109 protein-coding genes, 1 other RNA gene, 1 pseudogene and 3 other annotated features (2 of these 114 running past the window's edge) are annotated in these 115,343 nt (G+C 42.9%); of the genes and pseudogenes, 20 read left to right on the top strand and 91 right to left on the bottom strand.

The genetic code is table 11. The annotated features are described in order from the left end of the window. The 5 genes from galU to Q8G36_RS03355 form a co-directional block, all read right to left on the bottom strand. Positions 1-83, bottom strand: partial view of a UTP--glucose-1-phosphate uridylyltransferase GalU gene (galU, locus tag Q8G36_RS03375; protein WP_305158977.1) — the start only. 811 nt of this gene lie to the left of the window's left edge; the window shows 83 of its 894 coding nt (coding positions 1-83); it begins with the start codon at positions 81-83; its stop codon lies off the left edge, out of view. A 22-nt stretch (positions 84-105) separates the two neighbouring features. Then, the gene (locus tag Q8G36_RS03370) at positions 106-1,926 is read right to left on the bottom strand and encodes a polysaccharide biosynthesis protein (protein ID WP_305158976.1); all 1,821 of its coding nucleotides are present in this window, start codon (positions 1,924-1,926) and stop codon (positions 106-108) included. A 267-nt stretch (positions 1,927-2,193) separates the two neighbouring features. Next, on the bottom strand, positions 2,194-2,964 hold the full coding sequence (locus Q8G36_RS03365) for a tyrosine-protein phosphatase (RefSeq protein ID WP_336622946.1): 771 nt from the start codon (positions 2,962-2,964) through the stop codon (positions 2,194-2,196). Between the two features lie 131 nt (positions 2,965-3,095). Continuing rightward, positions 3,096-3,773 (bottom strand): CpsD/CapB family tyrosine-protein kinase, encoded by a 678-nt coding sequence (locus Q8G36_RS03360; protein WP_305158974.1) that lies wholly within the window; start codon positions 3,771-3,773, stop codon positions 3,096-3,098. Positions 3,774-3,810: 37 nt separating this feature from the next. Beyond that, complete coding sequence (locus Q8G36_RS03355) at positions 3,811-4,491, bottom strand: YveK family protein (protein WP_305158973.1); 681 nt, start codon at positions 4,489-4,491, stop codon at positions 3,811-3,813. A gap of 478 nt (positions 4,492-4,969) precedes the next feature. Between Q8G36_RS03355 and Q8G36_RS03350 the strand changes: the two genes are divergently transcribed. Further along, complete coding sequence (locus Q8G36_RS03350) at positions 4,970-5,281, top strand: helix-turn-helix domain-containing protein (protein WP_305158972.1); 312 nt, start codon at positions 4,970-4,972, stop codon at positions 5,279-5,281. 165 nt (positions 5,282-5,446) lie between these two features. Here Q8G36_RS03350 and Q8G36_RS03345 read toward each other — a convergent pair whose 3' ends face one another. From Q8G36_RS03345 to Q8G36_RS03320, 7 genes are all read right to left on the bottom strand, one after another. Beyond that, positions 5,447-5,845 (bottom strand): hypothetical protein, encoded by a 399-nt coding sequence (locus tag Q8G36_RS03345; protein ID WP_305274929.1) that lies wholly within the window; start codon positions 5,843-5,845, stop codon positions 5,447-5,449. A gap of 455 nt (positions 5,846-6,300) precedes the next feature. Beyond that, the gene (locus Q8G36_RS03340) at positions 6,301-6,669 is read right to left on the bottom strand and encodes a hypothetical protein (RefSeq protein WP_305158970.1); all 369 of its coding nucleotides are present in this window, start codon (positions 6,667-6,669) and stop codon (positions 6,301-6,303) included. Positions 6,670-6,794: 125 nt separating this feature from the next. Further along, positions 6,795-7,835: an acyltransferase family protein gene (locus Q8G36_RS03335; protein ID WP_305158969.1), complete on the bottom strand. Its 1,041-nt coding sequence runs from the start codon at positions 7,833-7,835 to the stop codon at positions 6,795-6,797. Positions 7,836-7,905: 70 nt separating this feature from the next. Next, positions 7,906-8,340: a phage minor capsid protein gene (locus tag Q8G36_RS29130; RefSeq protein ID WP_370694012.1), complete on the bottom strand. Its 435-nt coding sequence runs from the start codon at positions 8,338-8,340 to the stop codon at positions 7,906-7,908. Continuing rightward, a complete protein-coding gene (locus Q8G36_RS03330; protein ID WP_305158968.1) occupies positions 8,325-8,759 on the bottom strand; it encodes a hypothetical protein in 435 nt (144 codons plus the stop codon). The genes Q8G36_RS29130 and Q8G36_RS03330 overlap by 16 nt, the downstream gene beginning before the upstream one ends. A 106-nt stretch (positions 8,760-8,865) precedes the next feature. Further along, a complete protein-coding gene (locus tag Q8G36_RS03325) occupies positions 8,866-9,096 on the bottom strand; it encodes a hypothetical protein (protein WP_305158967.1) in 231 nt (76 codons plus the stop codon). Between the two features lie 751 nt (positions 9,097-9,847). Further along, positions 9,848-10,219, bottom strand: a complete 372-nt coding sequence (locus tag Q8G36_RS03320; RefSeq protein ID WP_305158966.1) for an SGNH/GDSL hydrolase family protein — start codon at positions 10,217-10,219, stop codon at positions 9,848-9,850. Between the two features lie 416 nt (positions 10,220-10,635). Here Q8G36_RS03320 and Q8G36_RS03315 point away from each other — a divergent pair, with 416 nt between their 5' ends. The 3 genes from Q8G36_RS03315 (at position 10,636) to Q8G36_RS03305 (ending at position 12,579) form a co-directional block, all read left to right on the top strand. Further along, positions 10,636-11,934 carry a right-handed parallel beta-helix repeat-containing protein gene (locus Q8G36_RS03315; RefSeq protein WP_305158965.1) on the top strand — a complete coding sequence of 433 codons (1,299 nt, stop codon included), beginning with the start codon at positions 10,636-10,638 and terminating at the stop codon, positions 11,932-11,934. 199 nt (positions 11,935-12,133) lie between these two features. Further along, a complete protein-coding gene (locus Q8G36_RS03310) occupies positions 12,134-12,325 on the top strand; it encodes a hypothetical protein (RefSeq protein ID WP_048681418.1) in 192 nt (63 codons plus the stop codon). 125 nt (positions 12,326-12,450) lie between these two features. Then, on the top strand, positions 12,451-12,579 hold the full coding sequence (locus Q8G36_RS03305) for a VOC family protein (RefSeq protein WP_305158964.1): 129 nt from the start codon (positions 12,451-12,453) through the stop codon (positions 12,577-12,579). Positions 12,580-12,869: 290 nt separating this feature from the next. Here the strand turns inward: Q8G36_RS03305 and Q8G36_RS03300 are convergent, their stop codons facing one another. Beyond that, the gene (locus Q8G36_RS03300; RefSeq protein ID WP_305158963.1) at positions 12,870-13,100 is read right to left on the bottom strand and encodes a hypothetical protein; all 231 of its coding nucleotides are present in this window, start codon (positions 13,098-13,100) and stop codon (positions 12,870-12,872) included. 571 nt (positions 13,101-13,671) lie between these two features. On the opposite strand from Q8G36_RS03300, the gene Q8G36_RS03295 reads away from it, so the two are divergent. The 3 genes from Q8G36_RS03295 to Q8G36_RS03285 all read left to right on the top strand — a co-directional run bounded on the left by Q8G36_RS03295 (position 13,672) and on the right by Q8G36_RS03285 (position 15,877). Continuing rightward, the gene (locus Q8G36_RS03295; RefSeq protein ID WP_305158962.1) at positions 13,672-14,850 is read left to right on the top strand and encodes an MFS transporter; all 1,179 of its coding nucleotides are present in this window, start codon (positions 13,672-13,674) and stop codon (positions 14,848-14,850) included. 235 nt (positions 14,851-15,085) lie between these two features. After that, complete coding sequence (locus Q8G36_RS03290; RefSeq protein WP_048681418.1) at positions 15,086-15,277, top strand: hypothetical protein; 192 nt, start codon at positions 15,086-15,088, stop codon at positions 15,275-15,277. 126 nt (positions 15,278-15,403) lie between these two features. Further along, the gene (locus Q8G36_RS03285) at positions 15,404-15,877 is read left to right on the top strand and encodes a VOC family protein (RefSeq protein ID WP_305158961.1); all 474 of its coding nucleotides are present in this window, start codon (positions 15,404-15,406) and stop codon (positions 15,875-15,877) included. A gap of 46 nt (positions 15,878-15,923) precedes the next feature. Here the strand turns inward: Q8G36_RS03285 and Q8G36_RS03280 are convergent, their stop codons facing one another. The 13 genes from Q8G36_RS03280 to Q8G36_RS03220 all read right to left on the bottom strand — a co-directional run bounded on the left by Q8G36_RS03280 (position 15,924) and on the right by Q8G36_RS03220 (position 30,478). Continuing rightward, entirely contained in the window at positions 15,924-17,810 is a 1,887-nt protein-coding gene (locus Q8G36_RS03280) for a S8 family serine peptidase (RefSeq protein ID WP_305158960.1), read from the bottom strand. A 715-nt stretch (positions 17,811-18,525) separates the two neighbouring features. After that, entirely contained in the window at positions 18,526-19,233 is a 708-nt protein-coding gene (locus Q8G36_RS03275; RefSeq protein WP_063232914.1) for an ABC transporter ATP-binding protein, read from the bottom strand. After that, complete coding sequence (locus Q8G36_RS03270) at positions 19,233-20,015, bottom strand: ABC transporter ATP-binding protein (RefSeq protein WP_034308746.1); 783 nt, start codon at positions 20,013-20,015, stop codon at positions 19,233-19,235. Before Q8G36_RS03270 ends, Q8G36_RS03275 begins: the two co-directional genes overlap by 1 nt. After that, complete coding sequence (locus Q8G36_RS03265; protein WP_305158959.1) at positions 19,987-20,952, bottom strand: branched-chain amino acid ABC transporter permease; 966 nt, start codon at positions 20,950-20,952, stop codon at positions 19,987-19,989. The genes Q8G36_RS03270 and Q8G36_RS03265 overlap by 29 nt, the downstream gene beginning before the upstream one ends. Before the next feature lie 13 nt (positions 20,953-20,965). Continuing rightward, the gene (locus Q8G36_RS03260) at positions 20,966-21,844 is read right to left on the bottom strand and encodes a branched-chain amino acid ABC transporter permease (protein WP_063232912.1); all 879 of its coding nucleotides are present in this window, start codon (positions 21,842-21,844) and stop codon (positions 20,966-20,968) included. A 163-nt stretch (positions 21,845-22,007) separates the two neighbouring features. Further along, a complete protein-coding gene (locus Q8G36_RS03255) occupies positions 22,008-23,186 on the bottom strand; it encodes an ABC transporter substrate-binding protein (protein WP_305158958.1) in 1,179 nt (392 codons plus the stop codon). A gap of 536 nt (positions 23,187-23,722) precedes the next feature. Then, a complete protein-coding gene (locus Q8G36_RS03250) occupies positions 23,723-24,430 on the bottom strand; it encodes an ABC transporter ATP-binding protein (protein ID WP_305158957.1) in 708 nt (235 codons plus the stop codon). Next, entirely contained in the window at positions 24,430-25,209 is a 780-nt protein-coding gene (locus Q8G36_RS03245; RefSeq protein ID WP_305158956.1) for an ABC transporter ATP-binding protein, read from the bottom strand. The genes Q8G36_RS03250 and Q8G36_RS03245 overlap by 1 nt, the downstream gene beginning before the upstream one ends. Then, on the bottom strand, positions 25,184-26,155 hold the full coding sequence (locus Q8G36_RS03240) for a branched-chain amino acid ABC transporter permease (protein ID WP_305158955.1): 972 nt from the start codon (positions 26,153-26,155) through the stop codon (positions 25,184-25,186). The genes Q8G36_RS03245 and Q8G36_RS03240 overlap by 26 nt, the downstream gene beginning before the upstream one ends. A gap of 13 nt (positions 26,156-26,168) precedes the next feature. Beyond that, entirely contained in the window at positions 26,169-27,047 is an 879-nt protein-coding gene (locus Q8G36_RS03235; RefSeq protein ID WP_106026961.1) for a branched-chain amino acid ABC transporter permease, read from the bottom strand. 77 nt (positions 27,048-27,124) lie between these two features. After that, positions 27,125-28,312 (bottom strand): ABC transporter substrate-binding protein, encoded by a 1,188-nt coding sequence (locus Q8G36_RS03230; protein WP_305158954.1) that lies wholly within the window; start codon positions 28,310-28,312, stop codon positions 27,125-27,127. A 186-nt stretch (positions 28,313-28,498) separates the two neighbouring features. Then, positions 28,499-29,260, bottom strand: a complete 762-nt coding sequence (locus tag Q8G36_RS03225; RefSeq protein ID WP_054400119.1) for a tRNA threonylcarbamoyladenosine dehydratase — start codon at positions 29,258-29,260, stop codon at positions 28,499-28,501. Between the two features lie 111 nt (positions 29,261-29,371). Then, positions 29,372-30,478, bottom strand: coding sequence for a M20 family metallopeptidase (locus tag Q8G36_RS03220; protein ID WP_305158953.1), 1,107 nt, complete (start codon positions 30,476-30,478; stop codon positions 29,372-29,374). Positions 30,479-30,646: 168 nt separating this feature from the next. Between Q8G36_RS03220 and Q8G36_RS03215 the strand changes: the two genes are divergently transcribed. Then, positions 30,647-30,856 (top strand): hypothetical protein, encoded by a 210-nt coding sequence (locus Q8G36_RS03215; protein ID WP_305158952.1) that lies wholly within the window; start codon positions 30,647-30,649, stop codon positions 30,854-30,856. Here Q8G36_RS03215 and Q8G36_RS03210 read toward each other — a convergent pair. Continuing rightward, a complete protein-coding gene (locus Q8G36_RS03210) occupies positions 30,842-31,810 on the bottom strand; it encodes an NERD domain-containing protein (RefSeq protein WP_305158951.1) in 969 nt (322 codons plus the stop codon). The two genes, Q8G36_RS03215 and Q8G36_RS03210, sit on opposite strands and share 15 nt — an antisense overlap. Before the next feature lie 161 nt (positions 31,811-31,971). Between Q8G36_RS03210 and Q8G36_RS03205 the strand changes: the two genes are divergently transcribed. Continuing rightward, the gene (locus Q8G36_RS03205) at positions 31,972-32,442 is read left to right on the top strand and encodes a hypothetical protein (RefSeq protein WP_305158950.1); all 471 of its coding nucleotides are present in this window, start codon (positions 31,972-31,974) and stop codon (positions 32,440-32,442) included. A 22-nt stretch (positions 32,443-32,464) separates the two neighbouring features. On the opposite strand, the gene ssrS is transcribed toward Q8G36_RS03205, so the two are convergent. From ssrS to Q8G36_RS03185, 4 genes are all read right to left on the bottom strand, one after another. Further along, positions 32,465-32,650, bottom strand: a non-coding RNA gene (ssrS, locus tag Q8G36_RS03200) — 6S RNA. Positions 32,651-32,736: 86 nt separating this feature from the next. After that, a complete protein-coding gene (gene aspS, locus Q8G36_RS03195; protein WP_305158949.1) occupies positions 32,737-34,506 on the bottom strand; it encodes an aspartate--tRNA ligase in 1,770 nt (589 codons plus the stop codon). A 12-nt stretch (positions 34,507-34,518) separates the two neighbouring features. Then, positions 34,519-35,790: a histidine--tRNA ligase gene (hisS, locus tag Q8G36_RS03190; protein WP_305158948.1), complete on the bottom strand. Its 1,272-nt coding sequence runs from the start codon at positions 35,788-35,790 to the stop codon at positions 34,519-34,521. Between the two features lie 97 nt (positions 35,791-35,887). After that, positions 35,888-36,127 (bottom strand) — a binding site (T-box leader). A gap of 78 nt (positions 36,128-36,205) precedes the next feature. After that, positions 36,206-36,379 carry a hypothetical protein gene (locus tag Q8G36_RS03185; protein WP_305158947.1) on the bottom strand — a complete coding sequence of 58 codons (174 nt, stop codon included), beginning with the start codon at positions 36,377-36,379 and terminating at the stop codon, positions 36,206-36,208. A 129-nt stretch (positions 36,380-36,508) separates the two neighbouring features. Here Q8G36_RS03185 and Q8G36_RS03180 point away from each other — a divergent pair, with 129 nt between their 5' ends. Beyond that, entirely contained in the window at positions 36,509-38,287 is a 1,779-nt protein-coding gene (locus Q8G36_RS03180; protein WP_305158946.1) for an SH3 domain-containing protein, read from the top strand. Positions 38,288-38,362: 75 nt separating this feature from the next. Here Q8G36_RS03180 and dtd read toward each other — a convergent pair whose 3' ends face one another. The 6 genes from dtd to Q8G36_RS03150 form a co-directional block, all read right to left on the bottom strand. After that, positions 38,363-38,806: a D-aminoacyl-tRNA deacylase gene (gene dtd, locus Q8G36_RS03175; protein ID WP_305158945.1), complete on the bottom strand. Its 444-nt coding sequence runs from the start codon at positions 38,804-38,806 to the stop codon at positions 38,363-38,365. Between the two features lie 15 nt (positions 38,807-38,821). Beyond that, positions 38,822-41,017, bottom strand: a complete 2,196-nt coding sequence (locus Q8G36_RS03170; RefSeq protein ID WP_305158944.1) for a RelA/SpoT family protein — start codon at positions 41,015-41,017, stop codon at positions 38,822-38,824. A 312-nt stretch (positions 41,018-41,329) separates the two neighbouring features. Further along, entirely contained in the window at positions 41,330-41,842 is a 513-nt protein-coding gene (locus Q8G36_RS03165) for an adenine phosphoribosyltransferase (RefSeq protein WP_061464220.1), read from the bottom strand. After that, positions 41,833-44,208, bottom strand: a complete 2,376-nt coding sequence (gene recJ / locus Q8G36_RS03160) for a single-stranded-DNA-specific exonuclease RecJ (protein WP_305158943.1) — start codon at positions 44,206-44,208, stop codon at positions 41,833-41,835. The genes Q8G36_RS03165 and recJ overlap by 10 nt, the downstream gene beginning before the upstream one ends. A 146-nt stretch (positions 44,209-44,354) precedes the next feature. Continuing rightward, positions 44,355-46,607, bottom strand: a complete 2,253-nt coding sequence (gene secDF / locus Q8G36_RS03155; RefSeq protein WP_305158942.1) for a protein translocase subunit SecDF — start codon at positions 46,605-46,607, stop codon at positions 44,355-44,357. A gap of 196 nt (positions 46,608-46,803) precedes the next feature. Continuing rightward, positions 46,804-47,109: a post-transcriptional regulator gene (locus Q8G36_RS03150; RefSeq protein ID WP_034308797.1), complete on the bottom strand. Its 306-nt coding sequence runs from the start codon at positions 47,107-47,109 to the stop codon at positions 46,804-46,806. A gap of 170 nt (positions 47,110-47,279) precedes the next feature. Between Q8G36_RS03150 and spoVB the strand changes: the two genes are divergently transcribed. Then, a complete protein-coding gene (gene spoVB / locus Q8G36_RS03145; protein WP_305158941.1) occupies positions 47,280-48,842 on the top strand; it encodes a stage V sporulation protein B in 1,563 nt (520 codons plus the stop codon). Positions 48,843-48,870: 28 nt separating this feature from the next. Here the strand turns inward: spoVB and Q8G36_RS03140 are convergent, their stop codons facing one another. Continuing rightward, positions 48,871-49,545, bottom strand: a complete 675-nt coding sequence (locus Q8G36_RS03140) for a DUF421 domain-containing protein (RefSeq protein WP_305158940.1) — start codon at positions 49,543-49,545, stop codon at positions 48,871-48,873. 172 nt (positions 49,546-49,717) lie between these two features. Here Q8G36_RS03140 and Q8G36_RS03135 point away from each other — a divergent pair, with 172 nt between their 5' ends. After that, the gene (locus Q8G36_RS03135) at positions 49,718-50,089 is read left to right on the top strand and encodes a TIGR04086 family membrane protein (RefSeq protein WP_305158939.1); all 372 of its coding nucleotides are present in this window, start codon (positions 49,718-49,720) and stop codon (positions 50,087-50,089) included. 45 nt (positions 50,090-50,134) lie between these two features. On the opposite strand, the gene yajC is transcribed toward Q8G36_RS03135, so the two are convergent. The 10 genes and pseudogenes from yajC to safA all read right to left on the bottom strand — a co-directional run. Beyond that, a complete protein-coding gene (yajC, locus tag Q8G36_RS03130; protein ID WP_305158938.1) occupies positions 50,135-50,419 on the bottom strand; it encodes a preprotein translocase subunit YajC in 285 nt (94 codons plus the stop codon). Between the two features lie 42 nt (positions 50,420-50,461). Beyond that, on the bottom strand, positions 50,462-51,601 hold the full coding sequence (gene tgt / locus Q8G36_RS03125; RefSeq protein WP_076365000.1) for a tRNA guanosine(34) transglycosylase Tgt: 1,140 nt from the start codon (positions 51,599-51,601) through the stop codon (positions 50,462-50,464). 36 nt (positions 51,602-51,637) lie between these two features. Then, positions 51,638-52,666 carry a tRNA preQ1(34) S-adenosylmethionine ribosyltransferase-isomerase QueA gene (gene queA / locus Q8G36_RS03120; protein ID WP_305158937.1) on the bottom strand — a complete coding sequence of 343 codons (1,029 nt, stop codon included), beginning with the start codon at positions 52,664-52,666 and terminating at the stop codon, positions 51,638-51,640. A gap of 38 nt (positions 52,667-52,704) precedes the next feature. Continuing rightward, positions 52,705-52,911 carry a DUF2905 domain-containing protein gene (locus Q8G36_RS03115; RefSeq protein WP_305158936.1) on the bottom strand — a complete coding sequence of 69 codons (207 nt, stop codon included), beginning with the start codon at positions 52,909-52,911 and terminating at the stop codon, positions 52,705-52,707. Beyond that, a complete protein-coding gene (gene ruvB / locus Q8G36_RS03110; protein ID WP_305158935.1) occupies positions 52,908-53,906 on the bottom strand; it encodes a Holliday junction branch migration DNA helicase RuvB in 999 nt (332 codons plus the stop codon). The genes Q8G36_RS03115 and ruvB overlap by 4 nt, the downstream gene beginning before the upstream one ends. A gap of 11 nt (positions 53,907-53,917) precedes the next feature. Then, complete coding sequence (ruvA, locus tag Q8G36_RS03105; protein WP_305158934.1) at positions 53,918-54,532, bottom strand: Holliday junction branch migration protein RuvA; 615 nt, start codon at positions 54,530-54,532, stop codon at positions 53,918-53,920. 328 nt (positions 54,533-54,860) lie between these two features. Then, positions 54,861-55,370 (bottom strand): BofC C-terminal domain-containing protein, encoded by a 510-nt coding sequence (locus Q8G36_RS03100; RefSeq protein WP_370694011.1) that lies wholly within the window; start codon positions 55,368-55,370, stop codon positions 54,861-54,863. A 100-nt stretch (positions 55,371-55,470) separates the two neighbouring features. Next, positions 55,471-56,070, bottom strand: a complete 600-nt coding sequence (locus Q8G36_RS03095; RefSeq protein WP_305158932.1) for a YhcN/YlaJ family sporulation lipoprotein — start codon at positions 56,068-56,070, stop codon at positions 55,471-55,473. A gap of 102 nt (positions 56,071-56,172) precedes the next feature. Beyond that, positions 56,173-57,135, bottom strand: a complete 963-nt coding sequence (locus tag Q8G36_RS03090; RefSeq protein WP_305158931.1) for a phosphotransferase — start codon at positions 57,133-57,135, stop codon at positions 56,173-56,175. A gap of 2,472 nt (positions 57,136-59,607) precedes the next feature. Beyond that, positions 59,608-59,752 (bottom strand): annotated as a pseudogene (gene safA, locus Q8G36_RS29125) (SafA/ExsA family spore coat assembly protein); the annotation flags it as partial. Positions 59,753-60,028: 276 nt separating this feature from the next. On the opposite strand from safA, the gene ypfJ reads away from it, so the two are divergent. Further along, positions 60,029-60,874, top strand: coding sequence for a KPN_02809 family neutral zinc metallopeptidase (gene ypfJ, locus Q8G36_RS03080; RefSeq protein ID WP_305158929.1), 846 nt, complete (start codon positions 60,029-60,031; stop codon positions 60,872-60,874). An 89-nt stretch (positions 60,875-60,963) separates the two neighbouring features. Here ypfJ and nadA read toward each other — a convergent pair whose 3' ends face one another. From nadA to nadB, 3 genes are read right to left on the bottom strand one after another with little or no spacing between them, the layout of a single operon-like run. Beyond that, positions 60,964-62,070, bottom strand: a complete 1,107-nt coding sequence (nadA, locus tag Q8G36_RS03075; RefSeq protein ID WP_305158928.1) for a quinolinate synthase NadA — start codon at positions 62,068-62,070, stop codon at positions 60,964-60,966. After that, positions 62,067-62,918 carry a carboxylating nicotinate-nucleotide diphosphorylase gene (gene nadC / locus Q8G36_RS03070; protein ID WP_305158927.1) on the bottom strand — a complete coding sequence of 284 codons (852 nt, stop codon included), beginning with the start codon at positions 62,916-62,918 and terminating at the stop codon, positions 62,067-62,069. The genes nadA and nadC overlap by 4 nt, the downstream gene beginning before the upstream one ends. After that, entirely contained in the window at positions 62,899-64,482 is a 1,584-nt protein-coding gene (gene nadB, locus Q8G36_RS03065; protein ID WP_305158926.1) for an L-aspartate oxidase, read from the bottom strand. The genes nadC and nadB overlap by 20 nt, the downstream gene beginning before the upstream one ends. 103 nt (positions 64,483-64,585) lie before the next feature. On the opposite strand from nadB, the gene Q8G36_RS03060 reads away from it, so the two are divergent. Beyond that, positions 64,586-65,713 carry an IscS subfamily cysteine desulfurase gene (locus Q8G36_RS03060; protein ID WP_305158925.1) on the top strand — a complete coding sequence of 376 codons (1,128 nt, stop codon included), beginning with the start codon at positions 64,586-64,588 and terminating at the stop codon, positions 65,711-65,713. Between the two features lie 49 nt (positions 65,714-65,762). Then, positions 65,763-66,293 (top strand): transcription repressor NadR, encoded by a 531-nt coding sequence (locus Q8G36_RS03055; RefSeq protein WP_305158924.1) that lies wholly within the window; start codon positions 65,763-65,765, stop codon positions 66,291-66,293. Between the two features lie 52 nt (positions 66,294-66,345). On the opposite strand, the gene Q8G36_RS03050 is transcribed toward Q8G36_RS03055, so the two are convergent. The 11 genes from Q8G36_RS03050 to Q8G36_RS03000 all read right to left on the bottom strand — a co-directional run bounded on the left by Q8G36_RS03050 (position 66,346) and on the right by Q8G36_RS03000 (position 76,187). Continuing rightward, the gene (locus Q8G36_RS03050; RefSeq protein WP_305158923.1) at positions 66,346-67,041 is read right to left on the bottom strand and encodes a DUF6944 family repetitive protein; all 696 of its coding nucleotides are present in this window, start codon (positions 67,039-67,041) and stop codon (positions 66,346-66,348) included. Positions 67,042-67,485: 444 nt separating this feature from the next. Then, positions 67,486-68,361, bottom strand: coding sequence for a prephenate dehydratase (gene pheA / locus Q8G36_RS03045; protein WP_305158922.1), 876 nt, complete (start codon positions 68,359-68,361; stop codon positions 67,486-67,488). A 666-nt stretch (positions 68,362-69,027) separates the two neighbouring features. Continuing rightward, positions 69,028-69,477, bottom strand: coding sequence for an ACT domain-containing protein (locus Q8G36_RS03040; protein ID WP_076364968.1), 450 nt, complete (start codon positions 69,475-69,477; stop codon positions 69,028-69,030). A 40-nt stretch (positions 69,478-69,517) separates the two neighbouring features. Continuing rightward, on the bottom strand, positions 69,518-70,807 hold the full coding sequence (gene obgE, locus Q8G36_RS03035; RefSeq protein WP_305158921.1) for a GTPase ObgE: 1,290 nt from the start codon (positions 70,805-70,807) through the stop codon (positions 69,518-69,520). Between the two features lie 48 nt (positions 70,808-70,855). Then, entirely contained in the window at positions 70,856-71,395 is a 540-nt protein-coding gene (locus Q8G36_RS03030) for a Spo0B domain-containing protein (protein ID WP_305158920.1), read from the bottom strand. Positions 71,396-71,933: 538 nt separating this feature from the next. Further along, a complete protein-coding gene (gene rpmA / locus Q8G36_RS03025) occupies positions 71,934-72,224 on the bottom strand; it encodes a 50S ribosomal protein L27 (protein WP_061143474.1) in 291 nt (96 codons plus the stop codon). A gap of 12 nt (positions 72,225-72,236) precedes the next feature. Further along, on the bottom strand, positions 72,237-72,569 hold the full coding sequence (locus Q8G36_RS03020) for a ribosomal-processing cysteine protease Prp (protein ID WP_101222784.1): 333 nt from the start codon (positions 72,567-72,569) through the stop codon (positions 72,237-72,239). A 13-nt stretch (positions 72,570-72,582) separates the two neighbouring features. Then, the gene (gene rplU, locus Q8G36_RS03015; RefSeq protein WP_034308849.1) at positions 72,583-72,891 is read right to left on the bottom strand and encodes a 50S ribosomal protein L21; all 309 of its coding nucleotides are present in this window, start codon (positions 72,889-72,891) and stop codon (positions 72,583-72,585) included. Between the two features lie 13 nt (positions 72,892-72,904). Beyond that, positions 72,905-72,988, bottom strand: a sequence feature (ribosomal protein L21 leader region). 75 nt (positions 72,989-73,063) lie between these two features. Continuing rightward, entirely contained in the window at positions 73,064-74,536 is a 1,473-nt protein-coding gene (locus Q8G36_RS03010; RefSeq protein WP_305159032.1) for an Rne/Rng family ribonuclease, read from the bottom strand. A 42-nt stretch (positions 74,537-74,578) separates the two neighbouring features. Further along, entirely contained in the window at positions 74,579-75,445 is an 867-nt protein-coding gene (locus Q8G36_RS03005) for a M50 family metallopeptidase (RefSeq protein WP_305158919.1), read from the bottom strand. Continuing rightward, positions 75,438-76,187, bottom strand: a complete 750-nt coding sequence (locus Q8G36_RS03000; protein ID WP_305158918.1) for a M23 family metallopeptidase — start codon at positions 76,185-76,187, stop codon at positions 75,438-75,440. Before Q8G36_RS03000 ends, Q8G36_RS03005 begins: the two co-directional genes overlap by 8 nt. 258 nt (positions 76,188-76,445) lie before the next feature. Here Q8G36_RS03000 and Q8G36_RS02995 point away from each other — a divergent pair, with 258 nt between their 5' ends. Beyond that, positions 76,446-76,889 carry a S1 domain-containing RNA-binding protein gene (locus tag Q8G36_RS02995; RefSeq protein WP_034308861.1) on the top strand — a complete coding sequence of 148 codons (444 nt, stop codon included), beginning with the start codon at positions 76,446-76,448 and terminating at the stop codon, positions 76,887-76,889. A 128-nt stretch (positions 76,890-77,017) separates the two neighbouring features. On the opposite strand, the gene minD is transcribed toward Q8G36_RS02995, so the two are convergent. The 10 genes from minD to Q8G36_RS02945 form a co-directional block, all read right to left on the bottom strand. Then, positions 77,018-77,821: a septum site-determining protein MinD gene (gene minD / locus Q8G36_RS02990; RefSeq protein ID WP_305158917.1), complete on the bottom strand. Its 804-nt coding sequence runs from the start codon at positions 77,819-77,821 to the stop codon at positions 77,018-77,020. 2 nt (positions 77,822-77,823) lie between these two features. Further along, a complete protein-coding gene (gene minC, locus Q8G36_RS02985; RefSeq protein ID WP_305158916.1) occupies positions 77,824-78,507 on the bottom strand; it encodes a septum site-determining protein MinC in 684 nt (227 codons plus the stop codon). A 116-nt stretch (positions 78,508-78,623) separates the two neighbouring features. After that, positions 78,624-79,142, bottom strand: a complete 519-nt coding sequence (gene mreD / locus Q8G36_RS02980) for a rod shape-determining protein MreD (protein ID WP_305158915.1) — start codon at positions 79,140-79,142, stop codon at positions 78,624-78,626. After that, positions 79,139-80,011, bottom strand: a complete 873-nt coding sequence (gene mreC, locus Q8G36_RS02975) for a rod shape-determining protein MreC (RefSeq protein WP_034308869.1) — start codon at positions 80,009-80,011, stop codon at positions 79,139-79,141. Before mreC ends, mreD begins: the two co-directional genes overlap by 4 nt. 117 nt (positions 80,012-80,128) lie before the next feature. Continuing rightward, complete coding sequence (locus Q8G36_RS02970) at positions 80,129-81,148, bottom strand: rod shape-determining protein (RefSeq protein WP_034308871.1); 1,020 nt, start codon at positions 81,146-81,148, stop codon at positions 80,129-80,131. Positions 81,149-81,296: 148 nt separating this feature from the next. Continuing rightward, on the bottom strand, positions 81,297-81,971 hold the full coding sequence (gene radC, locus Q8G36_RS02965; RefSeq protein WP_305159031.1) for a RadC family protein: 675 nt from the start codon (positions 81,969-81,971) through the stop codon (positions 81,297-81,299). Positions 81,972-82,030: 59 nt separating this feature from the next. Then, positions 82,031-82,600 (bottom strand): Maf family protein, encoded by a 570-nt coding sequence (locus Q8G36_RS02960; protein WP_192205958.1) that lies wholly within the window; start codon positions 82,598-82,600, stop codon positions 82,031-82,033. A gap of 191 nt (positions 82,601-82,791) precedes the next feature. Beyond that, positions 82,792-83,778: a hypothetical protein gene (locus tag Q8G36_RS02955; RefSeq protein ID WP_305158914.1), complete on the bottom strand. Its 987-nt coding sequence runs from the start codon at positions 83,776-83,778 to the stop codon at positions 82,792-82,794. Between the two features lie 307 nt (positions 83,779-84,085). Then, entirely contained in the window at positions 84,086-84,838 is a 753-nt protein-coding gene (locus Q8G36_RS02950) for a prepilin peptidase (RefSeq protein WP_305158913.1), read from the bottom strand. Between the two features lie 364 nt (positions 84,839-85,202). Then, positions 85,203-86,492, bottom strand: a complete 1,290-nt coding sequence (locus tag Q8G36_RS02945; RefSeq protein ID WP_305158912.1) for a bifunctional folylpolyglutamate synthase/dihydrofolate synthase — start codon at positions 86,490-86,492, stop codon at positions 85,203-85,205. A 97-nt stretch (positions 86,493-86,589) separates the two neighbouring features. Between Q8G36_RS02945 and Q8G36_RS02940 the strand changes: the two genes are divergently transcribed. Continuing rightward, positions 86,590-87,501 carry an ATP-grasp domain-containing protein gene (locus Q8G36_RS02940; protein ID WP_305158911.1) on the top strand — a complete coding sequence of 304 codons (912 nt, stop codon included), beginning with the start codon at positions 86,590-86,592 and terminating at the stop codon, positions 87,499-87,501. After that, positions 87,498-88,340, top strand: coding sequence for an ATP-grasp domain-containing protein (locus tag Q8G36_RS02935; RefSeq protein WP_305158910.1), 843 nt, complete (start codon positions 87,498-87,500; stop codon positions 88,338-88,340). The genes Q8G36_RS02940 and Q8G36_RS02935 overlap by 4 nt, the downstream gene beginning before the upstream one ends. A 73-nt stretch (positions 88,341-88,413) precedes the next feature. Here the strand turns inward: Q8G36_RS02935 and Q8G36_RS02930 are convergent, their stop codons facing one another. Beyond that, positions 88,414-91,065, bottom strand: a complete 2,652-nt coding sequence (locus Q8G36_RS02930; protein ID WP_305158909.1) for a valine--tRNA ligase — start codon at positions 91,063-91,065, stop codon at positions 88,414-88,416. A 43-nt stretch (positions 91,066-91,108) separates the two neighbouring features. Further along, positions 91,109-91,337, bottom strand: a binding site (T-box leader). Positions 91,338-91,563: 226 nt separating this feature from the next. Between Q8G36_RS02930 and Q8G36_RS02925 the strand changes: the two genes are divergently transcribed. After that, complete coding sequence (locus Q8G36_RS02925; protein WP_305158908.1) at positions 91,564-91,755, top strand: hypothetical protein; 192 nt, start codon at positions 91,564-91,566, stop codon at positions 91,753-91,755. Between the two features lie 56 nt (positions 91,756-91,811). Here the strand turns inward: Q8G36_RS02925 and ysxE are convergent, their stop codons facing one another. The 8 genes from ysxE to hemA form a co-directional block, all read right to left on the bottom strand. Further along, positions 91,812-92,882, bottom strand: coding sequence for a spore coat protein YsxE (gene ysxE, locus Q8G36_RS02920; RefSeq protein WP_305158907.1), 1,071 nt, complete (start codon positions 92,880-92,882; stop codon positions 91,812-91,814). Positions 92,883-92,977: 95 nt separating this feature from the next. Then, entirely contained in the window at positions 92,978-94,378 is a 1,401-nt protein-coding gene (gene spoVID / locus Q8G36_RS02915) for a stage VI sporulation protein D (protein ID WP_305158906.1), read from the bottom strand. Positions 94,379-94,757: 379 nt separating this feature from the next. Next, positions 94,758-96,047 carry a glutamate-1-semialdehyde 2,1-aminomutase gene (gene hemL / locus Q8G36_RS02910; RefSeq protein WP_305158905.1) on the bottom strand — a complete coding sequence of 430 codons (1,290 nt, stop codon included), beginning with the start codon at positions 96,045-96,047 and terminating at the stop codon, positions 94,758-94,760. Between the two features lie 42 nt (positions 96,048-96,089). Further along, positions 96,090-97,082, bottom strand: a complete 993-nt coding sequence (gene hemB, locus Q8G36_RS02905; RefSeq protein WP_305158904.1) for a porphobilinogen synthase — start codon at positions 97,080-97,082, stop codon at positions 96,090-96,092. After that, a complete protein-coding gene (locus Q8G36_RS02900; protein ID WP_305158903.1) occupies positions 97,079-97,876 on the bottom strand; it encodes a uroporphyrinogen-III synthase in 798 nt (265 codons plus the stop codon). Before Q8G36_RS02900 ends, hemB begins: the two co-directional genes overlap by 4 nt. After that, positions 97,876-98,808: a hydroxymethylbilane synthase gene (hemC, locus tag Q8G36_RS02895; protein WP_305158902.1), complete on the bottom strand. Its 933-nt coding sequence runs from the start codon at positions 98,806-98,808 to the stop codon at positions 97,876-97,878. The genes Q8G36_RS02900 and hemC overlap by 1 nt, the downstream gene beginning before the upstream one ends. 9 nt (positions 98,809-98,817) lie before the next feature. After that, positions 98,818-99,648, bottom strand: coding sequence for a cytochrome C assembly family protein (locus Q8G36_RS02890; protein WP_133349505.1), 831 nt, complete (start codon positions 99,646-99,648; stop codon positions 98,818-98,820). 10 nt (positions 99,649-99,658) lie between these two features. Further along, entirely contained in the window at positions 99,659-101,005 is a 1,347-nt protein-coding gene (hemA, locus tag Q8G36_RS02885; protein ID WP_305158901.1) for a glutamyl-tRNA reductase, read from the bottom strand. Between the two features lie 255 nt (positions 101,006-101,260). Between hemA and Q8G36_RS02880 the strand changes: the two genes are divergently transcribed. Further along, a complete protein-coding gene (locus Q8G36_RS02880; RefSeq protein ID WP_305158900.1) occupies positions 101,261-101,743 on the top strand; it encodes a LiaI-LiaF-like domain-containing protein in 483 nt (160 codons plus the stop codon). A 73-nt stretch (positions 101,744-101,816) separates the two neighbouring features. On the opposite strand, the gene yihA is transcribed toward Q8G36_RS02880, so the two are convergent. The 10 genes from yihA to Q8G36_RS02830 form a co-directional block, all read right to left on the bottom strand. Continuing rightward, a complete protein-coding gene (gene yihA, locus Q8G36_RS02875) occupies positions 101,817-102,398 on the bottom strand; it encodes a ribosome biogenesis GTP-binding protein YihA/YsxC (protein ID WP_034308918.1) in 582 nt (193 codons plus the stop codon). Further along, entirely contained in the window at positions 102,395-104,716 is a 2,322-nt protein-coding gene (gene lon, locus Q8G36_RS02870; protein WP_305158899.1) for an endopeptidase La, read from the bottom strand. Before lon ends, yihA begins: the two co-directional genes overlap by 4 nt. 254 nt (positions 104,717-104,970) lie before the next feature. Beyond that, the gene (lonB, locus tag Q8G36_RS02865) at positions 104,971-106,641 is read right to left on the bottom strand and encodes an ATP-dependent protease LonB (RefSeq protein ID WP_305158898.1); all 1,671 of its coding nucleotides are present in this window, start codon (positions 106,639-106,641) and stop codon (positions 104,971-104,973) included. Between the two features lie 423 nt (positions 106,642-107,064). Then, complete coding sequence (gene clpX / locus Q8G36_RS02860) at positions 107,065-108,333, bottom strand: ATP-dependent protease ATP-binding subunit ClpX (RefSeq protein ID WP_134782382.1); 1,269 nt, start codon at positions 108,331-108,333, stop codon at positions 107,065-107,067. 430 nt (positions 108,334-108,763) lie between these two features. After that, entirely contained in the window at positions 108,764-110,056 is a 1,293-nt protein-coding gene (gene tig, locus Q8G36_RS02855; protein WP_101222812.1) for a trigger factor, read from the bottom strand. A gap of 184 nt (positions 110,057-110,240) precedes the next feature. Next, positions 110,241-111,275, bottom strand: coding sequence for a tetratricopeptide repeat protein (locus Q8G36_RS02850; protein ID WP_305158897.1), 1,035 nt, complete (start codon positions 111,273-111,275; stop codon positions 110,241-110,243). A 165-nt stretch (positions 111,276-111,440) separates the two neighbouring features. Continuing rightward, a complete protein-coding gene (gene leuD / locus Q8G36_RS02845; RefSeq protein WP_305158896.1) occupies positions 111,441-112,040 on the bottom strand; it encodes a 3-isopropylmalate dehydratase small subunit in 600 nt (199 codons plus the stop codon). Positions 112,041-112,068: 28 nt separating this feature from the next. Next, complete coding sequence (gene leuC, locus Q8G36_RS02840) at positions 112,069-113,478, bottom strand: 3-isopropylmalate dehydratase large subunit (RefSeq protein WP_305158895.1); 1,410 nt, start codon at positions 113,476-113,478, stop codon at positions 112,069-112,071. A gap of 70 nt (positions 113,479-113,548) precedes the next feature. Further along, positions 113,549-114,661, bottom strand: coding sequence for a 3-isopropylmalate dehydrogenase (gene leuB / locus Q8G36_RS02835; RefSeq protein WP_305158894.1), 1,113 nt, complete (start codon positions 114,659-114,661; stop codon positions 113,549-113,551). A 15-nt stretch (positions 114,662-114,676) separates the two neighbouring features. After that, positions 114,677-115,343, bottom strand: partial view of a 2-isopropylmalate synthase gene (locus tag Q8G36_RS02830; RefSeq protein ID WP_305158893.1) — the final stretch only. Its footprint extends 869 nt past the window's final position; the window shows 667 of its 1,536 coding nt (coding positions 870-1,536); its start codon lies beyond the right edge, outside the window; it ends in the stop codon at positions 114,677-114,679.

The raw sequence follows: 115,343 nt of genomic DNA, 5'->3' as shown, positions 1-115,343 counted from the left end.
TCCTTTGGCATCGCTTTTGTGGCAGGCAAAAAACGAGTACCCAACCCGGCTGCAGGGATAATTGCTTTTGTGATTTTCTTCACTTATTATTCCTCCTACTTATGGCTATTTCACTACCGAGAAAGCTTTGTTCTTTCTTCGATTAGCTAAATTTATAACGAAATCTTTAAGTTCTTTTATGGAAAAATCATCATAAGAGTTTAAAAGATACTGTATCTCCTCTTCCTGTTCCAGTACAGCTTTCCCTATAAAGATTTTAGGGAACACAGCTTCACTATGAACCTCTTTCTCCCCTAATAGTTCTTCATACATTTTCTCACCAGGTCTGATACCAGAAAATTCGATTCCAATTTCCTCAATTGAATAACCAGATAACTGGATTAAGTTAGTTGCTAATTCAACAATCTTAACAGGTTCACCCATATCAAGAACGAAGATTTCTCCTCCTCGAGCTAGAGAACTTGCCTGAATGACCAACCTGGACGCTTCGGGTATAGTCATAAAATACCTGGTCATGTCTGGGTGCGTGACCGTTACTGGTCCACCTGCCTGGATTTGTTTTTTAAATAAAGGAATGACACTCCCTCTGCTGCCTAAAACATTTCCGAAGCGAACGGCAACAAATTTTGTTGTGCTATTTTTTGCTAACTGCTGAATAATCATTTCAGCAATGCGCTTCGTCGATCCCATGACGTTTGTTGGATTTACGGCCTTATCAGAAGAAATCATTACAAATGCACCTACACCAAAAGTATCTGCAGCTTCTGCAACATTCTTTGTACCAAAAACGTTATTCTTAATTGCTTCACGAGGGTTGTATTCCATTAGTGGAACATGTTTGTGTGCAGCCGCATGGTAAACAACATCAGGTCGATAGTTTTCCATCACTTCAAAAATTCTATCTCTATCTTGAATATCTGCGATGACAGGTATGATTTCGATTTGATCTGCATATAGCTTTTTCAGTTCCATGTCAATCTGATAAATACTATTTTCTCCATGTCCTAGGAGAATAAGTTTTCCAGGTGAGAATCTGCATATTTGGCGGCAAATCTCTGAACCAATTGAGCCACCAGACCCAGTAACCAAAATGGTCTTGCCTGTTACATATTCCGATATACTGGTTATATCCAATTCAACGGGTTCTCTTCCTAAAAGATCTTCAACTTCCACCTCTTTAAACTGATTAACAGCTACTTTCCCTAACATAATATCTTCAAGCATAGGCATGATTTGTGTTTTTGCATTCGTTTTCACACATTCATCGAAGATGACCTTCAATTCTTTTTTACTTAATGAAGGTATCGCAATGACAATATTCTCTATATTATATTTCCCCACCATTTCGGGGATATGTTTTGAGTTACCCACAACGGGTATTCCTAAAATGTCTAGCTTATCTTTTTTCGGATCATCATCAATGAAAGCCACTGGTTTAAGTTCCGTACCATGATTATTAAGAAGTTGACGAACAACCATGGTTCCGGCCGATCCCGCCCCAATAACCAAAGTATTCCTGGTTTCTTTTTGGCTATTTATCAAGCGGTCACGCAGCATTCTCCACGAAAAACGTGAACCGCCAATTAGGATGACATGCATCATCCACGTCAAGGCCATGGCTCTTACATAAACATCTTGAAAAACCATTAACTGGATGGCGATTACAGTGATAATCGATAAGCTTACGGCCTTAACAATAGACAGTAACTCTCCAATACTCGCATATTCCCAGGCCTTCTTATACAGTTTATAAATAGAAGCAAAAAAATGATGACTAAGTAATAAAGAGACTGATGTGACTAAGAGTGTTGGTAATTTAAATATTTCCAAATAGGGATACAAGAATAAATAACTTACATAAATGGCCGATAATACTATTAATGAGTCTAATAGGGCCAGAAGTGTTAATCGTTTTCGGTAGGCCAACCACATTTCCCCCTTTAATATTGTTTGATTTACTCTCTATTACATACTGTTTTAATGTATTGTATTCTATTTCACATGCTTTTCATTGTTAATATAAGAATGAAATATGCTGTTTATGTTTCTTTTAACTATTTTTAAAATGTCCTTATAATCTAAGGGCTTTTTGTGGTTGAGCAAGTGGTCGTTCAGTAACAATAAACTCTAAAACTTTACACGAAGGCAAAATTTTTTTATAATAATGAAAGCGTTTCCTGACAATCTATCATTCTAAAAGATTCCTAAAATTTTCTTTTTGAATGGAACTGGTTTTTCAACAGTAGGACTTTGGTTCTTTAATAGCCGTTCAGCATTTTCTTTAAAATAAAATGTACGTTGTATTCCATATGCCTTTGTGATTGTTTCATAGGCATGTTGTAACGTGAACCCTCTAGAGCCAATATTATGGGCATCAGTTGCAATAAAATGAGCCAGATTATGTTCGATTATCTTTTTTGAAAATGATTGGATACTTTTACCGAAGTTCCCGATGATACTACCAGAGGTAAGTTGAGTTAACGCGCCTTCCTCGACCAATTCAAATAACAGTTTATGATTTTCAATCAATTCCTTATTTCTCTCCGGATGTACGATAATCGGTGTTATTCCTTTCAGCAACAGCTCATATATCACTTCTCTTGTGTATGTAGGTACCCTTCCCGATGGAAGCTCTAGCAACAAATATGTACCATTATCGTCCAGTGTTAGGATTTCTTCCTTTTCAAGTGATGAAAATATGTCTCGGTGTATTCTTACTTCTTGTCCGAGATGAATGGTAAGAGGAATATTTTCTAGTTGAAAACTCTCATTTAACCTCACTGCACGGTCAATGATGTCACTTTTAACATTTACATATTTCTCATTTAAGTGATGTGGCGTGGCAAAAATATGGGTGATTCCTGCTTCTATCGCTTTTCTTGCCATGTTCATGCTTTCCTTCATGTCCACGGATCCATCATCCACTCCTGGGAGAATGTGACAATGTATGTCGATCAAATTCATACACTTCCTTTATAAAAAAAATAGGGAAAAAGGCCCAATTTATAAAAATAGGAATTATTACCCCGATTAATAGTAGCATATAAAACTACCATTAAACAGGGTGTTATTTTGTCGAAAATTGTTTTATTTCACTAAGATTGATAGTAATAATAATTGCTGTTATCCGTTTCAACGCCATTCAAAACGACTCCAAGCAAGGATGTATTAGCTTTCACTAAAAGCTCCTTTGCTTTTACTGCACTTTGTTTGTTTGTCTTGCCGCTCGCCACTACCATTATCACGCCATCACATTTATTGGCTACGATCTGGGAATCCGGCACTACCAGAACAGGCGGTGTATCAAAAATGATATAATCATACATTTCTTTTAATTCATCAATCGCTGTTTCTATCGCTTTGGAATTTAATAACTCTGAAGGATTAGGTGGTATCGGCCCACTTGTTAAAATGTCTAAATTTGAAACATTTGAATTCAAGATAGTTTTTCTTAAGTCCATTTTCTTTGTCAATACGCTAGTAAGTCCATGTATATTACTAAGGTTAAAAGCATAATGAACCGATGGTTTCCTTAAGTCTGAATCCACAAGTAATACTTTTTTCTCTTCTTGAGCAAGCACAACCGCTAGGTTGGCAGCTGTAGTCGATTTCCCATCATTAGGCTCCGATGAAGTAACCACAATCGTTTTGATTTCTTTATCTACTGAAGAGAATTGTATGTTTGTCCTAATTAATCGATATTGTTCAGTAATAGGCGATTTAGGATTAGTCTGCGCAATTATATTCACTTGTTTTTCATCTTTACTTCTCAAAAATCCCACTTCCTTTCTTAATTCACTGAATAGTTCTTTATTTATGTTGCGATATTTTTTGGATGGATCCAAGTAATGGCAAGTCAAGAAGCGTCTCAATATCCTTCTCGTCTCTAATCGTATTATCCATGTACTCTAGTAGGAATGCCAAGCCTATTCCAGCCATAAACCCAACTACCACCGCAATAGCAATATTCAATAATGGAGATGGTTTTACAGGAGCAGGGTTTTCCTTTACTTCTGCCTTAGCAAGTATGCTAACATTGTCCACATTCATAATGTCTTTGATTTCCTTTTGGAATGTTCCAGACACTGCGTTTGCAATTTCAACAGCCTTCGTTGGATTACTATCTTGAACCGTTAAAGAGAAGACTTGAGAATTTTCTTGGCTGTTAATCGTAATTTTTTGACTAAGTTGATCCACGTTTTGTTCTAGTTCAAGATCATCAATGACCTTCTCTAATATAGCAGGGCTCTTTATGATCACACTGTATGTATTGATCATGTCAATATTAGATCGTATTTGAGTATAGTCAAGTTGGTTATTCGATTGTTTCTGATTAACTAAAATCTGTGTGGATGTTTGGTAAACGGGTGTTAATAAGAAATAAGAAATTGATCCACTAATCAATGCGGCAATTAATGTCAGCAGCATGATTAGCTTCCAACGTTTCGTTAATGTTTTAAAAATATCTTGTATACTAATAGTTTCTTCCATTTCATCCTCCTGATATGTTAAAAATGACCTATTGTATTATACCATAATATTACCTATTAATATGTATTTTCAAGGAAATTTACATGAAACTTACATTGAAAGAATACTTTTCAAATGCCAAAGTAATTTTACAAAAAAGAAAACGGCAATACAAAGGAAAAAAATTCTTTTTTTTAAAATATTGCATTAATCACATATATATCACGCATTTCCCAGAATATTTTTGACTTAAATTTTATTAAACCTAAGTATACTTTAAACCCAAATTTTTCTTAGTTGATTTATCGGTTTTAATAAAATTTCTTGAATTAGACCTAACTAATTGCCTATCAAAACAAGAAAATCCGTTTATACATATAATTGTGTCAAGTATTTTAGTGCCTAGTTATCATTAAAAAGGGAGAAAAAATGTGTAAACTGAAAGTAATAGTTTAAAAATCATTCATAACTTTCATTTTAATGGTTAGGTGTGGTCAAAATGATAGGTTACCGAGTTAAGTCGCTTAGGAAAGAAAGAAAAATGTCAATTAGTGAACTCTCCACAAAATCCGGCGTTACCAAATCCTATATAAGCTCACTGGAAAGAAACCTTCAAACAAACCCTACTATTTTAGTTTTAGAAAAAATCGCTAGAATCTTTTGTATTAAGGTTGATGCACTTCTGTATGAACAAGGAGACAAGGGCATGGATGAAGAGTGGATGGAAATTATGAAAGATATTATGGGTTCAGGAATATCGAAAGAGGAAATGCGCGAATTTATCGAGGTTAGGAAATGTACTGTTCGTTAAACATGGAGAAATTATGACAAGGTTTCTCCTTTTTGATCATTAACATCGAAAAGCCCCACTTAGTATTCAACTATTTCCAGAGGGGAAAGTTATAGTCACTTTTCCCCTCATTATACCCTATTAGACGTAGGAGTATAAAGGATTTTACTGTGATTACCGTCTACATCAGGATTTGACAACTAAATTATTTACTTCGATTCTTATAAACTTAGCTTCAAAAAACTCATTGTGTGTGCAGTCTGTTAATTCGTTGTCAATTAGTTTGAGCAACCCAATTGTCCAATCTCCACTTCTTATAATCCCGACTATGCCGATTTCTCCATTTGTAGCATTTGCCATTATAAGTTCACCAATGTTCGCGTTACTTAAGTCTAGCCTACCCGTCGAAATGAAGTTAGGACTACGAAAATCGAGTTTATCAACCACTTTATTAGTAATTCTTACAATACCTTTATCCTTCTTATTTGTTATTAACATATTACTTACTTTTAGTGTATCGGCTATTTCGGCGTTAAGACTGATTAATTCTTCAGCGTTATTTGATTTAGGGTTAAGTATATTCAACCTGTCTACAGTCATTACCGTATCGGTAAATTGTAAAGAGGATATACATTGTCACAATAATTTGGAGACAGGTAAAATACGTTAAACGTAAAAGTAAATATCAGAAGAAGAAGAAGGTACCTTGCGAAAACTGGACGATAAAGGAGAACGGTCATGAACAAATTTGCATATCGTTGGTCGGAAAGTTTAAGTATGTGCGGAAATGGTTTCTCCATCACTCCGCTATTATAAACCGTCCTCCACCTTCCAGAAGTCCGCTTCTCCATCAACCCTTCGAGGTTGATTTCCTCCGCCGCAGCCCCAAAAGGAAGTCGTAACTGTCGCTTACTTCCGGGATATAATCGAAGTCACACTCGCTCGCGAGGCGCAAAAAGAGGAATATCGATTGTACTTCGATTTTAGCTAAGTCAGCAATTGCGGCTGCAGTTGTGCCTGCGTTACCACGCGCAACCTGGTTAAATGCGTTGCGGATCTTCTCCGCCTTCACGCTTTCTCGCATGCTTTCGAGCTCCTGCGATAAGGAGTGCTTTTCTTCTTCGTTTCTTAGCGATTTCCTCTAGGCGTCCCTTTTTGGACAACTCTGCAAGGCGCTTTTCTTCGAGCAACTTTTCGTATTCGGATGCTTTCGTTTTCACGTCGTCATAGTCCGCAAACTTTTCGAGCTTCCTATTTGCGCGCGCTATGCGGTCGGTTAAAATCTTATCGACTTCAGCCTGTGTAAACGTTTTAGCTTCCGGCGTTTCTATCGCTGGTGTTTCGGGTGTTCCGTTACAACTTCGTTTAATTCTTCGCTCATGCGTTACCTCCCGTTTACCCGCCGTCACGCATTAATTTAAAGCAGCCGAAAGTTTAACCCCATTTCGTAAGGCATAAGAAAAAGGCCCCGCATAATTGCGAAGCCTTTCGTATTGGTGCCGTACAGTTTGTTCCAAATACGTGTCTATTTAATTCACGATATCTTTGAACCCCTAACTAATTTTTGTGACTTCGACGGACCTCCTTTTCCATTTAAAAGTACGTTCAAGATAGGTATCTTCTTAATGAAGATGGATAATACCAAAGGAAGTGTTAATCCGATTGTCAAATACACACTCCAATGAACTGTTCCATTAACAAAAAGAATATCAACATAGGATAACGTCGTAATAGCTAGTCCGGCGTGGAAAATCAAAATTAATAAAGATTCCCTGCCTAATAGCGTAAAGAATTTTACAGTTGCGTTGTTTCTAAGTAACACTTTCGTAAATGACAATGCTAATATGCTACCGGATATTCCTGCAATATAGAAAGTAAACAAATTACCATAAATTCTGTTGTTCATATCCGCATTATTAAAATAGGTTGTCGCCCCGAATACTATAAGCGATAGTACTGATACAAACCCTACAGGCTTTAATTTTTCTATGAATTGATAGTATTTAAATTTATTCCCTAAATACATAAATAAAAGAGCAACTAAAGCAATATCAAGCCCCCAAGGCAAAAAGATAACTCGACTTACAGCATAACCCGCGAAACCTATGAGCATGTAAATGCCTGCCTGTGTGTAAAAACCCAACCCCCCAATAATCTTTTGAGTGTAGCAATAAAGTATTTGGGCACAAAATAAACACACCAAAAACCATATAGGTTCGTTCAAGCCAAGCCAACCATCAACACCGTTTCCGTAAAAAACACCCACTAAGGGTTTATACCAAATATACTCGCCGTTTGACGGGTCCGCCACTTTTATAATTATCCAGTAAAAATAAGAAAGTATCCCTGCTGTAAAATACGGAACTAGTAAAGTGTAAAATTTATTCGTCCACAACATCCGGGTATTATTCAAATACTTTTGGCTACTAAAAAGATAACCGGATACTAAAAAGAATAAAGGCATTCTAAAATCTCTTAATATATTATTTAACCATTCCGGTACAGTAGTATGCCCTGCCACTACCAAGAATATAGTTAAACCTCTTGCGATGTCTATCTCTACAAATCTTCTCATTGTATCCTCCTTATAAAAGGAACTCAGACAAACTGAACACTGAACATTCCTTTTTCTCCCATCACTCATTTTATCGGAGGATACACTGAATTACAATACTACTATTCATACTTATGATAACGAAATATTCGAATACCCAGCGGTAGCTATTAAGCAGGTTATTCGGATAGTCTTTCTGGTCTTCTACCGGCGATATAACGTGTTTGCAGTTTGGGGGGAATAATTCGCGCCTTGATATATCGCCACTAACCGGATAATCTCCGGGCGCCTCTCGGACCAACTTAACGACTCGTCCTTCCCACATAGCACAGGCATCCCTAGCTCCGTGCCGGCTGATAACTCCGTAATACACATCGCGTCCTAGCGCGTTATTGGTCGCCGTCCCACGCTGAGTTGACGCCATCTTCGTCCGCACCACCATGTCCGCGTAAACTTCCGGCTTCCACCATCGGCCGGCTGAGTCGATAATGCCGGTCTTCGTTGCCTGGTCTAACTTGCTGAGCACGTCTTGGCGAATCGACGTCCGCACCTTGCGCTCGACGTCTGCGTAATCTGCAATAAATCGTCCTGCGTGTCGGTTACGGCGGTCTTTATAAATTCGCGATTCAGCTTGTTAACTTTGATGCCGCGCTCTTCCCCGATTGTCTCCGCTAACCCTAGCGAAATAAGCGAGATAGCAACGCCGTCAGTCGCGGCCACCGGAATGTTAGTCGCAATCCAGTCGGATGCTAATTCGGCCAGCTCCGCCAACACTTTCTTAATCTCCTTCTGAGTGGCGATGATCTGCGTACGTTCGAAGTTGGTTAAGCCGAGCTGTAGTAGTTCGCGCGATACTTTCGATAATGCTTCGTCGTAGTAGCCGCGAAGCTTGGCGATTTCATAGTCGTAGGTTGGCGTCTGGATCTTCGAGATATCGCCAGCCATTAGTTAGCCTCGTTAAAAATCCTATTATCGACTAAACCGCTGATTGCCTTCTCGTCTTCTGAAATGCGCCGTGCTATTTCGGCGGCCTTCTCATCATCTACGCCAACTAAACGTTTGATTGCCGTTTTATGTCGATAGTTGCTTTCGATCCCTCCATGATTTCCGCTTGCTCGAGCTCACTCTTAGGTATACCGTCTTCCCATGCGATTGACGGATAAACCGCTTTAAACTTTGCGTCGCCGTGCGCAATATCGAATAATTGGCATGCGTATAATGAGTCGTGTAATGCTTTATCATAATGCGTCCGAATACGCTTAACCTTCGAAAAGATTGGCATGAAACGAGCCTTAGTAGATCAGCTATCTGTATGAGATGTTCCTGTACCACCCGAATTATCTCCGAGGACAGTTCCGAATAGCCATTGCGGTGTTTCCAACATTTGAAAGACTAGCGCAATATGCGTTTCTAATTGCTTGAATGCAGCGTCTAGCTGGCCGTCATATAGCCAGGGTTAACATCGTCAGAACTGACCGGAATATAAACGCCTCCAAGTTGAACTGAGTTTCCGTTATTTCCTTCTAACTCCGGACCGTACGCGTTTGCGGCGCTGTGTTTTAGCAAGATATAATCAATTTGTACAACGCGATCATTAATCGCAACTAGTAACGATTCTAGTTTTTTCTAATCCGCCAATACCTTCCAATCGTCATCTACTGATTGTAGGGAACATGCTGAACGAGTAAATGAGGATCGTAAAAAGAAAGGTGTTCGTCAGTTTATCCATTTTAGACTACTAATGGAAGCATTCAACACAAAAGCAAAAACTCTAATAACTGTATTTCTTATTTCTATACTTGAGAAACAAATATTTGTGACATTACTTCAGCTTAAAATATTCATCCAACATCTCGAACCAAATGTTATGTCCTTGATCATTGGGATGGACATTATCATTTGTTAATATATCAGCCAATCTCATATTCTCTTCTTTTAGTCAATTTCCAACCCCTTCCATTATATTCATATAAGCCCATTTATTTTTTTAATAACCCTTTCAGAAATTTCAATTTAATCCATATAATTCAAATCTAAGTTATTCTCGGTTTTACTATTAGCCACTGGATTCGGTGAAATGATTGAATCTTTGCATTCGGTAGCTCTTTTTGTAATTTTGACATGATGTTTTTTAAATCTTTTTCCGTCTTTTCCAAACTAATCGATTGATATTGATTGTTAATCAGGGGATTTCTAAAAATAACCAGATCAGGATTATCATGAATAACCGCATCAATTTTTTTACCCTTTAACAAATCCTTTGTTGAATACCCCTCTTGGCCATGATTGATAAAACTTAATGTTTCTAATTCATCCCTCTCAGAACGTAAACTCTTCTCTAAGCGGCCTGCCCAACTATTAGAAGAATTATTTGGACCAGTTCCTGAAGTACGATTACTTCCCATAAAGTTTATTTGACAATATTTAAAGTCGGAGTAAAAGTTGCCCAGATAAACAGGCTAGAGGTAATTGATACATTCACTTATGGTATCCATTGGATCAAATAGCAACAATTCTATGTAGAAGATATAATAAATTTTCAATATTTTTTCGTATTCGGCCGATTTATGTAGACCATGATAAATGTTTCCCCATATGTAAAAGGATTAATAGAAGATGTCGCATTTAGCACAACCCCAGCATATAATAGCATTAGATGTTCCGATGAGAAAAAGAGTCCAAACAGTAAACACACTAAATAAAACCATTAATATACCTCTTTAATTTTAGTCAACAAAAAAAAATACTTTTGTGAGGATTTACGTTATATTTTTTTTAATTACTAGTTAAACATTCATTTAAACAACGGGAGCTGTAAAAGTTGAGTGGAAAAAAACTCTTATTAACTAATTTGCTTGTTTTGTTTGTAATCCTTTTTTGGAATATATTCAGTATTAACAATCATGAACAAGAACACAAAAGAAAGCCGCATATAAACGTAACTGAATATGATCATTTAATAGAAGATATCCCTGAAGGTTATGATTGGACAGCAGCCTTCCAAGCGGCTAACGATTCATTAACAAGTGGGGGGACTATTTATGTACCTGCAGGTGTTTATTATATAAAAGCTACTGGTGTATTATATGATAAAAAAGAACGAGATAAACCTACTGGGGGAGTAAGTCTTGGGAATAATGTTGAATTGAAACTATCCCCAGACGCAGTTTTAAAGGCAATTCCAAATGATTCCGAAAGTTATGCCATTTTAAGAGTAGCAGACAAGTCAAATGTGAAAATATATGGAAAGGGTGTTATTCAAGGAGATCGCAATGAACACAAGGCTACAAATGGAGAGTGGGGATACTGTATTGCTTTGAACGGAGCTTCTAACGTGACTATAAAAGATGTAACAGTAAAGAATTGCTGGGGAGATGGGGTTTTTTTAGGAGCCGGAATTGAGAATGGAAAAATTCCATCCTCGAATGTTAAAATTAAAGGAATTAAGGCTGATAATAATAGAAGACAAGGCATAAGTATTATTTATGCGAAAAATATTGTTATTTCTGATTCGCGTTTTGAAAATACAAATGGAACACCACCCTCATCAGGTATAGATTTGGAACCGGAATCAGTTGTAGGTTATAGTGTTAAAAATGTATTGATAGAAAAATCTTATTTCTTTAACAATGCAGGATTCGGTATTCTAGTGCATGGGGATGTTACTGGGACTGTAGTCACTGGTAATACTTGTAACCAAAACGGAGCGAGTGGCATTGTTTTTTTCAAAGTGAAAGACGGGATTGCTAAAAACAATACGTGTCTAACAAATAAGGAGAGCGGAATCAATATAGACAAATCATCAGGTGTTATAGTAAAAGATAATATCTTAGAAAATAATAAAAATGGTATTTCTCTGGTTGGGGGTTCTAATAATAATACTGTATATCATAATTCGATAAAAAATAGTTTAATTAATGGTATTAATTTAGTGGAAGTCTCTAGTAATACTATAAAGTCCAATACATCCCAGTTTAATAAAGAAAATGGATTTTATTTATATAACTCTACATCTAATATCATTATTAATAACAAATGTAAAAACAACAATAAAGGAATATATTTAAATGGAAATTCTGAAAACAATACTATAAAAAATAATGATTGCTTGAAAGAATAATTTTGGTAGGTTTTCTAAAAACAAATTGGCTATTTCGTGATTGTATTAAACTACACGGTATCACCCTAACTTCCATCAAGCAAAATTTTAAACCCATGTAAACTATGTAATGGTTTTATTTGTTTTAAGTAATGTTATTGTATTCCCTGTTTCCTTCTCTCTTTTTCGTTGTATGATAGAAAAAAAAGGAGTTTTGGGAATGATTATTCTGCAGTATATTGGAAAAGTTTTTTCATTCATGCATAAGGATATACCGGAAACTCATGTTAAATGCCATGTTTGTGCAGGTACAGGTGCCTACGATATTTATACAGATTGTCTTACCTGTAATGCAAAGGGATTAATTAGTAAAGTTGAGTATAATAGGAGGCTTGAAGAGGGTGAGATTTAAAGAATTTCATGAGGTCGATATATGTAATCAAGGAAGCAATATTGGCTATTGCTTCTTTTTTTTTGTCCAAAACGGTACCGTTTGTCCTCCATCTTTTAGGGTATTTTATTATCAGGGGGATACATATGACAGCAATTATTCACATTGGATTGGCTGTACCTGATTTGGATGCTGCGATTAAGTGGTATGAGCAGGTGTTGGGTTTCAGGTTATTGGCGGTTCCCTTTTCGTTTGATGCAGGTGAGGAAAAATGAACATAATATAACGAATGACCTTCTTGGTGAGCATGTTAAAAAGATGCGAAATGCTCAATTGATGGCGGATAATGGAGTGGGGATTGAGCTTTTTGAGTTTCTGGAATAAAAGCCGCGATTATTCCGCTTTGCCATTTATTTTGTCGTTTTGTACCGCCTCCATTTACTGTCGGATTCATAGTTGCTGTTTTATCTTCTACATCATTCGACTTTGATATGCACTTAATCTCATTAAGATTATTTAAGTTCAAAAAAATCCAGCATTTCTGCTGGATACTTTAAAGTACCAATCACTTAACCAAATTCAATACTTCTAGGAGTCTGCCATCTGAATTATAGTTAAAAGTGACCGTCTTATCATCATGAATGTGATAGCTTAAACCAAAAAACTCTCCGCCATCCGGAAATTTTTTTATAAAATCATCAAGTTGTTCGGAATTTAGTTTAACAACCATAGGTTTCTTCCTACTATGTAGAGAATCTTCTACCCTCTCCATTACAGTCTCTGTAAATCTACCCATAATTAACTCCTTTAATTCTCATTTCCCAAATATAATATACTTTATAAATGGTAAATAAAAGGTCCTTAATCAAAATTTCATATTAATGATACGCTTTTTTAATAACTCTCCCAAATATCCGGCAACTTTACCATAATCCCCTAGTGGATTCATTAATTTCCAATGGAACTGTACAATTGTTCATGCAAGGTTACTTCCACTCTACAGAAGGGTTCTATAGAGACAGGAACATGATCTAATGGCAGTTTGATAATAAAATCCGCTATAAGACCCTGTGTGTTGTATTTCCTTTTCTACTAAAAGGTTCATCCTAAGATTCCACTTTTAACACTTCATTTCCTTGTCGTATTTTCAAAGAGGCCCTTTCTATGAGGAGGAGAGGCAATAATTGTCTAAATTCTTACAGCGAGCCTTCGTCTTGGCTATGCTCAGATTACTAAATAAATTATACGGGCTAACCATTAGTCAATATTACTCAGATTTATAGTGATCTTTAATTTTTATAGATTGTTCTCTATAACTTTAGTAAAATGAGAATGATAATTACTATCAATTAAGGAGAATAACGATTATGGGTGTACCCTTGTTAAAAGAAGAACTTCCGGTTGCTAATAAAATCTGGACGCGTGATTTTATAATGATTTTCTTGGCTAACTTTTTTGTTTTTTTATCCTTTCAGATGACTTCCCCGACCCTTCCGCTTTTTGTAAAAGAGCTTGGCGGAAATGAACGGTATATTGGGTTAGTTGCTGGCATGTTTTTATTTTCTGCCCTGATTGTCCGCCCCTTTGCTGGACAGGCCTTGGAAACAAAAGGCAGACGTTTTGTTTTCCTGTTCGGTCTAGCCATATTGGCTGTAGCGATTGGTTCGTTTGGATTTATGATGAGTATTTTCCTTCTTTGCGCTATCAGGATTGTGCAAGGGATTGGCTGGGGATATGCGACCACGGCATCAGGTACGATTGCTTCCGACCTTATCCCAGCCAAGCGTCGGGGGGAGGGAATGGGATACTTCACTTTATCGGGTAATTTGGCGATGGCTTTTGGTCCTTCATTTGGGCTTTTCTTAGCGGATGTTTTAACCTTTCAACATTTGTTTTTATTTTGCGGAGCATTATGCCTGGCAGCTTGGATCATGGCTTCAACAATTACTTATAAAAAAGGAGATCATGCTTCTGCCCCAGTTAAAACTAATAGGTTTGACATTTATGAAAAAAGCGCTGTTGCACCTTCCGTTCTTGTCTTTTTCATTACGGTAACTTTTGGCGGGACCGCTACCTTCTTACCGCTTTATACAATCGAAAAAGGTCTGACAGGTATTCAAGGATACTTTTTTCTTTACGCTTTAGCCCTTATTTTCACACGTATGTTCGCTGGAAAGATCTATGATCAAAAAGGACATCAAGCTGTCTTCATTCCATCCACTCTTTTTACCGTAGTGGCGATGCTATTGCTAGCCTGGATGCCAAGTAACATGATTCTGTATATGGCAGCTATTTTTTATGGCATTGGATTCGGTGCTGTCCAACCGGCTCTTCAAGCGTGGTCTCTTGAACATGCTGCCCGAAATCGAAAAGGCATGGCCAATGCCACTTTCTATTCCTTCTTTGATCTTGGAATCGGTTTCGGTGCCATCCTCTTCGGACAAATCGGCTATCTGTTTGGGTATATAAGCATTTACATCATGGCTGCAGTCTCTGTGGGGATTTCAATAGTGGCTTACTTATGGATTTTAAGAAAAATGAAGTAATTACACATTAAAGGACATCTTTGTGGATGTTCTTTTTTTCTGAAAACAGAAGTATCATGTAGAACAGGTAGCGCATTTCCCGAACAAAACAGGCTCCACCTTGATTCCCCATCAGCACATTTTTTAACCCCATGTAAAGTATGTTATGGTTTTATTTGTTTTAAGTAATGTTATTGTATTCCCTGTTTCCTTCTCACTTTTTCGTTGTAAGATAGAAAAAAAAGGAGTTTTGGGAATGATTATTCTGCAGTATATTGGAAAAGTTTTTTCATTCATGCATAAGGATATACCGGAAACTCATGTTAAATGCCATGTTTGTGCAGGTACAGGTGCCTACGATATTTATACAGATTGTCTTACCTGTAATGCAAAGGGATTAATTAGTAAAGTTGAGTATAATAGGAGGCTTGAAGAGGGTGAGATTTAAAGAATTTCATGAGGTCGATATATGTAATCAAGGAAGCAATATTGGCTATTGCTTCTTTTTTTTGTCCAAAACGGTACCGTTTGCCCCTAACCTTAATAGGGTATTTTATTATCAGGGGGGATACGTATGACAGCAATTACTCACATTGGATTGGATGTACCTGATTTGGATGCTGCGATTAAGTGGTATGAGCAGGTGTTGAGATTCAGGTTACTGGCGGGTCCCTATACGTTTGATGCAAGTGAGGAGAATAAACATAATATGATGAATGATCTTCTTGGTGAGCATGTTAAAAAGATGCGAAATGCTCATTTGATGGCGGATGATGGAGTGGGGATTGAGCTTTTTGAGTTTGAGGAGCCGAGAATGCCTAAAGGTGAAAGTCGCGGTTATGAGGGCTTTTTTCATATTTGCTTAATAGCGGATGATATTGAAAGGCTTGCTGATGATATTGCTGCTTCTGGCGGTAAAAGGCGTAGCAATCTATGGAATACATGGGAGAACAAGCCCTATTATTTAATCTATTGTGAGGATCCTTTCGGCAATATCATTGAACTCTACAGCCGAAGCACGGAATGGATGTATGGAAATAAAGATTGATACAAGAGCAGCCCCCAAGTTGAGTATGGGGGGCTGTGTTTTTCTATCACTTTTTAACTGTTACTTTTCTTGATTCACTCACGTTTTTCGCTTTGTCTTTGGCATAGGTATATAAGTTCTTCCCTGCTTTTTGCTTGGGGATTTTTACCGAGAATGTGCCTTTAGTGGTTGCTGCGGCTGAGCCGATCACTTTTCCTGATGCTTTGATGGAGACAGTGGAGTTGGCTTCTGCTTTACCTGTTACTTTTGTTGTTTTTGTGGTTACGGTGTTGACCGTAGGTTTACTTGGTGCTGTTTTGTCTGCGACGGTCAAGGTTTTGGGCGAGCTTATATTTCCTGCTTGATCGGTTGCTGTAACGGATAGGACTTTTCCCGCTTTTTGTTTTTTTGACATCGTTACGGTGAAATTCCCTGCGCTGTTCGAATTTGCTTTGCCGAGAACCGTACTGCCAGTTTTGACAGTGATGGCGGAGCTCGCTTCCGCTTTACCGGTTACTTTAACGGTATTGTCTCCTACCGTATTTACTGACGGTCTTGCTGGAGCCGTTTTATCTGCCACTTTAAACGAAGCGGGGATACTTTTATTTCCCGCTTTATCGATGAGCCTAGTAGAGATGATCGTGCCGGCCGTTTGTTTTGCGATAGTCGCTGTAAACGTTTTTTCGCCGTTGATCTTCACTGTGGCGAGTTGTTTTTTATTGGTATAAATGGAGACGGTCCCCGTTTTGAAATCAGTCGGGATTTTCCCATTGATTTTGGTGTCCTTATCGGAAATCGCGGTCACCGCCGGTTTGGTCAGCGTCTTCATCTCCAGTGCTTTTTTGGCATTGACCCGCCCGTTTCCATAGTATATGTCCTTCCCTGCTGCACCTAGGTCCATGGCTGAATCGTAGAGGCGGTATTCGACCTCCTTTTTGTTAAGTTTGGGCTCATGGGACCAAATCAGTGCTGCTACACCCGCTACCATCGGCGTGGCCATCGATGTTCCGCTCATCCAGCCGTATTTACCATATGGCAAGGTTGAAAGGATATCATCTCCAGGGGCCGCGATATCGACTGTTGAATGGTAGTTGGAATAACTGGGACGCTTGTCCCTTGAGTCAGTGGCAGCAACGGAAATGACATGGCTGAATGCCGCTGGGTACACACGCTGTACATTTTTCCCCATATCCCCTTCATTCCCGGCAGCCGCGACGATCAGTACGCCTTTTTTATAGGCTTCCTGGACAGCATTGTTCAAGGCTTCCGAATAACTGGTGTCTCCTAAACTCATATTGATGATGTTTGCCTTTTGCTGAACGGCATAATGTATCGCGTCAATGATATCGGCCGTATCGGCATACTCACCATCAAAGACGTTGATCGGCATTAGTTTAACGTTCGGAGCAACACCCGTTCCGCCTATGCCGTTGTTCGCAGAACCGGCAATGATGCCAGCGATATGCGTTCCATGCGCCCCTTTTGGTACGATATGCTTCCGATTGCGTATCGTATCATAGGCATTGACGATCTTCCCTTTTAAATCTTCGTGGTTGCGATCGATGCCGTCGTCAATGATGGCCACCATTATTTCCTTTGATCCCATGGATTTTGTCCACGCTGCATTCGTACCAAGCTTTTTATGATGCCACTGGTCTATGTAGGCTGGATCGTTCGGGCTTTCCATCTTCTTGAAAAGATAGTTTGGTTCTGCATATTCCACATTCTTCTGTTCTTCAAGTTCCTCGATCAGGTTGTCGGTCGTTTCCCCTTTAGGAACCTCCACCTTTTCTATCAACTCGTTGATCGGCTCATCGTCCGTCTCTTTATATTTGACGATGACACCATCGGATTGCGGCGTTTCTTCTGCAGATGCAGCATCCGGCTTGTAGATTGGCAGAATCATAAACAGTAATAATACCGGCAGTATGGCCTGAATAAGTTTTTTGTGCATACAATCACTCCAAAAAATATGATTAAGAATAGCTATCGATGAGGTTATATCATGAACCAATTCTACTATTATTCCTAACTAGATTGTATACCGTCTGATTTGGTTTTACTAACCTTTTTATCTAGTTAAAATAACTTATTTGCATAAGAAAAAAACCGCTATAAAGCGGTCTCAGTTTGTCGACATATTTGGGTTCTATCTAATTTTAAAACAAAGCGGTTGACTGTAGACAAACTTGATAATAATTTATTACGGTAAAATCTGCACTTTGATTTCCACTCCAGGCACTCGCTTTCCGCGGGCAGTCCGAGAGCCTCCTCGACGTTTCGCGTCTGTGGGGTCTCCCTTGGACTCGCATTTCCCGCAGGAGTCTCGTACCCTCCGTTCCAATCAACTTATTCAGATAAAAACACTTTTGTCTTAAGGGGGCCGAAGTATCTCACCCCGAATCCTTTTTTAAAAGAAGACTTGTTCATCCTTCCTGTTTTTTACTTTTTATATGGATGAAACACTAGATTGAAGAAATCTGCGACACTCCTGCCGAATAACTGGCTAGCCGAGACCCCACAGGCGCTTGCTTTGATGCGGCTTGGCAGACAGCCGGCGGAAAGGGAGCGGATTTCTGAAATCAACTGGAACGTTTTTCAAATAAAAAACTGCAGGTAAACTCGCTTTTCTTCGAGTTTGCCTGCAGTCTGAAACGCTATAAAACGGTTTAATGTCCTCCTAAATAGGCATTCTTGATCTCTTCGCTTGCGGTCAGTTCCTCTGATTTGCCTGATAGGACAATTCGGCCGGTTTCGACAACATAGGCTCTGTCCGCGATGGATAAGGCTAAGTTAGCATTTTGTTCGACCAGCAGAATCGTTGTACCCGTTTTGTTGATTTCTTCGATGATATGAAAGATTTGCTTCACCAATAATGGGGCAAGTCCCATGGATGGCTCGTCCAATAACAGAAGCCGGGGCTTGGCCATGAGTGCCCTGCCCATTGCGAGCATTTGCTGTTCCCCGCCGGAAAGGGTTCCGGATTGCTGTTTCAGGCGCTCTAGCAACCGCGGGAATAATTCATAGACTTTCTCCATATCCTGCTTGATGCCTGCCTTATCCTTACGTAAATATGCACCAAGCTGAAGGTTTTCTTCAACGGTCATGTTAGCAAAGACCCGCCGTCCTTCAGGGACATGGGAGATGCCCATCTTCACGATGGATTGTGCTGCCTTTCCGCCGATGGATTGCCCTTCGTATATGATCTTCCCTTGTTTTGGTTTTAATAGACCTGAAATGGTCTTCAGCATCGTGCTTTTCCCGGCTCCGTTCGCCCCGATCAGGGTTACGATTTCGCCTTCGTTAATAGAAAGCGAGATTCCTTTCAGGGCTTGAATGTTTCCGTAATAGACGTTGATGTCCTCGATTTTTAACATTATGAAACCTCCTCGCCCAGATAGGCCTCGATGACTTTTGGATTGTTACGGATTTCCTCAGGCTTTCCTTGAGCGATCAGTTGTCCGTGATCGAGTACGTATATGCGTTCGCAAACACCCATGACGAGCGGCATATCATGTTCTATCAATAATACGGTCAAGTCAAATTTCTCACGGATGAGGGCAATCAGGTTCATGAGTTCGTGCGTTTCCTGAGGGTTCATCCCCGCAGCCGGTTCATCCAGTAAAAGCAGTTTCGGGTTGGCTGCAAGTGCACGGGCGATTTCCAAACGTCTTTGTTTACCATATGGCAGGTTCTTCGCCTTTTCATCCTTATATTGATCAAGGTTGAAAATCTTCAGGAACTCAATCGCCTTTTCATCCATTTCCTTTTCGCCTTTAAAATGGATCGGCATGCGGAAGATCGAACTTAAAATGCCATGCTTCGAAAGCGAATGATAGGCAACTTTTACATTATCGATCACGGATAGTTCACTGAACAAGCGAATGTTCTGGAATGTCCGGCTGATCCCTTTTTGCGTGATTTTATATGGAGGCAGTTTTCTTAAGTTCTCACCTTCCAAAGAAATCGTGCCCTCTGTCGGGACGTAAACTCCTGTCAGCAAGTTAAAGAAAGTTGTTTTTCCAGCGCCGTTCGGCCCGATCAAGCCAATTAGTTCTCCTGGATATAACTCGACGTTAACATCAGAAACGGCTTTGAGCCCTCCGAACTGGATGCCGACTGAATCGACTTTAAGCAGCGGTGTTTTTATTTTTTTCATGGCTGCTTCCTCCTTTACGTTTGAACATGGATGTTATTTCTTTTGTCCCCATTAAACCTTGCGGACGATAGAGCATCATCACGATAAGCACAAGACTGTAGATGATCATTCGTGTTTCCGGATAATCCTGCAGGAAAGTCGTGACAACCGTCAGTAAAATCGCGGCCAATACGGCACCGGAAAGACTTCCAAGACCGCCAAGTACGACTAGGATCAAAATATCAAATGATTTCAGGAATCCGAAGTTCGATGGCTGGATGATATAGAAGTTATGAGCGTAAAGCCCTCCAGCAATACCGGCAAAAAAAGCACCGATCGCAAACGCGACAACTTTGTAATACGTCGTGTTGATTCCCATCGAATCGGCAGCCGTTTCGTCCTCGCGGATCGATATGCAGGCTCTTCCGTGGGTCGAACTAGTAAAGTTTCGGATGACGATGATCGTAACGATGACGGAAGCGAATACCCACGGCCAAGTGGTCAAATGGGAAACCTGCATGCCGCTCGCCCCGCCGACATAATCGATATTCAACAGCATGATCCGGACGATTTCCCCAAAACCCAAGGTCGCAATCGCCAGGTAGTCACCTTTTAAGCGTAAGCTTGGAATTCCGATGATCAAACCTGCCACCGCTGACGCCAAACCGCCAACTATCAATGCCGCATAAAATGGCATTTCCAGCTTCATCGTCATAACGGCTGAAGCATAGGCACCGACTGCCAGGAATCCGGCATGTCCAATCGAGAACTGCCCGGTTATCCCGATGATCAAGTGCAGGCTCGCTGCCAGAATGATATTGATCCCGATGAACATGAGCGTATTTTGATAAAAAGGATTTAGCGATCCGCCGCCGATTAACACTTGAACTGCGGCGAAAAAGATCAATGATAGTGAAATCGAGAGCCAAAAACCTTTTGCTCGCTTAATTGTAGTCATTGCTTTGTCTCCCCTATACTTTTTCTTTTTTGTTTTTACCGAATAAGCCTTGTGGCATGAAAATCAAGATAAGAATCAGTACGACGAAGGCTACAGCATCACGCCATAATGAGTAACCGGCGGCACTGACCAAAGCTTCGATGACACCTAGCAATAGTCCACCGACCATCGCGCCCGGTATAATTCCGATTCCTCCAAGTACGGCGGCAACGAATGCCTTCAATCCCGGAAGCACACCCATGAGCGGCTCGATCTTAATATAGTAAATACCGAAAATGACGCCTGCTGCCCCAGCCAATGCGGAACCGATTGCAAAGGTGGCAGAAATCGTGTTATCGACATTTATTCCCATAAGCTTCGCTGCATCCGCGTCGAAGGAAACGGCACGCATCGCTTTTCCTATTTTTGATTTATGAACGATGATTTGAAGGATGATCATCAGGACAACGGCCACTCCAAAAATCAAAACCGATTGACTATTGATGGAAACTCCAAAAATATTGAACTTGTCTGTCGGCAATACATCATTCGGATAAGCTTCCGGCTGTGCACCGCGGACGTAGATGAATCCGTATTCGATCAAAAGGGAAACACCGATGGCAGTGATAAGGGCAGCAATACGTGTTGCGTTACGCAATGGCTTGTACGCGATACGCTCGATCAATACCCCAAACAGCGCACAGACCGTCATCGAGATTAATAGGGCTGGCACGAATGACAGATCCAGAACCGTTATCGAGTAAAACCCAACGAATGAACCGACCATGAATACATCGCCATGTGCGAAGTTTATCAATTTAACAATCCCGTAAACCATCGTATATCCGAGAGCGATAAGGGCATAAATACTTCCTAATGAAACCCCGTTTATTAACTGTTGTATCAATTCCATGTTCGACTCTCCTTGAAAATCTAAATTTTATAAGTGATAAGTCCAGGCTCTATACATTCTCTTAGGGGATGTTCAGCGAGCTGGTATGCTTGAAAAATGAGAATTCGCCAGCACCTTCTTATTGACGAAGGGCCGGCGAAAGGGTTGGAGTTGTTCTCCAAAATTAAGGATTGATTTTTGTGTTGAATACTTGTTTTCCTTCTTTAAATTCAAGGATGGTAGCAGATTTGATTGGGTTATGTTTTTCATCCAATGTGAATGTACCCGTTACCAGCTCAAGGTCAGCCGTTTTTTCCAGCGCTTCTTTGATTTTTTCTGAATCCGCTGAACCAGCACGTTTAATCGCGTCTGCAAGGAAGTATCCTGTGTCATATCCTAGAGCGTTAAATGCATCCGGGGATTTATCTTTGTACTTCGCTTTAAATGCTGACACAAAATTCTGAATTTTCTCATCAGGGTCACCTGAAGAATAATGGTTCGTGATGAACGTATTATTTAGAGCTTTTGCACCGGCAATTTCAATTAGCTTAGGAGAATCCCAGCCGTCGCCGCCCATGAATGGAACGTCAAGTCCAGTTTCGCGTGCCTGCTTTACGATCAGACCAGCTTCCTCATAGTAACCAGGAAGGAAAATGAAATCAGGTTTTGCCGATTTCAAACGAGTCAATGTGGAACGGAAATCAGTATCCTTCGCAATGTAAGCTTCCTCAGCCACGATCTTTCCGCCATTTTTTTCGAATTGTTCTTTAAAGGCTGCGGCTAACCCTTTTGAATAATCACTTGCGCTGTCAATATAGATGGCTGCACTTTTCGCTTTGATTTCTTTAGTGGCGAAATTCGCAGCAACCGTCCCTTGGAACGGATCGATGAAGCTTGTCCTGAAAATGTAGTCGTTCAATTTATCCTTGCTGAACGTGATTTCAGGGCTTGTACCAGATGGTGAGATGACCGGCACTTTATTATCTTGGGCAATCTGTACTTGTGCAATCGAGTTCGTACTTGTCGCAGCACCTACGATCGCTGCAACCTGATCTTGTGATGTCAGCTTGATCGCTCCGCTTGTCGCTTCGGACGCTTCAGATTTATTATCGACTTTAATTAGTTTGATTTTTTTACCGTCAATGCCTTCTTTATTGATTTCTGCAGTCGCAAGCTCCAGGCCCTCTGCAATCGATTGTCCATATGAAGCTACACCGCCTGATAATTCAAGGTTGACACCGATCTTGATCGTATCTCCATCCCCGCTTGATTTTTCTGATGAACCAGAGCTGGAACAACCGGCTAGCACTCCTGCAGCAAGTGTTAGAGAAAGGAATGCACCTGCTAATTTTTTCTTTTTCATAAATAATCCCCCCATTTTGTAATCAAGCTCTGATGCATGAATATTTATTCATAATGCTTCAGAAAAAAATTGATTAGATGAAATGTTTCAAATTAAATTAATATTTCGAAAAATAGTTTACCGCATAATTTTCATTCCGTCTATATAATAATTACGAGAAGATTTCGCAAATAGGATATTTTTCACAGGTAGCCCTACATCATTTTTATCTTTATATATTTTAAATATTGTGAAAATTAGCGATACAATCAGGAATAACGGATAATTAAAATTATATCAATATTACAAATCCCTTATTTGTTGCTCAAAAAATTTTATTCATTCTCTTATTTTTTTCATCCTATTAATTACATTTTTACCAAAATACAAGTATATCGATAGGGAATTAAACCCAGTTTTTTCGTGCTTTTTTAGTCCTAATTCCTATATCAAAATTGAATAATACTATATTGGATGTATAAAATCATGCATGAAGCTCCTAAGCTTTTTATCTTCCTGCATATATTGCATAAATAAAAAAACCGCCAAAAGGCGGTTCAGTGGCCTCCTAAATAGGCCATTTTTATTTCTTCACTTGATGTTAGTTCCTCGGCCTTTCCCGAGAGGACGATTCGGCCCGTTTCAACTACATAGGCGCGATCTGCAATGGATAAAGCGAGGTTGGCGTTTTGCTCGACCAAAAGGATCGTTGTGCCGGACTCACTGATTTCCTGGATGATGTTGAATATTTGCTTAACCAGAAGCGGTGCAAGACCCATCGAAGGTTCATCGAGCAGTAATAAACGTGGTTTCGCCATTAAAGCCCGGCCCATTGCAAGCATCTGCTGTTCACCGCCGGATAGAGTGCCAGCCTGCTGTTTGATTCTCTCCAGCAGCCTCGGAAATAACTCATACACCCTTTCCATATCTGTATGGATGCCCTCTTTGTCTTTTCGCAAATAAGCCCCAAGCTCCAAGTTTTCGGCAACCGTCATGTTGGCAAAGACACGTCGCCCTTCAGGTACATGGGATATGCCCATTTTCACGATGGACTGTGCAGCTTTTCCCCCGATCGGATCACCTTCGAACAGAACTTTTCCTTGCTTTGGTTTTAACAGACCGGAAATCGTTTTGAGCAGCGTGCTTTTTCCCGCTCCGTTCGCCCCGATCAAAGTCACGATCTCCCCTTCGTTTATCTCCATGGAAACCCCTTTTAACGCTTGGATATTACCGTAATAAACATTGATGTCCTCTATTTTCAGCATCAGGAAACCTCCTCCCCTAGATATGCCTCGATAACCTTTGGATCGTTGCGAATTTGTTCCGGCTTACCGTGAGCGATAAGCTGTCCATGATCAAGAACGTAAATCCGTTCGCATACCCCCATGACCAGTGACATATCATGTTCGATGAGCAAAACGGTCAGGTTGAATTCCTTCCGGATAAAAGCAATGAGATTCATCAATTCTTTCGTTTCATGCGGGTTCATCCCGGCAGCGGGTTCGTCCAGTAAAAGAAGTTTCGGATTGGCGGCAAGAGCACGGGCGATTTCCAGCCGCCTTTGCTGTCCGTATGGAAGATTCTTCGCTTTTTCATCCTTAAAATGGTCAAGATTGAAAATCCTCAAGAATTCGAGTGCCTTTTCATCCATTTCCTTTTCCCCGGAAAAATGTCCCGGCAGCCTGAATATGGAGCTTGGAATTCTATGCTTGGCAAGCGAGTGGTAAGCAACCTTCACGTTATCGATCACGGATAATTCACTGAAGAGGCGAATATTTTGAAAAGTCCTCGAGATCCCTTTTCGGGTAATTTTATAAGGCGGCTGCTTATTCAGATTTTCCCCATTCAAGGCAATCGTTCCTTCTGTAGGGACATACACACCCGTCAATAAATTGAAGAAGGTCGTTTTCCCAGCTCCATTCGGCCCGATCAGTCCTACAAGTTCCCCTGGAAATAATTCCACGTTCACATCGGACACCGCTTTCAATCCGCCAAAGCGTATCCCCACCGCATCTACTTTAAGCAACGGTATTGTGGCTTCCATCCTTTGGGCCCCCTTTCGTTTTTTTATGTGTGAACAATGTCGTGATTTCTCTTGTTCCCATTAAACCCTGCGGGCGGAAAATCATCATCAGGATCAGGACAAGACTGTAGATGATCATCCTCGTTTCCGGATAATCCTGAAGGAATGTCGTTACGATCGTCAGTAAAATTGCTGCCAATACCGAACCTGAAAGACTTCCAAGACCGCCTAGTACGACGAAAATCAGTATATCGAAAGATTTCAGGAAACCGAAATTCGATGGCTGGATAATATAAAAATTATGGGCATAAAGCGATCCGGCAATTCCGGCAAAAAAAGCTCCGATGACGAAAGCCGCCACTTTATAATAGGTCGTATTGATTCCCATCGCATCAGCCGCCGTTTCATCTTCCCTTACGGATATGCATGCACGTCCGTGAGTCGAATTGGTGAAATTCCTGATGACTAAGACGGTGATCATGACACAGGCAAAAACCCATGGCCAAGTAGTCAGATGGGATACCTGCATCCCGCTTGCCCCGCCTACATATTCAATATTCAAAAGGACGATCCGGACAATTTCCCCAAATCCAAGGGTGGCTATCGCCAGGTAATCCCCCTTCAGACGCAAGCTGGGTATCCCGATCACCATACCCGCAACAGCGGCGATGACGCCCCCAGCCAATACTGCTAGGATGAAAGGAAGTTCCAGCTTCATCGTCATGACTGCGGAAGCATAAGCCCCAACCGCTAAAAAACCTGCATGCCCGATCGAGAACTGCCCGGTTATTCCAATGATTAAATGAAGGCTTGTAGCCAGCATGATATTGATGCCGATGAACATGAGCGTGTTGATATAAAATGGATTGAGGATACCGATTGAAATGGTGTACTGCATGATTCCGAAAAAAATAAGTGCGAGCGCGATCGAGAGCCAAAAACCCTTTGAATTCTTTAAAGTAGTCATCGCCATGTCTCCCCTATACTTTTTCTCTTTTATTTTTACCGAACAGTCCCTGCGGCAAGAAAATCAAAATCAAGATAAGTACGACGAAAGCCACACCATCGCGCCATAATGAGTAACCGGCTGCACTGACCAAAGCTTCGATCACTCCAAGCAGCAGACCGCCGACCATCGCTCCCGGAATGATGCCGATGCCGCCCAAGACGGCTGCAACAAATGCTTTAAGACCAGGAAGGACACCCATCAACGGCTCGATTTTAATATAGTAGATTCCAAAAATGACACCCGCCGCCCCAGCCAGGGCCGAACCTATGGCGAACGTAGCTGAAATCGTATTATTCACATTGATTCCCATCAGCTTAGCCGCTTCGGAATCGAATGAAACGGCACGCATCGCTTTGCCGATTTTGGTTTTATGGACAACGAATTGCAGGATGATCATTAAAATGATGGATACAGATAAGATCAAAATCGATTGACTGCTGATGGAAACTCCCAATATATCGAGTTTATCCATCGGAAGGACATTATTTGGATAGGCTTCCGGCTGGGCGCCCCGGATGTAAATCAGCCCATTTTCTATCAGAAGGGAAACACCGATGGCCGTTATCAAGGCCGCGATCCGTGTTGCATTACGAAGGGGTTTATAAGCAATCCGTTCAATTAAAACGCCAAAGATGGCACATGTGGCCATCGAAATCAATAAAGCCGGGATGAAGGATAAGTCCATTACGGTAATGGCGTAAAACCCTACAAATGAACCAACCATGAATACGTCGCCATGGGCGAAGTTTATGAGTTTGACGATTCCATATACCATCGTATAACCAAGCGCGATCAAAGCATAAATGCTTCCGAGTGAAATGCCATTTACCAATTGCTGAATCAGTTCCATATTGCACTCTCCCCGTTAAAGGTGTTTTTTAAGTGAATATAGAATAGGGGGGACTTGCCCCCTATCCACATAAGGTATTATGGATTGATTTTTGTCTTGAATGTTTGTTTGCCATCCACATATTCCAAGATGGTCGCCGATTTGATCGGATCATGATTTTCATCAAGGTTCAGCGTTCCGGAAACTAATTGAAGATCTTTGACATCTTCCAACGCTTGTCTGATTTTTTCGGGAGAAGCATCTCCAGATCTCTTGATGGCATCAGCCAGGTAGTACCCCGTGTCATAACCAAGTGCGGCAAAGGCATCCGGTGTTTTATCGTATTCCTTTTCGAAGGCTGCAACGAAATCCTGGATTTTGGCATCTTCATCTTCCGGGGAATAGTGATTCGTGATATAAGTATTTTTCAAAGCATCCGCTCCGGCAATTTCAACGACCTTCGGGGAATCCCAGCCGTCCCCGCCCATGAATGGAAGGTCTATGCCGTCTTCACGTGCCTGTTTTAAGATCAATCCGACTTCTTCATAATAACCAGGAAGGAAAACGAACTCTGGTTTTGCGGATTTGATACGTGTCAATGTAGAGCGGAAATCAGTATCTTTCGTTACATAAGCTTCTTCCGCCACGATTTTACCGCCCTTGGCAGTGAACGCTTCTTTAAAAGCTGCGGCCAATCCTTTAGAATAATCACTTGCGCTATCCACATAGATCGCAGCCGTCTTCGCCCCAATTTCGTCAGATGCAAAATTGGCTGCCACCGTACCTTGGAATGGATCGATAAAGCAAGTTCTGAACACATAATCATTTAATTTTCCAGCTTTGTTGGTAATGTCGGGATTTGTTGCAGTTGGTGTGAGTAGGGGAACTTTATTATCCTGTGCGACCTGAACCTGTGCCAATGTATTCGTGCTTGTCGCAGATCCGACTACAGCCACAACCTTGTCCTGGCTGACTAACTTGATCGAACCGCTTGTAGCTTCGGCTGCATCTGATTTATTATCAACCTTGACGATTTCCAGTTTTTTACCATCGATACCCTCTTTATTAATTTCATCGATGGCCAGTTTCAAACCATCGGCAGCCGATTGGCCGAATGATGCCGTACCTCCGGACAATTCAAGGTTGGCCCCAATTTTAATCGTGTCGCCCGATTTTGATGAGCTCCCGCCTGAACTGCTAGTTTTCGAGTCGCCGCTACAACCTGCCAGCGCCCCTGCAACCAATGAAAGTGATAGAAACACTCCTGCTAGCTTTTTCTTCTTCATTTGAAACCCCCTTGTTTTGTATGTTCTTTTAAACAAATAGAATATCTGAATAAAAATAATATTCTGAAAATAGTTTATCTCATTCTTTCGACCCCGTCTATATGATATGGATAAAAAAGTTATTAAAAGGAAAATCTACTATTCGGCACAAAAAAACTGACCCTTTATAGAGTCAGTTACTTTTTATCAATCGTTTACGCGGCGAACTTCAATGTCTTTTAATAGATCATTGATCACCCAGCTTGCTGCAATTAAACCCGCTACGGATGGTACAAAAGCATTCGAAGACGGAGGCATTTGGGCTTTACGGATTTTTGCCTCATCATTGCCGACTTCTTTTCGGACATCCTCACGAATGACAATAGGGCTCTCGTCGGAGAAGACAACGGGAATTCCCTTTGTTATGCCCTCTTTACGCAATCTAGTACGAATGACCTTGGCAAGCGGGTCGGTATGCGTTTTGGAGATATCGGCAATTTGAAAACGCGTCGGGTCCATCTTATTAGCGGCCCCCATGCTTGAAATCACCTTGATATTTCGTTTCAGGCATTCCTTCATCACATGCATCTTATAAATGACCGTATCGGATGCATCAATGACATAGTCGAGGCCATAACTGAAGAATTCCTCAAATGTTTCTTCTGTATAGAACATTTTAAGAGCGATCACTTCGCAGTCGGGATTGATGTCTTGAATGCGATTTTTCATCAATTCCGCTTTCGGTTGGCCGACTGTTGATAATAAAGCATGGATCTGCCTGTTTACATTTGTGATGTCGACATCGTCTTTATCCACAAGAATAATACGGCCTACCCCCGTACGCGCCAATGCTTCGGCTGAAAAAGAACCAACGCCTCCTACACCCAGGACAGCAACGGTCGTGTTTTTCAGAATATCGATTCCTTCCTTGCCAATTGCCAATTCATTTCGTGAAAACTGATGCAGCATATATATTCAACTCCAATAAATTCTGTTCTTATTTAGCTTCCCAATTAACAATATATCATAAACATCATTTATGACAAGCGAAATATGAGCAGTCTAATCGGAATTAGTACACTAGGTCATTTTTGATAATTTTTGAATGACGGTTGCCAAAAGGAGAGTCCTTTCCGTCAGGCTTGGGATTTCCAAATACTCCTCTTCACTATGTGCATTCCCTCCAATGGGCCCGAGTCCATCCACTGTCGCGATTCCCAAATCAGAAGTGATGGAAGCATCCGAACCCCCACCCGTGGCCGTATCCGTGATTTCGATGCCGATTTCCTTCCCAGCCTGACGGATCGTCTCTAAAAGCAAGTTCGTCTTCTCATTCTTTTCCATGGGAGACCGGTCCATTTTCCCGCTTAATGTCGTTTTCGTTCCTGGAATATAGGTTTCAGCACAGATTTTTTTCAGTTGCTTGAGGATGATGCCTTCCTGCCTTTTTTCCGAAATCCGCACATCCACAAAAGCAGCTGCATGGGAAGCGATCGTATTGACAGAGGAACCTCCTTCAATCATGCCGACATTAACGCTCATTCCTGTCTTTTGATCATTCAATTGATGTAAGGCGATGATTTTATGGGCCAATTCTTCAATTGCACTTCGTCCCTTTTCCGGTTCGATACCTGAATGGGCGGCCACCCCCACAATATCCACTTTAAACTGACCGCAGCCCCTTCTTGCCGTGACAAGCGAACCGTCCGTCCTTGCCGGTTCAAGAATTAACGCGAACTTCTTATTGGCCGCTTTTTCCGATATGAGTGAAGCGGACGACGGAGACCCGATTTCCTCATCACTATTAAGAATGATTTGGATATGCTTATAGCCTGTCTGCCCCGTCTGTTTCAAGCAAAGGATCGCATAAAAAAGCTCAACCAAACTAGACTTCATATCCGCTACACCAGGACCGTATGCCCGATTTCCTTTCACTTTAAAAGGACGTTTTTGCGCTGTGCCTTCCGGAAAAACCGTATCCATATGGGCGACGACCAGAATATGCGGCTGAAGCGCCTCACGATGCTGGATGACCAGCTGATTGCCATAATCCTGCTGCTCAACGGTATTCACAATAAAATCCAGACTTTCAAATTTCGTTTTTAAAATCGAACCAATTTCATCAATACCCTTTTTCGTATGAGAACCACTATCTATATTCACTAGCCGCTCCACTAATTGAAGCATTTCCATCCTCTTTGCATACAATAAATCTTTCAAAGCCCTCACTACTTTCTATCCTTGGCTGACTATTGCTCAACCTTACTATAATTTACGAATTTATATTGAGGAATGTTACTTAAATGAGAATATTTGAAGATTATTCGATAGTTTTTGGAGTTTTTTCGTTAGTTTGTGCTCTTTACTCGTGAATTCGCACCATTTACTCGGAATTCGCACCATTTACTCGTGAGTTTGCGCCATTTACTCGTGAATTCGCGCCATTTACTCGTGAGTTTGCGCCATTTACTCGTGAATTCGCGCCATTTACTCGTGAATTTCCGCCATTTACTCGTGAATTTGCGCCATTTACTCGTGAGTTTCCGCCATTTACTCGTGAATTAATTCATCAAGTCTATAAGCTCTATTTTTAAATTGCCCCGAATAAGGCAATTCCAATGCAGATAGCATCCGTTGCATGATATCAATTGAATCTATTTGTAAAAAGAGCCGTGCTTGTTTATTTGTTATATTGGGTTTTATGAGGAGAGCAAAATCACGAAGAGTTTGAATGTGGGCATCTTTGGAAGTGTAAGAACATTGACCACATGACCATTTGCCCCAGTGATATTGCATATGGAGAGTAGAGCATTCAGGACATTGAACGCTTTTAAGCAGATCTTGCTCATCGATTTGGTACAATTCGAGTATATCAGGATTATGCGGAATGTTTTTTTGCAGAATCGTGTTCGAAAGTCTATTGTTCTGCCTTTGGGTTAATTGCTCGGAAGGATACTTGTCTTCAAGGGTGTGAATTTTGGAGATCAGGGTTTCTTTTCCCGTGATTTTTTTGAAAATGGGGGTAAAACCTGGGGTAGTCCTGATGATGGTATTCGAGTTTGCATTGGCAATGAGTGTTTCAATCGGAAGCGAGGGGAATTTGTGAAAAGTAAGCCAATCATTTAATCGTGATTTTTGCACGTCAACCTGGATTAGCGGATCTAAAAATGCCTGTTCTTGTCCATCTTTTGTTCGAATCAATTGGGGATAGTTGCGGTCAAAATAGAGCGTTCCCGCAAAGTTTTTCACTTCAATGATGATACAGTAATTCCGGGTGATTATTAGGAAATCCATTTGAAAATAATGGCTATCGTAGCTTAACCTCAAATCATGTAATACTCGGTATTCCTTTGAAAGATCCTTCAACTCTTTTCCGATACTCCGCTCCCCATTAAATCCTGTACGGATTTTCCGGAAATCGTTCCTTATTCTTTCCTGTTTTGGATGATTTGCTGATAGCCTCCTGCTTAATGCCTCCAGTTTGAGCATTTTCATAGGCTTTTCACACGGTTTTAGCATTCATACATCAACTCCTTCTCCTTTAGCTTCTTTGTTTATGCCCTTTTTTCCTGCAAGAATACTGAAATCAGGCGTTTTACCGGTTTAATTCATGAGATTTGTAGCTTAGTCGGAAGTTCGCGCCATTTACTCGTGAGTTCTCGCCATTTACTCGTGAATTTGTGCCGTTTACTCGTGAGTTCGCGCCGTTTACTCGTGAATTCGCGCTATTTACTCGTGAATTTGCGCCATTTACTCGTGAATTCTCGCCGTTTACTCGTAAATTTGCGTTTACTCGTAAGTTCGCGCCGTTTACTCGTGAGCTTGCGCCATTTACTCGTGAGTTCGCGCCATTTACTCGTGAATTTGCGTTTACTCGTGAGTTTGCGCCATTTACTCGTGAGTTCGCACCATTTACTCGTGAGTTTCCGCCATTTACTCGTGAGTTTGCGCCGTTTACTCGTGAGTTCTCGCTATTTACTCGTGAATTCTCGCTATTTACTCGTGAATTTGCGCCATTTACTCGTGAGTTCGCGCCATTTACTCGTGAGTTCGCGCCATTTACTCGTAAGTTCTCGCCATTTACTCGTGAGTTTGCGCCATTTACTCGTGAGTTAACTATTTTGACGCACAAAAAAACCCATGTTATTTAACATGAGTTGCTTTGTAAGGTGTAAGAGTCCCAATTGTGCCGTTTACGCCTTTGTTTTGAACCCGCTCTCCGCAGGTGGGTGCTCGGTTCCTCGCGTTTGTAAGTCCTCTTCGAAGGAGGCTTTTACGCGGCCAGGAAACTAGTGCTCCCGGTAACTATAAGTGTTCGGTCAAAACTTATAGGTTAAAGAACGAACACATCAGGACTCTTACTTATTGAAAATATCATATCATAATGCTTAACTCTGTTTCAAGAGAAAGCACCTAGGTATATTTTCATATTTTTCCCAAATGAATTATTTTTTAAGTGCTGCAAGTCTTAGGTTTAGTTCGGCCAGTTGCTTGTCACTTACAGTACTCGGTGCGTCAACGAGCAGGTCGCTTGCGCTTGCTGTTTTCGGGAACGCGATGGTGTCGCGAAGGTTCGTGCGGCCTGCAAGCAGCATGATCATGCGGTCCAGTCCAAGGGCGATTCCGCCGTGTGGAGGCGTTCCGTATTCGAATGCATCCATTAGGAAGCCGAATTGTGCGTTTGCTTCTTCTTCGGAGAATCCAAGTACTTTGAACATTTTTTCCTGAACGTCGCGTTCGAATATCCGCAGTGATCCACCGCCAAGTTCGTAGCCGTTCAAGACAAGGTCATATGCTTGTGCACGGACGCTTGCTGGGTCTGATTCCAGTTTATCCATGTCTTCACGGAATGGCATTGTGAATGGATGGTGTGCTGCATAGTAGCGTCCTTCTTCTTCGTCATATTCAAGTAATGGCCAGTCCGTCACCCATAGGAAGTTGAATTTGCTTTGATCGATCAAGCCTCTTTCTTTACCAAGCTTGTTGCGAAGTGCTCCAAGTGCATCAGCGACTATGCCTTTCTTATCCGCCACGAACAAGATTAGATCGCCCACTTCAGCTTCCAATACAGATACTAATTGCTCTTGGTCTTCTGCGAAGAATTTGGCGATTGGTCCTTTTACGCCGTCTTCTTCAACTTTCAGCCATGCAAGGCCTTTTGCACCGTAAATCGCTGCAAATTCAGCCAATCCATCAATATCTTTACGGGAATAATCCGCATTTCCGTCCTTAACGACGATCGCCTTAACTTGTCCGCCGTTTGCAACAGCGCCGGTGAACACTTTGAAATCACTGTCTTTGACGATTTCGGAAACATCTTTAAGTTCCATTCCGAAGCGTGTATCCGGTTTGTCGGAACCGTAACGGCTCATCGCTTCATTGTAAGTCATTCTAGGGAAAGGCAGTGTTACGTCCAGTCCTTTTACGTCTTTCATTACTTTAGCCATCATGTTTTCTGCAGTGTTAATGATATCTTCTTGGCTCATGAAGCTTGTTTCAATATCGATTTGCGTGAATTCAGGCTGTCTGTCAGCACGTAAGTCTTCATCACGGAAACAGCGGGCGATTTGATAATAACGTTCGAAACCGGATACCATCAATAGCTGCTTGAAGATTTGCGGTGACTGCGGAAGTGCATAGAACTCCCCTTCGTGTACACGGCTAGGCACTAAATAATCACGTGCTCCTTCAGGTGTACTTTTTGTTAAGATAGGTGTTTCGATATCAAGGAAGCCTTCACCGTCCAAGTAATCACGGATGGCTTTTGTTGTTTGGTTACGCATTTTCAACGTTTCGAACATCGCTGGACGGCGCAGGTCCAAATAACGATATTTCAAGCGGATGTCTTCTGATACATCCGTTCTTTCATCAATGATGAATGGAGGGGTCTTTGCTTCGTTTAAAATTGTAACGTTTTCGGCTTGAACTTCGACGGTCCCTGTTGTTACGTTCGGATTGAAGTTGGCTTCATCACGTTTGATGACTGTTCCTTGGATATCAAGGACGTATTCATTACGGATTTTTTCGGCTGTTGCCAACGCGTCTGCCGAAATGTCCGGATTGAAAACGACTTGGACGACTCCGCTTCTGTCACGTAAGTCGATAAAGATGACCCCGCCTAAATCCCGGCGTTTTTGTACCCATCCTTTTAATGTTACTTTTTCACCAATAGCTGCTTCTGTCACTTCACCATTGAAGTATGTTCTGCCAAACATGGTATTTCCCCCTTAAGCCTGTAGCTTTTTGAATTGTTCAACGAATGTAGCAAGATCCATTTGGACTTGTTCACCGGTTTCCATGAACTTCACATTGATTTTATTATTTGCCAATTCATCTTCCCCGAGTGTCGCCACATATCTTGCTTCGAGGCGGTCGGCTGATTTGAATTGTGCTTTCACTTTACGGTCTTGATAGTCTTTTTCGACGGTAAAACCGGCATTCCGCAATTGCTGGACAAGTTTGACGGTATAGTCCTTGGCCGTTTCACCTAATGAGACAAGATAGCAGTCAATTCCCTTTTTGATCGGAAGCTCGATGTTCTCTGCTTGTAAGGCAGCAATCAGGCGTTCAATGCTAAGTCCAAAGCCGATTCCGGGTGTTTCCGGTCCGCCAAGTTCTTCAGCAAGCCCGTTATACCGGCCGCCTCCGCAAAGGGTAGTGATGGCGCCAAAGCCTTCTGCATCACTCATGATTTCAAATGCGGTATGATTATAGTAATCCAAGCCACGCACTAGAGTCGGATCTTCGACGAAATCGATTTCCAAATCGGTTAAATGCTGTTTCACCTTTTCGAAATAAATACGGGATTCATCATTTAAATATTCAATGATGGAAGGAGCCGTGTTCATCAATTCGTGACCGTGATCCTTTTTGCAATCCAGGATACGCAAAGGATTTTTCTTTAGACGGTTTTGACAATCGCCGCAAAACTCACCGATGCGTGGTTCGAAATGTTTGATTAACGCATTGCGATGCGCTGTCCGGCTTTCCTTATCACCAAGGCTGTTAATCACAAGTTTCAGCTTTTTCAAACCAAGTTCCTTGTACAGGTTCATCGCAAGTGACAGAACCTCTGCATCGATTCCGGGATCCTTGCTTCCTAAAGCTTCGATGCCGAATTGAACGAACTGGCGGAATCGACCCGCTTGCGGACGTTCGTAACGGAACATCGGCCCGATATAATAAAGCTTGACCGGCTGATTGGCCCACCCGAACATTTTGTTCTCGATATAGGACCGTACAACCGATGCGGTGCCTTCCGGACGAAGGGTTAAGTTCCTTTCACCGCGATCTTGAAATGAATACATCTCTTTTTGAACGATATCGGTTGTATCCCCTACACCACGTAAAAATAATTCCGTGTGCTCAAAAATCGGAGTGCGGATCTCTTTATATTGGTAACGGTGACAGATATCATGCGCTGTCTTTTCGATATACTGCCATATTTCCGTTTGGCCAGGCAATAAATCCTGGGTACCTCTAGGAATCTGAATAGACATATGTGTTTCCTCCTTTAAAGCAAGGCGCCCTTTCTGTTACGGCGCTATACTGATTTTTTCCAAACAAAAAACTCCCGCCCCTTGTAACTTATATGTTACAAGGGACGAGAGTTTGGATATCCCGTGGTGCCACCCTAGTTGAAGCACGTAAATAAAGTGCCCCCGCTCAAGAAACAGTTAACGCCTGTTTTACGTCCATCTCCTATTAAGTAAATCCGTTCGGAGTGAAGCCTACGGAGGGTTCTTTCATTAAGTCATCATGTGGAATGCTTTCAGCCTCGGCATTTCCTCTCTTTTCATGTGTTTCTTAATTACTCTTCTCCATCATTGGTTATTGCAGTAATAAGTCTGATATTTTATAATCATACGGACGTTAACATCAAATGTCAAGGCAGACTGAGGATTTTGTCGCATTTTATTGGTTCAAATGTTTTTTCAGATTTTTGACCGTCCGGACATTGACTCCGAATTCGGATGCCATCTCAACAAGGTTTGCGCTTTGTTCCTTTTGGATGAAATCGTGAAAATCGACACCCAATACTTGATTGCCTCCGCTTAAGCTCGTTTGATCTTTTTCGCTGAATTTCATGTGGTTTCCCTCCTAGAGTTATATAAGCTTTATTCTTTCCTAAAAAAAATGTTTTTTGCACAGGGAAAGAGGGAAATTTTCATTGAACGAGAATACATACATATAGACATTAAAAGGGAGAGACAACTTATGAAGAAGAAATCGGGTTTATTCGGCCTGACACTGATGCTGATATTCTCAGCGATTTTCCCCATCAATCACGCTTTTGGAAAAGATGAAGGGGAAAATATCGTGACGACCCAAGTGGTCAATGTACGTGAAGGTGCAGGTCTCAGTTTCCCTATCGTAAAAAAACTGTCAAAAGGGGAATCGTATCCCATTCTGAATGAAGATGGCGACTGGATCGAAATCCGGATTGGCGCCGGCAAAACGGGATGGGTTGCCAATTGGTTAGTGGAGAGACAAACGGGATCCGATACCAATCAGGTCAAAAAGGAACCGGGACAAGGTATGATAACAGGCAGCTCCGTCCGCGTCCGTACAGGTCCCGGCACTACCTTTCAAACGGTTGGGTCCTTGAATAAAGGAACAGCTGTTGACATCATTGAAAAGAATGAAAATTGGATAAAGGTCAAAACGGCTGATATCGAAGGCTGGGTCTCATCTGACTACCTTAGGCTTCCCGCCGCTTCAGGAAATGCAGCGAAGAAAGATAAGAAAGATTCAACCAAGGAAAAAGAAACGGATCAATTCGTAAAAACCGGAGTGACTTTGGTGGACCGGCTCAATGTCCGTTCGGAACCATCGAAAAGCAGTGCCACGCTCGGAAAGCTGAATAAAAATACGTCAGTGTCCGTTTACAGGGTTGAAAATGAATGGGCTGAAATTGATTTCCAAGGAGTCCGCGGCTGGGTAGCTGAACCTTACATACAAGTAAGCGAAGATAAAGATGATATGAAAAATGATACGGCAGGCGCCACTGCAAGGGTGACCGCTACGGGTTTAAATGTCAGGAAAGAAGCCTCTCTCAGCAGTAAGGTCATCGGTTCGGTGAACAAGGATGAGACTTACGCCGTGCTGCAAACAAAGGGAAATATGACACAGATAAAGCTCTCCGGTTCAAAAAAGGGCTGGGTCGTGAGCTGGTACCTGGAAAAAGAGAATGTTGAACAAACGGCGAAGGAAAAAAAGGTTGATGTAAAAGGAAACAAGATTACCATCATTCATGATGGTACGATCCTTAGAAGTGAGCCTGATGGCAACTCGGAGATTGTAGAGCAGGCCAATGCAGGTGAAACGTTCTCCGCATCAGGTTTGGAAGGCGACTGGTATTCCCTTAAACTAAAGAGCGGAAAAACAGCTTATGTGGCCGGATGGATCGTGACGATCGAAGGGAATTCGGAGCAGATCCAACGACCTGGCGTCGAGAAATACTTAAAGGATAAAACCATTGTGATCGATCCCGGCCATGGCGGCAGGGATAGCGGTACAATCGGCGCCGGTGGAACACTTGAGAAAAACCTGACGACTCGAACGGCAGAATTGCTGCGGGACAAACTTCAGGCGGCAGGAGCTAAAGTGATCCTGACCAGAAGCGGAAATACCTATGTTCCACTCCCTTCCCGGGTCAGCACTTCACATATACATAACGCGGATGCTTTCATCAGCCTCCATTATGATAGCACCAAGGACCAGATCACCAGCGGGATAACCACATACTACTATCATGACTACCAGCGGGCATTGGCAGCTACACTGGCCAATTCACTCGGTTCCACCATGCAGGTGCCCAATCGCGGATCACGATACGGGAATTTTCATGTTACCCGTGAAAATAAACGGGTAGCTACACTTATTGAACTAGGTTATTTAAGTAATCCAGTGGAAGAATTGACGTTAACATCAAATGAGTATCAAGAAAAAATCACATCGGCCATCTATAATGGATTGGCGCGGTATTTTAAATAAGAACCAGAAAAGCCAGCTTCGCATCGAAGCTGGCTTTTCTCATCTTACCCAAACAAAAAAACCTGCCGCAGCAGGTCATTTTTTGCTATCAAGTATTAATGTAACGGGACCGTCATTAGTAAGCTGAACATCCATCATGGCACCGAATTGACCTGTTTCCGTATGGACGCCTTTCTTGCGGAGTTCTTCGTTAAATGCTTCATATATTTCATTCGCCTCTTCAGGACGGGCGGCGTCCATGAAGTTCGGTCGACGGCCTTTGCGGCAATCGCCGTATAAGGTGAATTGTGAAACTGATAAAATCGAACCTCCCACATCCAATAGTGAATGGTTCATCTTTTCATTTTCATCTTCAAATATTCTGAGATTGACAATCTTATCGGCCAAATAGGCGGCGTCATCGATGGTATCCCCGTGGGTGACACCGACCAACAGGACGAGACCGCTGTCGATTTGCCCGATTATTTGGTCTGCGACAACGACTTTTGCCGCTTTGGAACGTTGTAAAACAACACGCATGGCAATAAAAACTCCTTAGTTCATGATCCTTCTGACGGAATAAACATCTGAAATTTGTTTTATACGGTCGACGACCTTTTGTAAATGGGCAATGTTATGAATATAAATCGACATGTGAATGGTCGCCACCTTATTCCTGTCGGATTTACCCGAGACCGCTGAAATGTTGGTCTTGGTTTCATTGACGGCTTGCAGCACTTCGTTTAATAAGCCGCGACGGTCATAGCCGCTGATTTCGATTTCTACGATGTATTCCTTGCGTTCGTTAATCGTACTTTCCCATTCAACCGGTACAAGGCGATGATCGGTATCCCCGCTATCCAGGTTCGGGCAATCTTGTCTATGAACCGAAACTCCACGGCCTTTGGTTATATAACCAACGATTTCGTCCCCTGGTACTGGGTTGCAACAGCGTGATAAACGGATAAGCAGGTTATCAATCCCCGGTACCTGTACACCTGAGTCACGTTTTTTAGATGTATTGGAGAAGGTTTTCAGGTCGGCTACCGCTTCAGAAATATCCGCTTCTTGCTCGACCATTTTCTGCTTACGCCATTTTTCGGTTAGGCGGTTAGCTACCTGAAGGGCCGTTATCCCGTTATATCCGACTGCTGCATACATATCCTCTTCATTCAGGAAGTTGAATTTATCTGCAACACGCCTGATATTCTCGGCAGTCAGGATTTCCTTCAGGTCGAACTCCATATCCTTGATTTCCTTTTCAACAAGCTCTTTGCCTTTTTCGATATTTTCTTCACGGCGCTGCTTCTTGAAAAATTGGCGGATCTTATTTTTCGCTTGAGATGTTTGCGTCAGTTTAAGCCAATCCTGACTTGGACCATATGAATGCTTCGAAGTTAAGATTTCTATGATGTCGCCAGTTTTCAGTTTATAATCCAGCGGTACCATTTTCCCGTTCACTTTGGCACCGATCGTTTTATTTCCGATTTCCGAGTGAATCCGGTAAGCGAAATCAATTGGGTTGGATCCTGATGGCAGTTCGATGACATCGCCTTTTGGTGTGAAAATGAATACCATATCTGAAAAAAGATCTATTTTAAGGGATTCCATGAATTCCTCTGCATTAGTCGCATCATCCTGGAATTCAAGAATTTCCCGGAACCATGTCAATTTTTCTTCCAGTGAAGGCTGTTCGACATCTTTTCCCTCTTTATAAGCCCAGTGCGCGGCAACCCCGAACTCGGCAATCCGATGCATATCGGAAGTACGGATCTGCACTTCCAGCGGATCGCCTTTCGGTCCGATCACCGTCGTATGGAGCGATTGATACATATTCGGCTTCGGCATCGCGATATAGTCTTTGAATCGGCCAGGCATCGGCTTCCAGCATGTATGGATGATCCCTAAAACGGCATAGCAATCTTTTATGCTATTGACGACGATCCGAACTGCAAGCAAATCATAAATTTCGCTGAACTGCTTATTCTGCAAAGCCATTTTGCGATAAATGCTGTATATATGTTTCGGCCTGCCGGAAAGGTCAGCCTTAATGTTGACTTCCTCAACGTTTTTACGCACTTCATCAATGACTTCTTCCAGATACTGTTCACGTTCTGCACGCTTTTTCTTCATCAGGTTGACGATTCGGTAATATTGCTGAGGATTCAGATACCTTAGTGCAGTATCTTCCAGTTCCCATTTAATCGTGCTGATACCAAGACGATGAGCAAGCGGTGCGAAGATTTCCAACGTCTCGTTCGATATCCTTCTCTGCTTTTCCTGGGGCAGATGCTTCAATGTCCGCATATTATGCAGTCTGTCCGCAAGCTTGATCAAGATGACCCGTATATCCTGAGCCATCGCCACGAACATTTTCCGATGGTTTTCCGCCTGTTGCTCCTGCTGTGATTTATACTTGATTTTCCCTAACTTGGTCACGCCATCCACAAGCATGGCGACTTCAGGACTGAAATTTTCTTCAATATCCTTCAGAGTGATCTCCGTGTCTTCAACAACATCATGTAAAAAACCTGCCGCAATGGTTGCAGGGTCCATTTCAAGATCAGCCAGAATGCCCGCCACTTGAATCGGATGAATAATATACGGCTCTCCCGATTTACGGAATTGTTCTCGGTGAGAAAACTCTGCATACTTAAACGCTCTATGAATAAATTCAGCTTCTTCCGGCTGAAGATATAAGCTGGCCCGTTCTACAACCTGCTCGGCAGTCAATATTTGATCATTAGCCATTTAATCACCTTAACCCCACTTTAACTGCCACCGGATATCATCCGGATTGAGTATGATTGGTAGCACTTTTATTCTGCAAAACGTGACAATTTTTGCGAAAAAAAATAAATCCGCTTAAACGGATACAAGTGCAAATAAACTTATTAGCAGAAAAACTCTTTATTATTACTATTATCGAAAAAAAAGGCAAGGATGTAAAGAGTAAAACGAGTATTTTATTAAGAATCGTGCATTTTTTCACTGGAAATTCGACAAAATCCAGCTAAAACGAGTAAAACAGAAAGAGCACCCTGGTCAGAGTGCTCTTCTTTATTAAAAGCTCATTAATGTCAAGACATCATAGCCGTCTAATTTATCTTTACCATCCAAGTCAGTCAATTCAATAAGGAAGGCAATCCCGGCTACAATTCCGCCAAGCTGTTCAACCAATTTGATCGTCGCTTCGATTGTTCCCCCGGTAGCAAGCAAATCATCCGTAATCAGGATACGCTGTCCCGGTTTAATGGCATCTTTATGGATTGTCAATACATCCTTGCCATATTCTAATCCATATTCGACTTTTATCGTTTCACGTGGAAGTTTTCCTTCTTTTCTCACTGGCGCAAAGCCCACTTCCAATGAGTATGCTACTGGACATCCGATAATGAATCCGCGTGCTTCCGGCCCGACCACCAAGTCGATATTTTTATCGCGAGCGTACTCGACGATTTGGTCTGTTGCGTATTTATAAGCTGCGCCGTTATCCATTAATGTAGTAATATCTTTGAAGACAATACCCGGTTTTGGCCAGTCTTGCACAATTGTTACATATTGCTTTAAATCCATTGCTTTGTTTCCTCCTCAAGGTCTGTTGCCTCATGAACTAAATAATGATTGAACCAATCGAATAATTGCTGATAGGAAGAATAAACAAGCTCTTGTTCAAGCTCAAATTGCTCTTTCTTTCTTATATACGATTCAGATTCACTAAGATCGCGTTTTTTCGCATTGGTTGTGAGCATAATTAACCCATTCTCTATTGTAACAAAATCAAGCTCAAAAAACACCTTAGAAATGAAATCCACCGTATCTCTGGACCAGCCGCGATATTTGGCAAGGTCATCACCATATCTTTTCACGTCGAGCGGACCCTTTTTGGCAAGGAAGGCATAAAACCATTTAAAATGATCCCTTGTTGGCATCGTACTTAAGAAATGGTCCTGTTCATGGGAAAGGTGAGCGTAGATGCGCGAAGGGTTCTTATTGGCAATCACCCGTTTCAAATATTCCCTGGATGGCGGCATGTCCATAAATACCAAATGACCTTCGAAGCAGTCGAGTTGCTCTGCATCCAGTTCATTCTTGATATAAACGAGATCTGGATGGTTTTGCAAAAATGGATATCTGCTATAAATACCTTCCGAGAAAATGACGATCTTCCGATTTTGTGCAGGAATGTCGGCAAGCCACTTCTCTGCTTGTCCCTTGCCGCGGTAATCGAATAACTGCCAATGGTTCACCGAGACATCCTGGACAAAGATCTGAGGCTTTTTCATATTATTCCACTCATTGATGGAGAGCTCACCAATAACCGAGACTTCAGCGTGCGGAGCTATTTCATCGACAAAATGACCGAGTCCGAAGCCCACACCGTCAAGTTTGTGATTTTCACCATCTTCCAGCTGGACCTTCAAGTGATTTTGGTTGGCACCAATTTTGCGGACACTTGAAAGCTGGACGGAATCTATCAAAATCTTCGGCTTAGGATTCGTAACCCCAAATGGCGCCAGCAAGCTCATTTCCTGAATCGTTTGAATGGAAACTTCAGCTAATGTCGTTGCTCCGTCCAAGTTTGTAATCGGTGTGAAGTCCTCTTCGTTCAGTTGTTCCTTCGCAATCAGGTTCATGCGGTCCCTAAGCTCCTGAACATCTTCAATTTTCAATGTCATTCCAGCAGCCATCGGATGTCCACCGAAATGAGGCAGCATTTCACGGCAGGCGGAAAGACTTTGAAATAGATCGAAACCGGCGATGCTCCGAGCAGAACCTTTAGCTAATCCCTTTTCCTGGTCATAGCTCAATACAATCGTGGGCCGGTAAAAGCGTTCAACAAGTTTAGAGGCCACAATCCCCACAACTCCGGCGTTCCAGCCTTCCCTGCCGATGATGAGCACGCCATTGGACTCCGGCGGGAAGTTTTCCTCGACTTCAGCAATTGCTTCCGCCGCCATTGCTGCAACCATTTCCTGCCGCTCTTTATTGATATCATTGATTTCATTGGCAAGTTCCATCGCTTCTTCCAGGCTTGCGGACATCAATAAATCGACAGCGGGATCGGCATCTCCAAGGCGCCCTACAGCGTTGATCCGCGGTGCCATCGCAAAGCCGATCGATTCTTCATTCAATGCTTCCTGCTGAACATTCGCCACTTTCATTAACGCAACAAGTCCCGGGCGGCGAGTCAAACGTAACTGCTCGATGCCTTTCGCAGCGATGACGCGGTTTTCCCCTTGTAATGGGACTAAATCCGCTATCGTACCGATTGCCGCTATTTCAAGCAAATCCTCAGGCAATTCCCCAAGCAAGGCGTGTGCAAGCTTAAAGGCGACCCCTACTCCGGCAAGTTCTTTAAATGGATAGGTACTGTCCTCGAGTTTAGGATGGATGATTGCTAATGCCTCAGGCAGTTCCGGTCCCGGTTCATGGTGGTCGGTCAAAATATAATCCATGCCAAGCTCGCCGGCAAGTTTCGCTTCATCAACAGCTGAAATTCCGGTATCGACGGTTATTAATACCTTCACCCCTTGCTCTGCTGCAAGGCGGAAAGCCATCGGGTTCGGACCATATCCTTCTGTAAACCGATTCGGGATATAAAAATCAACATCGGCCCCCAATCTCGTCAGCGCCGTCATCATCACTGTGGTCGATGTCACGCCATCCGCATCATAATCACCGAATATACGTATTTTTTCTCCATTTTGAATGGCTTCTCTTATTCTATATACTGCTTTATCCATATCCTTCAATAAAAATGGATCATGAAAAGTTTGATTTTTAACAAATAAAAACGATCGGGCACTTTCAATCGTATCCAGGCCTCGATTCACAAGCAGGGCTGCAACCAAAGGTGTGATATGAAGCTCTTCAGCTAGTACAGCAACTTTGTTTTCATCGGCAGTTCGTAAGTTCCACCGGGTTTTTGGCTTTAACATTTATTCACCCCTCAACTTACTCATTATACAAAACGAATATACCAGATTCAATTTTATTTTAAACTCATTATTGGCTGTAATTCCCTATTCAATAAGCTTAGTTCAACAAAAAGAAGGCTGGCATCATGCCAGCCCCCTCTCACCTATTAAACTTGTCCTTCAAGACTTTGTTTCTTTTCTTTTGCCGTATTCAGCGGACCTTTCTTCTTCAATTCCCTGATTTTCAAATCAAGCCAGAATTGGGAAGCGATCAATAGCGATGAATACACGCCGCATATTAAACCGATAAACAGGGCAATGGAGAAGTTACGGATAGCTTCACTGCCGAAGATCATCAACGCGATAACCGTAATGAGAACGGTCAGAACCGTGTTAATGGATCTCGTCAAAGTTTGCCTGATACTGATGTTCACAATGTTCTCAAGTTCTTCGACGGTTTTGATTTTACGGCTGAAGCGTAGGTTTTCACGAATACGGTCAAAGGTTACGATCGTATCATTGATCGAATAACCGACGATCGTCAGAACCGCAGCAATGAAGGTGATATCCACTTCGAGCCGGAGTAAGCTAAAAATCGTGATGATGAAGAATGCATCATGTATAAGCGCGACCACGGCAGGGACAGCCATTCGCCATTCAAATCGTATCGATACATACAAAATGATTCCGATTGATGCAATCGCTAACGCATTCATGGCATTTTTCGCAAGCTCTTTTCCTACTGTCGGTGATACGGTGCTGACATTCGGTTCTGCTCCGTAATCCTTCTTGAAATGGTCCTTCAATTCAGCGATTTCCTGTTTATCGAGGACACCGACTGTCCGAACGACAGTATTTTCTTTACCAGCGGGCCTGACATCCTTGATATCAATGTCGATACCGGCCTTGCCCATTTCGGTTTTTACTTGTTCCGTCGTTAAAACACCTTTAGAAGCAATCTCAATTCGGGTACCGCTCGTGAAATCAATCCCAAGATTCAATCTAAAGACGAGCAGGAAAATGATTCCGATGATGGTGACACCGATTGAAATGCCATAAAAAACTTTCCGATGTTTGACGAAATCGATTTTATCAAAGCGTGTCGGCAATGACATTAAATCCATTTTCTCGGATAAATCGTGAATGTTTTTCTTCTTCACGCCAAACCATGATGTACGCTTGTCCAGGAACCCGCTATTCACCCAAAGGCTCATGAAGAGGCGTGTACCATAAACGGCTGTAATGAAACTCATTAAAATCGAAATGATCAAAGTGGTCGCAAAACCTTTAACCGAGCTTGTTCCATAATAGAACAGTACGGCCGCAGCCAGCAGGGTCGTTAAGTTGGCATCCGTGATCGTAGCAAGTGAATTCTTGGTACCTTCTTTATAAGCCGCCTTAACGGATCTGCCAAGTTTCAATTCATCCCTGATTCGTTCATACGTTATGATATTGGCATCGACAGCCATTCCGACCCCAAGTACCAGTGCCGCAATACCAGGCAGCGTAAGGACCGCATTCATCCAATCAAACACTAATAGCGTCAAGAAAATGTAGATGCTTAAAGTGACGACTGCAATGAATCCCGGGAAGCGGTAATACACAAGCATGAAGATAAAAACAAGTGCAATTCCAATGATTCCTGCAAAAATAGTATCATTCAATGCACCTGCACCGAATTGGGCACCTACAGAAGTGGAGTACTTTTCTTTCAAATCAACAGGCAGGGCACCTGCATCCAGAAGGGCGGCAAGCTCTTTCGCTTCTTCCACCGTGAATTGACCGGTGATATACACCTTCTTCGTATTGAAAACTTCACTGACATATGGAGCGGATATCATATTGTCCTGTGAGGCTGTATCCTTAATGGAATCTTTTCCTTCCTCGAAATCCAACCAGATTGCAAGTACATTAGTAGGACTTTCCATCGAGGATATTTTTTGAGTGATGTCCTTAAATTTATCCACATCTTTCAATGTGACTTCGACAACCGGTTTATTATCTTGGAATGTTTGTTTCGCGCCGCCTTCTTTCAGGTCGGCACCGGTCATCATTTCCTTATCGTTGTAATCACGGAAGGATAATTTAGCTTGTGTCGAAAGGATTTCCCGAGCGTTGTTTTGGTCTTTGACTCCAGCCAATTGAACGCGGATCCGGTCTTTCCCTTCGATTTGAATGTTAGGCTCGCTAACGCCCAAAACATTGACACGCCGCTCAAGTGAGCTTACTGTAGCCCGTAAAACATCCGGGGTGATCTTTTCCCCAGACAGCGGTTTTACTTCATATAACACTTCAAAACCGCCTTGAAGATCAAGACCCAGCTTGATATCCTTTAGGATTCCTTTTGAAGTCGTACCCATCGCTGCGAAAATCAAAAGTGCGATTAGAAAAAACGCAACGATCCTGCTTCTTTTTACCATTATGTAGTAGGCCCCTTTCTATAATACGCCTGTTCCTGAAGTTAAAAAAACTGTCATTTTTAGTTTATATGATAACTGCATACCCTTTGCTTCTTGAGAAAAAAGACACAGCTTCCCATGCTTTTTCCAAAAAAAGCATAACCATATCTATTATGAGTCATATACAAACAGCTGTCAATTTAAGTATATCTTTGCGTTATTCCTTCAAAAGTTCCTTCAGTTCTTCTTCAGAAAGCGGCTCAAATAGGTTTGGTGATTTATAAGCTTCGACCATTTGGAAGGTCATGAACTGGTTGCTCGAAAATGTCACGATATCTGCGACAAGTTCATGAAGGTGAATGTTTTCCTGCGGACGCTTCCATTTATTTTTGGTTAAGGTTCCCCATATATCTTCCTCTGTTACGGCATTCAATCCGACCATTTGGAATTCCTCACGCTTGCTCTTCAAAAATGGACGTACCTTTAGATAATACCTTTGATAGGGATGATTCTTTTTTGCCATCACTTTGCCTCCAGTAAAAATGATTCTCAAATGAATGCGCATTTTCTTAGAAGGGTTTCGATCATTTGTTAGAACGCAAACAAACACTTTTGTCATGCTTTGTCCAAGTACAAGCATATAGATAATTGTATAGCATAACCGCTTTTTTGAGAAGGCAGGGAGGGAGTTCAATGTCCAAATTTTTAAAAGGCACGCTGATTTTATTAATCGCAAGCCTGATTACAAGGGTTCTTGGTTTCATTAACCGCATTGTCATCGCCCGCTTCATCGGCGAAGAAGGCGTTGGTTTATATATGATGGCTTTACCGACCCTCTTTCTCGTCGTGAACATAACCCAGTTAGGCCTGCCGATCGCCATTTCTAAATACGTGGCTGAGGCCAATGCCAGAGGTGATGAACGGAAAATCAAGAAAATCCTTGTCGTCTCTTTGGCCTGCACCTTTACTCTATCGATGATTTTCACTCCTGCGATGCTGCTTTTCGCGCCGGTTCTATCAGAATACCTATTCACTGACGAACGGACAGTATGGCCGCTCATGGCGATTGCCCCTATCGTACCGATCATCGCCATTTCATCCGTACTGCGCGGTTATTTCCAAGGGAAGCAAAATATGAAGCCCTTCGCTTTCTCACAAGTTATCGAACAGGTGGCCCGAATCACTTTCATAGCCGTCCTGACGAAGGCCTTTTTGCCATATGGAATCGAATATGCTGCAGCCGGGGCGATGTTTGCATCGATTATCGGTGAGCTTGTATCCCTTTTCTACTTATTGACCAGCTTTAAATTAAAGAAACATTTTAAGTTCAGAAAGGGTTTCTTCAAGAATGTCAAATCCGGAAAAGGAACGTTCACCGAATTGATGGGGATTGCCCTTCCTTCCACCGGAAGCAGGATGATTGGGTCGGTTTCGTGGTTTTTCGAACCGATAGTGGTCGCCCAGAGTTTGGCACTTGCCGGAGTCACCGCGGCCGCAGCCACCAGTCAATACGGGGAGTTAACAGGGTATGCACTGCCTTTACTCATGCTTCCTTCTTTCGTTACGGCATCATTGGCGACGGCACTCGTCCCGGCAGTGAGCGAAGCCCGTACGACCGGAAACTTTTTACTCGTTGAACACAGGCTTCAGCAGGCCCTGAAAATCACCTTTATCACAGGCTGTTTAGCTGTCGTCATTCTGTTCATCTTTGCCGAACCGATTTTACAGGTCATGTACGGCTCTTCGCATGCTGCTATTTTCATTAAATTCCTGGCACCTTTTTTCATCCTTTATTACTTTCAATATCCGCTGCAATCCATGCTGCAAGCACTGGATCTTGCAAAGGCCGCAATGTTCAACAGCCTGGCTGGGAACATCCTTAAAATCGGTGTGATCTGGCTGCTGGCGTCAAAGGAAAGTTTTGGGATCATGGGAGCCGCAATCGGGATAGCTGTCGGTTCGATGCTCGTTACCTTCCTGCATTTTTCAACCGTGCTGAAGGTCGTCCCTTTCACGCTTCATTTCCGCAGCTATATGTCAGCTTTGGTCCTTGCTTTAATTTCAGGATGGGGCGGTTATTATCTTTTTCAATTCCCGCTCTCCTCACAGCCTCTTGGCATACGGCTTTTGCTTTCCGTGACGGTCGTTATCCTGCTGTTCACTTTTTTCCTGCTCATGACCGGAAGCATAAAAAAGGCGGATCTGATCAGGATTCCTGTGGTGGGCGGCTTTTTATCAAAATTCGCTTGGAAATGAAATGGACCGAAGCATTAAAAGGCTTCGGTCATTTCTTCGTTTCATTTTTATCGATATAAAATTGGCCATCTATGTACCCACAAATCGAAATTTCTTTAATCTTCGTTTCTCCCAGTTTTTTCAACTGGTGCCGGAGCCAAAAATGATTTTTGCCAATTCTATCGAGATTCCTCTCCTGTATCTCCCCGTCGATTATCAGGGGATAAGGTGTTTCCTTGGTTTTAGACCTTTTATCTTTGGTATTCTTGATGATCGAAAGCTTTCCGGAGGATTCGAGGATTGCGAATTGTACGTCATTTAAATTACTAATTCCCTGTTCACGCAGCTGAGTCAATAAATCATCGAAATTATATCGTTGCCTACGCATCGCTTTTTCATCTATTTTCCCTTGATTGATGATGATCTGCGGCTTACCGTCCACGATGTTTCGAAACCTTATGCTTTTCAATGAAACGTAGGCCATGATTATTTGGATGAAAGCTAGTACGAACATCGGTATGATTTGCCTGAAAAATGGTCTATCCAAATCTTCAAAGGATAGGACGGCAATGTCCCCTATCATGATGGATACCACCAAATCAAGAATGCTCAGTTCCCCAACTTCCCGCTTACCCATCATTCGGAAAAGTAATAATATGACTAGATAGATCACTGTTGTTCTAAAAATAATAGCCAGGGTATCCAATGATAACACTTCCTTCATCCATAGCATGGCTTGGGAACTGAAAAATTACTCCATAATCTTTTTAATTTTACGGGAAGCTTCTTAAACCTGGTCTAAAGGTTCGATATGGGGAATATGCTTGTACAAACACATAAACAGGCTATACGTATCAGCCTTTTAAAAAGGAGGAATACCCATCGAAACTAAAAAAATGAGTGTCGCCGTAATTTATGGCGTAGGCTCCATCTTTGCCATAGCGATGATTGCTAGTTTAATCGTTTCCATCCTTCTTCGTTTTACTTCACTGACGGAATCATCCCTGACATACGTGATCATGATCGTGTCCTTTTTATCGCTGTTCATTGGTGGATTCATTTCAGGAGGCAAAGGGAAAAAGCAAGGATTATTCTTGGGCGGAAGCACTGGGCTGCTTTATCTGTTGGTCGTGTTCCTTTTTCAATATTTAGGTCACGATGCACTTTTCACCATCAAGCAATGGATATACTATGGCTGTTTTGTGATTACGGCCATGATGGGTGGCGTTCTTGGGGTCAACTTGAGTTCCGACTCCCGCTCCGATTAAAAAACACAGCAAAAAACCGGGCACATGGCCCGGTTTTCGTTTGTTTTATAGGGATGTTTCTTTATTCGGTGCGCTTTCCTTAATTTCACGGATTGCTGCACGGTCAAAAGTCAGTTTTGTACCGTCTGGTGATTTAATGACGATTTGCAGTTCATCGATTGCATCGATTGTTCCGTGCATGCCGCCGATAGTCGCAACTTTATCACCTTTTTTCAAACTGCTTTGCATGTTTTGCGTAGCCTTTTGGCGTTTTTGCTGCGGGCGGATCAATAAGAAATAGAACAATACGAACATTAAAATCAACGGAAGTATTTGTGTTAAAGAACCCATTTTGTATATTCACTCCTTTCGTTCATTAAAATATTTATGGAATTAGAAGTTTCTCGCATTTGGTTCATTGAAACCATACTGCTCAAAAAACTCTTCCCTAAAGTCTCCAAGACGATCTTCTCGAATAGCTTGTCTGACCTGTTCCATCAAGTTTAACAGAAAATGAAGATTATGGTAAGTAGTAAGACGAATCCCAAAGGTTTCTTCACATTTAATCAAATGGCGGATATATGCCCGGCTATAATTCTTGCAAACATGGCAATCGCAATTTTCATCGATTGGACCGAAATCGCGTGCATACTTCGCATTTTTAACAACCAGCCGCCCATTGCTCGTCATGAGCGTACCATTACGCGCAATTCGCGTCGGCAGTACGCAGTCAAACATATCGATACCGCGGAGTGCACCATCGATCAATGAGTCCGGTGAACCGACTCCCATAAGGTAACGCGGTTTGTCAGTTGGCAGCAGCGGACTTGTAAACTCAAGGACGCGGTTCATGATATCCTTTGGTTCCCCTACGGATAGTCCTCCAATAGCATAACCCGGGAAGTCAAGGGAGACAAGGTCTTTTGCACTTTGTTTGCGAAGATTTTCAAACTCCCCGCCTTGAACGATTCCGAACAGCCCTTGATCATTTGGACGCTCATGTGCATTCAAACAGCGTTCCGCCCAGCGCGATGTCCGTTCAACCGACTTCTTCATATACTCTTCAGTCGCCGGAAATGGCGGACATTCATCAAATGCCATCATAATATCGGAGCCAAGCGCATTTTGTATTTCCATCGCTTTTTCCGGAGATAAAAATAATTTATCGCCATTCAGATGGTTCCTGAAATGCACACCCTCTTCTTCAATCTTGCGGAACTCGCTCAAACTGAAGACTTGAAAGCCGCCTGAGTCGGTCAAAATCGCACGATCCCAGTTCATGAACTTATGCAATCCGCCAGCTTCCTTGATGATTTCATGCCCCGGACGCAGCCATAGGTGGTACGTATTGCTCAGGATGATGCCTGCCCCCATTTGTTTCAAATCTTCCGGGGACATCGTTTTGACAGTAGCCATCGTTCCAACCGGCATAAATGCCGGCGTTTCAAAAGAACCATGCGGCGTATGGACCCGGCCTAGCCGTGCCCCTGTCTGTTTACATGTTTTGATTAACTCATATCGTATTGCAGTCAACGCAATAACTCCCTTCAAGAGCTTCTCACTCTTATATTACTTAATGAACATTGCATCTCCAAAACTAAAGAACCTGTATTTTTCTTCCACAGCCGTTTCATAGGCATGAAGGACATGCTCCCTGCCTGCAAGTGCAGAAATAAGCATGATTAAAGTCGATTTGGGCAAATGGAAGTTCGTTATCATCGCATCGATCCCTTTGAACTCATAACCAGGATAAATGAAGATGCTCGTCCAGCCATTCTCTTCCTTGAAAACCCCATCATTGCGGGACGCAATCGTTTCCAATGTCCTTGTGGACGTAGTGCCGACCGTAATGATTTTCCCGCCTTTTTCTTTCACATCATTCAGTAATCTGGCTGTGCCTTCCGTCATTTGATAAAATTCCGAATGCATTTCGTGGCTGTCAATATCGTCGACACTTACTGGACGGAATGTACCAAGCCCAACATGCAGCGTGATGAAGGCGATGTGGACACCCATCCCTTTAAGTTTCTCAAGCAAATCCTCCGTAAAATGCAGGCCAGCGGTAGGTGCCGCTGCAGATCCCCGTTCACGCGCATATACCGTTTGATAGCGGTCCTGGTCGTCGAGTTGTTCCTTGATGTATGGAGGTAATGGCATTTCGCCAAGCTTCTCCAGTATTTCATAAAATATGCCTTCATATTTAAATTCAAGGATTCGGCCGCCATGCTCGAGTACACCTGTACAGACGGCACTCAGCTTACCATCGCCAAAAACGATTGTCGAGCCTTCTTTAATCCGTTTGGCCGGCTTCACAAGCGTTTCCCATACATCGTCATGCTCTTGCTTAAGGAGCAATACTTCGATTTTTGCACCCGTTCCTTCTTTACTGCCGTATAGTCGGGCCGGAAGCACTTTCGTATCATTCAACACCAGGCAATCTCCCGGTTTGATATATTCCGTGATATGGCTGAATACATCATGCTGGAGCTTACCGGTTTCTTTGTCCAGTACCATCAATCTACTTGCTTCCCTATCTTCCAAAGGAACTTGGGCAATCAGTTCCTCCGGTAAATGAAAATCAAACATATCCAATTTCATCTGTTCCACTTCCTTACGTGTCTATCAAGCTGTAATCATTATTTAAAACGGCCGATCAAATAAAAAATCGCGGACAACACAACACTGACGATGATTGATGTAACGATAGGAAAGTAAAACGTCGTATTCCCCTTTTTCAGAAAAATATCTCCCGGCAGCCTGCCGAGATGAATATATTTCATCGCAAAACCAATCACGAATATAATCACACCCAGAATCATGACCACCTTTGGTATATTCATCATTCAGGCATCTCCATTCCAAAATGCTCATAAACAAGCGGTGTTGCCATCCGGCCTCTTGGGGTACGCTGAAGAAAACCGACTTGTAACAGATATGGTTCATACACATCTTCGATCGTATGTGCCTCTTCGCCAATCGTTGCAGCAATCGTTTCCAGCCCCACGGGTCCGCCACGGAATTTTTCAATGATCCCTTTAAGTAATTTATGGTCAATATGATCGAGTCCTAAACGGTCGACCTGCATTAATTCAAGCGCATAATCGGCAAGCTCGGCCGTTATCGTACCATCACCGCGTACCTGCGCGAAATCCCTGACCCTCCGTAAAAGCCGATTGGCAATTCTCGGGGTGCCCCTTGACCTTCTTGCAAGCTCGGCCGCTGCTTGATCATCCATTTCCGTATCCATGATTCTTGCTGTACGGATGATGATATCAGTCAAATGGTTTTCCGTATAATATTCAAGTCGGCTCAAAACGCCAAAACGATCCCTGAGCGGTGCAGATAGTGAGCCTGCCCGTGTCGTGGCCCCTACGAGGGTGAACGGCGGCAAATCGATCCTGATCGAACGGGCTTCCGGTCCCTTACCGACTACAATATCGAGACAAAAGTCCTCCATAGCCGGATATAGCACTTCTTCAACGACACGAGGAAGACGGTGAATCTCATCAATGAACAATACATCACCTGGTTCAAGTGCACTCAAAATGGCCGCCAGATCTCCCGGCCGCTCAATGGCGGGACCGGAAGTCGTGCGGATATTTACACCCATTTCATTGGCGATGATGACGGCAAGCGTCGTCTTTCCAAGACCAGGCGGTCCATATAAAAGTACATGATCGAGCGTTTCTTCACGCATCCTTGCCGCTTCGATGTATACACTTAAATTCGCTTTCACTTTATCCTGTCCAATATATTGCTTTAAGTTTTGCGGCCGCAGGCTTTGTTCAAAGGACAGTTCGTTCAAATCGGCTTCCTGATTGAATATTCTCTCCTCCATTGCGCCACTCCTTATCTTAACATCATTTGCAATGCTTTCTTAATATATTGCTCGGTCGTCATATCTTCAGCCTGCAATTTCTTGGCAACCTTTTGGATTTCCTTTTCGGAATAACCAAGAGCCTTCAACGCAAGAATGGCTTCATCCAATTCCTCCGTATAACCATTTGGACTGATTGCAGCCGTGACGCCTTCGTTAAACAAGCTTGGAAACGCATCCGGAATAATGTTCTCAAGTTTTCCTTTTAAATCGAGAATCATCTGCCGTGCCGTTTTCTTTCCGACTCCCGGGAATTTCACCAAAAACGATTCATCTTCATTTTCGATCGCCTGTACCACCTGATCAACCTGGCCTGATGCCAATATGGCTAGAGCACCCTTCGGCCCGATTCCGGTTACATTCAATAATTTTGTGAATAACGCCTTTTCTTGCCGAGTCTGAAATCCGTATAATGCAGCCATATCCTCACGAACATAATGATACAAGAAAACTTGGATTTCTTTCTGGTATTGAGCGGAAAAAATAAAAGGATTCGGTGTCATCACTTGATATCCGATCCCCCCATTTTCCACAACTATGTATTCAGGCCCAATATAATCGACCTTGCCTTTTATATAATCATACAAATTAATTCTCTCCCTGATTTTGCTGTACCTCTCATTTTATCATAAAAAGGGAAGGTTGTTCATTAAAAGTTATTTAGTAATCGGCAAAGACTTTTCACAAGGATTTCCGGGTGTTACCATCATCCTTAAAACAAAGTCGATTGGAACGGGTGTACGAGACTTACGCGTCCACGGGAGACCCCACAGGCGCAAAAGCGCCGAGGGCGGACCGCCCGTGGAGTGCCTGCAGTGGAAATCAACGGTCAAATTGTAAATACTAAAAAAACTGTAGACAAACTCCATTATTATCGAGTTTGTCTACAGTCTGAAGGATGAGTGCCATCCCATCCTAGTTTACCGAATATGGCTCATATTCTTTAATGAGCTGTTTATATTGGTCTTTATTCATGATCGGAATCCCTTTTTGCAGTTCCTCCTGCTTGTATGCTTCAAGTTTACCAATGTCTATTTGGTAGAAAGTATGAATGATCTTGGCGTGCTCAGGCCTACCGATAAAAATGGATAACGTACCATCTTCCCTCATCCCAAGGTAACCATTCGCTTTTAAAAGCGGGGATATGTCATTTTCAATTTTCTTCATGACAATCCGCTCTTCATTTTGATCGACTACTTTCCATCCTTCATATTTTGCCCAAAAGTCCTCCATCGACCAAATTGTTTCTGTCAATTTCTCTTCACTTAACTCGCCATCCAGATACATACGCTGAAGAATGACCTTCCTTTCAATTGGATCATTTTCCTTTTGAACCGTTTCTTCGGCAAAAACGGTTAAGCAAAATGGCAATATGAAAAGTATCATGAAAAATTGGATTCTAAGTTGATTAATCAATATACTCACCTCTTAAGGCGTTTACTTTTTATGTAGTTTGACCCAAATAAAGATTATTAACCAGAAAAAAACCAAAAAGAGCTGACTCCATACCGGGTCAGCCCACTAATTATTTTAAGTGATTTTCGTGGATGTTAAGGTTATCGAACATGTCATTGGCATCCAAAATGATCATTTCCCTCGTATCGCCATCCCGAAGATTGTTATCAAGTGTCATCGTCCTGAAATAGACACCTTCATCGGTGGTGACATATAGGGTACGGCCATTGGTAAGCGGTCCGATTTCCTTCTTGATTCTTTGTTTAACATCTTTTGCTTGGCTGTAGTCATCAAGCAGCAAGGCAACCAGCATTTCGTCTTTCATAATGATTGTCCGGGCATCGCTAACCGGCTCCACTTTATTGGCGACACCATTGACTCTGTCGGCTAAAGAGCCTTCATAAGAATTATAATAAGATGATTTTGCCTTTAGCGGCTTACTTTCATGTCCATGGTAGTTACGGTCACTCGTACTGTACGCATCATCTTTATTGTATAAACCTTGCACCATATTCTCATAATTGATGTTTCGTACCAATGCATCTTTTTCATGGTACCCTGTATCATTCGTGATATTTTCATTTTCCGCTGTATCATTATTAGCACATCCAACCAAACTGACGGCGGCCAATACCGTACAAAGCGGCTGTGCCCATTTTATTTTCTGCACCAATAACCCTCCCATTGCAATAGAATGAGCTATATTCCGCTCATAATTAGCATGGGTGTCTAACGGGAAATGTACTCTGTAAGATACGGCCATAAACCCGTTTTAATTCCTATTAAGGGAAGAAATCCTTTTCGCCAATTTTTCATTCATCTCCATCCGCTCCGAAAAACCTTCCACGGACATTTTCCAGACCGAATGAAGCTGGGAAGAACTTTTATTAAGACGATTCCATTCACGGAAAATATCGGTAGGATAAGTTAAAGCATATAAAAAGGCAAGGTCTGACTGATACCTTTGCAATTGCGGCACTTCCCACAGCTCGGTGGCCGCATCTTCCAAATGATGCGAAATTCGATTTGCATACTGTAAATAATCAATGCACCTCGGGGCATTTGCCATTAAGTCAAAATCGATTAAAGTCAAAGTGCCGTCCGCTCTCCGCAAGAAATTATGGTGGGCACAATCACCATGAATGATGACTTTCTCTTCCTTATTCCATAAAGACTGATTTTTATCAAACCCCTCTAGCGACCATTCACCCCACCTAATCCATTCATTGATAATATCTTCGGAAACATATTGGCGAACATAAGAAAAGTTCTTTTTAAATAGTGATAAGCGTTCTTTCCACTTTTTTGATTGATTGAACACAGGCGCGTTAATGGTGATATGTTCCGACACATCATGGAAGCTTTCCAGTAACTGAATGCCCTCTAAGCGGTCCTTATGATTGGAAAATCTGAATTTTTTCTTACTCGGCGGAAAATAGTCCATACTGCCATACCATTTTCCCTTAAATTGAAAGGGCATTAAATTCTGATGAATATAATACGTTTGATGAAATCCCTTTTGTTTTAACAAAGAAGTCAATTCTCTTTGCCGATCCCATTTTTCAAAACTGTCGAATCCTTTAAGGATCATTGGATGACCCTTTTCAAAAGTTATTAAATAGACACTGCTTTGGATATGGTGGACATTCTTTGGCTTACGATTTAAATAAGAGAGGAGACGAGTGTTAAAAACACTGTCTCCTTGATAATTAGTAGTCATCGCTTTCATCTGCATATGTCGGTATCCCGAATGTTTCAGGTGCACGAACGCCCCCGAATTCGCCTGGCTGGCCACCCATTTGCCCAGGTAACATAGCTTCAGGTTGCCCCCCAAACTGACCGCGCATCATGACAGGCGGACCACCGAATTGTCCCGGCATCATACCTGGCTGGCCTCCATTTTGACCGCCCATCATGTCAGGCGGACCACCAAATTGTCCCGGCATCATACCTGGAGGACCTCCATTTTGACCGCCCATCATGTCAGGCGGACCACCAAATTGTCCCGGCATCATACCTGGAGGACCTCCATTTTGACCGCCCATCATGTCAGGCGGACCACCAAATTGTCCCGGCATCATGCCTGGAGGACCTCCATTTTGACCGCCCATCATGTCAGGCTGACCACCGAATTGTCCCGGCATCATACCTGGCTGGCCTCCATTTTGACCGCCCATCATGCCTGGAGGACCTCCTATTTGACTCTCCTTTATGCCTGGAGGACCTCCATTTTGGCTGCCCATCATCATCCCTGGCTGACCTCCGTTTTGGCTGCCCGGCATCATTCCTGGTTGGCCACCGTTTTGACCGCCCATCATCATCCCTGGCTGACCTCCGTTTTGGCTGCCCATCATCATCCCTGGCTGACCTCCGTTTTGGCCGCCCATCATCATCCCTGGCTGGCCTCCGTTCTGGCCGCCCATCATCATCCCTGGCTGACCACCGTTTTGACCGCCCATCATCATCCCTGGCTGGCCACCGTTCTGGCCGCCCATCATCATCCCTGGCTGACCTCCGTTTTGGCTGCCCATCATCATCCCTGGCTGGCCTCCGTTTTGGCCGCCCATCATCCACGGCTGACCTCCATTTTGGCCGCCCATCATACCTGGTTGGCCTCCGCTTTGGCCACCCATCATCCACGGCTGACCTCCGTTTTGGCCGCCCATCATCACTGGCTGGCCACCGTTTTGGCTGCCCGGCATCATCCCTGGTTGGCCACCGTTTTGACCGCCCATCATCATCCCTGGCTGACCTCCGTTTTGGCTGCCCGGCATCATGCCTGGCTGACCTCCGTTTTGGCCGCCCATCATCATCCCTGGCTGACCTCCGTTCTGGCCGCCCATCATCATGCCTGGTTGACCTCCGTTTTGGCCGCCCATCATCCACGGCTGATCTTCGTTCTGGCCGCCCATCATCATGCCTGGCTGACCTCCGTTCTGGCCGCCCATCATCATCCCTGGCTGACCTCCGTTTTGGCCGCCCAACATCATGCCTGGCTGACCTCCGTTCTGGCCGCCCATCATGAATCCTTCATATTGTGGAGCCGATTCTACTGACTCTTCTTCATTTTGATATTGCATCTCTATTCCCATCTGAGACTCTTTAGGTGCCATCCCTGGGTATGGGGCCTGTTGCTGTGATTGAACGGATTGATATTGGTGATCCATTTTTTTGTTTCCTTGATACTGCCCTTTCACTTCCGGCCCATAAGTTCCAAGTAACCCCTTATTACAGCCGCAATCTTCCTCTTCCTCACCGGCAATCTGGGAATAATGCTGAGGGAAGTTTTGATTGTATGAAGAAGGCGATTCGCCTGGTGACTCATAATCTTGTTGCATATATGAACCTGCTACTTGAGCTTGTTGATTCATCCCTCCATAAAAATGGTGCGGAACCGGTGCGGAGGCTTGATATGGATAATATTGCTGGCTTGGTGCATTCATGCTCGCCCCTTGGACGAATCCTTGATCCATCATTTGCATGTCAGAAGATTCTCCCCAAATATCAGAGCTCTCATCCATCATTTGATAACCATATGTTTCCGGAGCCGCCTGATACCCTTGAGCGCCTTGATATGGGGCTTGCATCCCCTGCATGTGCATATGCGCCCACGGTGGCGGCTGAATACAATAACCGCTTCCAGGCAGGATTGGCGTTACTGGAATACAATCATCCTCCGGCTCACTATATTCCTGAGCTGGCTGTACAGCTGGCTTTTTCTTCTTCTTTTTAGTGACTGCAGGCTCTTCTTTCTTCTTTGGCAAAGGTGGTGGTGCAGGTGGCTTTTGAACACTCATATTGGTCATGTTGACCATATAATAATTATTGATATCGATTTCCGGAATCACCGGCATGGGTACCGGCACTTCTTTTGGAACGATTTTTTGCTTTTCTTTAATGATTGGCTTAGGCTGTACGATCTGCTGCTCTTTCTTAACTGGCTGTTGAACGATCTGCTCTTTTACTGGTTGTTGAACGATTGGTTGCTCTTTTACCGGCTGTTGAAATTTCGGCTGCTCTTTTATCGGCTGTTGAAATTTCGGCTGTTCTTTTTTCGGCTGTTCTTTAACAGCCGGTTTTTGCATAATTTGCTGCTCTTTCATAGGTGCTGGCTGAGCCTGGTACGGTTGAATTTGGGATTCTTTCATTCCCGGTTGAATATTCACGTTTGGTTTAACCGTTTCTTTTATTACAGCTCCGGAAGCCCCTGGTATTTTAATTTTCATTCCGGGCATCATCATGTCCGGGTTGCTCAATTGCGCGTTAACTTTTTTAAGTTCATCAAAACTGACGCCGTATTTTTTGGCGAGTTTCCAAAGTGTATCGCCTTTTTGGACTATATGAATTTTCACGCTGTTAACCCCTCCTGTGCATATGTCCATATATTCTATGAAGCAGTGGGTGAATTGCTATTATTTTTATCATGAAAACTTATGCTTGAAAAATGACTTTTATGATTGGATCAATGATTTAGGGAAATGGAAGTTACTTTTTGGGAGAGGAAACCCATGTTATGAAACGCTTCTTTCAAGCTTCTGTCTAAACTCAGGGAAATCAGGGTATAAGAAAGTAAATGACCTAAGGCTTTGTCTTCAGGTACTCATCTTACATCCCTGGGGGGAATAATAATGAAATGGAAAGGTAGACAGGGCAGCTCGAATGTCGAGGACAAAAGACGCATGAGCGGAAAAGGCATGGCCGGAATAGGCGGAGGGGTCGGATTGGTAATTGTCTTGATCGTGACGCTCCTTGGCGGTAATCCAAGCGAATTGCTAGGCAGCTTGAATTCTACTGAATCGAACAATGGCAGCACTTATGTCGAAACTGATGAAGAGAAGGAACTTGCGCAGTTCGTATCTGTCGTCCTTGCAGAAACGGAGCAGGTCTGGACAGAAGAATTCCGTAAAAATGGACTGGAATATAAGGAACCGAACCTTGTCCTGTATTCAGGTAGTGTCGAATCGGCATGCGGGATGGCAGCTTCTTCGGTAGGGCCATTTTATTGTCCGGGTGACATGAAATTATATATTGATCTCAGCTTTTATCAAGAGTTGAAGCAAGAATTCCAGGCACCCGGGGATTTCGCCATGGCCTATGTCATTGCACACGAAGTCGGACATCACGTTCAGACACTTTTAGGGACAACGGAAAAGGAAATGCCCGATCGTTCAAAGGTCAGCGAGACCGAATATAATAGGTTTTCTGTCCGTCTTGAATTACAGGCTGATTATTTTGCTGGAGTTTGGGCACATCATGTCCAAGGAGAGAATTTGCTTGAAGAAGGCGATCTTGAGGAAGCCTTGAATGCAGCAAGTGGTGTGGGGGATGACCGTATCCAGGAAAAGGCACAGGGGTACGTGGTTCCAGATAGCTTCACGCACGGTACATCCGAACAGAGGAAACGGTGGTTCAATAAAGGATTTAAATCCGGTGATATGAATGAAGGCAATACTTTCAAAGCGAATAACCTTTAAAAGTTCTTACCTGTTTAGATTACAAAAGAAAAAAGGGGGTCTTATCCCCCTTTTTCTTTTGATCCAAAGTCTTTTTAGAAAGCACTGACTCAAACGCGTTCCAGCATTCTGTTTAAAGCTAGGATGGCATTATCCGCAATGCTCTTCTCCACTTTTATCGGATTGATGATTATCCCTTCTTCAATGGATTCAAGCGCCCACAGCAGGTGAGGCAGATCAATCCGGTTCATTGTAAGACATGGACACATATTCGGATTTAACGAGATGATGTTCTTGTCAGGATTATTGGCGATAAGTCGCTTGACAAGGTTCATTTCCGTGCCGATTGCCCAGGAACTACCTGGTTCGGCTCTTTCGATCATATTTATGATGTATGATGTAGAACCCGCATAATCTGACAGGGCGACTACCTCACGTCGACATTCGGGATGAACGATGATATTCATTTCCGGCTGCTCCGCTCTAAGCGTTTCAATATTCGCCGTAGTGAAATTTTCATGGACTGAACAATGTCCTTTCCAAAGAAGTACCTTCAGATTTTCGAGTTCCCCTTCATAGATCAATTCATCCTTATGCGGATCCCAGACAGCCATTTCATTCAATGGGATTCCAAGGTCAAAGGCTGTATTCCTCCCGAGATGCTGATCGGGAAGGAAAAGGATTCTTTCTTTTTGCGAGAGGGCCCAGGAGACCATCCCTTGTGCATTGGAAGAAGTCACCGTAGCCCCGCCATTTTTCCCCACAAAAGCTTTGATGGCCGCAGTGGAATTAACATAAGTTAGCGGAAGGATCGTATCACCAAATAAATCCTGAAGCTTTGTCCACGCCCGTTCCGTTTGTTCAATATCCGCCATATCCGCCATGGAGCAGCCTGCACGCATGTCAGGAAGGATAACCGTCTGCCCTTCTTCCGTCAAAATATCGGCTGTTTCAGCCATGAAATGCACGCCACAAAACACGATATAATCCGCTTCGCGATTTTGCGCGGAAAGCTGAGCCAATTGAAGTGAATCCCCCGTTGAATCCGAAAATTGAATGACTTCCTCCCTTTGATAATGATGGCCTGGGATATAAAGGCGGTTCCCCAGTCGTTGCTTGATGTCATGGACCCGATTCTCCATCTCTTCCTTTGTCATCGTTTTATACTTTTCAGGTAATACATTTCCTGCTGTTTTAGCCATCTCCAATATGTTCATTTCAATATCCCCTCACGTTCTTTGACCTTTGCGCTAATATCAAGTGCCCTGACACTGTGCGTCAAGCTGCCCAACGAAATATAATCTACCCCTGTTTCCCGATATGAGGCTAGATTGTCTAAATGGATCCCTCCAGAAGCTTCAGTTATGATGTGGGCGGGAACCAATTTAATCAGTTGCTTGATTTCTTCGGGGCTCCGGTTATCGAACATGATGATATCTGCACCGGCTTCCACTGCTTCAAGCACCTGTTGTGGTGATTCCGTTTCCACTTCCACTTTAGTGGTATGTCCCAGTTTGGATTTAACCGTTTGAACCGCTTTCGTTATGGACCCAGCGAAAGAAATATGGTTGTCCTTTATCATGACTGCATCATACAGACCATAACGGTGATTGAATGCCCCGCCGGAACGGACCGCATATTTTTCGAGCATCCGCAGGCCTGGTGTAGTTTTCCTCGTATCACAAGCTCTCGTCTTCGTCCCCGCTAAAATCATGGCAGCTTTATGAGCCTGTGTCGCAATGCCGGACATACGCTGCACTAAATTCAAAACGACCCGTTCCCCTTTTAAAAGGGAGGCCATATCGCCGGTCATTTTTGCAAGCTCCTGTCCTTCTTCAAATACTTCTCCATCTTGAACAAAAAGGAAAACCTCGATTTGCTCATCCAACAACGCAAATCCCGTCTTGATGACGTCCCCTCCGCTAAAGACCCCGCCTTCTTTTGCGATGAATGTCAAAGTTCCTTGTTCACCTTGATCAAAAATCGTATCACTCGTTACATCGCATTCCCCTATATCTTCCATTAAAAATTGTTGCAGCATCTGCTTAAGCTTCAATATATTCATATAGTCGTCTCCCTTTCACTCGGTATTTCACATCCGTGCAAGCAAGGATAACCGAATTTTCAAGCCATTGGGTGTCATCTTCGCTTGGATAGTCACTGCGGAAATGACCGCCCCTGCTTTCCGTCCTGGTCAATGCGGATTCGGCAATCAGCCACGCCACGATTATGCTATTGATTTTGGTTATTTCTTGTAGCGATAATGCCGTTACTTCCATCTGCAGCAATTTTTCGATAGTAAATGTCTCAAGATAATCCTTCAGTCGAGTTAAACCCGCTTCATTTCGAACGATTCCCGCTTCGTTCATTAATTTTTCCTGCAATGTCGTGAGATCAGGTAAAAAGGAAAATGGACTGGAACTCTTGGACTGCTCTTTTTCTTCCGGTATCGACCTTGCCGGCACTTTAGCAAGGAAACGGCCAAGCGCATTTCCAAAAACCAGCCCTTCGAGAAGGGAGTTGCTTGCCAATCGGTTTGCACCATGTGCACCCGTGCATGCCACTTCACCAACTGCATACAAAGAGGGTACTGCGGTTTGCCCCGATTCATCCACTTCAATCCCTCCCATTAGAAAATGGTTTCCAGGTGCAACGGGGATTTTCCCCAATTGAAGGTCCAGCCCGCTTTTTTCACATAATGAGCTCACTGTCGGAAAACGATTTTTAAAATCCTTAATCATCGAAATATCCAAAAATACCTTTTCACCGCGCTGCAAATAAGAAAAAATCGTTTGTGCAACAATATGCCTTGGTGCTAGATCTTTCAAGCTATGGACATCCTCCATGATCGGCCTTCCCATTTCCGTCACTAATCTCGCACCATCCCCGCGGACCGCTTCTGAAACCAGCCCTTCCGCTTTGCCATTTACAAAAAGCAGGGTCGGATGGAACTGTATGAATTCCATGTCACGAACTTTTGCACCGGCCTTGAATGCAAGTGCGATTCCATCACCTGAAACCGTTTGTGAATTTGAAGTGAAATGGTATAGGGAACCACAGCCGCCTGTTGCCAAAACCGTCTGTTCAGCATGATAGGTAACAAGTTCCCCTGACTTATCAAGTGTTTTGACGCCTATGCAAGAATCATCTTCCCCGATGATCAACTCCACTGCGGCAACATTCTCCATTACAGTAATCGATGATTTTTTCAAGCACCCTATAAGATGTTCCATGATGTACTTTCCTGTAGCATCCCCATGACTATGAAGGATTCTTCGTTCACTGTGGGCGCCCTCCATGCCAAACAATAGAGTTCCGTCATGGTCATGGTCAAATCGCATACCCGATTCAATAAGTTCAGCTATAACCGAAGGTGCCTCTTCAACGAGTTTTTCCACTGCCTTCACCTTGTTGTATCGCTGACCAGCAGCCAGCGTATCTTTTTTATGAAAGGATACTCTATCACGATCAGATATTGCAGCAGCAATCCCGCCCTGAGCCAAATAGGAATTACTATCACGGATACTTGATTTTGTGATGAGTATCACATGCTTATGTTCACTAGCTTCCAATGCCGTTTTCAAGGCAGCGATCCCGCTGCCTATCACGATGATTTCCGCCTTTACCATTATTTCATTCCTCCTGTTTATGACAGGTGTCTTGACAACTATATTTACATATTATTAAACTATTATCAAGAGTTTTTTAAGTTTAAAGGATGGAAGTGATTTCTTGATTTATTTGGATTACGCCGCAACAACTCCGATTGATGAGGAGGCTCTCGACGTATACAGCCAAGCATCCCGGAAGTTTTTCGGGAATGCGAGCAGTTTGCATGATATCGGCTCTGAAGCGGCACGTTTATTGGATATGTCACGGCAGCAACTCGCAGAAATGCTGAATATAAAAAAGGAAGGAATCATCTTTACGAGCGGCGGATCAGAAAGCAACATGCTTGCCATTGATACATTCATCGCTTCGAAACCATCCTGGCAGAACCACTTGATTGTAAGCCGAACTGAACATGCATCTCTTGCCAATTTCGTGGCAAAGCTTGAACAAGATGGCTTCGAGGTTACTTATTTACGGCATTTGGAAGATGGCCGTGTTGATATTGAACATCTGCAGGAATGTATGTCGGAGAGAACATGCTTGGTCATTGTCCAACATGTGAATTCGGAAATCGGGGTCATTCAACCCATTGAGCAAATAAGTGAAATCGTTCGAAAACACCAGGCTTTTTTTCATGTGGATTGTGTCCAATCATTTGCTAAATTACCGCTTGGGAAGATAGCTGCCTCATGTGATGGACTATCCATTTCCAGTCATAAAGTTTATGGTCCAAAAGGGACTGGGGCCGTCATTTTCCCGGCCATCCATCAGTTGAAGCCTTCGGTACCGAATATCACTCATGAATATGGTTTCAGACCAGGGACAGTGGACGTCCCCGGAATCGCTTCCTTCGTAACCGCTGCTAAGAAATTGGGGGATATCATGGAAGATGAACGAAAACGGATTTCCACACTTAGGATGCAATTGATCCAACGGCTAACGGAAAGGAAAATCGATTTTCAAATCATCGAAGCAAAAAACGAGCAATTGCCTCATATTCTGGCGCTGACCTTCGCTGGATTGCAAGGACAGTACATCATGCTGGAATTAAACCAGAAGGGATTCGCTGTTTCGACGGGAAGCGCCTGTCAAATCGGTAAACAGGATCCTTCAAAAACGATGATGGCCATTGGGAAAAGCGAAGATGAAGCCCATCAATTCGTCCGCTTTTCCTTTGGTAAAAACACGACGGCCGACGACATTCACAAGTTGGCAGACTGCATCGAAGGAATAGCTGCCATTCGATAAAACCCTCCAATCTGTGTTAGAATGTTTGTAATTAAAGAGGTGAATGTTTATGGAAAGAAAGAAATTACTCGGGGAAGAAAGACGGACGAAACTCTTACATTTATTGCAAAAAAGCGCGGAGCCTGTAACAGGCAGCGAGCTTTCGCAGATCACGAATGTAAGCCGGCAGGTTATCGTTGGTGACATAACCCTCCTGAAAGCGCGGAATGAACCGATCATTGCCACGAGCCAAGGCTATCTGTACTTACAAACGGGGAGCACTCAAAAGCCGGAAAGGATCATTGCTTGCCAACACGATCCTTCCCGGACCCAAGAAGAGCTATATTTACTCGTGGATATCGGCATCACGGTGAAAGATGTCAAAATCGAGCACCCCGTATACGGCGACCTAACCGCTTCCATCATGGTCAGCAGCCGTAAAGAAGTCCAGCAATTCCTTTCAAGGGTGACGGCAACGAACGCATCTTTTTTATCGGAACTAACGAGCGGCATCCATCTCCATACACTGAGCGCATCATCTGAAGAACTGCTCGACGAAGCGGAGTGTGCTTTGAGGGATGCCGGCATTTTAGTCGATTGAATTAATGAAAAATCCTCAAAAGCCATATCTTTTGAGGATTTTTTTTTTGGCCTTATGCCCAATCATCATTGGCATTACCATCATTTGAGCTGCCATCCCCGGAGTTTTCTTCACTTCTCAACTGCCCGATAAGACTGATGACGGAACCGACCGCCTGAATCCAGCCTCCCATCACTTGAATCAATTCAGCATCAGATGACTTCTCTTCCAAATCAGGATATTGATATTTTTGCAGTTCCTGCTCCTCCTTATCTTGTTCTTCTTGCTCTTGATCCTTTTCTTGGTCTTTATCTTGAACACTATTTTTAAGTTCGGCAATTCCACCAATCGCTTGCATCGAATTCCCAATCGCCTGCAACAAATTTCCCGTAACATTGAAGGCCTGCTCCGGTTCATCCGGATTTTCGTATGCCCCCGCCAATGCGGTACCTCCGCCCAACGCCTGAATCAGATTACCTTTAATGATCAATTCCTGTTTGGTTACTTCATCGAAATCAATGACCAATCCTAAGATGACCGTCGAATTCCCGATCGCCTGTAATACATTACCGATTTTATTCAGTGACCAGGTTTCTTCTGCGTCCGCCAATATGGCATTTCCTGTTGCTTGAAGTTCATTTCCAATCAAATCCAACTTTTCACGAAATTCTTCGTCCAAGACATTTGATGGGGTACCAGCAACAGCAGAAATGACGGTTCCTATCGCTTGGGTCCAGGAACCGAAAGTTTCTTTGAATTGACTATCCATCTCTGCTGACCACCACCCTCTCCCTGCATTTTTGATTTAAAAAAGGTGCATCCACTGATTTAGTCATCAAGGTATGTATTACTGTTCCTATTTCCGAATGTGGCCTACCGGGATTTACTTATTGTATTTGCGTTCATCAGAATCGGTGTTTTTTTCATCCAGAACCATGTCCTCTTTTTATCATGAAAAACTTTCTCCCCTCATCCTCAAAACCAAAAAATGAATGCATTCCTTTCTTGCTCTTTTCCTGCCTATTCCTATATATTTCATAAAATGACTGTCAACCATTTTAGGAACTTGTACGCAAGCGAAATCAAACCTTAACGAAAAACTCCATAAAAAAATGCCCCGGAAATACACCCGGGGCACGCTTATTATTCATTGTATATAACTTGACTGAGGCTGTACCATTTATCACTTTTGAAAAATTTCACAAATGATAAATCATCGTTGCGGTACACCATTTTGGACTTTAAAGCATGAATAGCTTCCCATGATCGAAACCGTACATCCTAAGGCCTCGAGCTCAGATATCGCTCCTGGGATGAGGACATCGTCAAGGGGCATTTCTATGTCGATGATGAAAAAGTAATTGCCTAATCCTGTTTTCATGGGTCTTGATTCAATCTTGGAAAGGTTAAGTTTCCTCCAGGAAAAAGCGGAAAGTACTTGGTGCAGCTGCCCTGAGTGGTCGGCAGGCAGCTGAATCATCAAGGTCGTTTTCTTGTCCCCTTCAACGGTCAAATGCCCTTCATAGTCGACTTCACTGTTGGATACGACGATAAACTTGGTGTGATTATGTTCGTAATCGTGAATATTTTGTTTTGCAATCGTCAAACCGTACTCCTTAGCAGCCATATCATTTGCAATCGCAGCAATATTGATATCGGGATTCTCCATCACCATCTTCGCAGCGGCTGCAGTGGATGTTACATACTCATATGGAATGCCCCTTAGCTCATTATGTAGAAATTTGCGGCATTGAGCGATGGCATGGGAATGCGAATAAACCATGTCAGGTTTGAAACCAGGATATGCATGATCGGGATGCACCATATAATGCTGTTGGATCGGAATCGTCACTTCGCCTTTCATCGGTAATGTGACTTCATGGACTAAGTAATCCATCGTTATATTTACCGAACCCTCCAAAGCATTCTCGATCGGCACGAGCGCGTGATTCACTTCCCCGTCCCGAACTGCATCAAGGCAGTCCGGAATCGTGTTCATCGGTATTTTTATATCATTAGGAAATAGTCGCGATACAGCTAAATCCGTGAACGTTGCTTTTGGTCCAAGAAATGCAATTTTTGATGTCATATTATAAACTCCTTCACGGAAAATCTATGTTTATGTTATGCCATTTTCTGATTTTTTACAATAGTTAATCGTTAATTTCCTCTTACAAATGAAAACAGCCTGTAGACAAACCCGATAATAAATGAGTTTGTCTTCAGGCTGTTTTAGGTTTTTAAACTTTGACCGTTGATTTCCACTCCAGGCACTCGCTTTCCGCGGGCGGTCCGGGAGCCTCCTCGGCGCCATTGCGCCTGCGGGGTCTTCCCTTGGACGCACTTTTCCCGCAGGAGTCTCGTACCTTACGTTCCAATCAACTTTGTCTTTTCAGCGAGATCAATTTAAAATGATTACTAGAGCCCGTTGGTCTTTAGGTTACGGTTTCCATGATAAATCCTCACTTCTCTACGTTCGGCAAAAATTATGAGCCACGCTTTAAAGATACTGACCTGTTTTTATCCGCATCTTAATGAAAGCTTCCGGATTATTTCGTGGTGCTACCATCGTCTCCCAACACAAATCCATTACTGCCTGCGCCGCATGAAACGAATAGGTGAACTGTTTTGTTCGTTCACCTTTCACATAGTAGCCACTCTCAGAATCAGTTGGAAAAGGTTTCAGAATGAGACCAATTCGAAACCTTTAGTCTACAAACTAACAGCCTGTACATGTGAAATGTACAGGCTGTTTTCATGCGCCATTACCAATGATTTCGACCTTTTCGACGAACTCCATTTTACGCAGTTTAGTAAGCAGATCATCAATATCCATCGTCATCCCACCCGTATTCAGGGATAGGGTGACATTTGCACGTCCCTGCAAAGGGATCGTTTGGTGGATGGTCATGATGTTGCATCCGGATGAGGCGACGAGCCGTAAGAGCTCCGATAGAGTACCAGAACGATCTTCGAGATAGAAGAACAGTGTAATCAGCTTTTCCTTAACAACTGTATGAAACGGAAAAACCGTGTCACGGTATTTGTAAAAAGCACTCCTGCTTAGGTCCACCCGCTGTACCGCTTCCCAAACTGATTCTGCTTTTCCCCGTTCAATCATTTCTTTTGCATCCAGCGTTTTTTTCATCGCTTCGGGAAGGACATCCTCTCGAACGAGGAAAAACTTCTGATCGGCCTTATTCAAACTCCGCACGCCTCCTTTTGCCTGCCATCATGGTTTACAATCAATCAACAAATTCAAATTCATATTCAAGGATACGGACGATATCGCCATTTGTCGCACCTTTTTGGCGAAGGCCTTCGTCGACTCCGAATGAACGAAGCTGTCTGGCGAAACGACGTATAGACTCTTCACGGGTGAAGTCAGTCATTTTGAATAGACGCTCGATCTTGAATCCTGATACCGCAAAACTGCCATCGGATTCGCGTTCAATGTTAAATTCATCCGACTGTGATGTATGTTTATATAGAACACGGTGAATTCCAGTATTCTCTTCTTCATGCTCAAGAGGGAACTCAGGAGTCTCTTCGATTTTATCGGCAATTGCATAAAGAAGCTCACGGATCCCTTCACGCGTTACGGCAGAAATCGGGAAGATAGGAAAGTCTTCTTCCAGTTTTTCTTTGAATGCCGCCAAATTATCTGCTGAGTCCGGCATATCCATTTTACTTGCTACAATGATTTGCGGACGTTCAGTCAAGCGCAGGTTATACTCTTCCAACTCTTTATTGATTGTTTGGTAGTCTTCATATGGATCCCGGCCTTCAAGACCCGACATATCGATTACATGAACGATTACCCTCGTTCTTTCAATATGGCGCAGGAATTGATGTCCAAGGCCCACTCCTTCTGAAGCACCTTCGATCAGACCAGGTAAATCGGCCATGACGAAGCTGCGGTGATCTTCCGTTTCCACCATTCCGAGGTTCGGTACGATCGTCGTAAAATGGTATTCGGCAATTTTAGGCCTTGCTGCAGATACGACAGAAAGCAAAGTGGATTTCCCCACACTTGGGAAACCAACCAAACCGACATCAGCCAATAGTTTCAATTCCATGACTATATCGCGTTCTTGGCCCGGTTCGCCGTTCTCCGCGATTTCAGGTGCAGGATTGGCAGGTGTGGCAAAACGGGAATTCCCCCGGCCTCCGCGGCCACCTTTGGCAATAATGGCGCGTTGCCCGTGCTCGACTAAATCAGCAATGACTTCCTTCGTTTTATCATCAATGACAACCGTGCCAGGTGGAACCTTGATGACCATATCCTTGGCAGCCGCACCATGCATGTTTTTGGACATGCCATGTTCTCCGCGAGGTGCCTTAAAGTGACGTTGATAACGGAAATCCATTAATGTACGCAAGCCCTCTTCCACTTCAAAAACGACATTGGCTCCATTACCGCCATCTCCGCCGGCAGGTCCGCCTTTAGGTATGAATTTCTCACGACGATAAGCAACTATCCCGTTACCACCGTCTCCGCCTTTTACATAGACTTTCGTTTGATCGACAAACATGCTATCACTTCCTTGTTTTCTGCAAGTCATTTCTTGCTGTATACTTCTCTAAAAGTTAATATCCATCTTAAAAAATATTTCATTCTCATTACATTCAAGAATTTCAATTGATTGCTCGGCCGTTAATGAACTTTTCAAAAACTCGATCACTGGGGATTGATCAATGAACCTGCCTTGCATATGAAATGAACAGTGCATATCGCTCACTTCGTTTTTACACATGGAAACAGCCAGTATATTTTCAAAAAACGGGTCCAGATTCTTATCCAGAATTTTGAAGAAATCGTTTGTCCAGCGATACATCAGCCCGTCCATTTCAGTTGAGCCTTCAAAAATATCAATGATTTCATATTCGCAATAAAATGAGCCATTATTCCAATTCGACGTCAACAGCATCTCGGTGAACTTAGGTAAATTCAAACTGGAGAGGCGTGCTTCATTCTGGGTTTCAACAATGATTTCATCAATGATGCCCTTGACACGATCAATTCTGTTCAACTCCAGATTCCCTTTGATGATTTGAATTTTATTCAGCCAGTCATGCCTGGTTTGACGCAGCGTTTCAATAGTCGTCCAATTTTTATCCATTATTAACACCTTCAATTATGATAAAGAAACTTTTTTCAGCTCTATCATGTTGAATACTTCCATTTGTACAGTATATCAAAAAAACAACAAACAGGAAATGAAGCTCGATTCACATGCCTTCACATGAAAGCCCCCGTCCAAAAAATACAGCCGCACACCCTGTGTTCTTTGGACGATGGTAGAGCCATTTGAACAAAAAAAGAGAATGGGCCTTATTTATGCACCAATTGGAGATATTATACTTGAATTGGAGTGTCTATTTGGTTTAACCAAATCGAATGGATGAGTAATCCTGGATTTCCCCCCTGAAAGTTTAAGAAAGCCCGCCGATTGGCGAGCCTTTTGTAAGTCAGAGGTTGTTTTCCTTATACTAATGACTAAAGTCTCCTGCAAAATGCTGGTTCGTTCCTATAGTATAAATAAAGGGCCGGACCCCTTCATCACTATATAGCATACCATTATTAAAAATGACGCGGTATATAGTGTCTTGTAGAAGGAATCAGACCCTTTTGAGTCAGCCTCTGTTCAAAGATGCCAATTATGCTTCTTGTGCAACTGGATATACGCTTACTTTTTTACGGTCACGTCCGAAACGTTCGAATTTAACAACACCGTCTACTTTAGCGTATAGAGTATCGTCTCCACCACGGCCTACGTTCTCACCAGGATAGATTTTTGTTCCGCGTTGACGGTAAAGGATAGAACCACCAGATACGAATTGACCATCTGCACGTTTAGCGCCAAGACGCTTGGAGATTGAGTCACGTCCGTTCTTTGTAGAACCTACTCCTTTTTTCGAAGCGAAGAACTGAAGATTTAATCTTAACATTTGTTCCACCTCCTATTGGTTGAGGATAATTTTCATGTATTTACCATAATCACGTTCGATGGTTTGCAGCGATATGAGCATGCCGTTCAAAAGCAGCTGAACCTTCTCTTCCGATTCCGGCGAAAGATTCCCCGGAATGACGCAGCGAAGATAGCCGCCTTCTCGCCCTTGCTCAATCTCAGGCTCTACGTCCGTTAAGGACATGATCGCATTGACTGCCCCGAAGGATACAGCCGATACACCTGCACAAACGATATCGGAACCTTTTTTAGCAAAATTAGCATGTCCGCTTAAGGTGAACGAAGCAATCCGTTCCTGCGGAGCATCAAATACAACTTTAATCATCTAGAATCAGCCCTTACGCGTTGATTGCTTCGATAACAACTTTTGTGTATGGTTGACGATGACCTTGTTTTTTACGATTGTTCTTCTTCGCTTTGTATTTGAAAACAGTGATTTTCTTTTGCTTACCTTGTTTTTCGACAGTACCTGTTACAGTAGCGCCTTCAACTAGTGGAGCACCGACTTTCACGTCTTCGCCACCTACGAATAAAACTTTGTCAAATGTAACAGTTTCGCCTGCTTCTGCGTTTAATTTTTCAATGTAAACCGCTTCGCCAGCTGCTACTTTAATTTGTTTACCGCCAGTTTCGATAATTGCGTACATACTTGCACCTCCTTAAATGTCTCAGACTCGCCAATCACAGGCGTTTTACCAGAAAGGCAAAAGCTTAAAACCTGTTGTTGAGCGGTTGTAGCACGGGTGCTACAAACATAACATTAAAATCCTAACATGAAACAGGAAAGGCTGTCAATATATTTATAAGAATTCCCGCTCTTCACCCGAATGCCCGCCCGATTTCCTGAAGGCTTCCGAAGCGCTTGATAGAATAGGCATTCGTCGAACCTGGGATAAAAGATAGGAATATCTTTTTAGCGATCAATTCCTCCAGTGTCGGCCGATATGATTCCTTTTCACCCAGCAGCACGTCCGCCACCGCTTTACTGACCTCCACCCAGACCGCTTCATCATCCGTCTTCCTGTGTTCCAGCAGTTCCCGTTCCAACCGGAAGGCCACCGTTTCAGGGCTCTCGATTTTACCGCTTCCACTGCACACGGGGCAAGGCACCGACATCATTTCACTTAAAGACGGGGAGGTTCGCTTTCTCGTCATTTGTAAAATGCCCAATTCCGTAAAGCCGATGACCTGGATTCGCCTCTCATCCCTCACCGCTTCCTTTTTGACGATTTCGATGATTTCCTGCTCATGCCGTGAATTGTCCATATTGATGAAATCTATCAAGATGATTCCGCTGATATTCCTCAATCTCAGTTGCCGTGCTACCTCTTTAGCCGCAGCCTGATTAACCGCAAACAATGTTGCTTCCTTGGCCACCTTGCCGGTGAACTTACCTGAATTGACATCGATTACGGTGAAAGCTTCCGTTTCTTCAAAAATTAAATATCCGCCATTCTCAAGCCAAACGATTTTCTTGGCCATTTTCTCAACTTGCGCTTCCACATTCCATTCGGAAAAAATATTCTTCGGACCAGATACATGGGATATTACCCACTCCTTACGGTTTTCCTGTATCCACTTTTTCAACTCCCGATAAGCCTCGAAATCATCGATGGCAAGTTCCCCGGTCGCCGTTCCCGACATTTCAGAAATGATCATGTCAAGGTATGTGTCCCTCTCATAGAGAAGGGACGGGGCCTTGAGGGACGCAGCCTTAACTTCAAGCTCTTTATGGAGCTCCCGCAATCCAGTTAACCTGTCAAGGAAGACCGATTCACTTTCGTTCTCCATCGAAGTGCGGACAATCAATCCCTCATCAGGATTTTTATACTGCAAAGCCGTTTCCCGCCACTGCTTATGAAGATCATCGTTTTTGAATTTCTTTGAAACACCAACATAATCTATTCCATGTATGTATACGAGGGAATCTGTTGAAAACTCGATCAGCCCAGTCAATTTAGCTCCTTTGGTGCCCGTTTCATCCCGAGTCACCTGAACGAGCAGCTTTTCTCCCTGACGGACAAATTGACCGATGGATGCTTTCCCTTCACTTTTTTTTGTCAGCTGGAAAGAGGGAATCTCGTCACGGTGTAAAAAACCATTCTTCTCTGCACCATAATCAATGAAGACGGCATCCATTCCCGGTAACACCTTCGTCACCTTCCCAAGATAAATATTACCGACCGTACTGCGCTTTTGAGGCGGCATGATTTCAAGTTTACGTAAAACACCATTCTCAAGTACGGCCACTCTTTTTTCGCGTGAAGCTAGGTTCGCGATCATTTTTTTCATCAAAAAAAATCCTCTCCTCAATTTGAAGAAAGGATAACATATTTAATAAGAATATAATAGGTCGCCGATTTTCCCGTTTGTCATTTTCTCTGAAAAATAGGCGTGAAGGATTTCCGTTTCATCCAGCGAGCCGCTCTCTTTCCCGTTTTTCATGATGATGACTGGGTGTTTACAACCGCGTTGAAACAGTTCCAGCACTTTATAAATCGGTTCTTGTGAATCCACCGAAATCGGCTTCAATTTCGCCAAATCATTCGTATGCCCGTAATGGCGCTGCAAAAGAAAGCGGATGAACGCATAATACCTTTGCCGCCATTCCATGACGAGTGAGAGACTTATGAAAAAGATGATGAGCCAGATGTTCAAATTGAGCGGATCCAGAATGAGCCAGGTCAAAAAAGCCAGGACAGCGAATACTGCTGAAAAGTGAAGTGTATGTTTCTGCGCTTCCAGAAAGGTGCAGTATAGGGATACACCGATGAATAGCAACCGTCCCCCGTCCAAGGGCCAAATTGGCAGCAGATTAAAAATCAGCAGCATAAGATTCATATACAAAAAGGGCTGATACAGCTCATATGGGATAATAGTAAAGAAATAGAGCAAAAAAGCTGCACCAATGAGCCAAACATGTTGAAGCGGACCGGCAAGCACCACCGCCAAATCCTCCTTCAAACTCTTATTTCCATATTCCTCAGTCTCGACAGCCCCGCCAAAAGGAAGCAGCTGGATTGACTTTATCCGCCATTTGAAGTGCTGGGCACAGACGGCATGCCCCATTTCATGAATGAAGACGATGAGCAACAGCATCATCACTTCAACGAAATGGGCAGTGAGGATGGCGATGCCAATGACAAACCACAATGTCGGGTGCACCCTGACTTTAAGCAGTAATTTCCCATATTCACTCAAAGGAAATCACCTTGTTAGGATCGACGAAAGCGTCATTTTCTTTTATCGCTAAATAAAATCTGCCCTTGGATCCATCTTCACTTAGTGTAACCTGTCCGACTTCATTGCCCTTTTTAACGAACTCATACAATTTCACATCAATTCCTTCCAGCTGCCCATACCAAGATTCACTTTTATTGGCATGCTGAATGACGACCGTCTTTCCAATCCCCTCCTTTTCACCGGCAAAAATGACTACCCCTTCATTAACGGCCTCGACCTTTGAGCCTTTGCCCGTTTCCAATATGATTCCCTCACCGTTCGTCTCGAAGCTTTGGGTAATCTTCGCAGAGGCTGGCCTTGCATATTCTTCATTCGAATCAACAGTTTCCGTATCAGCTTCATTCGGTAAAAAAGCGATTGGTTTACCAAACGCACTTTCGTACCAATTGGAGATTGAAGCGAACTGAAATTCCTTGTTCATGTTCTCCGTGACAAAACTTCTGGCAGGGTCCAGCCGCACAGATGGGTGTTTGAACATCACCGCGATAATCAGGAACAGGCATACACTGGCAAGGATTTTAAAGAAAAAATATTCTTTCTTGAAGAGCGGATGATCTTTCTCGGAATACCCGTTATATGAATCAACCCCATATGGTTCCTCATTATTGATCTCCGTCCAACTACTGCTTCCTGCCGGTTTATCATTAAACTTACGTCTCTTGGCGATACGATTTCGGATATCTTTCCTGCGATCATCCATTCCAGATTTCCCCCCTGCTCATGTCAAAGCGCTATATTACAACGTATGAGCAACTTGTCCTGACTATGACGGTGAAAATATTTTCTTTCTGCACATCCCTGAAAAAAATTTTTTCAATGAAAAATCATCCGGAAACTTATGAATTTCCAAGGAGATTCGGGTATCGATTCAGAAAATCGAATAATTGAGATTGATATTGTTCCCCTGAATTTGTTATAATAAAGTGGTTTTAACATTATCGAGGGGGAACATTTTTTTATGTCAATCGAAATAGGCAGCAAAGTACAAGGTAAAGTAACAGGTATCACTAATTTTGGAGCATTCGTAGAATTACCAGGAGGCTCAACAGGTCTTGTGCATATCAGTGAGGTAGCAGATAGCTATGTAAAAGACGTAAATGACCATCTTAAAGTAGGCGACCAAATTGAAGTAAAAGTGATTAGTGAGAAAGACGGAAAAACTGCCTTGTCCATCAAAAAGGCTATAGATAGACCCGAAGGGCAAACCTCTTCTTATACCAAACGCCCACCACGCCAAGGGGATAGCCGTTCTAAAGATTTTCGTTCAAAAGGTAATTTCCAGCCAAAGGAAAATTTCGAAGATAAAATGGTTCGCTTTTTAAAGACTAGTGAAGAAAATTTATCGACTCTTAAACGCAGCACTGAATCAAAACGCGGCGGCAGAGGCGGAAGACGCGGATAACCCGCTGCATTTTAGCATATAGATCAGGCAAGCCAGTTATATGGCTTGCCTTTTTTATTTTACAGTTCCGGGCAAAAAAAAAAGCGAGGGCATCAAATTCTCCCCGCTTCTTAATATGGAATATAGATTTACCGCACGCTAAAGAATTTTTTCAATTTGGACATGAAGCCCTTTGGTTCGCCGCCAATTGGAGTCAAGGGCACAGATTCACCAAGGATCCTTCTGGCAATGTTCCGATAGGCAAGCGAAACTCTATTGTCCGGATTATAGGCAATGGGTTCCTTTTTATTAGCTGCCACTATGACTTGGTCATCATCAGGAATGACGCCGATCAAATCAATCTTAAGAAAATCGGCAACTCCATCGATATCCATTTCTTCATCCTCATGAAGCAAATGGCCGCGTATTCGGTTGATGATCAATTGAGGCGGTTCAATATGCTCTTCTTTTTCAAGCAGGCCAATAATACGGTCAGCATCCCTTACAGCCGGTCTCTCTGCAGTCGTAACGATGATCGCCTTGTCTGCCCCAGCTATGGCATTCCTGAAGCCCTGTTCAATGCCTGCAGGGCAATCAATGATGACATAATCATAGTCAGGCTTCATATCGCTTATGAGTTTCCTCATCTGCTCTTCATTCACCACTGTTTTATCACTATTTTGCGGAGCTGGAAGCAGATAAAGCAAATCTTCGAAATGTTTATCTTTAATAAGCGCTTGATGTAGCTTACAGCGCCCTTCGACCACATCGACCAAATCATAGATGATGCGATTCTCCAATCCCATGATCACATCCAAATTCCGAAGACCAATATCTGTATCAATCAAGCAAACCTTTTTGCCTAGAAGAGCTAAAGATGTTCCTAAATTGGCGGAGGTGGTCGTTTTCCCGACACCACCCTTACCGGATGTTATAACTATTGCCTCTCCCACGATTAGAGACCCCCTTCTAATCTATTTAAATTAGGTCTATATTTCTTTAAAACTTGCAGTTTTTCTATAATGATATTTTCATCTTCATCCATGAAGGCACATTCCAAGTCATGTCCCCATTTTGTATATTGATCAGGAGATAAATTCACTTGTCCGGCAATGCGCAGCTGGGCAGGCTTCATGACAGAGGCAGCTATAATGGCTTCATTATTCCCTTTATATCCGGCATGGGCTATTCCCTTTAGCTGTCCCATGATATATATATTGCCACCCGCACGAACCGTTCCGTCGGGATTGACATCCCCAATCAGCAGTAAGTCTCCGGGAACTTCAAAAACCTGTCCCGACCTTATCACCTTGGTCACGGTCGTCACTTGGTTTTCATCTTTCCATCGTTTCGCTTCATCCTTCGTCAGCACATTCGAAATAATTTCATCTACGAAAAGCTTCTTCTTTTTATGGATGACCTCTTTAATCTTTTCTTCTTGTTGTTCATCAAGATAGCGGTTCCCTGTATGTACTTTTACGGAAATGGACGGGTCATTTTCTTGAAACTGATAGTTTGCCGAAAGCTTCACTTCTAACTCTTTCAATAACTCGGAAAATGAGCAAGAATCATCGAGATGAAGCATAAACCCGTCTTTTGTTCCCTTAATCATGACATTTTGCTGAATTCTTTTATTCATGACGTTTGTTTCACCTCAATGAAATATAATTCGACATAGGAAAACAAATTTCCTTTTTCTACGTACACGGAAAAGAGAAAATACATGTCCCACCTGCTTCTTAAGACACAGGAACGTTATTCCGTTTCTCCTTGCAAATCAAGCTTTTCAATCATTCTCTTTAAAGGATAGCAGCTGATAATAATGAATGCTAGATTCAATAATAATGTCGGAATCAATCTCCGTTCCGCAAATTCACCAAATCCCATATCTGCAAAAGATAGGATGATATTCATCTCAAAGATGACAACCTCTAAAACTGCCGTGAATAAAAGCGCAGTAAGGCAGGCAACCAATATATTATTTTGCAGGATTTTCATGCATTTCGATATCAGATAGGCAAGAAAAGGCAGCAGGAACATGTAAGTACCAAGGATTTCCGTATATACAACATCATAAGTCAACCCAAGGATCGCCCCATAAAGCATACCCATTTTCCTGGACCCGTACATGGTTAGGAAAAAAACGAAAATCATCATGAAATGGGGCACGAGGATTTTATCGGCCCCGAATGCATCTCCAGCGAACATCTGGGCGAAGATGCTTTCAAAAACAAAAAAAACCAAGGCTATAAAAGAAAGGATGAAATATCTCACTCAGCTTCATCCTCCCCTTCACTTTCTTTCGGTACACCGTCCACTTCGCGCTGAACGACCATAACATTATTAATATCATAAAAATCCGTCGATGGTTCAATATATGCGGTCTGGTTCAATCCATATTGATCCACTTTGACATCGACAACTTTCCCGATCAGCAGGCCTTTCGGAAAGATCCCTCCATAACCGGATGTGATGACCAATGAATTTTTCTTGATCTTTTTATCATATGGAATCCGTTTCATCAGCAAAAGGTTCTTCTTATCATCGAATCCTTCAATCAAGCCATATGCTTTATCATCACCTTGAACGATGGCGGAGACACGATTGGCTTTATCGATCGAACTTAAAAGTTGAACCGAGGCCGTGAAATCCGTCGCTGATTTCACCTTACCGACTAACCCATTGGACGTGATGACAGCCATGTTTTTTTCTACCCCATTACGCTTCCCTTTATTAATCGTCAGCATTTCATGCCACCGGTCGGGATTACGTCCAATGACCGTCGCCTGAGTGGGCGAATACTTCCGCAGGTCATCTTCTTTTTTGAGGTTATCGCGAAGTTCTTCGTTTTCTTCCTTTAAATCTTGGACTTGTGTTTTCAATAATACATATTCATCCAAGCGGGCTTTCAATTTTTTGTTTTCATCGTATGTATGTTGAAGGTCTTTTAAGCCCCCTACAAAACCTGTTATACCCGATACTGGCTTATTAAACACATTTCCGACCCAGCCTGTCGTATCTTTCAGGAATTGCTCCGGCCAAGTCAACTCTTCTCTCTCCCTTAATGAAAAACCGATCAATGCCACGAGAACGATAATACTAACGAGCAAGAGAAGGAGTTTTTTATTAAAAAACTGTGGCATGGTGATTACACCTCTATCTAAAATTTACTCTATGGATTTAATTAAACAGCAAAACATAAGAAAAACCGGCTCAAAATTGCACCTTTTGTTGAGCCGGCCCTATTTGAGAAGTAATGCTTATCGCGAATCTCTTGATTTAGTCTTGAATAAATGAATGTGGTCCAGCGCTTTTCCCGTTCCGATCGCAACACAATCCAGCGGATTTTCAGCGATGATCACCGGCATTTGCGTTTCTTCACTGATGACTTTATCCAAATTGCGCAGCAAAGCCCCCCCGCCTGTCAGTACAATGCCTCTGTCCATGATGTCAGCAGCTAATTCAGGTGGTGTTTTCTCTAAAGTGTTTTTCACGGAATCCACAATTGCAGAAACTGTGTCGCTTAATGCTTTGGATATTTCCTCAGCTGTAATTTCGATCGTTTTCGGTAATCCAGTCAATAGGTCACGGCCGCGAATTTCCATGTTTTCTACGCCTTCCGTGTCTCCAGCAGAACCAATTTCCATTTTGATCGCTTCAGCAGTACGCTCACCGATCATCAAATTGTAGTTCTTACGGATGTAAACGATAATGGCATCATCCATTTCGTCACCGGCAATTCGGATCGATTGGCTTGTAACGATTCCGCCAAGGGAAATGATTGCCACTTCCGTCGTTCCTCCGCCGATGTCAACGACCATGCTGCCTGTAGGCTCCCAAACAGGAAGGTCCGCACCGATCGCTGCTGCAAACGGTTCTTCGATCGGATATGCGTCACGGGCTCCAGCTTGTCTAGCCGCATCGATGACTGCACGCTGCTCAACTGCCGTAATTCCTGAAGGCACACAAATCATGACATATGGCTTGTTGCCGAATACGCCCTTCTTTTGAGCTTCCTTCATATAATACTTCATCATGGTAGCCGTCGTTTCATAATCGGCAATTACTCCATCCTTCATCGGGCGAAGTGCAACCACGTTACCGGGTGTACGGCCGATCATGTTTTTCGCATCGTTCCCGACTGCAACGATTTGCTTTGTATCTGTTTGCACAGCTACAACCGATGGTTCACGTACTGCGATACCTTTTCCTTTCACATAGACAAGCGTATTCGCCGTTCCTAAATCAATCCCTATATCTCTAGCGCCAATTCCAAACATTATGGTATCTCCCTTTCGTAAACAAAAATGCCTTTTTATAAGTTCAAATAATAATTTGTCGTTTTTTGACAATAAGAGTTTTGAAAAAGTTTCCTCTTTTAAAAATCATAAACAATATTATATCGTATCGTCAAAAATTTTGATAGTGTCATAAATAACCTTTTTCCTTCAAACTAACATATTTATGCTCCCCGATGATGATATGGTCCAATACTTCAATCCCGATTATTTTACCACATTCGACTAACCTTTTCGTCACTTCAATATCTTCTCTGCTGGGAGAGGGGTCTCCGGAGGGGTGGTTATGAAGACAGATGATAGAGGCAGCGGACCTTTTGAAAGCCTCTTTAAAGACCTCGCGCGGATGCACGATCGAGGCATTGAGGCTGCCGATGAATACCGTAGTTTTTTGAAGCACTTGATTTTTCGTATTTAAATAGAGACAGACGAAATGTTCCTGTGATAAAAACCGCATTTCTTCCATGCAATAATTAGCTCCATCTTCAGGAGATCGAATCACATAACGGTCTTGATCATTCAACTTGTTAATTCTCCTGCCAAGTTCGACAGAGGCCAGGATTTGAATCGCTTTTGCTTCACCAATCCCTTTAATCACGGTCAGTTCTTCAACAGAGGCTTCTTTTAGCAGGCGCAGGCCCTTGAAGGAATTGATGAGCCTGCCGGATAGTTGCAGGACTGATTCCTCCCTTGACCCCGTCCTCAATAGCAAAGCAATCAATTCCTGATTGGAGAGACTTTGCGGCCCGTCCTGCAGAAACCTTTCGCGCGGCCTCTCTTCTTTCGGGTAATCCCGTATTAACATTTTTTCACTCAAAAGATCAACCCTTCCTTAGAAAAGGGTAGATGCCAGAGGAAATCAGATTATCCTAACTCTTCCTGCATCGCTTTAAGTTCCCGGGCCAGTCTTGAGACCGGAAGCCCGACGACTGAGAAATAGTCCCCTTTGATTTGTTCGACAAGAAGAGATCCGTATCCTTGAATCCCATAGCCTCCAGCTTTGTCAAAAGGTTCCCCGCTATCCAGATAACGTTCGATTTCAGCTTCTGGCAGCTCCCAAAATGTCACTTCCGTTTTTTCTGCGAATACTCTGCGATGCTTGCCGAATAGGATGGCGACACCTGTGTATACTTCATGTGTCCGTCCTGATAACATTTCCAGCATTCTTTTTCCATCCGCCCGGCTTGTCGGCTTACCCAATATCTCACCATCAAGGACAACAACGGTATCCGAGCCGATTACCCAGCTTTCCTGAAATTTTGCTGCGATGGCTTCCGCTTTACGGGAGGCCAGTTCTTTCACCGCTGCATCAGGACACATGTTTTCATCAATACTTTCATCGACATTGGAATTCATGCTTTCAAAGGGGATTTGAAGAAATTGAAGAAGTTCTTTACGACGTGGTGATGAAGAAGCTAAAATCAATGGCTGCATAATATAAAAGTCACCTTTCTCTACATAGGGAGATACATATCTATCCTATCAAATTATGGTGCAATCCACAATTATTGTTTACTAGGAATCGACAAATGCCTGTAAGTATTTCCCGGAAAATAAAAAAGGTGTCACAGATGGTTTCATATTGGGGAGCTTGTCCTATCAGGCAGCCCCCCTTTTTTCTTTACTTAACTCGATATGTTTTGGTAATTCAATAAAAAACCAAGAAGACTTTCTTGAGCCTTGAATAGCTTTTCTTCATTTTTGGAAGTCTCATATTCGTCAATCGACTTTGCGGCAGCAGTCAAGTGATCGTTCATATTCGAAAACTCCGGCGATAATTTCACCGCCTTCAGTTCATCCATGTTTTTTTTAAGGGTTCCTTCGTTTACCGTCCCTTCCTTTCCACGAAGCTTTGTTGCGGATGTCTCTGCCAACGAAGCATATACTGCCTTCATCTTGTTGAGGGTTTCCTCATCTTCTTGGCTTGTCCCAGCCGCTTCAAAATTGATTTCCTTCCAATATACGTCCACATCATAGGACTTTAAGAACAAGGCCAGCTCCTTACTTGCATCTAGACTCTCTGCCGATCCCAAGAATAGATAATAGCTTTCTTCCAAGTTGAAAATTTCAGCAGGAACCTGCTTTTCCATGATTTTCTTTTGTATTTGCCTTGCCGCGTCCTCGCTGCTGAATACTCCTCCCTGTACAAGGAATGTCTTTAGCTGGTTTCCTGGTTCAGTCACTGCCGCTTTTTTATCCTCAACAGTGGCTTCTGTTGGAATCGAGGTCTCGATCGAAGATACTTCGGCTTTTTCCTTAGTAATCGTTTTAACGGCAATCAAGCCAAGAATCGACCCAAAAAAAACAGCACAAATGACAGCGATCATGAATGTCTTGATCGGTCTTTTATCCAAACTTTTCAGCGAACCGGTACCAAAACCGATGAACTTCGGCATTTTCCTCTTTGGCGGTGAGGGAACCAATACGATTTTGTTTTCGTTTGAATCCTCAGGGAGTATCCATTCGAAACTCTCATCTGTGTGTTCCTGTTCCTGTTCCTGCTCCTGCTCCTTACTCGCCGCCTCTTGACTTTCAATCTTTTTATCGGCAAATACTTTTTCTTCCCCATTTATTTTAATCGTTACACCCTTGCTTTGTTCCGGCTTGCCCAATTTTTTTCCTCCCCTCCAGATCATTTTTCTCATCCTAACATAGAGGTAAAAAAAAATAACAAGACTTTTGTCGTCTTGTCATTAATAGGTTTCGTCAAATTTCCCTATTCATATATGGGTAACCAAAAGGGAATTCCAGGTACTGGTACTTCTGGTTCATGAACTATTCAATATCGCCTCTCACCAATTACATATATTCCTCTTCCATGTCATCTACACTTGCAGCCAAATGGGGATAGTTCCCTACTGCGTTATTGCTCAGGTGATTTTTGACAAATTCCTCTTGAATTAAGATGGTCCTTTAAGCTCATCTTAAAAAAGTTACATACCAATGTAAAAGGGAATCGCCCCAAAAGTAAGCGGTCAATGTCCCAAAAACGATATACGGTCCGAAAGGAATAAGTGTTTTCTTTTTTAGGATTCCGGCCAGCAACCCGATGATGCCAAGGAATGCCCCATAAAAGCACGCAAAAAGAAACGATAACAGCACCATCTTCAATCCCAATACAAGGCCAATCACTGCAAATAGCTTGATATCACCGCCACCCATGCCACCCTTACTCACGACAGCGATCAATAACAGCAGACTAAAGCCAACCGCTGCCCCGACAATTGAATCCCACCAGGGCGACAGTGGAAATGAGACTCTTAAAACGATAAAAATCACCGTAAAGAAAAGCAGTATTTTGTCAGGTATGAGCATATAGGCTACATCAGTCACGAAGATGATCATAAATAATGAAATCAATGTCCAGCCAATCAAGAGTTCGTTCGACCAGCCAAGGAATATGGGAGCAGAGGCAAACAAAACACCGGTCAGCATTTCCACTGCCGGATAAAGCGGGGAAATCCTTGTTTTACAGCCGCGGCATTTTCCGTCTTGCAACAAATAGGAAATAACCGGTATCAACTCGAAGAATGTCAATGTACGCCCGCAAGAAGGGCAGGCGGAGCGACGATTCGCAAATGAATGACTAGCTGGAACACTTAAACCGACAACGTTAAAGAATGAGCCTAAAATTAGGCCCAAGACGAAGAGATAGATATGGATTGCCATCATTTACACAAAGTGCATGAGGATCCGATTGCCTTCCTTTGAAACCTTAATATAAAAGTCCCTTCCGCTATGTAATGAACACTTGGGTTCTTCATGATCATTCATACCTCCCGTCATTTTATTAAGTAGACCTACTATTCATCAGTCATATAGAATCAATATATAAACATATTTTAACAAATATACTTGGTGATTTGTTATCAATCACTCTATTAGATTTTTTCCTTTCTTTTCAAGAGACTCTGTTAACAAGAGAAAAGGACCTTTGAAAAAATCCTTTTTCAGGTTACTCATTAAGTTGATCATTCACTAGTTCTCTCTGCATAGTAGAAGGAAAGATGATTAGTCCACCGGTAAAGGCATCCCTTTAGGCATCTTCTCTGATTAAGAACTCCCTCACAAGTGATAGGAAATGAAGGGACCCTGTGATGACAAGAATCTCTTTTTCCCCTGTTTTCCTTCTGCCTTCCGTAATCGCCGCCTGCCAATCCTTGTTTATACTTTTATTGGGATGACTGTATTTTTCATAAAGCGTTTCCGCATCCGCCGCCCGTTCATGGTCGAATTCGGTAATGATGATTTCCATCGCTTCCGTTTCCAGTCCATGAAGCATCTCGGAATAATTTTTATCTTTAAATGAACTGAATACGAATCGGTACTTATAGTCGGGGTAATGCACTTTTAGCGTTTCCTTCAGTACGTCGATGCCGGCAGGATTATGTGCACCATCAATGATCACCAAGGGCTCATCCGATATTATTTCAAAGCGGCCATCCCATTTCGCTTCCACTATTCCTTTAAGTATGCTTTTTTCATCGATATTTTCCATTCCTAATGTGACAGCTGCAATGGCCAGTGCCGCATTCTCCATTTGATGACGGCCTAACATCCGCATTTCCACATTTTCGATGGACCTGTCGGCAAGCGAAAATGTGAAACTTTGCCCTCGTTCACTTTGCTTTATATTGCCTACATGAAAGTCTTTACCTAATTGGTAATAAGGTACGCCTAAAGATGACGCTTTTTCTTCGATTACTTTTGCTGGTTCCCCGGCTGTGACTCCGCTGATGATCGGCGCCCCGCTTTTAATGATGCCCGCCTTCTCAAAAGCAATTTCCCCAAGTGTGTTACCCAGGATGTTCGTATGTTCCAAAGAAATCGAGGTAATGATCGAAAGAAACGGCTGGATGACATTCGTTGTATCAAGCCTGCCTCCCAAACCCGTTTCCATCAAAACCAAATCCACTTCCTTTTCGCTAAAATAAGAGAATGCCATCGCAGTCAAAATTTCGAATTGAGTGGGACCATTCCCCTTACTGTCCATCTCTTGGATGATCGGCCAAAGCTTCCGGAAGACAGCGATAAAATCCTTATCACTGATTTCATCCTCATTTATCTTCAGCTGTTCATTCATCCGCATTAAATAAGGCGAAGTGAAGGAAGCGACCCGAATCCCTTGGGCAAGCAGGATTTCTTTAATATATTGCAGTGTTGATCCTTTCCCGTTAGATCCTGCAAGATGAATATACTTTAGCGCCTTGTGCGGGTCACCTATTTCAGTTAACAATGTTTCCATCCGTGATAGACCAAAATTCATGCCCAATTGAACTTGGCGCCGTTCAAAAAAATGATTGATTTCTTTCATGGTCGTTACCATATCGTTGAACCTCCTCTTTCTTTATACCGCTCTTATGCGTTAAGATTATTTTATCAATATATGAACGATTAACCTAGATGAAAGGTAGTGTTTTACCATGAAACCTTCAGAATTCCACTGTTGGATTGTCGTTAACGGCTATTTACAGCATGATAAGTTTTCCAGTTTAGCTTTGTTCATTAAAGAGGCGGCTGAAAGGAAAGATATCATGGCAACCCTTATCCGCAATTCAGATCTCATTCCCATAATCGAAAAAGGAGTGCCACTGCTTAAAGGAACCTTTGAAAAGCTGCCTGATTTTGTTCTGTTCATGGATAAAGACATTCATTTGGCCCGCCATTTGGAATTGCTCGGCATCCCCGTATATAACAGCAGTACAGCGATCGATATTTGCGACAGCAAAGCAAAAACACATCAAGCATTAACCGGGCATGGCATACCGATGCCGAAAACCTTATTTCCCCCTTTTACGTACGAAGGGATTGAAAGGGTCAATATGGATGCCTTCATACAAATCGGCAATGAACTTGGGTATCCCCTTATCGTTAAGGAAGCATACGGTTCTTTTGGGGAACAAGTATATTTGATCCAAACAGAGGATGAGTTACTAAAGACCATCCGTAATCTTGGCCACAAACCATTTATCATCCAGGAATTCATCGAGCACAGTAAAGGTCGGGATATTCGTGTGAATGTCGTGGGCAATCAAGTCATAGCAGCGATGCAACGCCATTCCGAGCAAGACTTCCGAGCTAATATGACTGCCGGGGGGCAGGCTGCACCATATATACCCACCAGTGAAGAAGCACAGCTTGCCATCCGATGTGCGCAAATTCTGGGTGCCGACTTCGCTGGCGTCGATTTGTTGTTCGGTGAAGAAGGTCCGCTCTTGTGCGAAGTGAATTCGAATTCGCATTTACTGAATATTTATGAATGTACAGGCATCAACATCGCTGATAGCATGTTCGATTATATCTTGAAAGAATTAGGAAAAGGAAGTGCATCATGAAAAAACAGTCAGGCTGGTTGATTTATAACCGTGAGGATGCCGTGAAAAATAAGGGATACATAGATTGGATGCTTGACGAAGCCAGTAAGCTTGATCTTGATTTACACTTTCACTTCCGGGAAGACCTTAGGATCGGTCATCGTTTCAACGAGTTGTACGTCGAATATGAGACGCAGCCAATTTCATTGCCAGACTTTGCTATCGTCCGGACCATCGACCCTTTTTTTACAAAGCAACTGGAGCAACTGGGGATTGCTTGCTTTAATTCCTCCTTCGTATCGGAAATCGCGAATGACAAAGCAAAGACGCATCAATATTTGTCTTCGCTGGGGATTCCAATGGCCGATACCGTATATTGTAACGGAAGGCCGAGTGCCGATGACATGGAGTTCCCTTTCATCGCAAAAGAAACACGTGGCCGCGGCGGGAAACAAGTATATCTAATCGAGCATGCCGATGATCTTGCCGAACTGAATGATGGAAATTGGATAGTCCAAAAACCTGGCTTATTCGGTAAAGATATCCGCGTCTTTGTAATTGGTAAAAAGGTGAAGGCTGCTGTACTTAGGGAATCCGCTTCCAGTTTCAAGGCAAATTATACGTTGGGCGGATCGGCTTCTCTATATGAGCTGACTGCATCTGAATTAGCCCTTGTTGAAAGAGTAATGAGGTCGTTTGATTTTGGCTTGGTCGGTATCGATTTCATATTTGCCGAAGATGGCAGCCTCATGCTCAACGAAATCGAGGATGTCGTCGGCAGCCGGACATTAAGTGCACTAAGTGATATGAATATCGTATGGGAGTTCCTTACATTCATAAAAGAAAGAATATCCTCCTAACGGAATATTTTTCTTAAATAGCGTTTAAACACAAAAAGGATGAACCGGCTTCAAGCTGGTTCATCCTTTTGTTTTACAGTTGTTTCAGTTCGCTGATCCTGTGGATTACAGAGTCGCGTTTTTCGCTATAGTCTTTTTCCTTGGCACGTTCTTCTTCGATGACGCTTGCAGGCGCCTTTTTAACGAAGCCCTCGTTGCCCAATTTTTTCTGTACGCGCTCAACTTCTTTATTAAGTTTGTCGAGTTCTTTTTCAAGACGTTTCACTTCTTCGTCAACATTGATCAATCCTGTAAGCGGAAGGATTAATTCTACGCCAGTTACGACAGCTGTCATGGCTTGAGCAGGTTCTTCGACTTCGATTCCGATCGTCAATTGTTCAGGATTACAGAAACGCTCGATATAGCTGCTGTTTTTCTGTAAAGTCCCTAAGATGGACTCATCTTTCGCTTTTAAAATCAAATTGATTTTTTTGCTTAGCGGTGTGTTCACCTCAGCACGGATATTACGGACGGAGCGGATGATTTCAACAAGCAGCTTCATTTCCTCGGCGGCAGCTGTATCTGTCAACCCTTCATTCACTTCCGGCCAAGCGGCAACAGTGATGGACTCACCTTGATGCGGTAGGTTCTGCCAGATTTCTTCGGTAATGAATGGCATGAACGGGTGTAACAATCTCATCGTGTTATCCAGTACATAAGCCAAGATCGAGCGCGTCGTTTTCTTAGCTGCTTCGTCTTCGCCATATAGCGGAAGCTTCGCCATTTCAATATACCAGTCACAGAAATCATCCCAAATGAAGTTGTAAAGCACACGGCCCACTTCACCAAATTCATAACGGTCCGCAAGTCTGGTTACGTTTGAAATCGTTTCATTCAAACGCGTCAAGATCCATTTATCGGCTACAGACTTCTCACCGCTTAAATCGATTTCGTCATAGGTCATGCCATTCATGTTCATCAAAGCAAAACGGGATGCGTTCCAAATCTTATTGGAGAAGTTCCAAACCGCTTCCACTTTTTCCGTACTATAACGAAGGTCCTGGCCTGGCGAGCTGCCCGTAGATAAGAAGTAACGCAGGGAATCGGCACCGTATTGATCGATGACATCCATCGGATCGACACCATTGCCAAGCGATTTACTCATCTTGCGCCCCTGTTCGTCACGAACCAGACCGTGGATCAGCACATCTTCAAATGGTCGTTCACCTGTGAACTCAAGAGCTTGGAAAATCATCCGCGATACCCAGAAGAAAATGATATCATAGCCTGTTACAAGTGCCCCGGTTGGATAGTAACGTTGGAAATCGACACTGTCCTTGTCAGGCCAGCCCATCGTCGAGAACGGCCATAATGCCGAGCTGAACCATGTATCCAGAACATCTGTATCTTGTTCCCAGTTTTCAGCGTCCGCAGGCTCTTCGTGACCTACATACACTTCACCTGTTTCTTTATGGTACCAGGCTGGAATGCGGTGACCCCACCAAAGCTGACGGGAAATGCACCAGTCACGGATATTTTCCATCCAATGCAGGTACGTTTTTTCGAAACGGTCCGGTACGAAATGAACTTTTTCCTCATCGGTTCCTTTTTGAAGCTCAACGGATGCATCAGCCAGCGGCTGCATTTTAACGAACCATTGAGTCGATAGATATGGTTCAACAACAGCACCGCTTCTCTCTGAATGGCCTACCGAGTGAAGGTGATCTTCGATTTTGAAGAGTACTCCTTCTTCCTGAAGGTCCTTGACGATTTGTTTACGGCATTCAAAACGGTCCATGCCTTCATATTTACCGGCTTTTTCATTCATCGAGCCATCTTCATGCATGACAAGGATGCGCTCCAAATCGTGACGGTTCCCGATTTCGAAGTCATTCGGATCATGAGCTGGAGTAATTTTGACCGCGCCTGAACCGAATTCCATATCGACATAATCATCACCGACAATCGGGATTTCCCGGCCTGTAATTGGCAAGCGGACCATTTTGCCGATCAAGTGTTTATAACGGTCATCTTCAGGGTGTACAGCAACGGCAGTATCGCCAAGCATCGTTTCTGGACGGGTGGTGGCAATTTCAATTTCACCTGATCCGTCAACCAACGGATATTTCATATGGTAAAATGCACCCTGCACATCTTTGTAAATAACCTCGATATCGGATAACGCCGTTTTCGTTGATGGATCCCAGTTGATGATATATTCGCCGCGATAAATCAACCCCTTGTTATAAAGCGAAACGAACACTTCGCGCACAGCTTTTGAGAGCCCTTCATCAAGGGTGAAGCGTTCACGTGTATAATCAAGTCCAAGACCCAGCTTTGACCATTGTTCACGGATATGGCTCGCATATTCCTCTTTCCATTTCCATGTCTCTTCTACGAATTTTTCACGTCCAAGGTCATAACGGCTCACGCCTTCTGCACGAAGTTTCTGTTCTACTTTCGCTTGAGTGGCGATACCGGCATGGTCCATGCCTGGTAACCATAAAACATCATAGCCTTGCATCCTTTTCATGCGTGTCAATATATCTTGAAGTGTCGTATCCCAAGCGTGGCCAAGATGAAGCTTACCTGTCACGTTAGGCGGCGGGATGACAATCGTATATGGTTCTTTTTCATCGTCACCCGTCGTTTCGAAAAACTTTCCATCAAGCCACCATTTATAGCGGCCTTTCTCTATCGTCTGCGGATCATATTTAGTCGGCATAGAAATTTGGTTCTCTTCCATATCATTTCCTCCTTTTTGGGCATAAAAAAAACTTCCATCATCACAAAAGGACGAAGGAAGTTGTTCGCGGTGCCACCTTTTTTCCGAAAAAGAAAAAAATCTCTTCCGGCTCTCAAATCGGATAACGGCTCTTCACCGGCCTTCGCTACTAAGAGATTCACGAAGACTGCTCGCGGACGACTTCGGATGCTGCTGCCTGGAAACCTCGCACCAAGTTGGTTTCCTCTCTGAAAAGTGCATTTCATCTTACTATTTCCGGTCTTTGCATTGATTTATATTCATATGTAAAATCATTGAATGCATATAGTATATAGTACAAAAAATATGGGGCTCCAGTCAATCATCTTTTCGCTTACTTTCTCAGGAATCATCCCATTTGATACATTCACGTTCATTTTCTTTATTTTATCCTCCAGGAACAGTGAATGTGACGGCTGTTTCACCATTTCCACTGCTCACCCATAGAATATAAGAAGTCCTAAAAAGGAAGGTAATAATATGAAGCGAAGATATACTCCCTATACTTTACCGCCTTGGGTGAAGAAATTCCGCGGTGTCTGCCAGCAGTTCATCGTCCCCTTTATCGTATTCCAAGGATTACGTACGCTGATTTTCCCGACATTCTTCGATATGCTCCTGCTAATCGCCTTTATTTTCCTGGCCATGTCCTTGCATTTCGACTGGATTTAATTATTCCCTTACAGCAAAAAAATATACATGACTGGAGATGATCCAATCATGTATATTTAGCTTGGGGGTGATTGTTCCGCTTTCGCAGCCTCGGCAGCAGCCTTTTTCTGCTGTTCGATTTCTTCGATTTTCATCACCATATATTCAATATTTTTCAAAAGCCAAAATTGCCGCTGCAGTTGAGTAACATTATCAAGCTCTGAACGATGGCTCCTGCCATCGGAATAAACCTTCACCAATTCCAAAGCTGATCCAGGGAATGCCAGATAACTTTGCATGAGCAGCAATTCTTCTTCTTTCATCGGAAAGTAACGAAAATAGTTATAAAGCCAGTCAACGCAGTCATCGCATTGGACAGGATAGGTCCTGGCCGATTTAACGAGAAATGGCAGTAAATCGAAATGCGGCGGAGCCGTATTCGAATTCTCAAAATTGATGAAGTAGCCATATCCCCGCTCATCATAAATGAAATGCTTCAAAGAAACCTTTCCGTGCGTGACCACGGTTCGAACCTTTTCACTATCCTTCGTTTTTTCATACCAGGTTTCAAACTTCTTGATCGAGTACTTCAGCGCTTGTGAAATATCAGTGTAGAAAGAACAAACCGTCAGTTCGAATGGAGACATATACCACTTCTTTTCACAGCTGACAATATACTCATCCATAAAGTCCTTCTCATTATTCCAGGCATCAAGCGTCCGCTCATAATGGGCTTCCCGTTCCTCCATATCGACTTGTATTTCCTTAACGGAAAGTGTATGCATCCGAGCAAGCTCCCTGAACATTTGCTTATGTTTTTCATCGCGCTCCCCGTCCCTTTCATTATTGAGCCAGGGCATCAGGTAATACAAACGTCCATTATGAAGAACGGCGTAACGCTGATCCATCGTTTGATAAATGGGAACGATCCGGTTATAGCCGCGATGGTACAGTTTTTGAACATTTTTGATAAAATCAATGCCGTTCTGCGGCAACATGGATTTCAAGGCAAATGTACCGCGATCACTGTATACTTTTTTTACACGCCCGAAGTTCTCAATATATTGTACATACATGGCATATTCCTTCAATACGGTCTCTGTGTCCCGATCCCGATTGGCAGGCTGCTGATTCTCGTTTTCCCTCACGAGACTCACTCACTTTCTCTAAAAAAACTAAACAATCCGATTACTCTAGCACCTAAAAAACAGGAGCAGACCATATGCTCTGCTCTCTGTCCTGGTCAATTCTTATATGCAACCGCCTTCGGTATATAGATGACTTGCCCTTCATGGACGTTCTGATTCGACTCCAATTCATTACTGAAAAGTATCGATTGAACCGTAACATCATATCGTTGAGCCAAGTCATCAAGCGTTTCCCCTTGCTGAACAATGCAAACCTTCATCCTTACCAGTTCTTCTTCTTGTTTCCGTCCGAATAAATCCATGATGGAAAGCTGCTTTTCATCCTGATCGGCCGTTTCTTTATCATCACGTTCCGCGGCTTGTTTCCTGCGTTTGAAATTCTTACCCTCCTTAGCCGGAGGCGCAGGTCTTTCCCTCTTTTTGAATAGATCGCTTATGGACGAATTGGATTCCTCTTCCTGCTCCACCTTCACATTCTCATTAAGGATAGGACCCGCTGCAACATCTTCTTCCTGCCGGATGACATCCTCGGTTTCTAAATTTGAATCAGAGCTAGTTTGATGATTGTTTGCAAGACTTGGCTTTTCCACTACTTCTTCTCTCATTGTCACTCTAGGAATCTCCATCTTCTCCATGGAATCCCGCCTGCTTGGTTCTTCCTCCAGTTTCGCCTCTCCCATGGAAGGTACCTTTTCCGTGGAGTCAGGCGGATCACCAATTACTTCTTCTTCTACAGCTTCTTCCTGTCTATGCACTTCCGTTTCCCACTCCTCCTCTTCAGGATATGGTGAAACGGGAATTTCAAAAACTGGGGCATTATGCTGATCGCTTAAATAAATCGGTTCCTCTTCTTCTTCTTCGTTTGCTTCAGAAACTCGTTTTGCCTCTGCAGAAAAAGGCGTGTATAACTCTTCTTCCTCCTCATCACGGAAAACAGGCTGAAAATCCGGGATTGGCGGCACTGCAGCTGCATAAGGAATATATGACTCAGTTTCCCCATCCGTTTCTTCCTGTTCCTCTGTTTCCCCAACTTCCTGCTCAGTATCGAACCGTTCTTCCACATATGAATCATTATAGATTCCTGTTATCAAAAGGTCTGCCTGCAATTTCAAACAGTTATGCTCTGGCATGGCATAATCAAAGCTTTGAATCGAGACATCAACCTCATCCAATGAGGCAATCCGATTATTCGGAATCGTTATATCAACCGGAAAACGGTGTGTGAACTCATTAAGTCCATTGGGATGCCTCTCGACCTTTTGAACCGCTTTTGGCAAAAAGGTCTGCGAAAACTCCTCTTCTTCACCATTTTGCGAGTCTTTGTATTCACCGCTTAAATCTAACGAGCCTCGTATAAAAACATATTGATCACTTTCTTGAATCGACACATTTGGATCAAGGGAAATGGAATATAGCTCAGCCACTTCCTGTCCCTTCTGGAACCAAACGGATTCCTCTAAAGAAAATCGTAAATACGATTCATTTTCTTGCGACAAGACAACTCCTCCTTTCAGCTTCAGGAAACGGTACCTATACCAATATCAATCTATGAAGGAAGGAAGCTGATTATTCCTTCATTTCATTTGCAACACTCCTTATATTCCCTGAACCTTTTAAAAAGAAGGAGATTCAATTTTCAGGCCAAAATTAAGCTGGATTGTATCAATCGGCCTGAAAGTCGGCATGAAACCATTTATTCGGCCTACCGCCATTTAATTCCACCTAAATTAATTCGGCCTTCAACGTTTATTTGGTTCTTCCACAAACTGATTGGCATAAAAAAACTGGCTACCTTTCTCCAAAAGTTTTTGGAAAAATGGTAGCCAGTTCAAATTTATTATCATCGAATATAGCGGTAGTTCATGAAGCGTTGCATCATTTTTTTAATTTTGCAAAAGCCTGTTCTGCCGCTGCAATGGTCTTTTCGATATCTTCATCACTATGTGCAGTGGAAAGGAATAAACCTTCAAACTGTGACGGCGGCAAGTAGATGCCTTGATTCGCCATTTCCCTATAGTAAGAAGCAAAGAACTCTAAATCGGATGTTTTTGCTGTATCATAGTTTACGACTTCTTCATTTGTAAAGAAAAGTCCAATCATGGAACCGGCACGGTTGAATGTATGGGGAACTCCGTACTTTTCGGCTGCTTCTCCAATTCCTTTTTCGAGCATATCCCCTTTTCGAGTGAACTCATCATAAGATTCTGGAGTCAATTGGCTCAGCGTTTCAAGGCCGGCCGTCATGGCAAGCGGGTTACCAGACAATGTTCCTGCTTGATAGATTGTCCCACTCGGGGCAATTTGTTCCATGAATTCGCGCTTGCCTCCGAATGCCCCGACAGGCAATCCGCCGCCAATTACTTTCCCAAGGCAAGTCAGGTCAGGTACGATGCCAAAATAGCCTTGTGCACAATTATAGCCGACACGGAACCCTGTCATAACTTCGTCAAAGATCAATAGAGCCCCGTATTGGGTCGTCACTTCACGTAAGCCTTCGAGGAAACCAGGTTGTGGCGGAACCACGCCCATGTTCCCTGCAACAGGTTCTACGATGATACAGGCGATGTCTTCGCCAAATTGTTCAAACGCATATTTGGTTGCTGCAAGATCATTATATGCTACGGTAATCGTATTTTTTGCAATGCCTTCCGGTACTCCAGGGCTATCCGGTAAACCTAATGTTGCAACGCCGGATCCCGCTTTGATTAGCAATGAATCGCCATGGCCATGATAGGAGCCTTCGAATTTCAGGATTTTATCACGGCCTGTAATGCCTCGTGCCAGCCTTAGTGCACTCATCGTCGCTTCGGTTCCTGAAGATACCATCCGGATCATTTCAATCGAAGGCACCCGTTCAATGACCAACTTGGCCAGTTCATTCTCTATCAGCGTAGAAGTTCCGAAGCTTGTACCTGATTCCGCTACCTTTTTCAAAGATTCCACGACACGGTCATTCGTGTGACCCAGGATAAGCGGTCCCCATGAAAGAACATAGTCGATGTATTCATTTCCATCGATATCATACATTTTTGAGCCTTTTCCACGCTCCATGAAAATGGGATCCATGTCCACAGATTTGAAGGCACGTACCGGGCTGTTCACGCCGCCTGGCATCAAATTTATTGCTTCGGCAAACGCTTTTTTCGATTTTTCATATGACCGCATGATTCAATCCCCTTTTTCCATTTCAGGTTATATTTTTTATCATCATTGATTATCTTCGTTTATCCAGCGTGCTACCTCTTTTGAAAAATACGTAATGATCAAGTCGGAACCTGCGCGTTTCAAGCCTGTCAGCATTTCCATCACTATCGCTTTTTCATCAATCCAGCCATTTTGGGCAGCAGCCTTAACCATTGAATATTCACCGCTGACATTATAGGAAACAATCGGAAGATTAAAGTTATTCTTAACGTCCCTGATGATGTCCATGTAGGAAAGGGCTGGTTTCACGATTAGGAAGTCCGCACCTTCAGCAACATCGGATTCAGCCTCACGAAACGCTTCAAGGCGATTAGCGGGATCCATTTGGTAAGTTTTCCTGTCGCCAAATTGTGGAGCACCATTCGCAGCATCACGGAATGGGCCGTAAAAAGCCGAAGCATATTTCACCGCATAGGACATGATCGGAATATCTTCATATCCCGCTTCATCCAGACCTGCACGGATGGCCGCAACGAAACCGTCCATCATATTGGAAGGCGCAATGATATCGGCGCCGGCCTCTGCCTGGCTGATTGCCGTTTTGGCAAGAAGGTCAAGAGAAGCGTCATTGAGGATTTTTTCCCCTTCAACGACCCCGCAATGGCCATGGCTTGTATACTCACAAAGGCAGGTATCCGCAATGACAATAACTTCAGGGTATTGTTTTTTAATAAAGCGGGTTGCCTCTTGCACAAGTCCGTTGTGATGAAATGCCCCTGTGCCCTGTTCGTCTTTATCATGATCAAAAGGGACACCGAATAAAATGACTGATTTAATGCCCAGACTCACGACTTCATCCATTTCGGCCCCCAGATTATCCATGGATAGCTGATAGATACCTGGCATGGAGTTGATTTCATTTTTCACATTTTCCCCGTCAATGACGAAGATCGGATAGATCAAATCCTCTTTATGCAATTGTGTTTCACGGACTAAAGCCCTCATGCCAGCACTTGCACGCAAGCGGCGGTGGCGATTGAATGGAATGTCTTTCATTTCAAAGTTCCTCCCTTTTTACTTCTTTTCAAGATGAAGCGTATTAACTCCGCAACCATGGCATCCGTCGTATAAACATCTGGACAGACATCGACGGATAGCCCATGTTTTTCAGCCGTTTTAGCGGCAATCGGCCCGATGCAGGCGATGATGATCCGGTCTATGTATGTATCCAATTCATGGCGTTTCATGATCTGTAAAAAATGATTGACCGTCGATGAACTCGTAAAGGTCATGATGTCGATTTCATGGTTCTTTATAAGCTGCACCAGTTTTTTTTCACTGCTTCGAGGAAGCACTGTATGATAAATAATCACTTCATCACAGGACGCACCAGCTTCATTGATTGCCTCCGCAATAACCGCCCTTGCGAGATTCCCTTTTGCCAGCAACACGCGGGACCCCGGATCAAGCAGGGTATTGAACTCCGCCACGAACCCTTCGGCAACAAACTGAGCTGGTACGAAATCCGCCTTATATCCATGTCGTTTCAGGGCCGCTTCTGTTTTGGAGCCGATTACGGCTATTTTCGGAAGCTTTAAAGGCTGGTTTCCAAGAAGCTTAAAGAAGAAATCCACCCCATTTTGACTGGTCAGAATGATCCAGTCATATGTAAGCAACTCTTCTAACCGCTGTTGTACATCTTCCATATGATCAGGAAGAGTGAACTCAAGCAATGGCACAAGAAGCGGTGTTCCGCCATTTTTTTCGATCGACTCTTTTAGACCATCCGCCTGTCCTTTCCCTCTGGTGATTAATACCTGATAATCCTTAAGAGGTTGTACGGGATTCATTACTGATCAAGCTCTTCTTTTACGCGATCGATCAATTCTTTACCGCCCATTTCGCTAATCTGTTTGGCAGCGGCATGCCCAACCGCCTCGGGATCAGTTCCCTCAACCATTTCTTTATATATCACCTTTCCATCCGGAGCAGCGACCAAAGCCGTCAAGGAAACGGATCCATTATCTTTTGCCACCGCAAATCCGGCAATCGGCACCTGACATCCGCCTTCCATTTTATCCAAAAAGGCACGTTCCGCTTCAACCGTTCTTTTCGTTTTTTCACAGGTCAATTTCGAAAGTTCCGCCAGCAGTTCTTTGTCATCTTCGCGGCATTCAATGGAAAGTGCTCCTTGTCCAACTGCCGGAATGCAAATATCTTCATCTAAGAATTCCGTTACGATGCCCTTCTCCCATCCCATTCTTGATAGTCCGGCTGCTGCTAAAATGATAGCATCATAATCTTCCGTTTTCAGTTTATCCAGACGGGTATCGATATTACCGCGAATCCATTTAATTTCAAGGTCCGGCCTTCTAGCCAATATTTGCGCGCCACGGCGCAAGCTGCTTGTACCTATGATGGAACCGGGCTTCAGTTCGGAAAGGGTTTCATGATTTTTTGAAATCAAGGCATCCCGATGGTCCTCCCTCGGTGGTATGCAGCCAATCGTCAAGCCTGGAGGCAGCACTGCAGGCATATCTTTCATACTATGTACTGCCATATCAATTTCTTTATCCAGCATCGCTTGTTCGATTTCTTTAACGAATAAGCCCTTTCCGCCTACCTTGGAAAGTGTTACATCAAGGATTTGGTCTCCCTTTGTGACAATTTCCTTCACCTCGAACTCGTATGGGACCCCAAGCTCTTTAAGTTGATCGATAACCCAGTTCGTTTGGGTGATCGCTAATTTACTACGTCTAGAACCGACAATTATTTTTCTCATAGTTTCCTCCTATGTATTCCAAAAGTGGAATGTTGAAAGGCTTCCGAAAAGGAAAAAGTTAATTAACACAATCATGAAAGATCCAATATTCAGAAAGGCTAGCGTCCTTCCATACATTTGTTTCCGAATTTTCAAGTATAAAAACACACTGTAAGCGATAAGCAAAATAAATGAGCCGATGATCTTCATGTCCAGCCAGGATACCCCAGGCACTTTTATATAAGCCCATTGAATCCCCAGGATGAGGGAAACCACTAATAATGGAACACCTATTACTGCAAGGACATAAGACATTTGCTCAAGCTTTGTTAAATCGCCGAGTCGAAGCAGGCGTTTTCCCCATTTCTTCCGTTTCAGTAAATCATATTGAATTAAGTATAAAAGTGAAAAAACGAAAGAAAGCGTGAATGCCCCATATGATAGGATGGCAAAAGTGATATGTATGAGCAATAGCTCTGAAACCAGGCGCTGTGCAAGCACTTGAGATTCTATCTGAACAGGTGCAAAGGTATGGATGGCCATAACCATGAAACCTAATACATTCGTAAAAAAGACCGTAAAATCGACTCTTAGCAATCTGTTAATGATTAACGATAGCGATATGAGGACCCATGCATAAAAATATAAGCCTTCAAAAATCGTCAATACCGGGAACCTTCCCGTTTTCAACACATACAGAAACAAAAAAATTGTTTGCAGTACCCAAACAATAGAAAGCAACCAGAAAGCGACCCTGTTCGCCTTCTGGTTATTATTAAGGAAATCGATAAAATATAAAAGCATACTGATGGCATACAACAATACAGTGGCTTCATGCAATCTTGTCATTAGTAATTCCATATCTACCTCATTACTGGACAGGAACTGGATTCAATAGGGATGATTTGGAGCTGTTCCGTTCTTTTTCATCCTCAACCAGCTGGTCTTCAATCAATTCCTCTAAATGGAAGATTTTCACGAAATTATTTAATTGCTCTTTTGCATTCGGCTCATCTGCCAGCTCTTTTGCATAAAGTATCGGATCTTTCAGCATTTGGTTGATGATGCTTTTCGTATGCTTGTTCAGAACTTTTTTGTCACGTTCGCTTAAATGCGGAAGCTTTCTTTCGATGCTTTCCATCGTTTCTTTTTGTATCGATAGGGATTTTTCCCGTAATGATGAAATGACGGGAACCACACCAAGCAAATTAATCCATTGATTGAAGTCAACGATTTCTGATTCGATCATCAATTCTATTTTCTCGGCAGCTTTTTTACGTTCTTCGATATTGGCTTGCACGATTCCTTCAAGATCGTCAATATCATACAAGAAGACATTTTCCAGCTCGCCCAATGTTGGATCGAGGTCACGCGGCACTGCGATATCGACCATGAAAATAGGACGGCCTTTACGAAGCTTATTGACGAATGACATCATTTCTTTTGTTACAAGAAGATCTTTTGATCCAGTGGAAGTAATCAGGATATCAGCTTCCACTAATGCGCATTGCAGCTCTTGAAGCTGTTTCGCCGTACCATTGAATCTCTCCGCCAGGTCGACCGCTTTCTGAAAGGTGCGATTAATGACTGTAATGCTGTCGGCACCATTGCTATGCAGATTTTGAATGGCCAGCTCACCCATCTTACCGGCCCCAAGAATCAAGACATTCTTGCCGTTCAGGCCTCCAAAGATTTTCTTTGCAAGCTCGACTGCCGCATAGCTGACGGAAACGGCATTTGTATTGATTTCGGTTTCCGAATGAGCCTTTTTAGCTAATGTAAGGGCTTGCTTGAAGAGATGGTTAAAAACGGTACCGATCGTATCTTCCTTCTGCCCTAACAGATAGCTTGAACGTACTTGTCCCAAAATCTGAGTTTCTCCCAGTATCATGGAATTCAAGCCGCAGGTAACTGAAAATAAATGCTCGACAGCCCCATCGCCTTCATAAATGAACAGATATTTAGAAAATTCTTCTTTATCGATATTAAACCATTCCGAAAGAAATTCCTTTATATAATACCTGCTTGTATGAAGCTGATCACCGACCGCATATATTTCCGTTCTGTTGCATGTTGAAATAATAATATTTTCCAAGATGCTTTTTTTATTTTTAAGAGCTTTCATTGCCTCGGCAAGTTCGGCTTCGTTAAACGATAGTTTTTCCCGAATTTCTACAGGGGCAGTTTTGTAATTTATACCAACCGCTAGAATATGCATCCTTTTGTTTTGCACCCCCAAAATTTTTCATGTAAATTTATTATACCATGTACTAAAATTGTTTCACGCAAATAATATGAACAGTTTATGAAAACGTATGCTACCATGAAAAGACAGCCAAAACGCCTAAATTGCGACAAAAGGTGTCTAAGCGGCGGATTTATAAGTTACATTCATATTTCGACATTGTGTACAAAAGTACCATATCAAAAATGGCAAAAAACTTCAAGTAATCGAATTGCATAGGAGGATAAAATGAAAACGCAGCGTATTTTCCCAGGAATCGTTTTAATCGGTTTCGGGCTCTATTTTTTTCTTGAACGCTCCCAAATCGAAATCTTTCCAGGCTTTTTCAGCTGGCCGACTTTATTATGTATAGTTGGTGCCGCCTTCCTGATTCAGGCATATAGCGGTAATGAATATGAGTCCATCCTGCCAGGCGTCATCTTACTGGGGTTCGGGGCTCACTTCCACATCGTCGAGAACCTGGATATTTGGCCGGATAATATAGGTATCTTTATTTTAATCATCTCGCTGGGATTTATTCTCCGGGCACGTAAAACAAATTCTGGAATGTTTCACGGGATGGTAATTTTCATCATCTCGATCACTTTCTTATTCTATGATAAAATCACAACGTCTTTCGGGATTGTTGAAACAAGCACGGCGAACATCGAAAGGTTTTGGCCATTTGCCTTGATGGCAATCGGCATTTATTTTTTGGTTCGAAAAAAGTGAAAATTTCCGATTCGCCATTTTGCAAATTCCATAATGAAAAAAGGGTATTCCAGATGCGGAATACCCTTTTCTTTTACATATATTTCTTAAGGACGCCCCATGCTTGTTCCTTACCTTCGCCTGTTTCACCAGAGAATAGAAGCAATTCATCTTCTTTTTCCATATTTAACGTTTGGCGCGTTATTTTCAAGTGTTTCTGCCATTTGCCTTTTGGGATTTTATCCGCTTTGGTGGCAATAACGATCCGGGGCAGATCATAATGCTTCAGGAATTCGTACATTGCGATATCATCCTTTGTCGGCGGATGACGCAAATCGACGATCAGAAGCGCAGCGCGGAGCTGATCACGGGAAGTGAAGTACGTTTCGATCATCTTTCCCCAAGCATCTCGCTCCGTCTTAGATACTTTTGCATAACCATAACCCGGTACATCCACAAAATGGAGTGCTTCATTTATGATATAAAAATTCAAGGTCTGCGTCTTACCCGGTTTAGAGGATGTGCGCGCCAAGTTTTTTCGATTGATCATTTTGTTGATGAAACTGGATTTCCCAACGTTGGAACGGCCTGCCAAGGCAAATTCCGGTATTGGAGTATTGGGATATTGTTCAGGCTTCACAGCACTGATGACAATATCTGAACTCGTCACTTTCATTCGTTCACACCTACCAATGCATGCTCAAGGACTTCATCGACGTGTGAAACTGGAACAAATGTTAATGCTTTACGGACACTTTCCGGGATATCATCAATATCCTTTTCGTTATTTTGCGGGATGATGATTTTCGTAAGTCCTGCGCGATGGGCCGCTAAAGATTTTTCTTTAAGCCCGCCGATCGGAAGAACCCGTCCGCGTAATGTAATTTCGCCTGTCATGCCTACCTCTTTTCTGACCGGCCTATTTGTAAGGGCCGATATTAACGCTGTTGCAATCGTGATGCCTGCAGAAGGGCCATCTTTTGGGACCGCACCTTCGGGGACATGAATATGAATATCATATTTTTCATGGAAGTTCGCATCAATCTGAAGTTTCTCGGTTTTTGAACGGACATAACTGAAAGCAGCCTGGGCTGACTCTTTCATTACATCGCCAAGCTTTCCTGTCAGGATCAGCTTGCCTTTACCTGGTGATAAGGAAACCTCGATTTGCAGCGTATCGCCACCTACCGACGTGTATGCTAAACCATTAGCTACACCGACTTGGTTCTCGACTTCCGCCTGTCCATAATGGAACATGGTTTTCCCTAAAAACTCCTCGACATTTTTTTCGGAAATGACGACCCGCTTTTTATCTCCGGACACGATGATTTTTGCAGTCTTCCGACAGATGCTTGCAAGCTGTCGCTCCAGACTCCGAACACCGGCTTCCCGAGTATAGTAACGGATGATTTTTGTAAGAGCTTCCTCACGGATTTGCAGTTGTGTCTTCAATAAACCATGGTTTTCCAGCTGTCTAGGCAGCAAGTGATCCTTGGCTATATGAAGTTTCTCTATCTCAGTATAACCTGCAATCGAAATGATTTCCATACGATCACGAAGCGGACCGGGAATCGATCCCAAATTATTCGCCGTCGCGACGAACATGACTTTGGAAAGATTGTAGGTTTCTTCAATATAATGATCACTGAAATTATGATTTTGCTCTGGATCGAGCACCTCCAGCATCGCAGCAGATGGATCGCCCCTAAAGTCATTGGACATCTTATCCACTTCGTCCAGTAAAAAGACAGGATTGATCGTTCCAGCTTTTTTCATGCCTTGAATGATCCGTCCCGGCATCGCCCCTACATATGTGCGGCGATGTCCGCGGATTTCTGATTCATCGCGCACCCCACCTAAAGATATACGGACGAAATTCCTATTCAGGGATGAAGCGATCGATTTAGCCAAGCTGGTTTTCCCGACACCAGGTGGTCCCACCAAGCAAAGGATCGGTCCCTTCAATGAATTGGTCAATTGCTGTACGGCCAAATACTCAAGCACCCGCTCCTTCACCTTTTCCAAACCATGGTGGTCCCGGTTCAGGATTTTTTCGGCTTTATGAATATTCAAGTCATCTTTGGTCGCTTTGGTCCAAGGAAGAGAGATCAACCATTCGATATAATTGCGGATGACAGAACTCTCGGCTGAGCTCGAAGGAACTTTTTCATAACGGTCCAATTCCTTTAATGCCGTTTCTTTGATGTGCTCAGGCATATCCGCTTCTTCTATCTTTTCGTTAAGGACCTCGATTTCCCCCGTTTTTCCTTCTTTATCGCCCAATTCCTTTTGGATCGCTTTCATTTGTTCTCGTAAATAATATTCCTTTTGAGTCCGTTCCATCGAACGCTTAACACGCTGACCGATCTTTTTCTCGAGAAAAAGAACTTCTTTCTCGTTATTGATGATCTCGATTACACGGCTTAAACGCTCTTTCATATCAATGGTCTCAAGCACTTCTTGCTTCTCCTTCAATTTCAAAGGCAAATGCGAAGCGATTATATCCGCTAATCGCCCAGGCTCTTCAATATCCGAAGTGGACGAAAACGTTTCACCGGTTATTTTCTTGGACATTTTTATGTATTGTTCAAAATAATCCAGTAGTGTGCGCATTAATGCTTGATGTTCAGCATCCTTTTCATCACTGTCTTCATATATTTTAATCTTGGCACCATAATGTGTCTCATAATCGTAAAATTCAATGACCTCTGCGCGGTTCAATCCTTCCACCAACACTCGGATTGTACCATTCGGAAGCTTCAGCATCTGTTTTACCTTTGTTAAAGTTCCCATTGTAAATAAATCTTCTTCACCTGGTTCGTCCAACGAAACATCTTGTTGTGTCGTCAAAAATATAAGATGGTCTTCCACCATTGCTTTCTCAAGGGCTTGTACCGATTTATCTCGGCCTACATCTAAATGAAGTACCATCGTTGGATATACAAGCAGTCCTCTAAGCGGCAGGAGGGGGACGATGAGTTCTTTATCAGTCATTTCCTGACACCTCCATCTAATTAGTATCGTCGTTGTAAACTATTTACCCATGTTCTCAACCTTTTAACAATTCTATCCTATTTATATAGAAGTGTCTATTCGTTTACCTTAACACGTTTCGACTGCTATTATTATCTCCAATATTAGATAAAAAAGCACGTCTGAATGCGTGTTTATTTTTACGTAAGGTTGTCGGGGAACGCCAATATGGTCCGTAAAATGCCCCGGTTTTGTTTTTAGCCGGGGCATTTCCTTTATACACTTTCTTTTTTGGATAGGTCCATGGTTGTGAGGATTTGTTCCGACATCATTTCTTTTTTGAGTGCCTGATCCAGCACTTCTTTCACATTCGTAACGGGAATGATTTCTATATCCTTGATTTCGGATAGAAGTGGCTGCATGTTTTCGGCTGGGATGATTACTTTCTTTGCCCCGGCAAGTTTAGCCGCCTTGATTTTCGGAATGACACCGCCGATCGGTTTAACGCCGCCATGAATGCTTATTTCTCCAGTCATCGCCACGGTGTGATCAACAGGGATTTTATATATGGCCGAGTATATGCCTGTGGCCATTGCAATTCCTGCAGAAGGGCCATCTACTGGACTTCCGCCCGGAAAGTTCACATGGATATCGAATTGATTTGCAGGCACTCCCATCGACCTTAAAACCGTAATGACATTTTCAATCGAACCTTTGGCCATGCTCTTGCGGCGAATCGATTTCCCACTCCCGCCGCCGATACTTTCTTCTTCAACGATGCCTGTAATGTTTATCGAGCCTTTTTCATCAGAGGCGGCCATGACCGTAACCTCGATTTCCAGCAATGCCCCGCTGTTGGGACCATAGACTGCAAGACCGTTGACAAGACCTATTTTAGAATTCGTTTCTATTTTCCTGTCCATTCTTTGGGTCAGCTGGCTGCTATGGGCCATCCAATCTATATCTTCTTCTCTGATAAAAGACCTGTTCTCATTAATTGATATTCCTGCAAGAGTCTGAATCATGTTGACGGCTTCCCGGCCATTTCGGGCATAATCCGAAATGGACTGCAAGCCTTTTTCACTGATGGTGATCCCCACTTTATCTGAGGCATTCTTTGCCACGGTGATTATTTCTTCCCGGTCAAGTTCACGGAAAAACACTTCTATGCATCTTGAGCGTATTGCAGGCGCGATTTCATTTGGCGTTCTTGTTGTGGCTCCAATCAATCGAAAGTCAGCCGGCAGTCCATTTTTAAAAATATCATGGATGTGAGTTGGAATATTTTGATTTTCCTCTTGATAATAAGCACTTTCCAGAAAGACCTTACGATCCTCCAATACCTTTAATAGTTTATTCATCTGTATTGGATGAAGCTCCCCAATTTCATCAATGAACAGTACGCCTCCATGAGCATTGCTGACTGCCCCCTGCTTTGGCTGAGGAATGCCAGCCTGTCCCATTGCCCCAGCTCCTTGGTAGATTGGATCGTGCACAGAACCAATGAGCGGATCGGCAATCCCCCGTTCATCGAACCTGGCTGTAGTGGCGTCCAATTCAACGAAAACGGCCGAATTCTTAAAAGGGGACTTGCCATTTTTCTTAGCTTCTTCCAAAACAAGTCTGGCAGCTGCCGTTTTCCCTACCCCTGGAGGACCGTAAATTATCACATGCTGGGGATTCGGCCCACATATAGCAGCTTTTAAAGATTTAATCCCATCTTCTTGACCGATGATATCATTGAATGTGCTTGGTCTAACCTTTTCTGCCAATGGCTCTGTTAACGAAATCGATCTCATCTTCCGTAATTGGTCCATCTCCTTACGTGAATCACGGTCAATGGAAACTTTTTGTGTCCGCTGGCCTTTCAATAAGTTCAAAAAATACAATCCAATAATAATCCCAAAAAACAGCTGGATAAACAACGCCAATCCTGTCCAATTCATCGTATTCCCTCCTGCACTCTCCTAGTTTGTCATTTCTGTTAGTATCTCCTCCGGAAGGGCGAAATTATCCAAGAAATTCGTGTTGAAAATTTTGGCGTTTTTATCCTAAATAACAGCAATTTGAAAAAAAGACAAGAAAAAGACTGCCAGGGTGAACTGGCAGTCTCAGACTGTAGACAAGCTCGAAAATAATTTATTTTGTAATTTCCGACGTTGATTTCCAATCCAGGCACTCGCTTTCCGCGGGCGGTCCGCCCTCGGCGCTCTTTGCGCCTGCGGGGTCTCCCTTGGACGCGCTTTTCCCGCAGGAGTCTCGCACCTTCCTTTCCAATCAACTTTGTTATAAAATAAAAATTTGGATACTTTAGTCTACAAACTGAAAGACTGCCAGGGTGAACTGGCAGTCTTTCTTTTCCTTATAAATCAAGCAGATGTTTTCTTTTCTTGTCCTTTGATGGTTGTACCGTCTTTAAGGACGAGCTTTGGAGATTCATTTTTCGAAATCGTGCTGCCTGTGATTACACATTTTGCAACATCATCACGTGAAGGCAGATCGAACATCACTTCAAGAATGATGCCTTCAATGATCGATCGCAGACCACGTGCACCCGTTTTACGTTCAATTGCCTTTTTAGCAATTTCACTTAGCGCTTCCTGTTCGAATTCCAATTCAACATCGTCAAGCTCAAGCAATTTTTGATATTGTTTAACAAGGGCATTTTTCGGCTTTGTAAGGATTTCAATCAAAGCAGCCTCATCCAATTGCTCAAGAGTCGCAATTACCGGAAGACGTCCAATGAATTCCGGAATTAATCCGAAACGAAGCAAGTCTTCAGGAAGGACTTTGGAAAGCAATTCTTTTTCTGCAATATCATCCTTTTTCACGTCAGAGCCAAAGCCAATGACTTTTTGACCAAGACGGCGTTTGATGATCGGTTCGATGCCATCAAAGGCACCGCCGCAGATGAACAAAATATTGGTCGTATCGATTTGGATGAATTCCTGATGTGGATGTTTACGTCCACCTTGAGGCGGAACGCTTGCAACCGTTCCTTCAAGAATTTTCAATAAAGCTTGTTGCACACCTTCACCAGACACGTCACGTGTAATAGAAGGGTTTTCCGATTTACGGGCAACTTTATCGATTTCATCAATATAAATGATGCCTTTTTCCGCTTTTTCCACATCATAATCAGCTGCTTGGATCAATTTTAGAAGGATGTTTTCGACATCTTCCCCAACATATCCAGCTTCCGTCAATGAAGTGGCATCAGCAATGGCAAAAGGAACATTCAGTAGTCGCGCCAATGTTTGCGCAAGAAGGGTTTTCCCGCTTCCCGTCGGTCCGATTAGGGCGATGTTACTTTTAGAAAGCTCCACATCGTCGACTTTGCTATTGGAATTGATACGTTTATAATGGTTGTAAACAGCGACAGCCAAAGATTTCTTTGCCTGTTCTTGTCCAATCACATATTCGTCAAGAATTTCACGGATTTCCATAGGTTTAGGAACATCTCTGAATTCTACTTCTTCATCAGTGCCCAGCTCTTCTTCAACGATCTCCGTACAAAGTTCTATACACTCGTCACAAATATAGACACCTGGACCAGCAACCAGTTTACGGACTTGTTCTTGTGTTTTACCGCAAAAAGAACATTTCAACTGTCCTTTTTCATCATTAAATTTAAACATGTACGTTCACCCCTTTAAATACTCTTCCAACTCTATTACATAGCGGTACCCAATCGTAATGAAAAAAAACTAGGCACACAGCTACTTAAACATTCCAAAATCCCTAGTATGTTTTGCAGTTTATCATGTTCTTGGAAGTTTAGTAACAAAAATGCTCACGGTCCGAGTTGTTAAATAAGTACAATAATCAATCAATATGTATTTGCCCTTTACCAGTATGCCCAAAACTTTGGATTTTTAAAAGCAGGATTTGCTGTATAAATATGTATATGCGGTATTAGAACTAATCTACACCGAAATCCAAAAAAAATCAATCAGGAAATAACCGATATTTGAAATTTACACTAATTCTCAATATGTATAAAACAAGGCACGATTACTCGCGCCTTGTTTTTTAAAGGAAATATTTAAATCTACTTATTTATAAAAATTATTTTGCGTCAACTGTTTTGCTGTTTTCTACCAAGAAGTCAATCGCTTTCTTAATTTTAAGATCGCCTTTGATTCCTTCTAAGTTTCCAAGAGCTTGTTTGATCGCGTCAACTTCCATATTGTACATAGTAGCCATTTGTGCAAGTTCAGCTTCTACATCTTCGTCAGTCGCTTCAAGTTTTTCAACTTCAGCAATCGCTTCAAGAGTTAGGCTCGTACGAACTTGTCCTTCAGCTTCTTCTTTCATTTGCGCTTTTAAAGCTTCTTCGTCTTGACCTGAGAATTGGTAGTAAAGTTCCAAATTAAGACCTTGAGATTGAATGCGTTGAGAGAACTCATTCATCATGCGGTCAACTTCGTTTGAAATCATTGCTTCAGGAACGTCCATTTCTGCACCTTCAACAGCTTTACCAATTACAGTGTTTTGAATGAAGTTTTCTTCTTCATGTTTTTTGTCATGCTCTAATTTATGTTTTGTTTTTTCTTTAAGTTCAGCCAATGTTTCCACTTCGTCGTCGACATCTTTCGCGAACTCATCATCCAACTCAGGAAGTTGTTTTGTTTTGATTTCGTGAATTTTCACTTTGAATACTGCTGGTTTACCTGCAAGTTCAGCAGCATGGTATTCTTCAGGGAATGTAACTTCGATATCTTTTTCAGCGCCAGTTTCAAGACCGACAAGTTGCTCTTCAAATCCTGGAATGAAAGAGTTTGAACCGATTTCCAATGAATGGTTTTCTGAAGCTCCGCCTTCGAATGCTTCACCATCAACGAATCCTTCAAAGTCAAGAACAACTGTATCGCCTTCAGCGACTTGTCCTTCTTCTTTAACGACAAGCTCAGCTTGACGCTCTTGCAAAGTTTTCAATTCGTTTTCAACATCTTCGTCAGTTACTTCAGTATTGAATTTTTCAACTTCAACACCTTTGTAATCTCCCAATTTAACTTCAGGCTTAACTGTTACAGTTGCAGTGAAGATCAGGTTTTCGCCTTTTTCCATTTTCTCGATGTCGATTTCTGGACGATCTACAGGCTGAATTCCAGCTTCTTCGACAGCATTTGCATAAGCATCTGGAAGAATGATATCAAGCGCATCTTGGTAAAGTGATTCTACGCCGAATTTTTTTTCGAACATTTGACGTGGCATTTTACCTTTACGGAAGCCAGGTACATTTACTTGTTTCACTACTTTTTTGAAAGCTGCGTCTAAACCTTCGTTTACTTTTGCAGCGTCAACTTCAATTGTTAGTACGCCTTGATTACCTTCTTGTTTTTCCCATTTTACAGACATGTGTTTCCCTCCAAAAAATCTATATACTTCAATAATAAGCATTGGATGAATATGCTTTGCAAGTCTTAACAAGTCATCCTTCATATATACCCAAAAAATTTTGGGGAAATCGTCAAAATTAGACGATTATACATTACAACCACTACATTATACCACAGGATTAATCTGTTACAACAGCAATAGCTTAAATAATGGGATAAGAAATTTCTTCAATTTCTTTTATATAGGAAAGTATATCCGCAACGGTTTCCTCATCAGCCTGGTAAAGGTCCGCTAAGCCCCTCCCGAAAACTTCCCCTGTCATGTATTCTTCCGCCAAGGCATGGTAGGCAGCTGCCCATGCAGGCAAGCTCTCAGGTCCGGGTTCAAAAGGAAACAATAAAAAAGAATGACGTTCAATCAAACTATGGACCATTTCAAATAAGCTCGGATTATCCTGACTGATTTCCTCTTCAGTCAATCCGGTTACCTTCTTATAGAAGTCCGTCTCCTTCAAACTTTTCAATTCCCTTGGTATGACCGACTTCGATTGATTGAATTTCCTCAGAGTCACTTCCTCGTTATATTCCTGGTCGATCAGGATGTTAAGGAGCATGGTTTTAAAGAAAGGGTGTCCCTCATCTTTCTGTAGAAATTCTTCGATTTGAGGAATAAATGGTCGAATATTGATATTCGTGAGTTTGGAAATGACCAAAAGCATTTCATTATCCGTTTTCCCTTCAAAAAGTTCATCCTCCTGCAATTCCTCTGAAAGCTGCTGATTTTGCCTTTCCTTCTCCTCTTTTTTATCCTCAAGGGCCCTTTTACTGAACTGAAGCATCTTTTCGAAATGTTCCTCTTTATCAAAGGGAATTTGGCTTTCTTCAAATAGCAGTTCGATCGTCGTGACCATTTCCTGATGCTCGCCTAATTGCAGCAGTACCATCAAATAAATATTGATCAGTTGAAAATAGTCGCCGATGCCTTTATTCAGCATCTCTATACACAACTCTTTTGACTCCTGGTAATACTCAAGTTCGACTAGTGAGACCACTAGCCCCATGCAAACTTCATCATTTTCGGGTTCATACTCCCTAGCTTGGCTGAAAAGCTGTGCAGCCGCTTTAAAGTTCCTGTTTCCAAGCTCATCCAGTCCTTTTACAATCAGCCTTTCACCAAGATTTGGAAAGGCGATAATTTTGGTTTCTCCGGCCTTCTTTTGGTTTTTCTCATCATCCATCCTATTTTCCGCCTCACCGTTCGCTTTTTGAGAAACAGTGTAGCATGTAATAGCAGGAAACACAAAAATTTATGTGGGCGGATGAACGCCTTTCCTTCTTTCCCGATAAAAAAATCCCGCATCCTTTCAAATATAAAAGGAGAACGGGAAAATGACCTTTTTCTATTAAATACTCGATACAGCCTTTTTTTGAGATTCATAGGCAGAAATCTCTTTATCATATTGAAGCGTTATCGAAATTTCATCCCAGCCCTTGATGAGCATTTCCTTCCAATATGGATGAATTTCAAAGCTTGTTTCAAACCCTTGACCATCTTTCAATGTCTGATTGGGAAGGTCGATCGTCAACTCATAATCAGGTGCCGACACTCTCTCCATTAAATAGTTTACTTCAGTCTGGGTTAAAGCAATGGGGACCATGCCATTTTTCATGCAATTACTTTTAAAGATATCAGCATAAGACGGAGCGATGATGATATCGAATCCGTAGTCCTTCAATGACCAAGGGGCATGCTCACGCGAAGAACCGCAGCCAAAATTTTCACCTGCTATTAAAATGGACGTGTTTTGATTATGGGGCTGATTCAATTCAAAATCAGGACGTTTCTTTCCATTTTCATCAAAACGCCAGTTATAGAATAAAAATTCGCCAAATCCGCTTCGCTCAATCCGTTTTAAAAATTGCTTTGGAATGATTTGGTCCGTATCCACGTTTTTACGGTCAAGTGCCGCCGCTCTTCCTTTATATATAGTAATGGGTTCCATTCTCTGCACCTCCGGTTAATTCGTATTCTTAATGGACTCGTTCAGTTCTGTTCAAATTCCTAATATCGACAAATTTCCCATGAATGGCGGCCGCGGCAGCCATAGCCGGACTAACCAGGTGTGTCCTTGCTCCAGCTCCTTGCCTGCCTTCAAAGTTCCGATTACTTGTGGAGGCACAATGCTCACCGGCCGGAACCACGTCAGGATTCATGCTCAGGCACATGCTGCAGCCCGAATCGCGCCATTCGAAGCCCGCTGATTTGAAAATCTCATCCAACCCTTCATCTTCCGCTTGCCTTTTGACGCTTTGTGAACCGGGAACGACCATCGCCCGAACCCCTTTTTGAACAGTTTGGCCTTCGATCATTTCTGCGGCTTGCCGTAAGTCCTCAATGCGTGAATTGGTACACGATCCTATGAATACATGTTGTACGGGAATTTCCGTAATCGGCATGCCTTCCTCAAGACCCATATACTCAATGGCTCGATTCAGTTCCTTAGGATCCATGATATCTTCTGCGAAGGTAGGTACTTTTCCGTCCACTCCACTAGCCATTCCAGGATTTGTCCCCCAGCTGACCATTGGTGGAATTAGACTGCCATCAAGTATGATTTCTTGGTCATATACAGCATCCTCATCACTGGAAAGAGACTTCCAGTCCTGAACACACCGCTCGAACTCTTCTCCTTTCGGCAAATATTTCCGACCCTTCAAATAAGAGAACGTTGTTTCATCAGGAGCTACCAGCCCCGCTCTTGCCCCTCCTTCGATCGACATATTGCAAACCGTCATTCTCTCTTCCATTGACATCTCCCGGAAAACTTCCCCACAATACTCAATGATATGTCCCGTACCGAAATCGACGCCGAATTTAGAAATCACATATAAAATGACATCTTTAGCCATAACGCCATGACCAAGCTTGCCATTAACCTCAAGCTTTAATGTTTTGGGTTTTGTTTGCCATAGGGTTTGCGTGGCCAAAACATGCTCGACCTCACTCGTACCGATTCCAAACGCAATCGAGCCAAACGCACCATGTGTGGAAGTATGACTGTCTCCGCAGACAATCGTCATCCCTGGCTGTGTGAGCCCTAATTCCGGCCCGATAACGTGAACGATACCTTGTTCCGGGCTGTCTAAATCAGCAAGGCGGATACCGAACTCCTTACAGTTTTGCTCAAGCGCCTCTAATTGTTTCCTTGCAATATCATCCTCGATGAAATAGCGATTAACGGTTGGCACATTATGATCCATTGTCGCGAAAGTACGGTCGGGTCTCCTGACTTTGCGTCCTTTTAATCTCAATCCTTCAAATGCTTGCGGAGAGGTCACTTCATGAATATATTGAAGGTCTATATAAATTAAATCCGGTTTATTCTCCTCTTCATTTACAATATGGCGATCCCATATTTTCTCTATTATCGACTTTCCCATCTTTATCCCACCTCGATCAATCTTGTATTTTTTTAAAAAACACGGCCTAATGTTAGGCCGTGAAAGAAGTTTATGCGTAAGCTCCCATGATGTTGGAAATGGCTTCCTGGTCTAAAAGATTTGCTTTTATTTCTGCAATCATTTCTGAAGTAGACGTAATATTTGGTTGGCCATTTGCGATATCGCCTGTTCTCAAGCCATATTCAAGGACCGTTTCCACCGCCTGCTCAACGGCTTGCGCCTCATCTTCCAAACCAAAGGATAGACGCAGCATGGAAGCCGCTGATAAAATCGTCCCAATCGGATTAGCCAGGTTTTTGCCCGCGATATCCGGGGCAGAGCCATGAATCGGTTCATATAGATTAGGCCCTTTTGTTGATATAGAGGCGGAAGGGAGCATTCCAAGCGAGCCAGTCAATACCGACGCTTCATCGCTTAAAATATCACCGAACATATTCTCCGTCACGATAATATCAAATTGTTTCGGGTTTTTGATCAATTGCATGGCTGCATTATCAACAAGCATATGTTCAAGGATTACATCCGGATAGTCCTTGGCAATTTCTTCAGCCGTCTCACGCCACATCCTGCTGGATTCAAGAACATTCGCTTTATCCACGGATGTTACTTTTTTCTTGCGATCCGATGCCAATGCAAAAGCAAGTTCAATGATGCGCTTCATTTCGCTTTTCTGATAGAAAAGTGTATCGACGACCGCCTCTTCCCCTTCTCTTTCAACGCGCTCACTTGGCTTTCCGAAATAAAGGCCGCCAGTCAGTTCCCTGACAATCACGAAGTCCACATCTTCAATGAATTCCTTTTTAAGAGGAGAAGATTCCGACAAGCTGGAATAATAGCTGATTGGACGGATGTTAGCATACAGATTCAAATCTTTTCGGATTTTCAACAAACCTCGTTCCGGTCTTAGGTGCGCAGGCTGGTCATCCCACTTAGGTCCTCCAACGGCCCCTAATAATACCGCATCGCTGTTTTTACAAATCTCCACTGTTTCATCCGGCAGGGGCGAACCTGTGTTATCGATGGCCCCGCCTCCAATCTCACCATATTGAAATTCAAAATCGTGTCCATATCTTTGGGCAACGGCTTCGAGGATTTCTACAGCGCCTCTTGTTACTTCTTTCCCGATGCCATCTCCTTGAAGCACCGCAATATTCCTTTTCATCGAAATCTCCCCTTCCTATAGTAATACTGCTTTTTCTTCCAGTTCCTTCATGATGATCACACGGTTCACAGCATTCAAATATGCTTTGGCGGATGCTTCCAAGACGTCCTGATCAAGACCGCGGCCGCTAGTTTCCACACCGTTATAATTAATTTTCACAAAGACCTGAGCAAGGGCATCCATTCCGCCGCCTACCGATTGAATTCGATAGTCCAGCAAGTTGATCTCGCTGCCCAAACATCTTTCAAGCGTGTTATATAGAGCTTCAACACTACCTGCACCTGTAGCCGCTTCCTGAATCTCCTCATTATCGCCTTTTTTCAGTGTGACCGTCGCTGTCGCCGTCTGATGGGTACCATGGGAAATTTGTAAGGAAATCATGTCATAAAAACTGATATCCGTCGCTTTCTCTTCAAGCACCAGCGCAACGATATCTTCATCCGTCATCGTCTTTTTATTATCGGCCAATTCCTTGAATTGGACGAATAATGAGTTCATTTCCTCATCCGTTACCGTAAAATTCAACTCTTGTAATCTTTCTTTGAAAGCATGGCGTCCTGAATGCTTTCCTAAAACGAGTGAATTGGACGAAACACCGACGAGTTCAGGTGATATGATTTCGTATGTCGTTTTTTCCTTTAACACGCCATCCTGGTGAATGCCAGATTCATGTGCGTATGCA

This window comes from Peribacillus frigoritolerans (assembly GCF_030676415.1).
Classification (GTDB): Bacteria; Bacillota; Bacilli; order Bacillales; family DSM-1321; genus Peribacillus; species Peribacillus frigoritolerans_A.
The sequence above is the reverse complement of the archived record's forward strand: the minus strand, read 5'-3'. Positions and strand labels throughout refer to the sequence as shown.

Excerpts from the sequence above, each read along its gene's own strand:
- recJ (WP_305158943.1), bottom strand. The coding sequence starts at position 44,208 with ATGTTAAAGCCAAAAACCCGGTGGAACTTACGAACTGCCGATGAAAAC.
- Q8G36_RS02880 (WP_305158900.1), top strand. The coding sequence starts at position 101,261 with ATGAAAACGCAGCGTATTTTCCCAGGAATCGTTTTAATCGGTTTCGGG.
- hemB (WP_305158904.1), bottom strand. The coding sequence starts at position 97,082 with ATGAAAGACATTCCATTCAATCGCCACCGCCGCTTGCGTGCAAGTGCT.
- Q8G36_RS03295 (WP_305158962.1), top strand. The coding sequence starts at position 13,672 with ATGGGTGTACCCTTGTTAAAAGAAGAACTTCCGGTTGCTAATAAAATC.
- Q8G36_RS02950 (WP_305158913.1), bottom strand. The coding sequence starts at position 84,838 with ATGATGGCAATCCATATCTATCTCTTCGTCTTGGGCCTAATTTTAGGC.
- Q8G36_RS03350 (WP_305158972.1), top strand. The coding sequence starts at position 4,970 with ATGATAGGTTACCGAGTTAAGTCGCTTAGGAAAGAAAGAAAAATGTCA.
- Q8G36_RS03000 (WP_305158918.1), bottom strand. The coding sequence starts at position 76,187 with ATGGATGATCGCAGGAAAGATATCCGAAATCGTATCGCCAAGAGACGT.
- secDF (WP_305158942.1), bottom strand. The coding sequence starts at position 46,607 with ATGGTAAAAAGAAGCAGGATCGTTGCGTTTTTTCTAATCGCACTTTTG.
- Q8G36_RS03180 (WP_305158946.1), top strand. The coding sequence starts at position 36,509 with ATGAAGAAGAAATCGGGTTTATTCGGCCTGACACTGATGCTGATATTC.
- Q8G36_RS03230 (WP_305158954.1), bottom strand. The coding sequence starts at position 28,312 with ATGAAGAAGAAAAAGCTAGCAGGAGTGTTTCTATCACTTTCATTGGTT.
- Q8G36_RS03170 (WP_305158944.1), bottom strand. The coding sequence starts at position 41,017 with ATGGCTAATGATCAAATATTGACTGCCGAGCAGGTTGTAGAACGGGCC.
- Q8G36_RS03320 (WP_305158966.1), bottom strand. The coding sequence starts at position 10,219 with ATGGGAAGTAATCGTACTTCAGGAACTGGTCCAAATAATTCTTCTAAT.
- radC (WP_305159031.1), bottom strand. The coding sequence starts at position 81,971 with ATGTTAATACGGGATTACCCGAAAGAAGAGAGGCCGCGCGAAAGGTTT.
- Q8G36_RS02935 (WP_305158910.1), top strand. The coding sequence starts at position 87,498 with ATGAAAAAACAGTCAGGCTGGTTGATTTATAACCGTGAGGATGCCGTG.
- Q8G36_RS03260 (WP_063232912.1), bottom strand. The coding sequence starts at position 21,844 with ATGGAATTGATACAACAGTTAATAAACGGGGTTTCATTAGGAAGTATT.
- Q8G36_RS03265 (WP_305158959.1), bottom strand. The coding sequence starts at position 20,952 with ATGACTACAATTAAGCGAGCAAAAGGTTTTTGGCTCTCGATTTCACTA.
- Q8G36_RS03245 (WP_305158956.1), bottom strand. The coding sequence starts at position 25,209 with ATGGAAGCCACAATACCGTTGCTTAAAGTAGATGCGGTGGGGATACGC.
- Q8G36_RS03150 (WP_034308797.1), bottom strand. The coding sequence starts at position 47,109 with ATGGCAAAAAAGAATCATCCCTATCAAAGGTATTATCTAAAGGTACGT.
- nadB (WP_305158926.1), bottom strand. The coding sequence starts at position 64,482 with ATGGTAAAGGCGGAAATCATCGTGATAGGCAGCGGGATCGCTGCCTTG.
- Q8G36_RS03335 (WP_305158969.1), bottom strand. The coding sequence starts at position 7,835 with ATGAGAAGATTTGTAGAGATAGACATCGCAAGAGGTTTAACTATATTC.
- hemA (WP_305158901.1), bottom strand. The coding sequence starts at position 101,005 with ATGCATATTCTAGCGGTTGGTATAAATTACAAAACTGCCCCTGTAGAA.
- Q8G36_RS03115 (WP_305158936.1), bottom strand. The coding sequence starts at position 52,911 with ATGATGAATATACCAAAGGTGGTCATGATTCTGGGTGTGATTATATTC.
- Q8G36_RS03055 (WP_305158924.1), top strand. The coding sequence starts at position 65,763 with ATGGAAAGAAAGAAATTACTCGGGGAAGAAAGACGGACGAAACTCTTA.
- Q8G36_RS03310 (WP_048681418.1), top strand. The coding sequence starts at position 12,134 with ATGATTATTCTGCAGTATATTGGAAAAGTTTTTTCATTCATGCATAAG.
- lon (WP_305158899.1), bottom strand. The coding sequence starts at position 104,716 with ATGACTGATAAAGAACTCATCGTCCCCCTCCTGCCGCTTAGAGGACTG.
- yajC (WP_305158938.1), bottom strand. The coding sequence starts at position 50,419 with ATGGGTTCTTTAACACAAATACTTCCGTTGATTTTAATGTTCGTATTG.
- minC (WP_305158916.1), bottom strand. The coding sequence starts at position 78,507 with ATGAATAAAAGAATTCAGCAAAATGTCATGATTAAGGGAACAAAAGAC.
- Q8G36_RS03020 (WP_101222784.1), bottom strand. The coding sequence starts at position 72,569 with ATGATTAAAGTTGTATTTGATGCTCCGCAGGAACGGATTGCTTCGTTC.
- ypfJ (WP_305158929.1), top strand. The coding sequence starts at position 60,029 with ATGAAATGGAAAGGTAGACAGGGCAGCTCGAATGTCGAGGACAAAAGA.
- obgE (WP_305158921.1), bottom strand. The coding sequence starts at position 70,807 with ATGTTTGTCGATCAAACGAAAGTCTATGTAAAAGGCGGAGACGGTGGT.
- leuB (WP_305158894.1), bottom strand. The coding sequence starts at position 114,661 with ATGAAAAGGAATATTGCGGTGCTTCAAGGAGATGGCATCGGGAAAGAA.
- queA (WP_305158937.1), bottom strand. The coding sequence starts at position 52,666 with ATGAAATTGGATATGTTTGATTTTCATTTACCGGAGGAACTGATTGCC.
- aspS (WP_305158949.1), bottom strand. The coding sequence starts at position 34,506 with ATGTTTGGCAGAACATACTTCAATGGTGAAGTGACAGAAGCAGCTATT.
- Q8G36_RS03220 (WP_305158953.1), bottom strand. The coding sequence starts at position 30,478 with ATGCTTCAATTAGTGGAGCGGCTAGTGAATATAGATAGTGGTTCTCAT.
- Q8G36_RS03270 (WP_034308746.1), bottom strand. The coding sequence starts at position 20,015 with ATGAAAAAAATAAAAACACCGCTGCTTAAAGTCGATTCAGTCGGCATC.
- Q8G36_RS03300 (WP_305158963.1), bottom strand. The coding sequence starts at position 13,100 with ATGGGTAGATTTACAGAGACTGTAATGGAGAGGGTAGAAGATTCTCTA.
- Q8G36_RS03305 (WP_305158964.1), top strand. The coding sequence starts at position 12,451 with ATGACAGCAATTATTCACATTGGATTGGCTGTACCTGATTTGGATGCT.
- hisS (WP_305158948.1), bottom strand. The coding sequence starts at position 35,790 with ATGTCTATTCAGATTCCTAGAGGTACCCAGGATTTATTGCCTGGCCAA.
- Q8G36_RS03185 (WP_305158947.1), bottom strand. The coding sequence starts at position 36,379 with ATGAAATTCAGCGAAAAAGATCAAACGAGCTTAAGCGGAGGCAATCAA.
- pheA (WP_305158922.1), bottom strand. The coding sequence starts at position 68,361 with ATGACATCAAAAATTGCATTTCTTGGACCAAAAGCAACGTTCACGGAT.
- Q8G36_RS03285 (WP_305158961.1), top strand. The coding sequence starts at position 15,404 with ATGACAGCAATTACTCACATTGGATTGGATGTACCTGATTTGGATGCT.
- Q8G36_RS03030 (WP_305158920.1), bottom strand. The coding sequence starts at position 71,395 with ATGGATAAAAATTGGACGACTATTGAAACGCTGCGTCAAACCAGGCAT.
- Q8G36_RS03135 (WP_305158939.1), top strand. The coding sequence starts at position 49,718 with ATGAGTGTCGCCGTAATTTATGGCGTAGGCTCCATCTTTGCCATAGCG.
- Q8G36_RS03240 (WP_305158955.1), bottom strand. The coding sequence starts at position 26,155 with ATGACTACTTTAAAGAATTCAAAGGGTTTTTGGCTCTCGATCGCGCTC.
- hemC (WP_305158902.1), bottom strand. The coding sequence starts at position 98,808 with ATGAGAAAAATAATTGTCGGTTCTAGACGTAGTAAATTAGCGATCACC.
- Q8G36_RS02930 (WP_305158909.1), bottom strand. The coding sequence starts at position 91,065 with ATGGAAGAGAACCAAATTTCTATGCCGACTAAATATGATCCGCAGACG.
- Q8G36_RS03225 (WP_054400119.1), bottom strand. The coding sequence starts at position 29,260 with ATGCTGCATCAGTTTTCACGAAATGAATTGGCAATTGGCAAGGAAGGA.
- yihA (WP_034308918.1), bottom strand. The coding sequence starts at position 102,398 with ATGAAAGTGACGAGTTCAGATATTGTCATCAGTGCTGTGAAGCCTGAA.
- Q8G36_RS02945 (WP_305158912.1), bottom strand. The coding sequence starts at position 86,492 with ATGGTAACGACCATGAAAGAAATCAATCATTTTTTTGAACGGCGCCAA.
- Q8G36_RS02925 (WP_305158908.1), top strand. The coding sequence starts at position 91,564 with ATGAAGCGAAGATATACTCCCTATACTTTACCGCCTTGGGTGAAGAAA.
- clpX (WP_134782382.1), bottom strand. The coding sequence starts at position 108,333 with ATGTTTAAATTTAATGATGAAAAAGGACAGTTGAAATGTTCTTTTTGC.
- Q8G36_RS02970 (WP_034308871.1), bottom strand. The coding sequence starts at position 81,148 with ATGTTTGGAATTGGCGCTAGAGATATAGGGATTGATTTAGGAACGGCG.
- Q8G36_RS03355 (WP_305158973.1), bottom strand. The coding sequence starts at position 4,491 with ATGGAAGAAACTATTAGTATACAAGATATTTTTAAAACATTAACGAAA.
- Q8G36_RS03275 (WP_063232914.1), bottom strand. The coding sequence starts at position 19,233 with ATGTTAAAAATCGAGGACATCAACGTCTATTACGGAAACATTCAAGCC.
- Q8G36_RS03250 (WP_305158957.1), bottom strand. The coding sequence starts at position 24,430 with ATGCTGAAAATAGAGGACATCAATGTTTATTACGGTAATATCCAAGCG.
- Q8G36_RS03210 (WP_305158951.1), bottom strand. The coding sequence starts at position 31,810 with ATGCTAAAACCGTGTGAAAAGCCTATGAAAATGCTCAAACTGGAGGCA.
- Q8G36_RS02995 (WP_034308861.1), top strand. The coding sequence starts at position 76,446 with ATGTCAATCGAAATAGGCAGCAAAGTACAAGGTAAAGTAACAGGTATC.
- leuD (WP_305158896.1), bottom strand. The coding sequence starts at position 112,040 with ATGGAACCCATTACTATATATAAAGGAAGAGCGGCGGCACTTGACCGT.
- Q8G36_RS02960 (WP_192205958.1), bottom strand. The coding sequence starts at position 82,600 with ATGCAGCCATTGATTTTAGCTTCTTCATCACCACGTCGTAAAGAACTT.
- Q8G36_RS02850 (WP_305158897.1), bottom strand. The coding sequence starts at position 111,275 with ATGGATGATGAGAAAAACCAAAAGAAGGCCGGAGAAACCAAAATTATC.
- nadC (WP_305158927.1), bottom strand. The coding sequence starts at position 62,918 with ATGAATATATTGAAGCTTAAGCAGATGCTGCAACAATTTTTAATGGAA.
- nadA (WP_305158928.1), bottom strand. The coding sequence starts at position 62,070 with ATGAACATATTGGAGATGGCTAAAACAGCAGGAAATGTATTACCTGAA.
- rplU (WP_034308849.1), bottom strand. The coding sequence starts at position 72,891 with ATGTACGCAATTATCGAAACTGGCGGTAAACAAATTAAAGTAGCAGCT.
- dtd (WP_305158945.1), bottom strand. The coding sequence starts at position 38,806 with ATGCGTGTTGTTTTACAACGTTCCAAAGCGGCAAAAGTCGTTGTCGCA.
- rpmA (WP_061143474.1), bottom strand. The coding sequence starts at position 72,224 with ATGTTAAGATTAAATCTTCAGTTCTTCGCTTCGAAAAAAGGAGTAGGT.
- Q8G36_RS03290 (WP_048681418.1), top strand. The coding sequence starts at position 15,086 with ATGATTATTCTGCAGTATATTGGAAAAGTTTTTTCATTCATGCATAAG.
- Q8G36_RS03365 (WP_336622946.1), bottom strand. The coding sequence starts at position 2,964 with ATGAATTTGATCGACATACATTGTCACATTCTCCCAGGAGTGGATGAT.
- ruvB (WP_305158935.1), bottom strand. The coding sequence starts at position 53,906 with ATGGAGGAGAGAATATTCAATCAGGAAGCCGATTTGAACGAACTGTCC.
- Q8G36_RS02940 (WP_305158911.1), top strand. The coding sequence starts at position 86,590 with ATGAAACCTTCAGAATTCCACTGTTGGATTGTCGTTAACGGCTATTTA.
- Q8G36_RS03325 (WP_305158967.1), bottom strand. The coding sequence starts at position 9,096 with ATGCCAATCTTTTCGAAGGTTAAGCGTATTCGGACGCATTATGATAAA.
- Q8G36_RS03050 (WP_305158923.1), bottom strand. The coding sequence starts at position 67,041 with ATGGATAGTCAATTCAAAGAAACTTTCGGTTCCTGGACCCAAGCGATA.
- Q8G36_RS03010 (WP_305159032.1), bottom strand. The coding sequence starts at position 74,536 with ATGAAAAAAATGATCGCGAACCTAGCTTCACGCGAAAAAAGAGTGGCC.
- mreC (WP_034308869.1), bottom strand. The coding sequence starts at position 80,011 with ATGCCACAGTTTTTTAATAAAAAACTCCTTCTCTTGCTCGTTAGTATT.
- hemL (WP_305158905.1), bottom strand. The coding sequence starts at position 96,047 with ATGCGGTCATATGAAAAATCGAAAAAAGCGTTTGCCGAAGCAATAAAT.
- Q8G36_RS03165 (WP_061464220.1), bottom strand. The coding sequence starts at position 41,842 with ATGGATTTAAAGCAATATGTAACAATTGTGCAAGACTGGCCAAAACCG.
- tig (WP_101222812.1), bottom strand. The coding sequence starts at position 110,056 with ATGTCTGTAAAATGGGAAAAACAAGAAGGTAATCAAGGCGTACTAACA.
- Q8G36_RS03235 (WP_106026961.1), bottom strand. The coding sequence starts at position 27,047 with ATGGAACTGATTCAGCAATTGGTAAATGGCATTTCACTCGGAAGCATT.
- spoVB (WP_305158941.1), top strand. The coding sequence starts at position 47,280 with ATGTCCAAATTTTTAAAAGGCACGCTGATTTTATTAATCGCAAGCCTG.
- lonB (WP_305158898.1), bottom strand. The coding sequence starts at position 106,641 with ATGAATTGGACAGGATTGGCGTTGTTTATCCAGCTGTTTTTTGGGATT.
- Q8G36_RS03280 (WP_305158960.1), bottom strand. The coding sequence starts at position 17,810 with ATGCACAAAAAACTTATTCAGGCCATACTGCCGGTATTATTACTGTTT.
- Q8G36_RS02890 (WP_133349505.1), bottom strand. The coding sequence starts at position 99,648 with ATGGAATTACTAATGACAAGATTGCATGAAGCCACTGTATTGTTGTAT.
- Q8G36_RS02900 (WP_305158903.1), bottom strand. The coding sequence starts at position 97,876 with ATGAATCCCGTACAACCTCTTAAGGATTATCAGGTATTAATCACCAGA.
- Q8G36_RS03140 (WP_305158940.1), bottom strand. The coding sequence starts at position 49,545 with ATGAAGGAAGTGTTATCATTGGATACCCTGGCTATTATTTTTAGAACA.
- Q8G36_RS03330 (WP_305158968.1), bottom strand. The coding sequence starts at position 8,759 with ATGGCTGGCGATATCTCGAAGATCCAGACGCCAACCTACGACTATGAA.
- Q8G36_RS03090 (WP_305158931.1), bottom strand. The coding sequence starts at position 57,135 with ATGCAGATGAAAGCGATGACTACTAATTATCAAGGAGACAGTGTTTTT.
- Q8G36_RS03255 (WP_305158958.1), bottom strand. The coding sequence starts at position 23,186 with ATGAAAAAGAAAAAATTAGCAGGTGCATTCCTTTCTCTAACACTTGCT.
- leuC (WP_305158895.1), bottom strand. The coding sequence starts at position 113,478 with ATGGGAAAGTCGATAATAGAGAAAATATGGGATCGCCATATTGTAAAT.